Annotated in this window: 97 protein-coding genes, 3 tRNA genes and 2 pseudogenes (2 of these 102 cut by a window edge); 50 read left to right on the forward strand and 52 right to left on the reverse strand. The window is 72.5% G+C overall.

What is annotated here, in order from left to right; genetic code table 11:
• Together RBL05_RS06805 and RBL05_RS06810 are read left to right on the forward strand one after the other, a co-directional pair.
• A protein-coding gene (locus RBL05_RS06805; protein ID WP_308740159.1) for a dipeptide ABC transporter ATP-binding protein crosses the window boundary here: on the forward strand, positions 1–399 show its 3' end. The gene continues 1302 nt to the left of window position 1, outside the view; only the last 399 of its 1701 coding nucleotides appear in the window; its start codon lies off the left edge, out of view; the stop codon is at positions 397–399.
• Complete coding sequence (locus RBL05_RS06810; protein ID WP_308740158.1) at positions 396–908, forward strand: GNAT family N-acetyltransferase; 513 nt, start codon at positions 396–398, stop codon at positions 906–908. Before RBL05_RS06805 ends, RBL05_RS06810 begins: the two co-directional genes overlap by 4 nt.
• Positions 909–927: 19 nt before the next feature.
• Here RBL05_RS06810 and RBL05_RS06815 read toward each other — a convergent pair whose 3' ends face one another.
• Positions 928–1896, reverse strand: coding sequence for an MsnO8 family LLM class oxidoreductase (locus RBL05_RS06815; RefSeq protein WP_308740157.1), 969 nt, complete (start codon positions 1894–1896; stop codon positions 928–930).
• Between the two features lie 106 nt (positions 1897–2002).
• On the opposite strand from RBL05_RS06815, the gene RBL05_RS06820 reads away from it, so the two are divergent.
• Positions 2003–3010 (forward strand): LLM class flavin-dependent oxidoreductase, encoded by a 1008-nt coding sequence (locus tag RBL05_RS06820; RefSeq protein ID WP_308740156.1) that lies wholly within the window; start codon positions 2003–2005, stop codon positions 3008–3010.
• A gap of 83 nt (positions 3011–3093) precedes the next feature.
• On the forward strand, positions 3094–3756 hold the full coding sequence (locus RBL05_RS06825; RefSeq protein WP_308740155.1) for a hypothetical protein: 663 nt from the start codon (positions 3094–3096) through the stop codon (positions 3754–3756).
• 18 nt (positions 3757–3774) lie between these two features.
• Here RBL05_RS06825 and RBL05_RS06830 read toward each other — a convergent pair whose 3' ends face one another.
• A complete protein-coding gene (locus tag RBL05_RS06830) occupies positions 3775–4593 on the reverse strand; it encodes an endonuclease/exonuclease/phosphatase family protein (protein ID WP_308740154.1) in 819 nt (272 codons plus the stop codon).
• Positions 4594–4705: 112 nt separating this feature from the next.
• On the opposite strand from RBL05_RS06830, the gene RBL05_RS06835 reads away from it, so the two are divergent.
• From RBL05_RS06835 to RBL05_RS06855, 5 genes are read left to right on the forward strand one after another with little or no spacing between them, the layout of a single operon-like run.
• Positions 4706–5545 (forward strand): S-adenosyl-l-methionine hydroxide adenosyltransferase family protein, encoded by an 840-nt coding sequence (locus RBL05_RS06835; RefSeq protein ID WP_308740153.1) that lies wholly within the window; start codon positions 4706–4708, stop codon positions 5543–5545.
• 22 nt (positions 5546–5567) lie between these two features.
• A complete protein-coding gene (locus tag RBL05_RS06840; protein WP_308740152.1) occupies positions 5568–6122 on the forward strand; it encodes an ECF-type riboflavin transporter substrate-binding protein in 555 nt (184 codons plus the stop codon).
• Entirely contained in the window at positions 6119–7972 is a 1854-nt protein-coding gene (locus tag RBL05_RS06845) for a DUF3744 domain-containing protein (protein ID WP_308740151.1), read from the forward strand. The genes RBL05_RS06840 and RBL05_RS06845 overlap by 4 nt, the downstream gene beginning before the upstream one ends.
• Entirely contained in the window at positions 7969–8799 is an 831-nt protein-coding gene (locus RBL05_RS06850) for an energy-coupling factor transporter transmembrane component T family protein (RefSeq protein ID WP_308740150.1), read from the forward strand. The genes RBL05_RS06845 and RBL05_RS06850 overlap by 4 nt, the downstream gene beginning before the upstream one ends.
• 31 nt (positions 8800–8830) lie before the next feature.
• Positions 8831–9667, forward strand: a complete 837-nt coding sequence (locus RBL05_RS06855; RefSeq protein ID WP_308740149.1) for a CPBP family intramembrane glutamic endopeptidase — start codon at positions 8831–8833, stop codon at positions 9665–9667.
• A gap of 416 nt (positions 9668–10083) precedes the next feature.
• Here the strand turns inward: RBL05_RS06855 and RBL05_RS06860 are convergent, their stop codons facing one another.
• The 8 genes from RBL05_RS06860 to RBL05_RS06895 form a co-directional block, all read right to left on the reverse strand.
• Positions 10084–11403 (reverse strand): TRAP transporter large permease, encoded by a 1320-nt coding sequence (locus tag RBL05_RS06860; protein ID WP_308740148.1) that lies wholly within the window; start codon positions 11401–11403, stop codon positions 10084–10086.
• Between the two features lie 3 nt (positions 11404–11406).
• Positions 11407–12021, reverse strand: coding sequence for a TRAP transporter small permease (locus RBL05_RS06865; protein ID WP_308740147.1), 615 nt, complete (start codon positions 12019–12021; stop codon positions 11407–11409).
• Entirely contained in the window at positions 12018–13091 is a 1074-nt protein-coding gene (locus RBL05_RS06870; protein ID WP_308740146.1) for a TRAP transporter substrate-binding protein, read from the reverse strand. The genes RBL05_RS06865 and RBL05_RS06870 overlap by 4 nt, the downstream gene beginning before the upstream one ends.
• Before the next feature lie 118 nt (positions 13092–13209).
• Positions 13210–13470, reverse strand: coding sequence for a hypothetical protein (locus tag RBL05_RS06875; RefSeq protein ID WP_308740145.1), 261 nt, complete (start codon positions 13468–13470; stop codon positions 13210–13212).
• 229 nt (positions 13471–13699) lie between these two features.
• Positions 13700–14266: a hypothetical protein gene (locus tag RBL05_RS06880; protein WP_308740144.1), complete on the reverse strand. Its 567-nt coding sequence runs from the start codon at positions 14264–14266 to the stop codon at positions 13700–13702.
• Positions 14267–15036: 770 nt separating this feature from the next.
• Positions 15037–16671, reverse strand: a complete 1635-nt coding sequence (groL, locus tag RBL05_RS06885; protein WP_308740143.1) for a chaperonin GroEL — start codon at positions 16669–16671, stop codon at positions 15037–15039.
• 398 nt (positions 16672–17069) lie between these two features.
• Entirely contained in the window at positions 17070–17654 is a 585-nt protein-coding gene (locus tag RBL05_RS06890) for a LytR C-terminal domain-containing protein (protein WP_308740142.1), read from the reverse strand.
• A 62-nt stretch (positions 17655–17716) separates the two neighbouring features.
• On the reverse strand, positions 17717–18100 hold the full coding sequence (locus tag RBL05_RS06895; RefSeq protein WP_308740141.1) for a DUF3263 domain-containing protein: 384 nt from the start codon (positions 18098–18100) through the stop codon (positions 17717–17719).
• A gap of 133 nt (positions 18101–18233) precedes the next feature.
• Between RBL05_RS06895 and RBL05_RS06900 the strand changes: the two genes are divergently transcribed.
• From RBL05_RS06900 to RBL05_RS06915, 4 genes are all read left to right on the forward strand, one after another.
• The gene (locus RBL05_RS06900; RefSeq protein WP_308740140.1) at positions 18234–18911 is read left to right on the forward strand and encodes a uracil-DNA glycosylase; all 678 of its coding nucleotides are present in this window, start codon (positions 18234–18236) and stop codon (positions 18909–18911) included.
• Between the two features lie 189 nt (positions 18912–19100).
• Positions 19101–20879 carry a maltose alpha-D-glucosyltransferase gene (treS, locus tag RBL05_RS06905; RefSeq protein WP_263312186.1) on the forward strand — a complete coding sequence of 593 codons (1779 nt, stop codon included), beginning with the start codon at positions 19101–19103 and terminating at the stop codon, positions 20877–20879.
• Between the two features lie 310 nt (positions 20880–21189).
• Entirely contained in the window at positions 21190–22653 is a 1464-nt protein-coding gene (locus tag RBL05_RS06910; protein WP_308740138.1) for a hypothetical protein, read from the forward strand.
• A gap of 272 nt (positions 22654–22925) precedes the next feature.
• Positions 22926–24155, forward strand: coding sequence for an IS481 family transposase (locus RBL05_RS06915; RefSeq protein WP_308740137.1), 1230 nt, complete (start codon positions 22926–22928; stop codon positions 24153–24155).
• Positions 24156–24199: 44 nt separating this feature from the next.
• Here RBL05_RS06915 and RBL05_RS06920 read toward each other — a convergent pair.
• From RBL05_RS06920 to RBL05_RS06930, 3 genes are all read right to left on the reverse strand, one after another.
• Positions 24200–24271: transfer RNA gene (locus RBL05_RS06920), tRNA-Thr, on the reverse strand.
• A gap of 74 nt (positions 24272–24345) precedes the next feature.
• A complete protein-coding gene (locus tag RBL05_RS06925; RefSeq protein ID WP_308740136.1) occupies positions 24346–25149 on the reverse strand; it encodes a DsbA family protein in 804 nt (267 codons plus the stop codon).
• Positions 25150–25297: 148 nt separating this feature from the next.
• Positions 25298–27388, reverse strand: coding sequence for a serine/threonine-protein kinase (locus tag RBL05_RS06930; protein ID WP_308740135.1), 2091 nt, complete (start codon positions 27386–27388; stop codon positions 25298–25300).
• A gap of 160 nt (positions 27389–27548) precedes the next feature.
• On the opposite strand from RBL05_RS06930, the gene RBL05_RS06935 reads away from it, so the two are divergent.
• The 6 genes and pseudogenes from RBL05_RS06935 (at position 27549) to RBL05_RS06960 (ending at position 35477) form a co-directional block, all read left to right on the forward strand.
• A complete protein-coding gene (locus tag RBL05_RS06935) occupies positions 27549–28226 on the forward strand; it encodes an AIM24 family protein (RefSeq protein ID WP_308740134.1) in 678 nt (225 codons plus the stop codon).
• Between the two features lie 82 nt (positions 28227–28308).
• Complete coding sequence (locus tag RBL05_RS06940; protein ID WP_308740133.1) at positions 28309–30564, forward strand: circularly permuted type 2 ATP-grasp protein; 2256 nt, start codon at positions 28309–28311, stop codon at positions 30562–30564.
• Complete coding sequence (locus tag RBL05_RS06945) at positions 30557–31582, forward strand: transglutaminase family protein (RefSeq protein WP_308740132.1); 1026 nt, start codon at positions 30557–30559, stop codon at positions 31580–31582. The genes RBL05_RS06940 and RBL05_RS06945 overlap by 8 nt, the downstream gene beginning before the upstream one ends.
• A gap of 179 nt (positions 31583–31761) precedes the next feature.
• A complete protein-coding gene (locus RBL05_RS06950) occupies positions 31762–32682 on the forward strand; it encodes a formate transporter FocA (RefSeq protein WP_308740131.1) in 921 nt (306 codons plus the stop codon).
• 150 nt (positions 32683–32832) lie between these two features.
• Positions 32833–34298 (forward strand): annotated as a pseudogene (locus tag RBL05_RS06955) (FAD-dependent oxidoreductase).
• Between the two features lie 201 nt (positions 34299–34499).
• Positions 34500–35477 carry a zinc-binding dehydrogenase gene (locus RBL05_RS06960; protein WP_308740129.1) on the forward strand — a complete coding sequence of 326 codons (978 nt, stop codon included), beginning with the start codon at positions 34500–34502 and terminating at the stop codon, positions 35475–35477.
• Positions 35478–35587: 110 nt separating this feature from the next.
• Here the strand turns inward: RBL05_RS06960 and RBL05_RS06965 are convergent, their stop codons facing one another.
• Together RBL05_RS06965 and RBL05_RS06970 are read right to left on the reverse strand one after the other, a co-directional pair.
• A complete protein-coding gene (locus RBL05_RS06965) occupies positions 35588–36010 on the reverse strand; it encodes an organic hydroperoxide resistance protein (RefSeq protein WP_010550080.1) in 423 nt (140 codons plus the stop codon).
• A complete protein-coding gene (locus tag RBL05_RS06970) occupies positions 36007–36603 on the reverse strand; it encodes a TetR/AcrR family transcriptional regulator (RefSeq protein ID WP_308740128.1) in 597 nt (198 codons plus the stop codon). The genes RBL05_RS06965 and RBL05_RS06970 overlap by 4 nt, the downstream gene beginning before the upstream one ends.
• A gap of 109 nt (positions 36604–36712) precedes the next feature.
• On the opposite strand from RBL05_RS06970, the gene RBL05_RS06975 reads away from it, so the two are divergent.
• Positions 36713–37102, forward strand: a complete 390-nt coding sequence (locus RBL05_RS06975; protein WP_308740127.1) for a DUF1304 domain-containing protein — start codon at positions 36713–36715, stop codon at positions 37100–37102.
• 31 nt (positions 37103–37133) lie between these two features.
• Here the strand turns inward: RBL05_RS06975 and RBL05_RS06980 are convergent, their stop codons facing one another.
• Positions 37134–38345, reverse strand: a complete 1212-nt coding sequence (locus RBL05_RS06980; RefSeq protein WP_308740126.1) for a pyridoxal phosphate-dependent aminotransferase — start codon at positions 38343–38345, stop codon at positions 37134–37136.
• Positions 38346–38425: 80 nt separating this feature from the next.
• A complete protein-coding gene (locus RBL05_RS06985; RefSeq protein ID WP_308740125.1) occupies positions 38426–40006 on the reverse strand; it encodes an AbgT family transporter in 1581 nt (526 codons plus the stop codon).
• Between the two features lie 246 nt (positions 40007–40252).
• Between RBL05_RS06985 and RBL05_RS06990 the strand changes: the two genes are divergently transcribed.
• The 4 genes from RBL05_RS06990 to RBL05_RS07005 are packed head-to-tail and all read left to right on the forward strand — an operon-like array spanning position 40253 to position 45832.
• On the forward strand, positions 40253–42499 hold the full coding sequence (locus RBL05_RS06990; RefSeq protein WP_308740124.1) for an alpha-galactosidase: 2247 nt from the start codon (positions 40253–40255) through the stop codon (positions 42497–42499).
• A 32-nt stretch (positions 42500–42531) separates the two neighbouring features.
• A complete protein-coding gene (locus tag RBL05_RS06995; RefSeq protein WP_318604214.1) occupies positions 42532–43446 on the forward strand; it encodes a sugar ABC transporter permease in 915 nt (304 codons plus the stop codon).
• A gap of 12 nt (positions 43447–43458) precedes the next feature.
• Positions 43459–44406 (forward strand): carbohydrate ABC transporter permease, encoded by a 948-nt coding sequence (locus RBL05_RS07000; RefSeq protein WP_308740122.1) that lies wholly within the window; start codon positions 43459–43461, stop codon positions 44404–44406.
• 10 nt (positions 44407–44416) lie between these two features.
• Positions 44417–45832, forward strand: a complete 1416-nt coding sequence (locus RBL05_RS07005; protein ID WP_308740121.1) for an ABC transporter substrate-binding protein — start codon at positions 44417–44419, stop codon at positions 45830–45832.
• Positions 45833–45903: 71 nt separating this feature from the next.
• Here the strand turns inward: RBL05_RS07005 and RBL05_RS07010 are convergent, their stop codons facing one another.
• Positions 45904–47082, reverse strand: a complete 1179-nt coding sequence (locus RBL05_RS07010) for an ROK family transcriptional regulator (protein ID WP_308740120.1) — start codon at positions 47080–47082, stop codon at positions 45904–45906.
• A gap of 196 nt (positions 47083–47278) precedes the next feature.
• Between RBL05_RS07010 and RBL05_RS07015 the strand changes: the two genes are divergently transcribed.
• Entirely contained in the window at positions 47279–47890 is a 612-nt protein-coding gene (locus RBL05_RS07015) for a hypothetical protein (protein WP_318604215.1), read from the forward strand.
• 86 nt (positions 47891–47976) lie between these two features.
• On the opposite strand, the gene RBL05_RS07020 is transcribed toward RBL05_RS07015, so the two are convergent.
• A complete protein-coding gene (locus RBL05_RS07020; RefSeq protein WP_308740118.1) occupies positions 47977–48627 on the reverse strand; it encodes a PH domain-containing protein in 651 nt (216 codons plus the stop codon).
• A gap of 24 nt (positions 48628–48651) precedes the next feature.
• On the opposite strand from RBL05_RS07020, the gene RBL05_RS07025 reads away from it, so the two are divergent.
• The 6 genes from RBL05_RS07025 (at position 48652) to RBL05_RS07050 (ending at position 55735) form a co-directional block, all read left to right on the forward strand.
• Positions 48652–49278, forward strand: coding sequence for a hypothetical protein (locus tag RBL05_RS07025; protein ID WP_263309782.1), 627 nt, complete (start codon positions 48652–48654; stop codon positions 49276–49278).
• A 301-nt stretch (positions 49279–49579) separates the two neighbouring features.
• Positions 49580–50215 (forward strand): DUF47 domain-containing protein, encoded by a 636-nt coding sequence (locus RBL05_RS07030; protein WP_308740117.1) that lies wholly within the window; start codon positions 49580–49582, stop codon positions 50213–50215.
• The gene (locus tag RBL05_RS07035; RefSeq protein WP_318604219.1) at positions 50216–51238 is read left to right on the forward strand and encodes an inorganic phosphate transporter; all 1023 of its coding nucleotides are present in this window, start codon (positions 50216–50218) and stop codon (positions 51236–51238) included.
• Positions 51239–51309: 71 nt separating this feature from the next.
• Entirely contained in the window at positions 51310–52101 is a 792-nt protein-coding gene (locus RBL05_RS07040; protein WP_318604220.1) for a hypothetical protein, read from the forward strand.
• A gap of 108 nt (positions 52102–52209) precedes the next feature.
• Positions 52210–53847: a phosphoglucomutase (alpha-D-glucose-1,6-bisphosphate-dependent) gene (pgm, locus tag RBL05_RS07045; RefSeq protein ID WP_308740116.1), complete on the forward strand. Its 1638-nt coding sequence runs from the start codon at positions 52210–52212 to the stop codon at positions 53845–53847.
• Between the two features lie 490 nt (positions 53848–54337).
• Complete coding sequence (locus RBL05_RS07050) at positions 54338–55735, forward strand: hypothetical protein (RefSeq protein ID WP_308740115.1); 1398 nt, start codon at positions 54338–54340, stop codon at positions 55733–55735.
• Between the two features lie 72 nt (positions 55736–55807).
• Here the strand turns inward: RBL05_RS07050 and RBL05_RS07055 are convergent, their stop codons facing one another.
• Positions 55808–56323, reverse strand: coding sequence for a protein tyrosine phosphatase (locus RBL05_RS07055; protein ID WP_308740114.1), 516 nt, complete (start codon positions 56321–56323; stop codon positions 55808–55810).
• A 156-nt stretch (positions 56324–56479) separates the two neighbouring features.
• Between RBL05_RS07055 and RBL05_RS07060 the strand changes: the two genes are divergently transcribed.
• The 3 genes from RBL05_RS07060 to RBL05_RS07070 are packed head-to-tail and all read left to right on the forward strand — an operon-like array spanning position 56480 to position 58673.
• On the forward strand, positions 56480–56965 hold the full coding sequence (locus tag RBL05_RS07060; RefSeq protein WP_308740113.1) for a GNAT family N-acetyltransferase: 486 nt from the start codon (positions 56480–56482) through the stop codon (positions 56963–56965).
• A gap of 5 nt (positions 56966–56970) precedes the next feature.
• Positions 56971–58077 carry an App1 family protein gene (locus RBL05_RS07065; protein WP_308740112.1) on the forward strand — a complete coding sequence of 369 codons (1107 nt, stop codon included), beginning with the start codon at positions 56971–56973 and terminating at the stop codon, positions 58075–58077.
• Positions 58074–58673 carry a GNAT family N-acetyltransferase gene (locus tag RBL05_RS07070; RefSeq protein ID WP_308740111.1) on the forward strand — a complete coding sequence of 200 codons (600 nt, stop codon included), beginning with the start codon at positions 58074–58076 and terminating at the stop codon, positions 58671–58673. The genes RBL05_RS07065 and RBL05_RS07070 overlap by 4 nt, the downstream gene beginning before the upstream one ends.
• Before the next feature lie 238 nt (positions 58674–58911).
• Here RBL05_RS07070 and ppc read toward each other — a convergent pair whose 3' ends face one another.
• From ppc to RBL05_RS07095, 5 genes are all read right to left on the reverse strand, one after another.
• A complete protein-coding gene (gene ppc / locus RBL05_RS07075; RefSeq protein ID WP_308740110.1) occupies positions 58912–61740 on the reverse strand; it encodes a phosphoenolpyruvate carboxylase in 2829 nt (942 codons plus the stop codon).
• Between the two features lie 250 nt (positions 61741–61990).
• A complete protein-coding gene (gene ehuA / locus RBL05_RS07080; protein ID WP_308740109.1) occupies positions 61991–62788 on the reverse strand; it encodes an ectoine/hydroxyectoine ABC transporter ATP-binding protein EhuA in 798 nt (265 codons plus the stop codon).
• Positions 62781–63440, reverse strand: coding sequence for an ectoine/hydroxyectoine ABC transporter permease subunit EhuD (gene ehuD, locus RBL05_RS07085; RefSeq protein WP_308740108.1), 660 nt, complete (start codon positions 63438–63440; stop codon positions 62781–62783). Before ehuD ends, ehuA begins: the two co-directional genes overlap by 8 nt.
• Entirely contained in the window at positions 63437–64213 is a 777-nt protein-coding gene (gene ehuC, locus RBL05_RS07090) for an ectoine/hydroxyectoine ABC transporter permease subunit EhuC (RefSeq protein WP_308740107.1), read from the reverse strand. Before ehuC ends, ehuD begins: the two co-directional genes overlap by 4 nt.
• Before the next feature lie 49 nt (positions 64214–64262).
• A complete protein-coding gene (locus RBL05_RS07095) occupies positions 64263–65216 on the reverse strand; it encodes a transporter substrate-binding domain-containing protein (protein ID WP_412523784.1) in 954 nt (317 codons plus the stop codon).
• Between the two features lie 265 nt (positions 65217–65481).
• Between RBL05_RS07095 and RBL05_RS07100 the strand changes: the two genes are divergently transcribed.
• The gene (locus tag RBL05_RS07100; RefSeq protein WP_308740106.1) at positions 65482–66282 is read left to right on the forward strand and encodes a GntR family transcriptional regulator; all 801 of its coding nucleotides are present in this window, start codon (positions 65482–65484) and stop codon (positions 66280–66282) included.
• 60 nt (positions 66283–66342) lie between these two features.
• Here the strand turns inward: RBL05_RS07100 and RBL05_RS07105 are convergent.
• The 7 genes from RBL05_RS07105 to RBL05_RS07135 form a co-directional block, all read right to left on the reverse strand.
• Positions 66343–66431, reverse strand: a tRNA-Ser gene (locus RBL05_RS07105).
• A 109-nt stretch (positions 66432–66540) separates the two neighbouring features.
• The gene (locus tag RBL05_RS07110) at positions 66541–67017 is read right to left on the reverse strand and encodes a peroxiredoxin (protein ID WP_308740105.1); all 477 of its coding nucleotides are present in this window, start codon (positions 67015–67017) and stop codon (positions 66541–66543) included.
• 45 nt (positions 67018–67062) lie between these two features.
• Positions 67063–68799, reverse strand: a complete 1737-nt coding sequence (locus tag RBL05_RS07115; protein ID WP_308740104.1) for a potassium channel family protein — start codon at positions 68797–68799, stop codon at positions 67063–67065.
• Between the two features lie 257 nt (positions 68800–69056).
• Entirely contained in the window at positions 69057–69731 is a 675-nt protein-coding gene (locus RBL05_RS07120) for a DUF1801 domain-containing protein (protein WP_308740103.1), read from the reverse strand.
• Between the two features lie 87 nt (positions 69732–69818).
• Entirely contained in the window at positions 69819–70436 is a 618-nt protein-coding gene (locus tag RBL05_RS07125; RefSeq protein ID WP_308740102.1) for a biotin transporter BioY, read from the reverse strand.
• Positions 70437–70485: 49 nt separating this feature from the next.
• Positions 70486–71967 (reverse strand): lipase maturation factor family protein, encoded by a 1482-nt coding sequence (locus RBL05_RS07130; protein WP_308740101.1) that lies wholly within the window; start codon positions 71965–71967, stop codon positions 70486–70488.
• Between the two features lie 104 nt (positions 71968–72071).
• Positions 72072–72782 carry a M50 family metallopeptidase gene (locus tag RBL05_RS07135; protein ID WP_308740100.1) on the reverse strand — a complete coding sequence of 237 codons (711 nt, stop codon included), beginning with the start codon at positions 72780–72782 and terminating at the stop codon, positions 72072–72074.
• Positions 72783–72876: 94 nt separating this feature from the next.
• Here RBL05_RS07135 and RBL05_RS07140 point away from each other — a divergent pair, with 94 nt between their 5' ends.
• Positions 72877–75201, forward strand: a complete 2325-nt coding sequence (locus tag RBL05_RS07140; RefSeq protein WP_308740099.1) for a family 78 glycoside hydrolase catalytic domain — start codon at positions 72877–72879, stop codon at positions 75199–75201.
• Positions 75202–75301: 100 nt separating this feature from the next.
• Here RBL05_RS07140 and RBL05_RS07145 read toward each other — a convergent pair whose 3' ends face one another.
• Both RBL05_RS07145 and RBL05_RS07150 read right to left on the reverse strand, forming a co-directional pair.
• The gene (locus RBL05_RS07145) at positions 75302–75505 is read right to left on the reverse strand and encodes a cold-shock protein (RefSeq protein WP_308740098.1); all 204 of its coding nucleotides are present in this window, start codon (positions 75503–75505) and stop codon (positions 75302–75304) included.
• A gap of 494 nt (positions 75506–75999) precedes the next feature.
• A complete protein-coding gene (locus RBL05_RS07150) occupies positions 76000–78504 on the reverse strand; it encodes an ATP-dependent DNA ligase (RefSeq protein ID WP_308740097.1) in 2505 nt (834 codons plus the stop codon).
• A gap of 100 nt (positions 78505–78604) precedes the next feature.
• On the opposite strand from RBL05_RS07150, the gene RBL05_RS07155 reads away from it, so the two are divergent.
• From RBL05_RS07155 to RBL05_RS07170, 4 genes and pseudogenes are all read left to right on the forward strand, one after another.
• A complete protein-coding gene (locus tag RBL05_RS07155) occupies positions 78605–79606 on the forward strand; it encodes a Ku protein (protein ID WP_308740096.1) in 1002 nt (333 codons plus the stop codon).
• A 169-nt stretch (positions 79607–79775) separates the two neighbouring features.
• Positions 79776–80084: pseudogene (locus RBL05_RS07160) on the forward strand (putative quinol monooxygenase); the annotation flags it as partial.
• 98 nt (positions 80085–80182) lie between these two features.
• A complete protein-coding gene (locus tag RBL05_RS07165; protein WP_308740095.1) occupies positions 80183–80812 on the forward strand; it encodes a TVP38/TMEM64 family protein in 630 nt (209 codons plus the stop codon).
• A 344-nt stretch (positions 80813–81156) separates the two neighbouring features.
• On the forward strand, positions 81157–81429 hold the full coding sequence (locus RBL05_RS07170; RefSeq protein ID WP_010550035.1) for an HPr family phosphocarrier protein: 273 nt from the start codon (positions 81157–81159) through the stop codon (positions 81427–81429).
• Between the two features lie 78 nt (positions 81430–81507).
• Here RBL05_RS07170 and ptsP read toward each other — a convergent pair whose 3' ends face one another.
• Together ptsP and RBL05_RS07180 are read right to left on the reverse strand one after the other, a co-directional pair.
• Positions 81508–83226: a phosphoenolpyruvate--protein phosphotransferase gene (gene ptsP / locus RBL05_RS07175; protein ID WP_308740094.1), complete on the reverse strand. Its 1719-nt coding sequence runs from the start codon at positions 83224–83226 to the stop codon at positions 81508–81510.
• 107 nt (positions 83227–83333) lie between these two features.
• On the reverse strand, positions 83334–83939 hold the full coding sequence (locus tag RBL05_RS07180; RefSeq protein WP_308740093.1) for a hypothetical protein: 606 nt from the start codon (positions 83937–83939) through the stop codon (positions 83334–83336).
• A gap of 210 nt (positions 83940–84149) precedes the next feature.
• Here RBL05_RS07180 and RBL05_RS07185 point away from each other — a divergent pair, with 210 nt between their 5' ends.
• Together RBL05_RS07185 and RBL05_RS07190 are read left to right on the forward strand one after the other, a co-directional pair.
• The gene (locus RBL05_RS07185; protein WP_308740092.1) at positions 84150–85091 is read left to right on the forward strand and encodes an SDR family NAD(P)-dependent oxidoreductase; all 942 of its coding nucleotides are present in this window, start codon (positions 84150–84152) and stop codon (positions 85089–85091) included.
• 83 nt (positions 85092–85174) lie between these two features.
• Entirely contained in the window at positions 85175–85969 is a 795-nt protein-coding gene (locus tag RBL05_RS07190) for a DUF1684 domain-containing protein (RefSeq protein WP_308740091.1), read from the forward strand.
• A gap of 6 nt (positions 85970–85975) precedes the next feature.
• Here RBL05_RS07190 and RBL05_RS07195 read toward each other — a convergent pair whose 3' ends face one another.
• Both RBL05_RS07195 and RBL05_RS07200 read right to left on the reverse strand, forming a co-directional pair.
• Positions 85976–86500 (reverse strand): PH domain-containing protein, encoded by a 525-nt coding sequence (locus RBL05_RS07195; RefSeq protein ID WP_308740090.1) that lies wholly within the window; start codon positions 86498–86500, stop codon positions 85976–85978.
• Between the two features lie 46 nt (positions 86501–86546).
• Positions 86547–86634, reverse strand: a tRNA-Ser gene (locus RBL05_RS07200).
• A gap of 95 nt (positions 86635–86729) precedes the next feature.
• Here RBL05_RS07200 and RBL05_RS07205 point away from each other — a divergent pair.
• From RBL05_RS07205 to RBL05_RS07215, 3 genes are all read left to right on the forward strand, one after another.
• The gene (locus RBL05_RS07205) at positions 86730–87707 is read left to right on the forward strand and encodes an MDR family oxidoreductase (RefSeq protein ID WP_308740089.1); all 978 of its coding nucleotides are present in this window, start codon (positions 86730–86732) and stop codon (positions 87705–87707) included.
• 44 nt (positions 87708–87751) lie between these two features.
• Positions 87752–88729, forward strand: coding sequence for an NAD(P)H-quinone oxidoreductase (locus RBL05_RS07210; RefSeq protein ID WP_308740088.1), 978 nt, complete (start codon positions 87752–87754; stop codon positions 88727–88729).
• A gap of 571 nt (positions 88730–89300) precedes the next feature.
• Positions 89301–89726 carry a hypothetical protein gene (locus RBL05_RS07215; protein WP_308740087.1) on the forward strand — a complete coding sequence of 142 codons (426 nt, stop codon included), beginning with the start codon at positions 89301–89303 and terminating at the stop codon, positions 89724–89726.
• Here the strand turns inward: RBL05_RS07215 and RBL05_RS07220 are convergent.
• Complete coding sequence (locus tag RBL05_RS07220; RefSeq protein WP_070501756.1) at positions 89717–90583, reverse strand: HAD family hydrolase; 867 nt, start codon at positions 90581–90583, stop codon at positions 89717–89719. The two genes, RBL05_RS07215 and RBL05_RS07220, sit on opposite strands and share 10 nt — an antisense overlap.
• Positions 90584–90677: 94 nt before the next feature.
• A complete protein-coding gene (serS, locus tag RBL05_RS07225; RefSeq protein WP_308740086.1) occupies positions 90678–91949 on the reverse strand; it encodes a serine--tRNA ligase in 1272 nt (423 codons plus the stop codon).
• A 62-nt stretch (positions 91950–92011) separates the two neighbouring features.
• On the opposite strand from serS, the gene RBL05_RS07230 reads away from it, so the two are divergent.
• On the forward strand, positions 92012–93166 hold the full coding sequence (locus tag RBL05_RS07230) for a diacylglycerol/lipid kinase family protein (protein ID WP_308740085.1): 1155 nt from the start codon (positions 92012–92014) through the stop codon (positions 93164–93166).
• Between the two features lie 2 nt (positions 93167–93168).
• On the opposite strand, the gene RBL05_RS07235 is transcribed toward RBL05_RS07230, so the two are convergent.
• The 6 genes from RBL05_RS07235 to RBL05_RS07260 form a co-directional block, all read right to left on the reverse strand.
• On the reverse strand, positions 93169–93645 hold the full coding sequence (locus RBL05_RS07235; protein ID WP_308740084.1) for a hypothetical protein: 477 nt from the start codon (positions 93643–93645) through the stop codon (positions 93169–93171).
• 8 nt (positions 93646–93653) lie between these two features.
• Positions 93654–94193 (reverse strand): YdeI/OmpD-associated family protein, encoded by a 540-nt coding sequence (locus tag RBL05_RS07240; RefSeq protein WP_308740083.1) that lies wholly within the window; start codon positions 94191–94193, stop codon positions 93654–93656.
• Position 94194: 1 nt separating this feature from the next.
• Positions 94195–95172 (reverse strand): prephenate dehydratase, encoded by a 978-nt coding sequence (pheA, locus tag RBL05_RS07245; protein WP_308740082.1) that lies wholly within the window; start codon positions 95170–95172, stop codon positions 94195–94197.
• 89 nt (positions 95173–95261) lie between these two features.
• On the reverse strand, positions 95262–96890 hold the full coding sequence (locus tag RBL05_RS07250) for an HNH endonuclease (RefSeq protein ID WP_318604234.1): 1629 nt from the start codon (positions 96888–96890) through the stop codon (positions 95262–95264).
• A gap of 168 nt (positions 96891–97058) precedes the next feature.
• Positions 97059–97580 (reverse strand): GNAT family N-acetyltransferase, encoded by a 522-nt coding sequence (locus RBL05_RS07255; RefSeq protein ID WP_308740080.1) that lies wholly within the window; start codon positions 97578–97580, stop codon positions 97059–97061.
• A gap of 34 nt (positions 97581–97614) precedes the next feature.
• Entirely contained in the window at positions 97615–98019 is a 405-nt protein-coding gene (locus tag RBL05_RS07260) for a GntR family transcriptional regulator (protein ID WP_308740079.1), read from the reverse strand.
• Between the two features lie 79 nt (positions 98020–98098).
• Here RBL05_RS07260 and RBL05_RS07265 point away from each other — a divergent pair, with 79 nt between their 5' ends.
• Positions 98099–100093 (forward strand): hypothetical protein, encoded by a 1995-nt coding sequence (locus RBL05_RS07265; protein WP_308740078.1) that lies wholly within the window; start codon positions 98099–98101, stop codon positions 100091–100093.
• Here the strand turns inward: RBL05_RS07265 and RBL05_RS07270 are convergent, their stop codons facing one another.
• Genes RBL05_RS07270 through glsA form a run of 4 tightly spaced genes read right to left on the reverse strand, consistent with a single transcriptional unit; the run spans position 100094 to position 103908 of the window.
• Positions 100094–101560 (reverse strand): glycosyltransferase family 2 protein, encoded by a 1467-nt coding sequence (locus RBL05_RS07270; RefSeq protein WP_308740077.1) that lies wholly within the window; start codon positions 101558–101560, stop codon positions 100094–100096.
• Positions 101557–102387: a DUF5926 family protein gene (locus RBL05_RS07275; protein WP_308740076.1), complete on the reverse strand. Its 831-nt coding sequence runs from the start codon at positions 102385–102387 to the stop codon at positions 101557–101559. Before RBL05_RS07275 ends, RBL05_RS07270 begins: the two co-directional genes overlap by 4 nt.
• Before the next feature lie 10 nt (positions 102388–102397).
• Entirely contained in the window at positions 102398–102877 is a 480-nt protein-coding gene (locus RBL05_RS07280; RefSeq protein WP_308740075.1) for a GNAT family N-acetyltransferase, read from the reverse strand.
• Positions 102874–103908: a glutaminase A gene (gene glsA, locus RBL05_RS07285; protein ID WP_308740074.1), complete on the reverse strand. Its 1035-nt coding sequence runs from the start codon at positions 103906–103908 to the stop codon at positions 102874–102876. The genes RBL05_RS07280 and glsA overlap by 4 nt, the downstream gene beginning before the upstream one ends.
• Positions 103909–104120: 212 nt before the next feature.
• On the opposite strand from glsA, the gene pulA reads away from it, so the two are divergent.
• Entirely contained in the window at positions 104121–110015 is a 5895-nt protein-coding gene (pulA, locus tag RBL05_RS07290; RefSeq protein ID WP_308740073.1) for a pullulanase-type alpha-1,6-glucosidase, read from the forward strand.
• A gap of 10 nt (positions 110016–110025) precedes the next feature.
• Here the strand turns inward: pulA and RBL05_RS07295 are convergent, their stop codons facing one another.
• Both RBL05_RS07295 and RBL05_RS07300 read right to left on the reverse strand, forming a co-directional pair.
• Positions 110026–110205 (reverse strand): hypothetical protein, encoded by a 180-nt coding sequence (locus tag RBL05_RS07295; protein ID WP_062948547.1) that lies wholly within the window; start codon positions 110203–110205, stop codon positions 110026–110028.
• A 118-nt stretch (positions 110206–110323) separates the two neighbouring features.
• A complete protein-coding gene (locus RBL05_RS07300; protein WP_308740072.1) occupies positions 110324–111940 on the reverse strand; it encodes an NAD-dependent epimerase/dehydratase family protein in 1617 nt (538 codons plus the stop codon).
• Positions 111941–112177: 237 nt separating this feature from the next.
• Between RBL05_RS07300 and RBL05_RS07305 the strand changes: the two genes are divergently transcribed.
• Positions 112178–113440 carry a transcriptional regulator gene (locus RBL05_RS07305; protein WP_318604235.1) on the forward strand — a complete coding sequence of 421 codons (1263 nt, stop codon included), beginning with the start codon at positions 112178–112180 and terminating at the stop codon, positions 113438–113440.
• A 94-nt stretch (positions 113441–113534) separates the two neighbouring features.
• A protein-coding gene (gene adh, locus RBL05_RS07310) for an aldehyde dehydrogenase (RefSeq protein ID WP_308740070.1) crosses the window boundary here: on the forward strand, positions 113535–114101 show its beginning. 957 nt of this gene lie beyond the right edge of the window; only the first 567 of its 1524 coding nucleotides appear in the window; its start codon is at positions 113535–113537; its stop codon lies beyond the right edge, outside the window.

Here is a 114101-nt window from a genome sequence, read left to right on the forward strand (position 1 = left end):
GCGCTCGGGGCGGTGCGCCTGTCCGAGACGCTGCGCGGCCGGCGTCCGGGGGCGCTCTCGGGCGGGCAGCGGCAGCGGGTCGCGATCGCCCGCGCTCTCGCGCTGCGTCCCGAGGTGCTCGTGCTCGACGAGCCGACCAGCGCCCTGGACGTGACGGTGCAGGCCTCGATCCTCGAGGTTCTCGCCACGCTGCAGCGGGACCTGGGCCTGACCTACCTGTTCATCTCGCACGACCTCGGGGTGGTGCGGCAGTTCGCCGACACCCTCACCGTGCTCCGCCGCGGCGAGGTGGTCGAGTCCGGGACCGTCGAAGAGGTCTTCGCCGCCCCGCGCGAGGAGTACACGCGCCGGCTCATCGCCTCGATCCCCGCCCGCCAGGACGTGGGGGCCAGCGCATGACCACCACCGCCTCCTGCCTCGCCGTCCTGCCGGGCGGTCGGATCCTGACCTGGGCCGAGACCGACTGGGATGACCCGCGCGGCGCAGCGCTGCGGGAGGCGATGGACGTCGAGCTCTCGCCCCGCTACGCGGCCCTGCGCCAGGGCTCCCCTCGCCCGGCCCCGCCGAGCGCCGAGGACGTGGCCGTGGTGGTGCTCGCGCTGGTGGACGGGAAGGCCGCCGCGACCGGGACGCTGCGCCGCCTGCCGGACCGCTGGGAGGTCAAGCGCCTGGTCGTCGACGCGGACCATCGGAGGCTGGGCCTCGCGAGCCGGATCCTGGCCCGGCTCGAGGACGCGGCCCGGGACCACGGCGCGGACGAGCTGTTCCTCCAGACCGGGAACCGTCAGCCCGAGGCGATCGCGCTCTACGAGCGCGAGGGCTGGGAGCGGATCGAGGTGTTCGCGCCCTACGACCCGGCCGACGGGATCAGCGTGTGCTTCCGGAAGGCGCTGCGGTCGGCCGAGTGACGACCCGATCGACGAGCGTTCAGCCGAGCAGCTGCACGACCCGCGCGTCGGAGCCGGCGAGTGCGGCGCGGTCGAAGGTGGCGCCCGCGGCGAGGATCTCGTCGGCCCCGGTCGCCTCGAGCACTCGCTCCACCCGGGGCCGAAGGCTTGCGGGGCTGCCCGCCCAGGCCCTCGCGAGGCCCTTCTCGAGCCGGTCCTGCTCGCGCGAGGTGAGGTCCTGCTCGCGGATCCGGGCCGGGTCCTCGAGGGGAGGGAAGGCGCCGGTCTCCCGGGAGCGGACCATCGCCCACACCTCGGGGAGCGCGAGCTCGCGCGCCTCGGCGTCGGTGTCGGCCACCAGCAGGTCCATCGACACCATCACGTGCGGGACGCTGCCGCGGTGCGGACGGAACTCACGCCGATAGGCGGCGACGCGCTCTCCCACGTCGTCCGCGTGCAGGACGGGCCCACCGAGCACCACGCCGAGGCCGAGCCGGGCGGCGATGCCGAGACCGGCGCCGGTGGCGAGCAGGTGCATCGGCGGCGGCTCGGCCGCGAAGGGGCGGGCGGTGAGCGGCGCGGCGCCCTCGAGCAGGTCGCGCACCTGCCCCACCTCCGCCGCGAAGTCCTCCGTGCTCGCCTCGAGCCGGCCCAGCGCCTCACGGACCGGGGCGGTGAAGCCGAGGGAGCGGCCGAGCCCGAGGTCGATGCGTCCCGGGGTGAGCGCCTCGAGCATCAGGAACTGCTCGGCGACGACGAGGGGGCGGTGGTTCGGGAGCATCACCCCGCCGGAGCCGAGCCGGATCCGCTCGGTGCGCTGCCCGATCGCTGCGAGCAGCACGGCCGGGGCGCCGCTGGCGATGCCCGGCACGGTGTGGTGCTCGGCGACCCAGAAGCGGTGGTATCCGAGCTGCTCGGCGGCGACTGCCCGCTCGACGCTCTCGGCGAGGGCGGACTGTTCGTCGCGGCCGGCGCGCGTGCGGGAGCGGTCGAGCAGGGAGATCCTCATGTCGCCGGGAACGCATCTGGGGTGCAGAAGCTTCCCGCCGACGGGGTCGAGAACCTCTCACCCCGCGCTCTCCCCGCCCCACGCCCGCGTCGATAGCCTGAGCAGTATGAACGCTCCTCACGTGCCCCTGTCGATCCTCGATCTCGTCTCCATCTCCGAAGGCCAGAGCACTCGCGACGCCATCGCCGCCTCGATGGAGGGCGCCCGCGCCGCGGACCGTCTCGGCTACGAGCGGTACTGGTTCGCCGAGCACCACAACACCGACTCCCTCGCCTCCTCGGCGACCTCGCTGCTGATCGACCGCGCCGCCTCGATGACCGAGCGGATCCGCGTCGGGTCCGGCGGGATCATGCTCCCGAACCACTCGCCGCTGGCGGTGATCGAGCAGTTCGGCACCCTCGTGCAGTTCCACGGCGACCGGATCGATCTCGGGCTCGGCCGCGCTCCCGGCACCGACCAGCTCACCGCGCAGCTGCTGGCCCGCACCTCCGCCGAGCCCGGCGCCTTCATCGACGCGGTCGAGCAGATGCGGGACTGGTCCCGGGAGGCGCCCACCTCCGGCGGACTCCCGATCACCGCGGAGGTCGCCCGCGGCACCGAGGTGCCGATGTGGATCCTCGGCTCGACCGGGAACGGGGCGCGCCTGGCCGCGCAGCTGGGCATGCCCTTCTCGGTCGCCTCCCACTTCGCGCCCTTCCAGTACCTGCACGCGCTGGAGACCTACCGCGCCCACTTCGATCCCGACGCCGCCTCCGCGCAGATCGAGCAGCCCCACACGATGGTGGGCGTGAACCTCGTGGTCGCCGAGACCGATGAGGAGGCGCAGCGCCAGTTCACCACCCTGCAGCAGATGTTCCTCGGCATCGTCACCGGGCAGCGGCAGAAGATCCAGCCGCCGCGGGACATCACCGAGGTCGCCCCGGAGCACCTCCTGCAGAAGGTGGACCAGACGCTGTCGATCAGGGCCGTCGGCGCCCCCGCCACGGTCGTCTCCCAGCTCGAGGAGATCGTCGCGGCGACCAAGGCCGACGAGCTGATCCTCACCGCCTACCACTATGACCCCGCGGACCGGCTGCGGAGCCTCGAGCTGCTCGCGGAGGCCTGGGGGCTCTGAGCCCGCCGCTTCCCTGCCCCCGGCGCTGCGGCCCGGGGCCCCGGCACCTGGTAGACATGGCGCCGGGGACGAAGGGGGGAGCCATGGACGACGAGAAACCGACGCATGGTCCGGCGGGCCGCAGTGCGCGAGCACGCCGACCCTCGCCGCGAGGCCCCGCCCGGCGCACGACCGCTCGGGCGCTGACCGGCGCAGTCCTCGCCGCGCTGCTGCTCAGTGGCTGCGGCCTGCTGGACGGCGGCGCCGAGGAGCGCGATCCCGAGTGGGTGCTCGACGAGGCCTCCGAGCGGTACTTCCGGCCGGATCTCGTCGGGCACTCCCCCGGGCTCGTCGAGGAGCACTTCCCCGTGCTCGAGACCATGGGAGCGGTGACCGTCGCAGAGGGCCGGTTCACCGACCCGTACGAGAGGGTGCCTTTCCCGGCCCAGGACGACTACTGGTGGCAGGCGGTGATCGAGCTGGAGCCCGCGCAGGTCGACGAGCTCGTCTCCGCCACGGCGGCGGCCGGCGCCTCCGACCACGGCGGGGCGGGCGCGCCGGAGCCGGTCTCCGAGGACGAGGTGCTCGACGCGCTCGTCCCCACCCTCGAGGGCGAGGTCCAGGACTGCCCGGGCGGCTGGGTCGACGTGTCGCCCGCGCTCGCCCAGGAGAAGGGACCGGACGTCTCCGACGCGGGCGACCTGCTCGAGCTGACCGCCGTGTGCGCGGGCGGGTCGCAGCTGCTCACCTCGGCCCGCGACATGTGAGGCGGGACGGGCGGGGCGTCAGCGCACCGTCGGCCGCACCCGCGCGGTGACCGTCGCGTGGTCGCTCGCCGCGCGGCCCTCGTGCAGCGGCACCCGGGCCGCGTACTCCTCGACGACGAGGTCGCGGACGAGGATCCAGTCGATCCGGATACCGCCCACCTCCGGGGTGCCGTAGTCGGGGAAGGTGCCGATGTCCTCCCCCGCCTGCGCGGCGGCGACGTCGTGGGCGTCCTCGAAGCCGGCGTCTCGCAGCACCCGCCACGGGATGCTGTCGCCGCCTGCGGCGTTGAAGTCGCCCAGCAGCACCACGGGAACGCCGTCGGCCGCTTCGCGCAGGTGCTGGGCGAGCAGTCCCGCGCCCGTCGCCCTCGCCTCGTGCCCCTCGTGGTCCAGGTGCGTCACCGCGGCGACCAGCTCGCCCCCGCTCTCCCGGTCCCGCACCCGGGCCCACACCGCGATCCGGGGGCACATCGCGTCCCAGCCCGTCGACCCGATCCGGCCGGGCTCCTCGGAGAGCCACAGCTGGTCCCAGTCCAGCAGCTCGAACCGGTCCCGGCGCAGCAGCAGGAGGTTGTGCTCCCCGCGTCCGCCGCCCTCCCGGCCGATGCCGAGGCGCAGGTGGGTGGCGGCGAGGGTCTCGTCGATCACGGGGATCTGCGAGGCGAGCACCTCCTGCAGGCCGACGACGTCCGCGTCGGCCTCGCCGAGGAGCCGGGCGAGCACCGGGGCCCGCTCGGGCCAGTGGTCGGCCTGACCGGGGAGGGTGCTCTCGTCGTGGTACCGGATGTTCTGGGTGAGGAGCGAGAGGGCGGGCGGCTGGGCGTCGGTGGGTGCCATCTCTCCATCCTCGCGCACGTCACCGGGAAGCGCCGGTCCTCACCGCATCCCGTATGACGGTCCATGACGGGCCGACGGGCGGCGACGCGTCCCGTCGTCGCATACTGGCCCCATGAGCGCACTCGTCCTGCAGTCCGACTTCGGTCTCGACGACGGCGCGGTGAGCGCGATGTACGGCGTCGCCGTCGGCGTAGATCCCACATTGCGCCTCCACGACCTCACCCACAACATCCCGCCCTACGACATCTGGGAGGGCTCCTACCGTCTCGCGCAGGTGCTGACCTACTGGCCGGAGGGCACCGTGTTCGTCTCCGTGGTCGATCCCGGCGTCGGCTCGGACCGGCTCTCGGTGGTGGCTCGCACCGCGACCGGCCACTTCGTCGTCACCCCCGACAACGGGACCCTCACTCACTTGGAGAACATCTTCGGGCTGACCGGGCTGCGGGAGATCGACGAGACCCGCAACCGCCGCCCCGGCTCCGAGGAGTCGTACACCTTCCATGGCCGTGACATCTACGCGTACACGGGCGCTCGCCTCGCCTCCGGGGCGACGAGCTTTGAGGAGATCGGTCCCGAGCTCGACCTCGACGGCCTCGTCCGCCTGCCCGTGACGGATCCGGTGCTCGAGGACGGCGCCGTGGTCGGCATCATCGACACCCTCGACGTCCGCTACGGCTCGCTGTGGACCTCGATCCCGCGAACCCTGTTCCGGGAGCTGGGCGTCGACCCCGGGGAGCGCGTCACGGTGCGGGTCCGCCACCACGACACCGTGGTGCACGCCGCCCAGGTCACCTATGCGCACAGCTTCGCCGCCGTCGAGGTGGGCGAATCGCTGCTGTACGTGAACTCGCTGGACCGGATGGCGATCGCGATCAACCGCGGCCACTACGCCCGCGCCTTCTCCCTCGGCACCGGCGCCTCGTGGCACGTGACCCTCGTGCCGGTGCACTGACCCCCTCTGCGAAGGACGTCCCATGACCCGTTCACCCTCCCCTGTCACCCAGGTGGTCGCCATCGGCATCGGCGCCGCCCTGTTCTTCGTGCTGGGGCGCTTCGTGGCGATCCCCACTCCGGTCCCGAACACCGCGATCAGCATCCAGTACGCGATCCTCGCCGTGTTCGCGGTGCTCTACGGCCCCTGGGTCGGTGCTCTTGCCGGCTTCATCGGGCACCTGCTCATCGACGTCACCGGCTACGGGATCTGGATCTCCTGGGAGCTGTCCTCCGGCGTGTTCGGCCTGATCGTCGGGCTCCTCCTGCTGCGGAACGCCGTCGCCGACGGCGAGTTCACCGGGAGGACCGCGACCCGGTTCGCTCTCGCCGTTCTGCTCGCCAACGCCGTGGCCTGGCTGGTCGTCGCCCCGCTCGGGGACGTGGTGATCTACTCGGAGCCAGCGAACAAGGTGTGGACGCAGGGCGCCCTCGCCTTCGTCTCGAACTCGCTCACCGCCGTGGTGCTGGGCATCATCATCCTGTCGGTCTACTCCCGCACCCGCACCCGGACCGGTTCGCTGAGCCGCGAGCAGTGACGGCCGCGAGCACCGGCGGCAAGGCGGGCAAGGGCGGCGACACCGGCAGGGGCACTGCCCCGCTGATCGAGCTGTCGGGATACGGCTTCCAGTACCGGGCCCAGTCCGCGCCGACGCTGCACGACATCGACCTCGCCGTCCATCGCGGCGAGAAGATCGCGATCGTCGGCCCCTCCGGGTCGGGGAAGTCCACCCTGGTGAACGTGCTGAACGGGCTGATCCCGCACCATCACCGCGGCACCTCCACCGGCACCGTGCGCGTGCTGGGCCGGGACCCGGCCGCCGTGCCGCTCGTGGAGACGGCCGCCGTGGTCGGCACGGTCCTGCAGGACACGGGAAGCCAGTTCGTGGCACTCACCGTCGGCGAGGACATCGCCTTCAGCCTCGAGAACCAGCAGGTGGACCCGTCCGAGATGCCCGCGCGCATCGCCCGGGCCGCGCAGCTCGCCGGCATCGAGGACCGCCTCACGGACTCCTCGCAGGACCTCTCCGGAGGCCAGAAGCAGCGCGTCGCGATCGCCGGTGTGCTCGTGGACGACGTCGAGGTCCTGCTGCTGGACGAGCCGCTGGCGAACCTCGACCCCGCCACCGGGCGCGCCGCAGTGGAGCTCCTGGACACCCTGCACTGCGACCACGGCGCGACGATCGTCCTGGTCGAGCACCGTCTGGAGGACGTCCTTCACCGGGACGTGGACCGGATCGTGCTGATGGCCGACGGCCGGATCGTGCTGGACGCCCCTCCTGACCAGGTGCTCGCCTCCGGCGCCCTCGAGGAGCATGGCATCCGCCCGCCGTTGCACGTCACCGCTCTCGCCTACGCCGGCGTGCCGGTCACCGCCTCCCAACACCCCTCCCGCAGCGCCGACATCGCCCTGACCGCTGAGCAGATCACCGCGGTGCAGGACTGGGTCGCGGCCGCCCCGGTCGCCGGGGAGGCACCGGCCGACGAGGAGGCACCGGCCGACGGCGAGGTGCTGGCCCGCGGGGCGGTGCGGTCCGAGGCGAGCGGCACCGCCGCGAGGACCGCCCTCGACCTCGATGCGGTCAGCTGCGACCTTCCCGTCGGCCCGGACCGGCGCCGCACCGTGCTCGAGGGGATCAGCGCTGCGGTCCGCCCCGGCGAGATGCTCGGTGTGCTCGGCTCCAACGGCGCCGGCAAGTCCACCCTCGCCCGCGTGATCGCAGGATTCGAGGAGATCACCGGCGGCCGTCTGCGGATCGGCGGGGTCGACGCAGCCGGCTGGAGCCTCGCCGAGCACGGCGAGCGCGTCGGCTTCGTGCTGCAGGACCCCGGCCAGATGCTCTCCCGCCCTCAGGTGAGCGACGAGATCGCGCTGGGGCTGCGCGCCCGCGGGGTCGACGAGGTCGAGATCGCGCGACGCATCGCAGCGGTGCTCGAGATCTGCGGGCTCTCCCCCTTCCGCTCCTGGCCGCTGGCGGCCCTGAGCCATGGGCAGCGCAAGCGTGTCACCATCGCCGCCGTCCTCGCCCTCGAGCCCGAGGTGCTGATCCTCGACGAGCCCACCGCCGGCCAGGACTTCGCGCACTACACCGAGTTCATGGACTTCCTGCGAGGCCTCCACGCGGCCGGCACCACCGTCGTGCTGATCACCCACGACATGCATCTCGCGGTGGAGTACACCGACCGGGTGCTGGTGCTCTCCGAGGGCCGCCTCCTGGCCGACGACGACCCGGCGCGGGTGCTCACCGACCCGGCGCTCACCGCTCGGGCGGACCTCGTGGTGACTGGGCTGTACGACCTCGCGCGGCGCTGCGGGATCAGCGACCCGCACACGCTCGTGCGCCGCTTCGTCGCGGCGGACCGTGAACGACGGGGGGCTCGGCGATGACCAGTCCGCTGCTGGGCTATCTCGACCGACCGGGCCCGCTGCACACCCTCTCCGGGGTCTCGAAGCTCGCGCTCGTCCTCGCCGTGGTGCTCGGGGCGGCGATCGGCTTCGACGTGCGCTATCTCGCCGTGGTCGGCGCCGGATCCCTCATCCTGTGGGCGATCTCTCGGGTCCCTCCGCGCAATCTCGCCGTGGTGCTGTGGCTTATCGCGCTGTTCATGGTGCTGAACAATCTCGGGATCTTCCTCTTCGCCCCCGGCTACGGCACCGAGCTGTTCGGCACCCGCCACGTCCTGCTAGACGGACCCTGGCGGTGGGACGTCACCGCCGAGCAGCTGTTCTACCAGCTCGCCGTCACCCTGAAGTACTTCGCGGTGCTGCCCTCGGTGCTGCTGTTCGTGGCCACCACGCGCCCCCCGGAGCTCGCCTCGACCCTGAACCGGATCGGGGTGCCCTACCGGATCGCGTACGCGGTCTCGCTCGCCCTGCGCTACATCCCCGACGTGCAGCGCGAGTTCCGCACCATCTCGGCGGCGCAGCAGGCCCGGGGCCTGGACACCAGCCGCGCCGCGCCCCTGCGGGTCCGACTGCGGAACCTCACCTCGATCCTGATGCCGCTGCTGCTGGGCACCTTCGACCGCATCGACGCCGTCTCGGCGGCGATGGAGCTGCGGGGCTTCGGCCGCGGCAGGAAGCGCACCTGGCTGGTCCGCTCACGGCTCCGCGGCCGGGACGCGGTGGTGATCGCGGCGGCGGTGGTCGTGGTGGTCGTGCCCCTCGTGCTGCTGGGGGTCAACGGCGGACGGTTCTGGAACCCGTTCGTCTGATCCGCCGCGCCGCACCTGCCATGCTGGGGCCATGACGACGTCGTCGGCCGCCGCCCCTGCGGACCCCGTGGAGCCCTCCTCCGCCTCACGCCTCGCGCTGCTGCCGGCGGTCGGCGTCTCCGTCTCCGCGTTCCTGCTGTTCGCCCTGCAGCTGGCCGGCTGGGGTCAGCTGCTGCTGGCCCTCAGCCTGCTCGGCGCGGTGCTCGTCTCCCGGGAGCTCGCGAAGGACCTCGCGCTGATCGGGATCGGGATCACGATCGTCTCGACCACTTCGGTGGTCGCCTCGGTGGACTGGGACCGCTTCCTCACCATCGGGGCCGTGCTGCTGCTGGCGGTGCTGGTGCCGGCGGCGGTGGACCGCCTGCTGCTGCGCCGGCGCGCGATCCGGTTTCCGCTGCGCACGGGCGAGCCGTGGACCCGCCTCGAGAAGGGCTACATCGTGGCCGTGCCCTTCCTGGGGTGGCTGATCCTGCCGTTCTACTTCATCACCTCGGGCGTCTACCGCAACTGGCCGCACCTGGCCGACGGTGGGGAGGTGGCCCGCTTCTTCGCGGGCGTGAACTTCGTGGGCACCTGGGACGAGCTGTTCTTCATCTGCACCTGCTTCGCGCTGCTGCGCCGGCACTTCGGGGTGTGGACCGCGAACCTGCTGCAGGCGACGATCTTCGTGTCGTTCCTGTGGGAGCTCGGCTACCAGGCCTGGGGGCCGCTGCTCACCGCGCCCTTCGCGCTGCTGCAGGGCTGGCTGTTCGCCCGCACCGGCTCGCTGCTGTACGTGCTGATCGTGCACCTGCTGTTCGACGTGGTCGTCTTTCTCGCGATCGTGCACGCCCGTCATCCGGGTGCGATCCCGATCTTCCTCGTCTGAGCGGCCGCGGGCCGGCCGGCGCGTCCTCGCCGGCCCCGCCGCACCTCCTCGTGCTCCTCTCCCGCCCCTCGCGGCCCTACCCCACCCCCTCGGGCCTGTTCCCCACCCCCTCGGGGCGCTGCGCCACCCCACGCAGCCCTTCCCCGCCCTCTCGCGGCCCGAGCATGGTCAGGTCATGGCGCAGGGCGTGCCACTACGGCATATATGCCGTAGTGGCACGCCCTGCGCCACAGGCCGACCACGCCCGGGCCGGCAGCGCGCCGGCTGACCCTCGAGGACGACCGGGCTGGCGGCGGGCCCGGACTGCGAGACCCCGACCGCGAGGCCCGTGAGGGAGGGGCCGGACGGCGAGGACCCCGCCGCCCGACCCTCCCTGCGAGGATCGGACGACGGGGTCCGCGACGGGACGGCGGGGACTACTCCGCCGAGCTGCTCATGCCCAGCAGGTCCGGGAGCAGCATCGTGATCTGCGGGACGAACACCACCAGCAGCAGTCCGATCAGCAGCGCCGCGAAGAAGGGCAGCATCTGCCGCATCACCGGCTCGACCCTCACGCCGCCGACCTTCGCGGCGATGAACAGGATGTTCCCCACCGGCGGAGTGATCGTGCCCAGCGAGAGGTTGAAGGTGATCATCAGGCCGAAGTGGATCGGGTCCACCCCGAGCTCCATCGCGATCGGCAGGAAGATCGGCGTGAAGATCAGGATCGCCGGCGTGGGGTCCATGAAGGCGCCCACGGTCAGCAGGATCAGCATCATCAGCAGCAGGATGACCGTCTTGGAGTCCGCCAGGCCCAGCAGCGCCGAGGAGATCGACTGCGGGATCATCGCGTAGGACAGCACCCAGCTCAGCGCCGAGGACACCGCCACCAGCAGCATCACGACCGCCGTGGTGCGGGCGGCGCCCGCGATCACGGTGGGGAGGTTCTTCAGGGTGAGCTGTCGGTAGATGAGCCCGAGGATGAACGAGTAGGCCACGGCGATCACCGCGGACTCGGTCGCGGTGAAGAAGCCCGCCAGCAGACCGCCGATCACGATCACGATCATCAGGATCGCGGGCACCGCCTTCAGCAGCGTGGTGATCGCGAGGCCGAAGGGGACCTTCTCACCGCGGGCGCTCATGCCCGGGCGGGTGTGCGAGAGGATCGCGACGACCACGAGGCAGGCGAGCACCCACACGATGCCCGGGCCGTAGCCTGCGACGAACAGCGTGGCCACGGAGGTCGAGGAGACCAGCGAGTACACGATCAGGGTGTTCGACGGCGGGATCATCATGCCCGCCGGGGCGGAGGCCGCGTTCACGGCCGCGGAGACCGAGAGGTCATAGCCCTCGCGCTTCATGCGCGGACCGAGGGTCGAGCCCATCGCCGCGGCCGACGCGACGGCCGCGCCGGAGACGGAGCCGAACAGCGCGTTGGCGACGACGTTGGTCTGGGCGAGGGAGCCGGGCATCCGGCCCACCAGCACCTTGGCGGCGTCGATCAGCCGTTCGGCGATGCCGCCGGTGTTCATCAGCGATCCGGCGAGCACGAAGAACGGGATCGCCAGCAGGGTGAACGAGCTGGCGCCGGTGAACATGCGCTGGGAGGCGACAAACACGGCCTGCTCGGTGCCGACCACGGCGGCGAGCGCCACGATCGAGGGGAGGCCGATCGCGATCGCGATCGGGGCGCCGACGCCGATGAGCACGACGACTCCGGCGATGAGGATGACTCCGGCGAGAGTTGCGGGATCCACGGCTCAGGCCTCCTTCTGCTCGGTCGGGCTGGTCGGAGAGGCCGAGGTCGGCCCGTCGGCCGACGAGCGCCCGTCCTCGGGCGCGCCCTCCGCGTCGGCGCCCGCCGACTGGAGAGCGGCCTCGGTCTGGGCGTCGTCGCCGGCGAGCATGTCGTCGCCGCGCGCGGCGCGCACGAGGTCCTCGAGGGCGAACAGGGCGATGAGCACGCCCGCGATCGGCAGGGCCAGGTACATCTGCCCCACGGTCACCGGCAGGCCCGGGATCGCCTGGTCGAAGGAGATCGACATGCCGCGGATCCCGCCCCAGACCAGACCCAGCAGCGCGAAGGCGAGGACCGAGAGCTCGACGAGCACGGACGTGACGCGCTGCGCGGGACGGGGCATCAGGCGGGCGAAGAAGTCCACCGCCACATGGCCCCGCTCCCCGAACACCATCGCGACGGAGAACAGCACCAGCCAGATGAACAGGTACTGCGAGACGGTGGTGGTCCAGCCGCTGGGCGCCTGCAGCACCTGTCGGGTGAACACCTGCCAGATCACCACGAGCACCAGCACCACGAACAGCGCGATGCTGATCCAGGTCAGGCCCTGGACGAGCCTCCTGCGCGGCGCGCTCATCGCTCCACCCCCATCTCGTCGGCGAGCGCGCGCACGCGCTCGTACAGGTCCTCGTCCTCGGGGCTGTCGAGGAAGGAGCGCCCCACCTCCTCGATCGCCGGGGTGAAAGCCTCGGGATCGGGCTCGGTGATCTCGACGCCGGCCTCCTCCATCGCCTGGATGCTGGCCTCGGTCTCCTGCGCCCACAGCGTCACGAACTCTTCCTGCGCGGCGGCGAAGGACTCGGTGAACGCGGCTTGATCCGCCTCGTCCATCTCCTCGATCCGGTCCACGTTGGCCATGACGTAGTCCAGACCGACGAGGTGGTTGGTGAGGGTGAAGTGCGGGGCGATCTCGTAGTGGCGCTGGGTCACGTAGCTGACCTCGTTGTTCTCGGCGCCGTTGAGCACGCCGGCCTGCAGGGCGGTGTACACCTCGCCGTAGGCCATCGGGGTCGGCGAGGCGCCGAGCGCACGGATCAGCGCCATGAACACGTCGGACTCCTGGACGCGGATCTTGAGCCCGGCAAGGTCGTCGGGGCCCTCGATCGGGCCGCGGTCGGTGTAGACGTGGCGGGAGCCCTGGGTGAAGCCGCCGAGCACGCGCAGGCGGCGCTCGTCCTCGAGGGAGGAGAACAGCTCGCCGACGATCGAGTCGTCCTTCAGCACGGCGGTCTGGTGCTCGATGTCCATGAAGGCGCCGGGCAGGTTCAGAGGCCGGAACGCCATGGAGAGGTTCTCGACCTGCGGCGCGGAGATCACGGCCATGTCGACGCTGCCGTCGGAGACGAGCTGGACCACCTCCTGCTGCGCGCCGAGCGCCTCGTTGGCGTAGACGCGGGCTCCCCAGCGGCCCTCGGTCGCCTCGGCGAGCTTCTCGCCGAAGGCCGTCAGCGCGAGATAGCTGGGGTGCGTCTCGGTCTGGTTCAGGGAGATCGTCAGGATGTTCTCGACGTCGGTGGCGGCGCCGGCGTCGTCCGGTGCGCAGCCGCCGAGCGCGAGCGCTCCGGCGCCCAGCAGCGGGATCCCTGTCAGCAGTGTGCGCCGCGCCGGCTGTGGCGTCGGCGGTATCGGGGTCGTCCTCGACCTCATGCGTTCCTCCTCCTCAAGGCGTCGAGGAGTCGCATCACGGCGTCCTCGACGGGGTACGCCGCCCATCCTGACCGCGAACGCGGCGGACCGCCGGTTCTTGCCGGAGGTTTCCCGGAGGTCAGCGGGCGGTGAGCACCTCGCGGATCGCGGCGAGGGTGGCGGGGATGCCCTCCCGTGCCGCCGCATGGTGGACCCGGATCTCCTCCTCCGCCCGCTCGCCGTAGCGGTCGACGAACACCTTCTCCAGGTGCTCGGTGGTGCGGGTGTACTCCGTCAGCTCGGTCCCTCCGCCGTCCGCCGGCCGCATCCGGTAGCCCCATTCGGCCCGTCCCGGGCCGACGGACCAGGCGAAGTGCTCCCCGGGGACGTCCGCGATCACATCGGAGACGGGCTCCCACTCCCGCCCCGGGGTGCGGTTGTGGCCGATGAACCGGGCGCCGACGCCGCGCCGCTCGTTCGTGCACAGACCGGACTCGTCCTCCGGCGCTCCGGTGGAGACGATCAGTGGACCTCGCTGAGACGTACCCGGACGGTCCGCAGGTCCGCGTCGTCGACGAGCACCCTGCGCTCGAAGTCGGTCCCCTGTATCGACCCCTCACGACCTGCACTCAGGGACCGGTATGCGTCGACTTCTCCGACGATCCGGCGATGTTGCACTCCCGCGCACGACGTGATTGGCGCAGTCTCTGCATCTGAGTATCCGACACGTTGATCTTGTCCGGATACCCAGGGACCCAATCAGGGACGTCGATCTCCACGCCCTTGCCGCTGTCCCAGTTGTACCGATCACGGACGTTGAGCGCCGTGTCGGCCTCGTAGGTCCACTTCCCGCCCGGCTCCGCCGGCGGATACGCCGGGACGGTGCCGGTCTGGTCGTAGTCGAAGGATCCCGTGGCGTCGAAGTACTTCTCGCTCTCCTTGGACGAGGCCTCTCCGCCCTCCCAGTCCGTGCTCACCGAGAAGGTGACGGGTCCCGTGGCACCGCTCTTCTTTGCCTGGGAGATCGCCTCCTGGCCGATGTCGCTGCGCTGCTCGTCCACTGCTGTGGAGAACGCCGGGACCTCCTCGATCATGTCATCGACATCGATCGACTTGTCCTCACCGGTGTTGTCCAGGCAGTGCGGCAGGTTGTCCGATGTGACGCCCTGCCCGGTAAACCGGCCACCGAGCACCATGTCCTTGGCGAGGCCGAGGTTCTCGCGGTCCTCGTCGGTGGGCTCCCGTGAATTCCACTCGCCCGAGCCCGAATCCGCTGGTCTCCAGGCAGGAGGTTCGGGCGTGTCCGCACTGGTTCCCGGCACCCCGGGCCCAGGCCGTCCCCGAGTACAGCTTCGGACCGTCGATCGCCCCATCGGTATCCGGCGGCTGTGGATCAGTCCCGTCGCCACGATCGGCCTTGGCCGTCACCGGAGCATCCGCTGCATCCCGCGCATGGTGGTCCTCCTGGGCGGCGGGGTCGGCGTCCCCACCACCGTTCGCGCCGGGGCTTCGCCGATCTTGCGCGTCGGACGCCTGGTCCTGTTCGTCAGCATGCGCTCTGATCTCGTCCTCGGAGAGGTGCAGACGGTCGATCAGCTGCCTCCACCCGTTGGTGACGGAATCCAAGAACTCCTGGCGGAACCGATCAGCGTCAGGCCCCTCCCAGGCCGCGGACAGCACTGCGGTGGTCGCCTCGTCGAGCAGCTCCGACGTGCGTCCCGAGCTCTCCCAGCCGCTGCGCGAAGTCCGGCAGCCGGCCGGTGTCTGCTCCGTGGAACATGGTTCCCCTCCGTGTGACGTTGATGTCTCCCCCGCACCCGACCATAGGCGCCGGTGCCCGCCGCGACCATGGGGAGTACTGCCCATTCCCGCCTCCACGGACAGAGACGAGCCCCGACCCTCGTCAGAGGATCGGGGCTCGTCGAGCGCTCGGGTGGAGCGGCAGGTGATCAGCCGTGAGGCTGGATCACATCATGCCGCCCATGCCCCCCATGCCGCCCATGTCGCCGCCGGCGGCCGGGGCCTCGGGCTCCGGCTTGTCGGCCACGACGGCCTCGGTGGTGAGGAACAGGCCCGCGATGGACGCGGCGTTCTGCAGCGCGGAGCGGGTCACCTTGACGGGGTCGATGATCCCGGCCGAGACCAGGTCCTCGTACTCGCCGGTGGCCGCGTTCAGGCCCTGGCCGACGGGAAGGTTCTTGACCTTCTCCGCCACGACGCCGCCCTCGAGACCGGCGTTGACCGCGATCTGCTTGAGCGGGGCCTCGATGGCGACCTTGACGATGTTGCCACCGGTGGCCTCGTCGCCCTCGAGGGCGAGCTTGCCGAAGGTGTCCGCACCGGCCTGCAGCAGCGCGACGCCACCACCGGCGACGACGCCCTCGTCCACGGCGGCCTTGGCGTTGCGCACGGCATCCTCGATGCGGTGCTTGCGCTCCTTGAGCTCGACCTCGGTCGCGGCGCCGGCCTTGATGACGGCGACGCCGCCGGCCAGCTTCGCGAGGCGCTCCTGGAGCTTCTCGCGGTCGTAGTCCGAGTCGGAGTTCTCGATCTCGGCGCGGATCTGGGAGACGCGGCCGGCGATGCGGTCGGCGTCGCCGGTGCCCTCGACGATGGTGGTCTCGTCCTTGGTGACGACGATCTTGCGCGCCTGGCCGAGCTGCTCGAGACCGGCGGTCTCCAGCTTGAGGCCGACCTCCTCGGCGATGACCTGGCCGCCGGTGAGGATCGCCATGTCCTCCAGCATCGCCTTGCGGCGGTCGCCGAAGCCGGGGGCCTTGACGGCCACGGACTTGAAGGAGCCCTTGAGCTTGTTCACCACGAGCACCGCGAGGGCCTCGCCCTCGACGTCCTCGGCGATGATCGCCAGCGGCTTGCCGGCCTGGATGACCTTCTCCAGCAGCGGCAGCAGGTCCTTGACGGAGGACACCTTGGAGGAGAGCAGGAGGATGTAGGGATCCTCGAGCACGGTCTCCTGGCGCTCGGCGTCGGTGACGAAGTACGGCGAGATGTAGCCCTTGTCGAAGCGCATGCCCTCGGTGAGCTCCAGCTCGAGGCCCATGGTGTTGGACTCCTCGACCGTGATCACGCCCTCCTTGCCGACCTTGTCGAGGGCCTCGGCGATGAGCTCGCCGATGGCCGGGTCGGCCGCGGAGATGGCGGCGGTGGAGGCGATCTGCTCCTTGGTCTCGATCTCCTTCGCCTGCTTGAGCAGGGTCTCGGAGACCGCGGCCACGGCCTGGTCGATGCCGCGCTTGAGCGCGATCGGGTTGGCGCCCGCGGCGACGTTGCGCAGGCCCTCCTTGACCAGGGCCTGGGCGAGGACGGTGGCGGTGGTGGTGCCGTCGCCGGCGATGTCGTCGGTCTTCTTGGCGACCTCCTTCACCAGCTCGGCGCCGATCTTCTCGTAGGGATCGTCGAGCTCGATCTCCTTGGCGATCGACACGCCGTCGTTGGTGATGGTGGGGGCGCCCCAGGACTTCTCGAGCACGACGTTGCGACCCTTGGGGCCGAGGGTGACCTTGACGGCGTCGGCGAGCTGGTTCATTCCCCGCTCGAGGCCGCGCCGGGCCTCCTCGTCGTAAGAGATGAGCTTGGCCATTGTGGAATCTCTCCCGTGTCTGTGATGTCCACCCGGCCCAGTGCCCGCGACGGACGGGAGCCGACTCCGTGTTCATGTCCCACGGCGCCGACGCCCTCACGGGGCCGGAATGTTCAGGTCCCGGTGCGCGGAGGCTGTCACTCCCGTGCACCGAGTGCCAGATCATCATAAGCACTCTGCCCCCGAGAGTGCTAACTCTCCGCGAGAAGCGGACACGGCCCCGTCGGCCGGGGCGGACGTCGCCCGGGGGCATCTCGCCGAACGGCGCCGACGGGCTCGCCGGACGGCGCCGATGGGCGCGCACCCCGTCCCGCCCCACGGCCCGCACACGAGGACGCGCCGCCCCTCCCGGAGGAGGAGCGGCGCGTCGCGGGGCCGCAGGGGCGTGCGGGGAGGGGTCAGCCCTCGCCCTCGCCGCCTTCGCCGCCGTCACCGGGCTCGGTGACCGCGACGAAGGTCAGGGGGGAGTCGTACTCGTCGCTCTGGCGCGCCTCGCCAACTCCAACCTGCTCGGCGAGCGCCTGGGCGGTGTCCGCATCGGCCTCGTCGCGGTAGAACACGACGGGCTCCTGCTGGGGGCTGTCGGCGGTGGCGACGCTGACGTCCTCCCAGCCCTCGCCCTGGAGCTCCTCCTGCCAGGTGCCGGCGAGGCCGTTGATGCTGCCGGCGTTGATCACCTGGACGGGCACGGAGAGGTCGGGCTCCGGGGCGGGCTCCTCCGAGGGGCTCTCCTCGGGGGCGGCCTCGCTCGAGGCGCTCTCCGACGCCGAGGCCGGGCCCTCGGCGCCGTCGTCGCCGCCGCCCATGCCGCCGATCACGAAGAGCAGCACCACCAGCAGCACCACGGCCGCGCCGATGATGATGATGTACAGCAGGTTCTCCCGCCAGAAGGGGAGCTCGGCGCGGTGGGCGCCGTGGAAGGTGACGGCGTCCGCCTCGTCGTCGAATCGGTCCGGCGGGTAGGGATACTGGGAATCAGCCACGGACCCATTTAACATGGTCGACCCGGATCGGGGGTGGAGCACACGCCCCGGAGACGGATGGCTCAGGCCACGCGATGGTCGCCGCCGAGGGAGGCACCGCCGTCCTCGTAGGTGCGTCGGGCGCGGAGCCTGTTGACGACGGCGGGGGCCGCGCGCAGCGCCGCCGGCTCGTCGAGCAGGGCGTTCAGCCGCACGTAGTAGGCGACCTTCGACAGGCCGATCTCCTCGCGGATCGCCCGCTCCTTCGCGCCGACGTAGCGGAAGGTGCGCCCCTCGAGCGCGAGGATCCGCCGGTCCCGCTCGGTGAGCGCCCCCTGCGGCCCCGGCAGCGCGACCTCGGACGGCACGCGCTCGGACGCCGTGCGCTCCGTCGACGTGCGCTCCGACGACGGGGTGTCGGAGGGGCGCGCGTCGGCGCGGGCGGGCTCGTCGGAGGCGGAGGGCATGGATCGAGGCTACGCACCCGCGCCCGCTCCCCCGCGCTGCCACGCCGCTGCCCCGCGCAGGTCGTGAGGGATGCCTCGCCGGGAGGGGCCGACGCGCCCCGACGGCGCCCCCGGCGGATGGTTGACTGCCTCCATGGCTGCTCCCCTGACCGAGATCATCGCCCCCGACTGGGCCGAGACCCTCCGCCCCGTCGAGGACCGTCTCCACGAGATCGGCGGCTTCCTGCGCGAGGAGGTCCGCGCGGGCCGCGGCTACCTGCCCACCGGCGAGGCGGTGCTGCGCGCCTTCACCCGGCCGATGTCCGAGGTGCGGGTGCTGATCGTCGGCCAGGACCCGTATCCCACGCCGGGGCACCCGATCGGTCTGTCCTTCGCGGTGGAGCGGCACGTGCGCCCGCTCCCCCGCTCCCTGACCAACATCTACAGGGAGCTCGAGAGCGATCTCGGCATCGTCCCCGCCGCGCACGGCGACCTCTCCTCCTGGCAGGACCAGGGGGTGCTGCTGCTGAACCGGGTCCTCACCGTCGCGCCCGGCGCCCCCGCCTCCCACCGACGTCGCGGCTGGGAGGAGATCACCGAGCACGCGATCCGCGCCCTGGTGGCCCGCGGCGGGCCGCTCGCGGCGATCCTCTGGGGCCGCGATGCGCAGTCGCTGATCCCGCTGCTGGGCGAGGTGCCGCATGTGGCGAGCCCGCACCCGAGCCCCCTGTCGGCCTCTCGCGGCTTCTTCGGCTCCCGTCCCTTCTCGCAGGTGAACGCGCTGCTCGAGGCGCAGGGCGCCGGCCCCGTGGACTGGCGGATCCGGGACTGAGGTCGGGCTGGGACCGGGCCCGGGCCGAGAGCGCGCAGATCCCGCCGCGGCGGCGGGCCCCGCAGCCCCGCGCCCGACAGGGCGGGAGGAGACCGCCCGGTCCGTCGCCCGCCGAGGGGTCCGCGCCGACGCGGCGGACACTATTGTGGTGTAAGCGCGTCCGCCGTCCCAGCCGCCGTGGAGGTCCCGATGCCCCTGAACCCCGCCCAGTTCTCCCCCCAGGGCCCGGGGGTCGACTACGACCCGCACTGGTACCGCAAGGCCGTGTTCTACGAGGTGCTGGTGCGCGCCTTCGCCGACGGCAACGGCGACGGGACCGGGGACTTCACCGGCCTCATCGAACGCCTGGACTACCTGCAATGGCTCGGCATCGACTGCCTGTGGCTGCCGCCCTTCTTCGCCTCCCCGCTGCGGGACGGCGGCTACGACATCTCCGACTACGAGCAGGTGCTGCCGGAGTTCGGCTCGATCACCGACTTCGAGCGACTGGTCTCCGAGGCGCACCGGCGCGGGATCCGCGTGATCATCGACCTGCCGATGAACCACACCTCCGACAAGCACCCCTGGTTCCTCGAGTCCCGCTCCGACCCCGAGGGCCCGTACGGGGACTTCTACGTCTGGTCCGACACGGACGAGAAGTACCAGGACGCGCGCATCATCTTCGTGGACACCGAGGAGAGCAACTGGTCCTTCGACCCGGTGCGCCGACAGTTCTTCTGGCACCGCTTCTTCTCCCACCAGCCGGACCTGAACTTCGAGAACCCCGCGGTGCGCGAGGCGATGTTCGAGGTGGTGCGCTTCTGGCTGGACAAGGGCATCGACGGGTTCCGCGCCGACGCGATCCCGTACCTCTTCGAGGAGGAGGGCACCGACGGGGAGAACCTGCCGGCCACCCACGAGTTCCTCGCCGAGCTGCGGGAGTTCGTGGACGAGAGCTGGCCGGGCCGCGTGATCATCGCCGAGGCGAACCAGTGGCCGGCCGACGTGGTGGAGTACTTCGGCACCCCCGAGCGGCCCGAGTGCCACATGTGCTTCCACTTCCCGGTGATGCCGCGGCTGTTCTACGCGCTGCGCGAGGGCAGCGCCCGCCACATCATCGACATCCTCGAGGACACCCCCGAGATCCCCGCCGGCGCCCAGTGGGGCACCTTCCTGCGCAACCACGACGAGCTGACCCTCGAGATGGTCTCCGGCGAGGACCGCTCGGCGATGCTCGGCTGGTACGCGCCCGATACGCGGATGCGCGCGAACGTCGGCATCCGTCGGCGCCTGGCGCCGCTGCTGGACAACTCCCGCTCCGAGCTCGAGCTGATCCACGCCCTGCTGCTGTCGCTGCCCGGCTCCCCGTTCCTCTACTACGGGGACGAGATCGCGATGGGCGACAACATCTGGCTCGAGGACCGCGACGCGGTGCGCACCCCGATGCAGTGGACCCCGGACCGCAACGCCGGGTTCAGCGAGATCACCGACCCGGGCAAGCTCTACCTGCCGGTGATCCAGTCGCTCGTCTACCACTACTCGACCACCAACGTCGAGGCGCACATGGCGCACTCCGGCTCCCTGCTGCACTTCGTGCGGTGGATGCTCGCGGTGCGCAAGGAGCACGACGCCTTCGGGCTCGGCGCGTACAGGAACATCCCGGCGGACTCCGAACGGGTGCTCGCCTTCACCCGCACCTACGACGGCGCCGAGCACGGCGAGGACGCGGAGGCGCACGCCGAGACGCTGCTGTGCGTGTTCAACCTGTCGTCCCAGCCGGTCACGGCGACGCTCGAGATGACCGGGATGGACCGGCGCACCGTCCGGGACCTCTTCGGCGGGCATGAGTTCCCGGCGGTGGACGAGGCCGGCACCCTCACCCTCACCCTCGGCGGGCACGGCGTCTACTGGCTGAAGGTGCGTCCGCTGGACGCCCACGGCGAGCCGACGACGACCACCACCGCGCTGCCGGTGATCACCGCGGGCTGACCGCGCCCGGCCCCCGCACGCGGGCCGACGGCACCCGCGCCCCTTCTGCCGCCTCCACGGCCGAGACCCCCGTCACATGCCGGCTCTGCGGCACCTCGAGGGGTCGGGTCTCGGAGTCGCCGCAGGTCAGAGTGCACCCCGGACCGTCCGACGAGCGGGCCGCGAGGCCCCGGTGACCTGCGGGTCACCGCTGCATGGGGCCGCCTCGCAGTGCCTCGGAGCGCGCCGATGTGCCATTCTCATGGATCGGCAGGCCGCCCCCGCGAGCCGCGAGCGCCCTGCCGTGACCCCGCAAGGAAGGGAGAGCACGGTGGCAGAGCACCGTTCGACGGCGGAGGAGGCGGCCGATCCGGGCACCAGTCCGGAACGCCTCCTCGAGCTCACCGAGAAGCACCCCCAGCTGCACCGGCTGATCGTCATGAACCCCTCGGCCCCCGAGGTCGCGCGCCAGTGGATCCTGGCCACGAACCAGTGGGCGAAGCAGGCCTACGAGGCCGGCACCGAGCAGTCCGACGAGGACGACGACCTCGACGAGGGCGAGCCCACCCAGCTGCACCAGGTGGTCCCCGACGAGGAGCCCGAGCCCGCGGACCCGGAGCAGACCGCCGCGCAGGAGTCGCAGTCTGCCGAGGAGCGGCCCGCGTCGGCGTCGCAGCCCGGGCTCGACGACGACGCCTCCGCCTGGGACGAGGTCCCCGAGGCACTCGTCTGGGGCACCGCCGCCGGAGCGACCGGCGCCGCTGCAGCCGGCGCCGCGGGTGCGGGAGCCGCGGGAGCCGATGCCTCCGCCGACGAGCGCCCCGGCACGACGCCGCCCCCGGCCCCGCCCGCGCAGCAGGCCCCCGTCGGCGGGCCGGCGCCTGCCGCGCAGCCGTCGCCCTCCGCACAGCCTGCGGCCGAGGGCTCCTCCTCGGTGCGACTGTCGCCGAAGGCCTCCGTGGTCCCGCTCGGCGCCGCCCCTGCCTCGCAGACCTCTCCGGCCTCGCCGGCTCCGCAGCCAGGTTCGCCGACCCGGCAGATGCTGGCCGTCGCCGCGTCCGCCGCCGCGGGCGCTGCCGCCTCGTCGCATCCGACCGATCGGCAGAGCCCCTACGGACAGCAGCAGTACCCCTATGGGGAGCAGGGCCCGGCGTCCCCGGGTCCGGCTTCGCAGGGCCCCGCCTCGGCCCCGCCGCCCGTCGGCCGACCTCCGCAGGAGGAGCACGATTCCGACGACGGCAGCCGGAAGCGGGCCCTGATCGCCTGCGGCGGCTGCCTCGTGCTCGCCCTGATCCTGCTGCTCGTGATCGGGCTGGGTGCCCGCGCCCTGTTCGCCCCCGACGAGGAGGAGTACCAGCGCGACAGCTCGACGACCAGCGCCGAGGCCGCTCCGGAGGAGACCACCGAGGAGACGACCGAGGAGACCACCGAGGATCCCGTCTCCCCCGCCCCTGACGGCGCCGAGGAGATGACCGAGCTGCGCTCCCCCACCGGGAACATCAGCTGCCACCTCGAGGAGGACTCCGTCTCCTGCTCCTTCGTGGAGCGGGACTTCTCCGAGGCGGGGCTCGAGGACTGCGAGAACGGCCCGTTCTCGATCACCGTCGCGGGCGAGGACGCCGAGCGGGCCTGCGGCTCGTCCTTCCTCAGCGACTCCGCGCCCACCCTCGAGTACGACCGCAGCGCACAGCGCGGCGACGTGGCGTGCACGAGCCGCTTCGACGGGATGACCTGCTGGAACGTCATGACCGGCAAGGGCTTCACGGTGAACAAGGTGTCCTACGAGACGTTCTGACCCGCCGGGCCCGCCCCGCACGCACGAGCCCCTCGCCGGAGCGATCCGGCGAGGGGCTCTTTCCTGCGTGGCTGCTGCACGGTGCAGCGGGGACCGGGACGAGAGCTGGAGACGGTGTCTGGATCCACGACATCGTTGACGGGTCCGACCTCGGGCTTTCCGGGTGATTGTTGACCGGTGAGTCGGGGCATGGGCGACGGTTCGAGGCTCGTGATCGTTGACCGGTGAGTCGGGACATCGACGACGCCCTTGTCGCGGGTCGACGATGACGCATGAACAGCCGTGACAAGAACCTCGTCATCGTCCGCTCGGTCCTGGATCAGGGCCTTTCCATCGTAGGGGCCGTTGCCCGCTTCTCCGTCTCCCGCCAATGGATCCACGTCCTCCTCACCCGCTACCGGCTCGAGGGCCCCGACGGCCTCGAACCCCGCTCCCGCGCTCCCCGCACACACCCCGGCGCGACTCCCGAAGCGCTGCGCGAAGAGATCCTCCGACTACGACGTTCGCTGATGGCCGATGGCGCCGACGCCGGCCCTCTCACCATCGCCTGGCACCTCGAACAGGCCGGCCTGCACGCCCCCTCGACCTCCACGATCCGCCGTCTCCTGCACGCCGAGGGACTCATCACCCCCGCCCCGAGAAAACGCCCCCGCAGCTCCTATCGACGGTTCCAGGCCGAGCTGCCCAACGAGTGCTGGCAGGCAGACATCACCCACGCCTTCCTGGCCACCGGGCGACGAGTCGAGGTCCTCGACTTCCTCGACGACCACTCCCGCTACCTGCTCCACCTCCGTGCCGCTGCCGCATTCACCGGCCCGATGATCGTCGACGCGATGAACACCCTGATCACGACCAACGGGGCACCGGCCTCGACTCTCACCGACAACGGACTGGTCTTCACCGCCCGCCTCGCCGGCCGCAAAGGAGGACGCAACGGCTTCGAGAAGCTGCTCCAAGCCCACCGGATCCGGCAGAAGAACGGCCGTCCCGGCCACCCCCAGACCCAGGGCAAGATCGAACGGTTCCACCAGACCCTCCACCGCTGGCTCGACGCACGGCCCCGCCCCGAGACCGTCGAGGAGCTCCAGGACCTGCTGGATCAGTTCCGGAACTGGTACAACACCGCCCGCCCCCACCGCGCCACCGGCCGTCGCACTCCCGAGCAGGCCTACACCGCCTTGCCCAAAGCGACCCCCGACACCCTCGCAGAGCCCGAGTGGCGCACCCGAGTCGACACCGTGGACCGCAACGGGAAGGTCTCACTGCGCTACGCCGGAAAGATGCGCCACCTCGGCATCGGCCGCGCCCACATCGGCGAGCACATCCTCATGCTCATCCACGACGATCAAGTCACCGTCACCAACGCCGCGACCGGAGAAGTCCTCGCCGAACACCTCATCGACCCGACCAAGGACTACCAGCCCGCGCTCGAGCGAACCCACAGGCCACGCCGCCAGAAGCCCCCACCCGACCCGACAGCGAACCCACGCAAAAAATCCTGAGCCGCGACACCCTCCGTAAAGGATGTCGCGACTCAGGACACGAGAGCTGGAGACGGGAATCGAACCCGCAACCACCTGTTTACAAGACAGGTGCGCTACCGTTGCGCCACTCCAGCGAGAGGGGACCGGCCGCGATGCAGCCGGTCCCCTGAGAGTGTAGAGGCCCGCGGGCCTCGGGGCGGCCTGCGGCTCAGCGCTCGCCGCCGTCGGAGGCGGACTCGCCGCCCGCGGAGAGCACCGCCTCGCGCAGCTGGCCGGGCTGGGACCACTGGTCGGAGCCGAAGGTCTCGCCGTCGATCTCGACGTACGGGGTGCCGCCGCCGGTCTCCTCGCCGTAGGGGTCCACGACCTGGCGCACCCACGGCTGGTAGGTCTTCGAGCTCATGCAGGACTGGACCTCGTCGGAGGCGCCGGCCTCCTGGGCGTAGCCCCAGATCTGCTCGTCGGTCAGGCCCGCGCTGCCCTCGGCGGGCTGGTTGGCGAACATCAGCTGCTGGAAGCCGATGGCGTTGTCGGGGTTGTCCTCCCACACGCAGGCGAGAGCGTTCGCGGCGCGGGAGGAGTAGTCGCCGGTGGTGGACTGGGTGTCCAGGAAGCGGCGCGGCACGAGGTGCACGGTCGCCTCCTCGTTCTCGACGATCTGCTGGAGGTCCGCGCCGTTGATCTCCTCGAACTGGCCGCAGACGGGGCACATGAAGTCGAGGTGGAGCTCGAGCACCGGCTTGCCCGAGTCCTCGGGGGCGCCGATCGGGAGATAGGCCTGGTCCTCGGCGACGCCCTCGGGGGTCGCGACGGGGCCCGCCGGCTGCGCCTGGCGGTAGATGAACAGACCGGCGGCAGCGACCAGCACGAGCGCGACGACGGTGACCGCCGCGATCACGATGGTGCGGACGGTGCGCTGGCGCTTGAGCTCTGCCTGGCGCTGCGTGCGCAGGGCTTCGCGCTGTGCTTCGCGGCGCTCCTGCGCCGACTGGGACGGACCGGACGCGGCCATGTGTTCTCCTCGCCCCGGGCTGGGGCAGCGGTCGGTGGTGGGTCGTGCAGAGTTTAACCGTGGCCGCCTGGACGGGGCCGGACGGGATGAGCGACCTCACCCGCCCCCGCGCGGTGAGCACCCGCGCCCCTGTGCAGGAGAGCCGTCGTCACCCTCTCCACAGCGCGATGTCGTCCAGCCGCGGCCCGTGCGGGAAGGGGAGGTAGTCCACCATCCCCTCGCGCGCCACGAGCGCGAAGACCACCGCGCCGAGCAGCAGCAGGAGCAGCACCAGCACGATCGCGCCCCACAGCATGTCGGGCGCGGCCGCGTCGAGCATCCGGTGGGCGCCGTCGCGGGTGGTGCGGCTGCCGATTCCGACCCAGGTGATCAGCAGGGTGATCGCCATGGCGGTCGCGAAGGCGACCCCGTCGGGCAGGGGGGAGCCCTGCAGCAGCGTCCAGGCGGCGTCGAGGGCCAGGCCCACCAGCAGGCCGAGGATCAGCGGGAACAGTGCCTGCAGCGTGATCTCGAGCAGTCCCAGCAGGAAGCGGAAGGGGCTGGCGAGCCCTGCCGCCCAGGTCGGTCCGGAGCCGGTCGCGCCGCGCATCCGCTGCGCGGTCACGGAGCGGTGGCTGCGCTCCCAGGTGCGGGCGAGCGCGCCGAGCAGGAGCAGGACGCCGAGCGAGATGTAGGGGGCGAGCGCGGCGAGGGCGACGATCAGCAGGTGCCCGGTCCACACCAGCAGCGGCCGACGGGGCGGGGCCGGCGGCGCCGCCCACATGCCCTGCCCCGGCGCCATCTGCTGGGGTGCCATCGGGTGGGGCGCCATCTGCTGGGGGGCGAGCTGCTGCGGAGCCACCCCGTGCTGCGGGGCGAGCTGCTGGGGCGCGGTCTGCCCGCCGCCGTGCGCGGGCCGCTGAGTCGGCGCCGGCTGCGGGTACGGCTGCGAGTGCTGCTGCGGGGCCGTCCGCTGCGGCGACGCGGCCGTGCCGTAGGGCGAGGCGTCCTGCGGCGCGGCACCGTACGGGCCCGCAGCTCCGACGGGCCCGGCCGACGGCGGCACCACGGGCAGCGCCCGGGTGGGCGTGCCCGTCACCGGGATCACCTCGGTGGGCGGATCGTCCGGGGTCGCATAGCGGGGCAGGGTCTCCGTGGGCTGCTCGCCCGCGTCCGCGACGCGGGGCAGCGCCTCGGTCGCGGCGTCGCCGGCCGGCAGGGCCTCGGTCGCGCCCTCGGCGCCCGTCCCCTCCACCTCGTCCGTCGGGGTCGCGGCGCCGGCCGCGGGGGCTCCGTCCGCCCCGAGGACGGGCAGCACCGCGGTGCGCGGCCCGGCCTCGAACGCCTCGGTGTCGCCGGGGTCGTCGTAGCGGCCCAGGTCGAGCTCGGCGAGGCGCGCCAGCAGCTCCTCGGGCGTCGCGCGCTCGGCGGGGTCGGCGCACAGGGCCGAGCGCAGCCAGTCGCCGAGCTCGGTGGGCACGCCGTCGATGTCGATCTCCCCGCGCTCCGCGCGCAGGAACACGAGGTCCGCCCGTCCGGTGCCGAAGGGCTCCCGCCCGGTCGCGGCGAAGGCGAGCATCGCCGCCCAGGACCACCAGTCCCCCGCCTCGACGGTGCGGTCGGTGCGCACCACCTCCGGGTCGAGATAGGCGGCTGTGCCCATCACCAGGCCGGTCGAGGTCAGCCGCGACTCCTCCGCGGCGATCGCGATGCCGAAGTCGATGATCACGGGGTCCAGGCCGTCCCCGTCGGGGTCGAAGCCCGAGAGGTCCCCCTCGGTCGCACCGCGCAGCAGCACGTTGCTGGGCTTGAGATCGCGGTGGATCACGCCCGCCTCGTGGATGACCCGCAGCGTCTCCCCCAGCACCAGGCCCACCTCGCGCACCGCCTCGGGGTGCAGGCCGCCGTGCGTGCGCACCGCGTCCTCGAGCGTCGGCCCGGGCACGAACTCGGTGACCACGAAGGCGTCGGAGGACTCCAGCTCCGCGTCCAGGATCCGCACGATGTTGTCGTTGCGCACCCGCTGCTGGGCGGCGACCTCGCGGGCCAGCCGCTCCCTCGCCCGGGGGTCGTCGGCGATCTCGTGGCGCAGCATCTTGATCGCGACGTCGTTCCCGTCGGCGTCGTGCGCGCGATAGACGATGCCCATCCCGCCCGCGCCGATCCGCCCCAGCACCTCGTAGCCGGAGTCCTCGGCGAGCGCCTCCAGCCGCGGATCGCTGGCGGCCGGAGGTCGTCGGGGCGTGCGCGCGTCGGACATGGGCCCCATGCTACGAGGCCCTGCACGGGCGAGCGGCGGCTTCACCGCACCCCCACAGGGTCCCCACGCGGCCCCGGACGTGAGACGATCCCACCGCGGCGCGGTGGGCGTCGCAGGGAATCCATCGACCGATGTCGGTCGACCGACGGAATGAGGGGCCATGCGCTCGAACCTGTTCGACGCCTCCAACCAGGAGCGCCAGACCGACGACCGATGGGCGCTGCAGTCCTCCAAGATGCTGCGGTGCGCACTGAACCCGCAGGCCCCGGAGATCATCTCCGCCGCGGGCGCGATGGTCGCCTACCAGGGGCAGATGGACTTCTCCTACCAGGGCTCCGGCGGCGGCATGAAGCTGCTGAAGAAGATGGCCACCGGCGAGGGCGGGAACATGATGCGCACCCGCGGCCAGGGCGAGATCTTCTTCGCCCGCCAGAACAACGAGATCTTCCTGCTCCAGCTGGAGGGCGACGCGCTGACCCTCAACACCCGCAACATGCTCGCCTTCGACTCCTCGATCCAGTGGGACATCCGCTCGCTGGGCGGGGCAGGCTTCATGGCCGGCGGCCTGTTCAACCTGTTCCTGCAGGGGCAGGGGATGGTCGCGGTCACCTCCGACGGGCCGCCGATGCTGCTGGACTGCTCCCAGCAGCCCACCTTCGTGGATCCGCAGGCCGCGGTGTGCTGGTCCGCGAACCTCCAGCCGCAGATCAAGAACGACTTCAAGATGGGCTCGCTGATCGGCCGCGGCTCCGGGGAGTCCTTCCAGCTGGGCTTCCACGGCCCGGGCTTCGTCGTCGTCCAGCCCTCCGAGGGCGCGCCGGTGGTCGCCGCCTCCTGAGCGTGCCCGCGGCGACCCGGCGGGGCCGACCGCTCGGCCCCGCCGTCACCGCACGTCCGGGCCGCGTGTCTACGATGTCCCGGTGACCATCACGCATCCGCAGGCCCTGGCCGAGGAGCTCACCGCCCTCGGCCCCACGGGTCGACGGCGGGCGGCGGCGAGCGCCGCGACGATGTTCGCGGCCGACGTCTCCGCCCCGTCCCCCGCCCTCGACCCGGTGCCCGTCGTGCTGGACGCGGAGTCCTGGGCGGAGCTGTCGGCGGGGCTCGTGCAGCGGGTGCGGCTGCTGGACGCCCTGTACGCGGACCTGTACGGACCGCGCACCGTGCTCGACACCGAGGTCGCACCGGCGGCCGAGCTGCTCGCGGACCTCGCCTACCTGCGCCCGGCGGTGGGGATCCCCGCCCGCGGCGCCCACCACCTCTTCGCCGTCAGCACCACCGTCTCCCGCACCGCCGAGGGCGCCTGGGTGGTGCACGGGGACGCGGTGGACGTCCCCCGCGGCGCGGGCCTCACCCTCGAGCTGCGGCGGGTGCTCTCCCGCAGCGCGCCGTCGCTGTACCGCAGCACGGAGATGCGCCGTCTCCACCCCTTCTTCGACACGCTGCGCACGTCCTTCCATCAGCGCACCCGGGCCGACGGGCGCGCCGGGCGCCCCGTCGTGCTCCTCGAGGACGCGGAGGAGCCGCTGGCCGCCTTCGACCACAGCTGGCTGGCGAACCTGCTGGGCGCGCCGACGGTGTCGGTCGGGGACCTGCGCGCCGGTGCGGGCGCCGTGACCCTGCGCCTGTCGGGCCTCGCCTCCGCCCCGGGCGAGCCGGTCGACGCGGTGCTGCGGCTGGTCCCCTCGCCGCTGCTGGACCCCCTGGACCTCGGGCCGACGCCGCTGGGCGGTGTGACGGGCCTGGTCGAGGCGGCGCGCTGCGGCGAGGTGGAGATCCTGAACCCGCTGGGCGCGGGCCTGCTCGAGAACCCGGCCCTGCGCGCGGCGCTGCCCGACCTGTGCCGGCAGATGCTGCACGAGGACCTGCAGCTGCGGCCCGCACCCGCGGACGCCGCCCCTGCGCTGTGGCCCTCCCTGGACCCGTCGGGCGGCGAGGAGCTCACGGGACGGCCCGTGACGCTGAGCCTGCTGGTGATGGGGACCGAGGACGGCTTCGAGGTGCTGCCCGGCGGGATCGCGCGCACGGCCGACGAGGGCCCCGAGGCGCTCAAGGACGTGTGGGTCGCCGTCCCCGACACGTCCGCGGTCCCCGACGAGGAGCCGACCGGCCGCCCGGCCATGGAGCCGGCGTCGCGGCGCGCGAGCGTCTCCGCCTACCCCACGATGACCCGTTCGGTCGGCTCGGACCTGTTCTGGTTCGGCCGCTATCTCGAGCGCGTCGACTCCACCGCCCGCCTGCTGCGCACCGTGCTGGACACCTCCAACGACCTCGACGCCGAGCACAGCCGCAGCGCCCGCACCGCCCGCACGGTGCTGCTGCGGGCGGTGACCGAGGTGACCACCACCTATCCCGGCTTCCACGACCTGGACCTCCGCGACGGCGAGGCGGTGCGGCTGGAGATCGAGAGCCTGCTGGGGGACGTCGGCAGGCCCGGCTCCCTCGCGCAGTCCGCCGCGGCGCTCGCCCACACCACCCGCACCCTGCGCGACCTCATCTCCGACGACGTGTGGCCGGTGATCACGCGGATGCGGCTCCAGGTGCGCGGCGGGATCGTGGACCCGCGCCCGCTGGAGCAGTGGCTCACCGACATCGTCGACGGCTGCCTGACCCTCTCCGGCGCGGTCGCCGACGCGATGCCCCGCGACCTCGGCTGGGACCTCACCGAGATCGGCCGCAAGATCGAGAGGACGATGAGCCTGCTGGCGCTGCTGCGCGCGGCCCTCGGCCATCGCCGCGGCCGCGCCGCGGAGGAGCGGATCGCGAACGCGGTCGCACTGATCACCGAGTCCGGCGCCTCCTACCGCCGCTCCTTCCACGCCGCCGTGCAGCCGGAGCTGTTGGTCGAGCTGCTGCTCAGCGACACCACGCTGCCGCGCTCGCTCGCCTTCCAGCTGGACCGGCTCGGCCAGGCCCTGGACCGGCTGCCCGAGACCGCGCCCTCCCCCGAGCTGCGCGCACCGATGTCGGCGCTGCGCACCCGCCTCGCCGCCTGGGAGCCGCACGAGCTGCTGCGCCCGCTGCCGGGCGCGCCCGCCGGTGAGGACGCGCCCACCGCGCTGCTGGCGGAGATCGACGCGGCGACGGAGTCCCTGCGCACCCTCGCCACCGCCCTCGAGGACCGCTTCTTCCGCGCCTCGGAATCCACCTCGCGATGGGGGGTCGACGATGTCTGAGAACGCACCCGACGCCCGGCCCGGACAGGACGGCGCGACCCCTCACGGCGCGCGTCCGCTGATCCCGCTGCGCCAGGAGGACGCCCCCGCCCTGGACCCGGTGCACTACCGGGTCCACCACCTCACCTCCTACCGCTACGCGAAGCCGGTCACCCGCAACTACGGCCGCGCCCACGTCGAGCCGCGCGCCACCCCGCACCAGCGCGTGCTCTCGCACGAGGTGGTCGTCGATCCGGCGCCCGCCCGCCTCACCGCGCACACCGACTTCTACGGGAACTCCTCGACCTATCTCCTGGTCGACGCCCCGCACGAGCAGCTCGACGTGCACTCCCACGCCCGGGTCTCCGTCGCCGAGCGCCGCTACGGGCTCGAGCCGATGTCCCGTCCCTGGGAGCAGTGCACCCCCGAGCACTGGGGCGCGCCGATGCCCGGGGCGAGCCTGGACTTCGTCCACCCCTCCCCGCGGGTCCCGGGCGGGACCGCCGCGCGGGAGATCAGCGCCGAGGTGTTCCGGCCGGGACGCGCCGTCGGCGAGTGCCTCGCGGAGCTGACGGCGCTGATCCACACCGAGTTCACCTACGACTCCGCGGCCACCACCGTCACCTCCACCCTCGAGGAGGTGCTGGGGGCTCGGCACGGCGTCTGCCAGGACTTCTCCCATGTGGGCGTCGCCGCGGTGCGGGAGGCGGGGCTCGCCGCCCGGTACGTCTCCGGCTACCTGCGCACCGCCCCGTCGGCCGGCGGGGCGCTGGGCACCGAGCCGGCCGGGCAGATGATCGGCTCGGCCGCCTCGCACGCCTGGCTGAGCGTGCTCGTGCCCGGCACGGGATGGGTCGACATCGATCCCACCAACCGCACCTTCGTGGACCAGCGCTTCGTCACCACGGCCTGGGGCCGGGACTACGCGGACGTGCCGCCGCTGAAGGGCATCGTGGTCGGCCCGCCCGGGGCCAGCAGCACCCTGAGGGTCGCCGTCGGCGTCGTGCCCGAGACGGCGGGGACCGAGTCCGCCGACTGACGAAGGTCCCCTCCGCCGCGCCGGACCGGGCGTACCCTGGCTCCTGGTCACCGCAGGGGAACCCGCCCGGCTCCCCTCGTGCCGCACCGCGCGGCACGGCGGCCGACCACCGGACCTCCGTCCCCTCGCAGCGCGGGGACGGCCCTCCCCACCCCGTCTCCAACGAAGGACCTCCTCCAATGACCAGCCCAGCTCCCGAACCCCGCGCGGCCGCCGCGCCGGCGCCCGCACCGTCCACCGCCGCGACCGCTCCGAAGCCCCTCACCAAGGCGCTCGAGGACGCGATGTTCGCGAAGGCGACGGCGCCGCTGGGGAAGATGTTCCTCGCGTCCCTCAGCGGCGGCGCCTTCATCGCGCTCGGCTTCGTGTTCATGGTGACCTCGCAGCAGGGCATGGGCGAGTGGCCCGTCGGGATCGCGAAGCTGATCGGCGGCGTCGTCTTCTCCGTCGGCCTGGGCCTCGTGGTGATCAGCGGCTCCGACCTGTTCACCGGCACCACGATGACCTCCATGCCGCGCCTGTCCCGCCGGATCACGACCGGGCAGATGCTGCGTCACTGGGGCGTCTCCGCGGGCGGCAACCTGATCGGCTCGGTCACGGTCGCGCTGCTGATCCTCCTCGCCGGCACCCACGCCACCAACGGCTCCGCCTGGGGGATGGTGGTGCTGGACACCACCCAGGCGAAGGTCTCCCACGACTGGCACCAGGCCTTCTTCCTCGGCGTGCTCGCGAACTTCGCCGTGTGCCTGGCCGTGTGGGCGGCGACGGCCGGCAAGACCGTCGCCGACAAGATCCTCGCCGTCGCCGGCCCCGTCGCGCTGTTCGTCGCCACCGGCTTCGAGCACTCGGTCGCGAACATGTTCATGCTCCCCATGGGCCTGCTGGTCAAGTACGGCGCCGGCGCCGGCTTCTGGGAGGGCGAGGCGCTGACCGAGGCCGGGAAGTCGCTCGGGGACTACTCCTCGATCACGGTCGGCGCCGTGATCTGGGACAACCTCATCCCCGTGCTGCTGGGCAACATCGTCGGCGGCGCGGTGCTGGTCGGTGCGTACTTCTGGTCGATCCACCGCCGCGGCGCCGAGGACCTCGCGAAGAGCTGAGACCCGCCCGGCGGCTCCCTCGCGATCGCAGGAGCCGCCGGTCGTGGCGTCGAGCGGCTCACAGTGACCGGGGTGATGACGAATTCCGCATATAGAGTGGTGCGGAAATCATTGCGACCCGGCGCCACGGCGCCACGAGACCGAGGTGTGATGTCCTCCTCCCAGCAGCCCTTCCGCCTGGCCGTCATCGGCTCCGGCCCCGCCGGTGTGTACGCCGCAGAGACCCTGCTGCGCTCCGCCCCGGTCAAGAGCGGCGAGCTCGAGGTCAGCATCGACCTGTTCGACCGCTTCCCCGCCCCGTTCGGCCTGATCCGCTACGGCGTCGCCCCGGACCATCCGCGCATCAAGGGCATCATCACCGCCCTGCACCGGATCCTCGGCCGCGGTGACATCCGCTTCCTCGGCGACGTCGAGTTCGGCACCGACCTCACCGCCGAGGACCTCCGCACCCACTACGACGCGGTGATCTACGCGACCGGCGCGCTCAAGGACGCAGACCTCCGGATCCCCGGCATCGAGCTCGAGGGCTCCCACGGCGCGGCCGACTTCGTGGCCTGGTACGACGGGAATCCCGACTACCCCCGCACCTGGGAGCTCGACGCGGAGTCCGTGGCCGTGATCGGCAACGGCAACGTCGCCCTCGACGTCGCCCGCGTGCTCTCCAAGAGCGCCGACGAGCTGCTGCGCACCGAGATCCCGGCGAACGTGCACGAGGGCCTGCAGGCCGCGCGCACGACGGACGTGCACGTGTTCGGCCGCCGCGGCCCCGCGCAGACGAAGTTCTCGCCGCTCGAGGCGCGCGAGCTCGCCCATCCCAAGGGCCTGCAGGTCGTGATGGATCCCCGCGATCTCGAGCAGATCACCGAGGCGCAGTGGGAGGCCATCAAGGCCGACAAGCGCACCGACCAGGTCGTGCAGACCTTCGTCGGCTGGCTCGAGGAGCAGCAGCGCCGCGAGGCCGCCGGCGAGGAGCCGACGGACCGCGAGGGCGGGCCGGTCCAGCGCCGCCTCCACATGCACTTCTGGCACCGCCCCGTCGAGGTGCTCGGCGAGGACGGCAAGGTCACCGGCATGCGCTTCGAGCGGACCCGCCTGGACGAGGCCGGCGAGCTCGTGGGCACCGGCGAGATGGTCGACTACGACCTCGGCGCCGTCTACCGGGCCGTGGGCTACCACGGCTCCGAGCTGCCGGGCGTGCCCTACGACGCCCGTCGCGGCGTCATCCTCAACCAGGCCGGCCGCGTCACAGAGGCCGACGGCTCCGTCATCCCCGGCGCCTACACCAACGGCTGGATCAAGCGCGGCCCCGTCGGCCTGATCGGCGCGACGAAGTCCGACGCGATCGAGACCATCACCTGCCTGCTCGAGGACATCGAGGCCGGTCGCCTCTCCCCGCCCCCGAGCGGGACGACGACGCGATCCTGCGCCTGCTCGAGGACCGGGGCGTGCAGTACACGACCTGGGACGGCTGGATGGCGCTGGACGAGCACGAGAGGAGCCTCGGCGCCGCCGCGGTGGACGCCGACGGCGAGCCCCGTGCCCGCATCAAGGTCGTCGAGCGCGAGGAGATGGTGCGCGTCTCCCGCGAGGGCGCACCGCAGCCCACGCACGCCTGAGCCGCGCACGAGCAGCAGGCACCCCGCCGCAGGGCCGGGGGTCGGACCGGAGCACCGGTCCCGGCCCCCGGCCCTTCTGCATCACCCGGCGCCGTCGCGGCCGCGACTGTGAGACCCGGAACAGCACGGCCCGCGCACGGTGCAGGGAGGCGCCCCGCCGCTATAGTGGAATGACTGTTCCACAATCGAGAGGCGACCCCCATGCTCACCGTCACCTACGACCGCTTCGGCGATCCCGCCGACGTCCTGCGCACCGCTGAGGCCGATACCCCCGTTCCGGCCGCCGGCGAGGCGCTGCTGAGGATGTCGCTGAGCCCGATCCACCACCACGACCTGTGGACGATCCGCGGCTCCTACGGCGTCCGCCCCGCGCTGCCCTCGGGCGCCGGCAGCGAGGCCGTCGCGGTGGTGGAGGCGCTCGGCGAGGGCGTCGAGGGCCTCGCCGTCGGCGACCGCGTCGCGGCGACCGGGATCACCGGAGCCTGGGCGGAGCTGTTCACCGCCCCCGCCTCCTCGCTGATCCCGGTGCCCGCCAAGCTGCCGGACGAGTCCGCCGCCCAGCTCGTGGCCATGCCATTCAGCGCCGTCTCCCTGCTCGAGCACCTCGACCTCGCGCCCGGCGAAGTGCTCGTGCAGAACGCCGCGACCGGGGCCGTCGGCCGCCTCGTCGCGCAGTTCGCACGACTGCGCGGCATCCGCGTCATCAGCCTGGTGCGGCGCAGCAGCGGCGTCGAGGAGCTCGCCGCACAGGGCATCGGCGACGTCGTCCCCACCGACCGGGACGACTGGCAGGAGCAGGCGCGCGCCCTGATCGGCGAGGCGCACGTCGCGGCGGGGCTGGACTCCGTGGGCGGCGAGGCGGCCGGCCAGGTGCTCTCCCTGCTCGGGGACGGCGGTCGACTGGTGGTCTTCGGGGCGATGGGCGGCTCGACCATGGCGCTCCCCTCGGGCCCGATCATCTTCCGCGACCTGAAGGTCGAGGGCTTCTGGGGCTCCCGCGTCTCGGCGGAGATGGCACCGGAGGTGCGGCGCCGGCTCATCGGCGAGATCCTCTCCGGCCTCCTCTCCGGCGAGGTCACCCTGCCGGTCGCGGCCACCTTCCCGCTGGACGAGGTCGCCGCCGCCGTGGCGGCCACGCTGACCGACGGCCGACAGGGCAAGGTGCTGCTGCGCCCGTGAGCCGGGCGCCGGGACCCGTCGGCCCCGGACCGCGAGGAGCCCCGTCGGGATCGATCCCGGCGGGGCTCCTGCATGTCGCGTCCCGTCCGCGGGCGGGACGTGCGGATCAGTCAGTCATCGGTGACGGTGACGACCACCGGGATGTTGCCCCGGGTGGCGTTCGAGTACGGGCACACCTGGTGCGCGGCGTCGGCCAGCGCCTGGGCGGTGTCGTGGTCGAGCTCCGGGATGACCACCTCGAGCTCGACGGCGAGCGAGAAGCCGCCGGACTCCTCGGAGCCGATGGTGACGCGGGCGCCGACGCTCGAGCCGTCGATCGCGACCTTCTGCTGCCGGGCGACGGCCTGCAGGGCGGAGTGGAAGCAGGCGGAGTACCCGGCGGCGAAGAGCTGCTCGGGGTTGGCGCCGGCGCCGGTGCCGCCCATGGCGGTCGGGACGGCGAGGTCGAAGGCGAGATCCGACTCGGCGACATCGACGTGGCCGTCGCGGCCGCCGCCGGTGGCCAGGGCTTCGGTGGTGTAGAGGGGCTTCATGGGTGTGCTTGCTCCTGGTGCTGGATTGCGGTGAGGGCGGAGTCGAGCGCGGCGGTGGCCGCATCCCGGTCCACCCGGGTCATGACCAGCGCGCTGATCAGCAGCGCGACGCAGGTCTCGACGAGCTGCGCGCGCTCCTGCGGCGACTGGTCGGGGCGTCGGGCCTGCGCGCCGCGGGTGAAGGCGGCGAGCAGCTCGGCGCGATAGGCGCGCACGGCCTCGGCGATCCCGTCGTCCCGGGCGAGCCCGGAGCAGGCGGTGTTCACCAGCAGGCATCCGTCGGGGAGGGTGCGGCCGGACGAGTCCGCGAACAGTGCGCGGGCCGCGAGGAAGTAGCGCTCGAGAGCATCGGGGGCGACCTCGGGCGCGCGCAGCGGGGCGAGCCCGGGGCGGACGACGCACTCGAGGTAGTCCTCGATCGCGGCGTCGAACAGGCCGCGCTTGGAGCCGAAGGCGTGGTAGATGCTGCTGGCGTTCAGTCCGGTGGCCCGCTGGAGGCTCGCCATGGAGGCGCCCTCGTACCCTTCGCTCCAGAACACGTCGCGGGCGGAGCGCACGGCGTCCTCCCGCGCGAAGGCGGACTGTCGTCCCATGACCCCTCCTGCTCGCTGCCTGCTCGTCGTCGTTCCTCGCCCGGGCTGTCGGCACCGGGCACGACCCACCATAGTGGAATGATCATTCCAAGAGACCTCGGAGGTCGCGATGCTCACCCTCGGCTCGATCCTGGCCCTCGCCGCGGCCGCTCTCCACGTGGTCATCTTCCGTCTGGAGTCCCTCGCATGGGGCGGGGCGCAGGCGCAGAAGGTGTTCGGCGAGCAGAGTCCGCAGGAGGTCGCCGCGACCCGCGAGCTGGCGTTCAACCAGGGCTTCTACAACCTGTTCCTCGCCGTGCTCGCGGCGCTCGGCGCGGTGCTCGTCCTCGTGGGGGCGACGACCGTGGGGGCGACCCTGCTGCTGGCCGGGACCGGGTCGATGCTCGCCGCCGCGAGCGTGCTGCTGCTGAGCTCGCCGGCGCACCGCGCCGCCGCCGTGAAGCAGGGCGCGCTCCCGCTGCTGGCCGTGCTCGCAACGGCGATCGGCCTGCTGCTCTGACCCTCCTCGTCCACAGAGCGCCCGGGCGCCCTCAGCGGCGGATCGAGGCGAGGTGGTCGGCGATGCGGTCCACGGCGTCGGCCAGCACGTCGGCCTGCGGAAGGGTCACCAGACGCAGGTGGTCGGGCTCGGGGTAGTTGAAGCCGGTGCCGTGGTTGACCAGCAGCTTCTTCGAGCGCAGCAGGTCGTAGGCGAACTGCTCGTCGTCCTCGAGGCGGTACATCTCGCGATCGATGCGCGGGAACATGTACAGCGCACCCGAGGCCTTCACGACGCTCACGCCGTCGATCGCGCTGAGGCCCTCGTAGGCGACGTCCCGCTGCTCGCGCAGGCGACCGCCGGGCAGCAGCAGCTCGTTCACGCTCTGGTAGCCACCCAGCGCCGTGGCGACCACGTGCTGAGCGGGGACGTTCGGGCACAGGCGCATGTTCGAGAGCACGTCGAGGCCCTCGATGAAGCTGGCCGCATGCTCCTTCGGCCCGTACAGCGCCATCCAGCCGGCGCGGAAGCCCGCCACCCGGTACGCCTTGGACAGCCCATTGAAGGTGATGGTCAGCAGGTCCGGGGCGAGCTTCGCGATGTGGGTGTGGACCGCGTCGTCGTAGAGGATCTTGTCGTAGATCTCGTCGGCCAGGATCATCAGCCCGTGCTTGCGGGCGACCTCGACGATCTCCCGCAGCACGTGCTCGGGGTAGACCGCGCCGGTGGGGTTGTTGGGGTTGATGACCACGATCGCCTTGGTGCGCGGGGTGACCTTGTCGGCGATGTCGGAGACGTCGGGCCACCACTGCTGCTCCTCGTCGCAGCGGTAGTGGACGGCGCGTCCGCCCGCGAGCGCGATCGAGGCGGTCCACAGCGGGTAGTCCGGGGCCGGGACGAGCACCTCGTCGCCGTCGTCCACGAGGGCCTGACAGGTCATCTGGATCAGCTCGGAGACGCCGTTGCCGAGGTAGATGTCGTCCAGCCCCACGCCGGGCATGCCGCGGGTCTGGTAGTACTGCGCGACCGCGCGACGCGCGGGGAGGATGCCCTTGGAGTCCGAGTAGCCCTGCGCGGTGGGCAGATTCCGGATCATGTCCACGAGGATCTCGTCGGGCGCCTCGAAGCCGAAGGGGGCAGGGTTGCCGATGTTGAGCTTGAGGATCTTGTGGCCCTCGGCCTCCATGCGGGCGGCCTCTGCGGGGACCGGCCCGCGGATCTCGTAGCAGACGTCGCGCAGCTTGGAGGACTGGGTGAAGATCATGCGGGGCTCCTGGCCTACTCGGGGTGGGCGACAGGGTATCGCCGCAGGCGCGGCGACGCCGAGCCGTCTCGCACCGCCGCTCAGCCCAGGCGGATGCCGTTGCCGGGGCCGACGGGGAGGTCGAGCCCCCAGAACACCAGCAGCACCGCGGTCCAGGCCGTGAGGAACACGAGCGTGAAGGGCAGCAGGCGCGCGACGAGGGTGCCGAGGCCGGCCCCGGGCTCGTAGCGGCGCACCATCCCCAGCAGCACGATGAGATAGGGGCTCAGCGGCGTGATGATCTGGGTGGAAGAGTCGCCGATGCGGAAGGCGGCCTGCACGAAGGCGGGCTCCAGCCCGCTGAGGGCGAGCATCGGCACGAACACCACCGCCATCAGCCCCCACATCGAGGTGCCGGAGGTGATCAGCAGGTTCGTCAGCGCGCACAGCACCACGAAGCCGAGCACCACGGGGAGGCCGCCGAGGTCGGCGTGCTCCAGCAGCGCGGCGCCGTGCACCGCGAGATAGGTGCCGATCCCGCTCCAGGAGAACAGGGCCAGGAACTGGGCGAGGGCGAAGGCGACCACGAGGAAGCCGGTCATCGAGCGCAGGCCCTGGCCCATGAGGCCGGCGACGTCGCCCCCGGAGCGGACGGTGCCGGCGATCGCGCCGTAGACGATGCCGGTGACGGAGAAGGCGACCACCAGGAAGAACACGATCGAGCCCATGAAGGGCGAGTCGGGCAGCAGGCCCCCGCCGTCCTTCTGCCACGGGGAGCCGGGCACGGTCGCGAGCGCCGCGATCAGCAGCACGACCGCGAGCAGCGAGAGCGCGGCCCACCGCAGTCCGCGCCGCTCCTGCGGGCTGATCGAGCCGTCGGCGCTCGCCTCGGAGCCCGCGGTGGCGCCCTCGTCCTCGGGGGCGAGGGTGCGGGGCACGCCGGCGCGCTCCAGCCGCGGCTCGAGCACCCGGTCGATGAGGAATCCGCAGGCCACGACCAGCACGAGGGAGGAGGCGAGGTTGATCCAGTAGTTCGAGACCACGGTGACCGGGGCGGCGCCGAGCGAGGCGGGCAGCGACTCCATCACCGAAGCGGTGATGCCGGAGAAGTTCGCGTCGATCGGCGAGGGGATCATCGTGGTGGAGAAGGAGGCGCCGACGGCGGCGAAGCCTCCGATCATCCCGGCCAGCGGATGCCGGCCCGCGGCGGCGAAGACCAGGGCGGCCAGCGGCGGGATCACCACGAAGGAGGTGTCGGACATGAGGTTGCCGTTGACGCCGACGAGGGCGACGACGTACGGCAACAGCCAGCGCGGGGCGGAGCCGAACAGGCGCCGGATCGCGGCGCTGAGCAGCCCGGACCCCTCGGCGATGCCGACGGCGAGCACGATCGGCAGTACGTTCACCAGCGGCGGGAAGCCGATGTAGTTCTCCCCCAGCGTGGTGGTGAACCAGGTCAGCCCCTCGCCGCTGAAGAAGGAGCGCACCGGCTGCGGCTCCTCCTCACCGGGCACCTGCACCTCGGCGCCGGTGGCGGCGAGGAGCGTGGTGAGCAGGGCCGTGATCAGGAAGAGCCCCGCGAAGAGCACCAGCGGGTGCGGGAGCCGGTTGCCGGCCCGTTCGACCAGGTCGAGCACCCGGTCCAGACGGCGTGGCCCGTTGGTCGTGGTCGTGGAGGACATCGTGCTCCCGTGGCGATCGAGGACGGCGTCCGACGGAGCGGACGGAGCGCGCGGGGGCGCGCACGACCCTCCACGATAGACGGGCGCCGCCGGCCCCTGCGGGGACGCCCGGCCCCGTCGGCCCGGGCGGTGGCCGAACTCTCGACGAGCATTAGTTTCATGGTTATAGTTAATCCGTCGCGCTGTCGCACCGCCGCTCGGCGACCGTCCGCGACACCCCTGAGAGCCGCAGACCGGAGGTCGTCGATGTCCCCGCAGCCCGCCGCACCCGACCGCGAGGTGACCGCACCCCGCCCCGGGGTCACCCACCGCGTCCACCTCGCCGCGAGCGGGGTCTCCGTGCTGCTGGACGTCACCGACGGGCGCGTCCCCGCGATCGCGCACTGGGGCCGTGCCCTCGGGACGCTCGGGCCCGAGGGCCTGGATGCACTGTGCGAGGCGACGACCCCGCCGGTCCCGCAGAACCTCGTGGACGTCCCGGTGCGCGTCGGCCTCCTCCCCCAGGTCTCCGACGGCTGGCTGGGACGCCCGGGGCTGGCCGGCTCCCGCCCGGACGGCTCCGGCTGGACCCCGCGCCTGATCACCCGCGGCCTGCGGATAGACGGGACGCCGCTGACGGGCACCCACGCCGAGACCGGCGCGGCGCACGTCGAGATCGACCTCGAGGACCCGGCGGAGGGCCTCGGGGTCCTGCTCGAGCTCGAGCTGCTGCCCACGGGCCTGCTGCGTCTGCGCGCCCGCCTGACGAACACCGGAACCGGCCACTACCGCCTCGACGAGCTCACCCTCTCCCTCCCCGTCCCCGCCACGGCCGACGAGCTGCTGGACTTCGCGGGCCGCTGGACGAAGGAGCGCACCCCGCAGCGCCGCGCCTTCACCGTCGGCACCCATCTGCGGGAGAACCGACGCGGCCGCACCGGAGCGGACTCCGCCCACCTGCTCCACGCCGGACGGCCCGGATTCGGCTTCCGCGAGGGCGAGGTGTGGGCGGTGCACACCGCCTTCTCCGGCAACCACCGCCACCTCGCCGAGCGCACGAGCTCCGACCAGCGCCTGCTCGGCGGCGGCGAGCTGCTGCTGCCCGGCGAGGTCGCCCTCGAGCAGGGCGAGACGTACGAGAGCCCGTGGCTGTACGCCTCCTTCGGCGACGGCCTCGACCAGGTCGCCGCCCGCTTCCACCGCCACCTGCGCTCGCGCCCCCATCACGTCGACGCCCGCCGCCCCGTCACCCTGAACGTGTGGGAGGCGGTCTACTTCGACCACGACCTGGAGCGGCTCACCGACCTCGCCGACCGCGCCGCCGCGCTCGGGGTCGAGCGCTTCGTGCTGGACGACGGGTGGTTCGGCTCCCGCCGGGACGACACCTCCGGCCTCGGCGACTGGGTCGTCTCGCCCGAGGCGTGGCCGGACGGGCTCGGCCCCCTGATCGACCACGTGCGGGCGCACGGCATGGAGTTCGGGATCTGGTTCGAGCCGGAGATGGTCAACGAGGACTCCGACGTCGCCCGCGCGCATCCCGAGTGGATCATGGCCCCCTCCCCCGAGCGGATGCCGCTGCGCTCGCGGAACCAGCAGGTGCTGAACCTGTCGATCCCCGAGGCGTACGCCCACGTGCGCGACCAGATGCTCGCCCTGCTCGGCGCCCACGAGATCGGCTACATCAAGTGGGACCAGAACCGGGACCTGCTGGAGTCCGCGACCCGCGCCACGGGCCGGGCCGCCGTGCACGACCAGACCCGCGCCGCCTACCGCCTCATGGACGAGCTGCGCGCGGCCCACCCGGGCCTGGAGATCGAGGCCTGCGCCTCGGGCGGGGCGCGCGTGGACCTCAGCGTGCTCGAGCACACCGACCGAGTGTGGGTCTCGGACTGCATCGACCCGCTCGAACGCCAGCAGATGCACCGCTGGACCTCGCAGCTGATCCCGCTGGAGCTCATGGGCAGCCACATCGCCTCCGGCCGCTCCCACACCACCGGGCGCCTGCACACCCTCGGCTTCCGCGCCCACTCGGCGCTGATGGGCCACCTCGGCATCGAGTGGGACCTCGCCGCCGCGAGCGAGGAGGAGCTCGCCGAGCTCACCGCCTGGATCACGCTCTACAAGGAGCGCCGCGAGCTGCTGTTCACGGGCGATCTCGTGCGCGCCGACCGCGGCGAGAGCCCCCTGTGGCTGCAAGGCGTGGTCTCCCCCGATCGGGGCGAGGCGCTGTTCTCGCTGAGCACCGTCGGCCGTGCCGATGCCGCCCAGCACCCGCGTCTGGTGCTGCCGGGGCTGGATCCCGCCGCCGCCTACCGGGTGCGCGCCCTGCTGCCCAGCGGCCCGCCCTCGCATCTCACGTCCCCGCCCTGGCTCGCCCGCGTGCTCGAGGCGGACGGGGCGGTGCTGCCCGGCGCGGCGCTGGCCGTCGCCGGCCTCGCCGCTCCCCTGCTCGATCCCGAGCAGGGCCTGCTGCTGTCCCTGACCCGCGAGAGCGCCGCCGGCGCGTCCCGCTGACCCGTCCCCCACCACCACGGAAGAAGGCACCCATGTCCACCGCGACGACGTCGACGCGGTCGGCCCCGACGAGGCGCCGCCGGAAGGACGACACGAAGCTCGCGCTGCTGTTCATCGCGCCCGCCTCGGTCGGCCTTCTGGTGTTCCTCGTCTGGCCGCTGCTGACCGGCCTGTACTACTCCTTCACGGAGTACACGACCCTCACCCCGCCCACCTGGGTCGGGCTCGAGAACTATCGCCGGCTCCTGGCCGACCCCGTCTTCTGGAACTCGCTGAAGGTGACGGTGCTGTACGTCGTCATCAACATCGGCGTGCAGACCTTGGTCGCGCTGGTCATCGCGGTGCTCATGCAGCGCCTGACCCAGTCCACCGTGCTGCGCTCGCTGGTGCTGGCGCCCTATCTGGTCTCGAACGTGGTCGCCGCGATCGTGTTCCTGTGGATCCTGGACACCCAGCTGGGCATCTTCAACATCCTCCTGCAGTGGATCGGCTTCGACCCGATCGCCTTCTGGGCGAGCGAGACCTGGGTGATCCCGACGGTCGCGCTGGTGAACGTGTGGCGGCACATGGGCTACACGGCGCTGCTGCTCTTCGCGGGCCTGCAGTCGATCCCCGCTCACCTCTACGAGGCCGCGCGCACCGAGGGCGCCGGGGAGATCGCGATGTTCCGCCGCATCACCCTGCCGCTGCTGCGCCCGATCCTGGCGCTGGTGCTGATCATGACGATCATCGGCTCCTTCCAGGTGTTCGACACCATCTCGGTCACCACCCAGGGCGGTCCCGCCGACGCCTCCAAGGTGCTGCAGATGTACATCTACGAGAACGCCTTCGCCCAGTACGAGTTCGGCTACGCCTCGGCGCTGTCCGCGGCGCTGCTGGTGATCCTCATGGTGATCACCTTCGCGCAGTACTGGATTAGCCGTGCCGGCCAGTCGGACCTGGACTGAGAGGACAGTGCGATGACCACGACCACGCAGCGGCCCGACAGCGCGCCGCGCACCGACGCCGACCGTCCCGCTCCCCGGCACCGCCGCGGCATCCCCTGGGGGAGGATCGCGGCCTGGGCCGTGATGGTGATCTTCCTGCTGATCACCCTGTTCCCCTTCTACTGGATGCTGCGCACGGCGCTGTCCAGCAACAACGCGCTGGCCACTGACCCGGGCAGCCTCCTTCCCGTCGGCCTGAACACGGGCGGCTTCGAGCGCGTCTTCGGCCTGCAGGACGTCGAGACCGCGATCTCGCAGGGCGGCTCCGGCGCCTCGATCAACTTCTGGCGCTACCTGCTGAACTCGGTGATCGTCGCGACCACGATCACCGTGGTCCAGACCTTCTCCTGCGCGATGGCCGCCTACGCCTTCTCGCGCCTGCGCTGGCGCGGCCGGGACACCGTGTTCCTGATCTTCCTGGGCTCGCTGATGATCCCGCAGATCTTCACCCTGCTGCCCAACTTCATCCTGATCAAGAACCTGGGGCTGGTGGACACGCTGCTGGGGATCATGCTCCCCACCCTGTTCATCTCGAGCTTCGCGATCTTCTTCCTGCGCCAGTTCTTCAACAACATCTCGCGCGAGGTCGAGGAGGCCGCGCTGATCGACGGGGCGAGCAAGGCGAGGGTGTTCTTCACGCTCATCCTGCCGATCTCCTCGGCGCCGCTGGCGACGCTGGCGCTGCTGACCTACATGACGGCCTGGAACGAGTACTTCTGGTCGCTGATGGTCTCCTACACCGATCAGTCCCGCGTGCTCACCGTCGCGCTCGGCGTCTTCCGCGCCCAGGCCCCGGGCACGGGCCCGGACTGGTCCGGGCTGATGGCGGCGACCCTCGTCGCGGCCGCGCCCATGCTGATCCTCTTCGCCCTGTTCGCGAAGAAGATCGTGAACTCCATCGGCTTCAGCGGGATCAAGTGAGGTGCCCGAGATGACACAGAACCGCCTTCCCCTCCCGCCCTCCGACTCCCCCGCCGGCGCCCCTCCGCGCGGGCTGAGCCGTCGCCGGCTCCTCACGGGCACGGCGGCGCTGGCCGCGGGCGCCGCGGGCTCCGTCGCGCTCAGCTCCTGCGGGACGAGCGCCGCCCCGCCCGGCGCCACCGAGATCGACTACTGGCTGTGGGACGCGAACCAGCTGCCCGCCTACTCCGCCGCGATCGATGCGTTCATGGCCCAGAACCCCGACGTCTTCGTGCGGATCACCCAGCTCGGCTGGGACGACTACTGGACGAAGCTCACCGCGGGCTTCGTCGCGGGTGCCGGCCCCGACGCCTTCGCCGACCATCTGGCGCGCTTCCCGGAGTTCGTCAGCCTCGGCGTGATCGCACCGCTGGACGATCTCGCACCGCTGGTCGACGTCACCGCCGACCGCTTCCAGGACGGCCTGCAGGAGCTGTGGACCGGGCAGGACGGGAAGCGCTACGGCGTCCCGAAGGACTACGACACCATCGCGGTGATGTACGACCAGGGGATGCTCGAGGAGGAGGGGCTGACCGAGGACGATCTCGCGGGCCTGCACTGGAACCCCGAGGACGGCGGCTCCTTCGAGCGCCTGCTTGCCCGGCTCACGATCGACGAGAACGGCGTGCGCGGCGACGAGGAGGGCTTCGACCCGACGCGGATCGCGCGCTACGGCATGGGCGCCGACGCCGGGATCGACTACACGGGGCAGACCTCCTGGTCGGCCTTCGCCTTCTCGACCGGCTGGACCTTCACCGACGCCGACACCTGGGGCACGACCTTCCACTACGACGACGACCGCTTCGCGGCGACGATCGACTGGTACTTCGGGCTCGTGGACAAGGGCTTCTTCCCGCCCTTCGGCATGTTCGGCGACTCCAGCCCCGTCCAGACCCAGGTGCAGTCCGGGAAGGCGGCGCTGGGTCTGGCCGGCTCGTGGATGATCTCGACCTGGGCGAACCTCGAGGGCCTGGACCTCGGGATCGCCCCGCTGCCGTCGGGCCCGATCGGCACCCCGATGTCGATGTTCAACGGCCTGGGCGACTCGATCGCCGCGCAGTCGGAGAACAAGGAGGAGGCGGCGCGGCTGATCGCCTTCCTCGCCTCCGACGAGGCGCAGCGGATCATCGGCGAGCGCGCCCCGTTCTTCCCCGCGACCGACGTGGGCACGGAGACCGCGATCGCGGCCTTCGCGGAGCGGGGCCTGGACGTCACCCCGTTCACGGACCGGGTCGCGGAGGGCGAGACGGGGCAGTACCCGCTGGTGGAGAACTCCGCCGCGATCATGTCGATCATGCAGCCGGCCTTCGACCAGTGCTGGATGCGGCGGATCGACGGCGCGGACTTCGCGGCCTACAACGAGCGGGTCAACGCGCTGTTCGAGTGACGGCTGCGTCCACGTGACGTCCATGCCCGGGCTCCGATGCACGGGAGCCGGGGCGTCGGCGGCGGGGTCGCTCAGACCTCGCCGCCGACGAACTCCTGGATCGCGATGACCGCGGCGCCGCGCGCCCACTGGTCGAAGTCCCCGCCGAGCTCTCGCAGGACGAGATCCTGCTGCGCGAGGGGGAGCGAGGCGCGCAGGGTCCGCTCGAACTCCCCGTCGGCCGCGAGCACCAGGTCGATCGTCTCCCCGCCGAGCACGATCGCCTCGGGGTCGACGACGGCGACCACGGCGGCGGCGGCGCGCGCGAGGGTGCGGGCGAGGTCCGCGCTGAGGGCGCGGGCTGCGGGGTCGCCGGCCGCGAGCCGGGCCCGCAGGCGTTCGACGCCCTCGCCCTCCCCCAGCACCCCGGCCTCCCGTGCCGCCTCGACCACCGCGGCGGTCCGCGCCGAGCGCCAGAAGGGCTCAGGGGCGCCGTCCTCCCGTGCGGCGACGGGCAGGCGGCCGGTGAGCCCGGCGAGATGGGAGCGGCCCTGCAGCAGCCGCCCCTCGACGACGGTGCCGATCGCGACGCCGACCCCGATCGTGAGGACCGCGAAGGTGCGATAGGCGCGGCCGATCCCAAACCAGTTCAGGCCGTGGATCATGGCGGCGATGTCGTTGTCGACGGTGACCGGCAGGGCCAGGCGCGCCTCGAGCCGGTCGGCGAGGTCGACGGGGTGCTCCCAGCCGAGGATCCAGGAGGAGTCCACGCGGCGCCGGTCGGCGACGCGGCCGCCGATGCTGACGCCCACCCCGGCCACGTGCGGGTGCGCGCCGGCGAGGGCGAGGACGGGGTCGACCACCGCCTCCGCGACCGTCTCGGCGGAGGTGTCCGGCAGCGGCATCACCAGCTCCTCGAGAGCGTTGCCGCGGGCGGTGGTGACCACGGCGTGGACCTCGTCGGCCGTGACTTTGACCCCGATGAACCGGGGGCCGTGGTTCTCCTCGATGTCCAGCGGCTGCTGGGGGCGGCCCTTGGCGAGCGCCACGGTGTCCAGGGGGTGGAGGTGGCCGGCCTCGAGCAGATCGCGGGTCACGCGCGTGACCGTCGGCGCGGACAGGCCGAGGCGCTCGGTGAGATCGCGGCGGGAGCGGGGGCCGAAGCGCAGCAGGTCCCGGTACACGGCCCGGGCGCTGGTGCCGCCGAGGTCGGGCACCGCCGTGACGTGCCCCGGGACGTGCTCCGCGACCTCGTGCTGCTCCCCCTGCATCCCGCGAGTCTAGCGGCGGGAGTAGGTCGCACCCTCCCGGCCCGATCTGCGATGCTTTCGTCGACAGCTGCGCCCGGCCGCCGCAGGAGGCGGCCGGCTCCACGACGCCCGAGGGGGAACACCGATCAGCGAGTCCGCGAGCGCCGGCACCGACCGTCCCGAGGTCACGATCTACACCGCCTACGAGATCGACTTCATGCTCGGCCTGCGCGACACCGAGAACGCGCGGATCACGCGCGAGCAGATCGGGCTGCGCAGCGCCCCGGAGCAGGCGCGGGAGTTCGTCACCGCCGCGGTCACCTCGGGGCTGCGCGCCCGCGGGAAGGTGGAGCGCTCCGCGGACGGCCAGTGGCTGCTGGGCGAGGAGGGCCAGGTCATCGCCGGCGCCTTGACCGCCGCGGACCGATGGCTCGGGATCGCGCTGGCCGAGGGCGAGGCGATGAGGATGGCCTTCATCATCAAGGCGAACGACGCGATCCTCATGCTCACCCAGGACGAGCTGGACTCCTTCGTGGTCTCGGCCCTGCCCGACGCCGCGCACGTGCCCGCCTCGGTCTCCGACATCGTCCTGGCCTTCCTCGAGGACGGTGCCGAGCGCACCGTTTCGCTGCGCCGCACCGAGATCTCCTCCCCCGCCGATCCGGTGCCGCTGATGGTGCACGTCGAGGCCGACGGCTCCTGGCGCCTCGGCCACCTGCCGCTGGACGATCAGGGCGTGCTGACGGTCTCCGAGGTCACGGCTGCGCAGCTGCCCGAGGTCGTGCGGGCGCTGTGGGAGGACGGCACGAGCACGGCGCCCGCCGCCTGAACGGAAGCCACGACCTCGTCGGCGGCGTCCGCCGGCCGGTCCCGGACCGGCTCGCGGGCGCCGTGCGCGCGTCGGCCCCTGGCCTCTCAGCGCCGCCCGGGGCCCGCCTGTCGGCGCCGGTGCAGCTCCGTGCGCAGTGCACGGATGTCCTGCCCGGAGGGCCGAGTCCAGGTCCACACGGGACGGTCGAAGGCGGGCATCACGATCCTGGTGCCGTCCTCGAGGCGCAGCGCGGCGGTGAGCCAGTGCACCGGATGCACCACGCGGGACTCGATCGCCGCGATCCGCTCCCAGGCCACGTCCCGGTGCCGCACCGGGCCGACCACCCGCAGCCCGTCCGCGGAGATCTCGACCCGGGCTCGCGCCGTGCCCAGCGCCACGATCCCGAAGCGGACCCCCAGCAGCCCCAGCAGCAGCGCGAGCGCGCCCAGCGCCCCGACGACCACCAGCAGTCCCAGCCCCGGGGAGCGGCCGTCCGGCACCGTGCCCAGCAGCAGCACCATGCCCAGCACGCTCACCAGTGCCGTGCCCAGCAGCGCGGCCGCGACGACGGCGCGCGCGGCGGTGTCCCTCGTGGCGTGCGCGGGCAGCAGCGCCCGCACCCGTCCCCGCTCGCGGCCCGTGCGGGCCGGATCGAGCGCGGCGACCATCCGCTCGACGGTCGCGCTGCTGCGGGAGTAATCGGGCAGTGCGGTGCGCGGCCCGGTCTCGGGGCCGAGCCGGCGTGGGATGGTCATGGCACCCAGCGTAGGGTGCGGGGCATGTCATCGCACGACTCCTCCGCCCCTCGCTTCCGCCGTCCCGCCGCGATGTATCCCTCGGTCGCCGCGTCGATCCCCGGGGAGCCCGATCCCGCGACCTCGATGGATCTCGCGCACGACTCGGCCCGGGCGCTGCTGGACGGCGTGTTCCACAGCTCCGACCCGGAGGTGGTGCGCCGCGTGGTCGCGCTCGCGGCCGACGACGGGCTGACGGAGCTGGCGGCGCTGTGGTCGGCCGCGCCCGCCTCGACCTTGCCCGGGGCGCTGTGGCGGCTGTACGTGCTGCACACCTGGGTGCAGCGCAGCGGCGACGAGGTCGCCCGACGCTACCGGGCCGGCTCCCGCACCGTCCCCGGGCTGCGCTATCTCACGGGCTTCGCGGAGCCTCCGGAGGTGGCCCAGGTGCAGGAGACGATGGACGACATCCTGCGCGGCGCGTTCACCGGCGATCTCGGCCTCGCACTGCGGCGCGCCGGGGCGGTCGCGACGCTGCTCGCCCACGGCACGGCGCACCTGGCGGACGAGGATCCCGGGGAGGAGCGGACCCGGCAGGCGGAGCGGCTGCTGCGCACCGGCGAGGAGCTCACGGAGGCGGGCCGGCACGCGGAGGAGGGACGCCTCGACTGACGCCCCGAGACGCGGCCGCCCCTTCGTCTGCCGATGCCCGTCGGGCGCTGCGATCTGCTCGGACTGAGGTCCTCGCCATACTCCCCGGGGGCGGTGCTTGCACGGTCTCGGGGCCCTTGCCCTACGATGGACACGCGCCGGGCCGCGGTTGCCCCGGGCTCCAACATCTGCCGCTTCGAGCGGCCTTCGCGCCGACAGGCGCATCCCGGTCCGGCGCCTCAGCATCACGAGCAGGAGCCTGCGTCCGACCGCACGGACCGCGAGGCGTTCAGGCGCCCACGGCGCGAGGAGGCGACGCGAGGTGGTGCAGTTGTTCTCCCGACTGTTCCCCGCCCGCACGGAGCGCCCCCTCAGCGATCTCCTCTCCGAGCTCGCGGAGCTGCTCGTCCAGGCTGCCGACACCCATTCGAAGCTGCTGGGGAACGGCTATCGCGAGCGCACCCGCATCGCGCCGACGCTGCACGAGCAGTCCACGGTCGCCGAGGAGCTGTGCCGCCGCATCGCCCAGCGTCTCGCGCACTCGCTGATCACCCCCTACGAGGCGGAGCTGCTCTACGACTTCTCGCTCACGCTCGCCGACGTGGTCGACGCGATGGAGCACACCGGCGAGCTGCTGGTCGTCTCCCGCGTGGGGACGCTGCCCACCCCGCTGCTGGATGCGGCCAAGGGGATCGAGCGCGCCGCGGAGCTCACCGTCGCCGCATCCTGGAAGCTCAACGACACCCAGGACCTCGGCGACTACTACGTCCAGATCCGCAAGCTCAAGCGCCAGGGCGAGCGCCTCGTGCGGCAGGCCCTCGGCGCGCTGTACAAGCGCGGCGGCTCCACCCAGGAGCTGCTCCCCCTGCACGACGTCTCCGAGTCGATCCGCCACACGATCGCGCTGCAGGAACGGGCGGCGCGGATCGCGGACCTGCTGCGGATCAAGGACGCCTGAGTGACGCCGCTGCTGCTCGCGCTGGTGGTGGCCCTGGCGCTGATCGTGGCCTACATGAACGGCTTCCACGACGCCTCCAACGCCATCTCGACCACCATCACGACCCGTGCGCTCAAGGCCTCCTCGGCGCTGTGGGCGGCGGCGATCCTCAACACCCTCGGCGCGCTGCTGGGGATGGCGCTGCTGGTGATGACCGTGCCGTGGGCGGTGCGCCTGCTGGGCCTCGGCCCGATCGTCGAGCAGCTCGCCGCCCGCCCCGACACGCTGGGCGCGGCGCTGCTGGTGCTCATGCTCGGCACCTTCCTCTGGGACCTGCTGACCTGGTGGATGGGGCTGCCGGCCTCGACCTGGCACGCGTTCTTCGGCACCTCCTTCGGCGTCTCCCTCGTGATCGGGACCTCGGCCGCCTGGGACCGCCTGGGACTGATGCTCGCGGTCTCCGTGGTGGGCCCCGTCATCTCGGCGACGGTCGCGTTCCTGCTGATGCAGCTGATCCTGCGCCTGGCCCGGTCCGAGCTGCTCGGGCCCGGCCACATCCGGTTCGCGCAGACCTTCTCGGCGAGCACGGTCGCGGCGGGACACGGCCTGAACGACGCCCGCCTCCCGCTCGCGGTGGTCGTGATCGCGCTGGGCAGCGCCGGGGCGGATCTGTCCGGGACCACGACCATGGTGCTCATCAGCACGGTCGCGGTCGCCGTCGGCGCCGGCACCCTGATGGGCGGGCACCGGATCATCCGCACCCTGGGCCGCCGGCTCACGGACCTCACGGCGGCGCAGGGCTTGGCGGCGGAGTCCTCCGCGGCGCTGACGATGTCGCTGGGCGTGTTCGGGCTCGAGTCCCCGGTCTCCACCAGCCAGGCGCTGGCCTCGAGCGTGATCGGTGCCGGCGTCGCCCGGGGCCGGCGCACCGTGCGCTGGTCGGTCGCGCGGGAGATCCTCCTGATCTGGCTGGTGACCCCGCTGGCCTGTGCGGTCGTCGGGGCCGCCCTGCTCGGGGTCGTGCTCGAGCTGCCCGGCCTCTGAGCGGAGTGGCCGCCCGGCCCGCGTGCAGGCGGGACCACTATCCTGAGCGGAACCGATCCGAGAGGGAGCCGATGTCCGACGGTGAGTCCACCACGCCCGCCCCCAGGAAGCGTCCGAGCTTCGGGCTGCCGGGGCCGACGACGCCCGCCCCGGGCGCGGACCCGCAGCAGGGCGCCCCGTCCCACGACCCCTACGCCCAGGCCCCGCACCAGGGGAACGGCCAGACCTCGTACGGGGCCTCCTTCGCCGACGGCCCGCAGACGGGACCGCTGCCGCCCGGCGCCCTCGCCGCCTCGCCCCCCGGCGGCCCCTCGGCCTCCGGTCCCGGGCGGTCCGGCCGCTCCGGGCGCCGGCGCGGCGTGCTGCCGCTCGTGATCGGCCTGGTGCTCCTGCTGGCCATCGCCCCGGCCGCCACGATCGTCGGGATCGTGTGGTCGCTCGGCTCGCTCGTCGGCGATGCGTCCGAGGGGCCGACGCCGATGGAGGCGAGCACGGCGACGCTCGAGCTGTCCGCCAACGAGATGGTCATCGTCTACGTGCCCGCGGCGGACGCCGCCACGGCCGAGTGCACCGCGGAGGGCTCCGATCCCGGGGCGGTCACCACGGTGCCGAGCTCGACCGCGACCACCTTCGGCAACGGCGAGGAGTACGTGCAGGTGCTCGGGGTCGCCTCCCTCCAGGACACCACCGCCACGATCTCCTGCACGGGCACCGACGCCCCTGCCCATCTGGGTCCCTACAGCCTGTTCGGGATGATGGCCCCGCTGGTCATCGGTCCGATCATCGGCGTGGTCGCGGGACTGGCGGGCCTGGTGCTGACGATCGTGGGGATCGTGCTGCTGGTCCGCTCCCGCCGCGCCTGAGGTCCTGCCGACCCGCCGCCGTCTCACTCCCGGCGCTCCTGTGCTGCGGTGCCCTCGAAGGACCTAGAGTGGCGATCAGCCCCAGCTACCGAGGATGGAGTGGTGATCATGCACCCCCGTGCAGGCCAGAAGGCACAGCAGGAGGACCTCGTCGACGTCGACGCGCTCCTCGACTCCTACTACGACCTCCACCCGGATCCCGCGGATCCCGACCAGGCGGTCTCCTTCGGCACCTCCGGGCACCGCGGCTCCTCGCTGGACGTCGCGTTCAACGAGGACCACATCGCCGCGACCACGCAGGCGATCGCCGAGTACCGAGCGGCGCAGGGCATCCGCGGCCCGCTGTTCATCGGCCGGGACACCCACGCCCTCTCGCGCCCCGCCTTCGACACGGCGCTCGAGGTCCTCGCGGGCAACGACGTGTCCGCCCAGATCGACGCGCTCGACGGCTACACCCCCACCCCGGCGGTCTCGCACGCGATCCTGGTCCACAACCGGGGCCGGGCGGCGAACGATCCCGGCCGGGCCGACGGCATCGTCGTCACCCCGAGCCACAACCCGCCGCGCGACGGCGGCTTCAAGTACAACCCGCCCCACGGCGGTCCCGCGGACACCGAGGCGACCTCGTGGATCGCCGACCGCGCGAACGAGCTGCTGCGCGACGGGCTCAAGGGCGTGCGCCGGCACGGACGACAGAAGGCCCTGCAGGACGCCGCTCGCTACGACTACCTGCGCACCTACGTGCAGGACCTCCCGAGCGTGGTCGACCTCGAGGCGATCCGCCGGGCGGGCGTGCGCATCGGCGCGGACCCGCTGGGCGGCGCGGCGGTGGACTACTGGGCGGAGATCGGCGAGATGCACGACCTCGACCTCACCGTCGTCAATCCCGCGGTCGACCCGCAGTGGTCCTTCATGACCCTGGACCGCGACGGCAAGATCCGCATGGACTGCTCGAGCCCGTGGGCGATGGCGTCGCTGCTGGAGAAGCGCGACGAGTACGACATCGCCACCGGCAACGACGCGGATTCGGACCGCCACGGGATCGTCACCCCGGACGGCGGCCTGATGAACCCCAACCACTACCTGGCCACGGCCATCACCTACCTGTTCGCGCACCGCCCGGACTGGCCGGCGGGTGCGAAGGTGGGCAAGACGGTGGTCTCCTCGAGCCTTATCGACCGCGTCGTCGCGGACCTCGGCCGGGAGCTGTTCGAGGTGCCGGTGGGCTTCAAGTGGTTCGTGCCGGGCCTGATCGACTCCTCGGTCGGCTTCGGCGGCGAGGAGAGCGCGGGCGCCTCGTTCCTGCGCCGCGACGGCTCGGTGTGGACCACCGACAAGGACGGCATCATCCTCGCGCTGCTGGCCTCGGAGATCCTCGCGGTGACCGGGCGCTCCCCCAGCACCCTGCACGCGGAGCTCGTGGAGAGGTTCGGCAGCAGCGCCTACTCCCGCACCGACGCCCCGGCGGACCGCGAGGCCAAGGCGAAGCTCAAGGCGCTCAGCCCTGCGCAGGTGACCGCAACGGAGCTCGCGGGCGAGCCGATCGTCTCGGCGATCACGGAGGCCCCCTCCGGCGGCGCGATCGGGGGGCTGAAGGTCTCCACCGAGTCCGCCTGGTTCGCGGCGCGCCCCTCGGGCACCGAGGACATCTACAAGATCTACGCGGAGTCCTTCAAGGGCGAGGAGCACCTCGCCGAGGTGCAGCAGGCCGCGAAGGACCTCGTGGACGGGGCGCTCGCGGACTGAGCGCAGGGGCGGACCGAGCGCAGGGGCGGAGCCGACGGTCCGCGCGGCGCCGCGGGAGCGGCTGTCCGCTCCCCTGCTCTGATGCGGTCGCTGCGACCGCACCGCTCCTGGCCGACCGTTCCTCCACATCCCGGTCCTCGGCCCCGCACCACCCCTCCCCCATGCTGTCGAGGGACGGCGCGACACTCTCGCGCCGTCCCTCGACGCGCGTCGAGGGCTTCGTGCACCCGGTGCTGACCTGCAGGTCCGTAACGTTTCAGCAACGACCGCAGCCTCCGCCCGGCAAAGGAATAGTCAAGCGCGCCCCAACTTGAGGTACATCACCCGTCGGTGGCGCCGTCCACACTCTCCTTGCGTGGCCCAAAGAGCGCGTGAACCATGGGGTGGGTAGGTAAAGGATCAGTAGGGTAGTGTGCTTCGTCGGACCCGCCGGTAAGCACACCGACCGCAGCGCTCGCGCGCGGCGAGAATGACGGAGAGGGGGCAGGACATGCGACTGCGGACACGCGTCTGCGCGGCCTCTGCCACCCTGGCTCTGACCGGTCTCCCCTTCGCCACCACCAGCGCTCTCGCCGACGGGACCGGCGATGCCTCCGAGAGTACGGCCGTCGCCTCCGCGGACGACGACCCCGCGACGGACACCGTGGATGGGACGATCACGCCCGGGGCCACCACCACCCTCACCACCCACTCGGACACTCCCGAGGAAGTCGCCTCCCCCGAGGGTGAGGAGCCCCCCGAGCAGGACGAGGACTCGAAGATTCCTGCCGAGGAGACCCCGGACTACAAGGCGGACGACGCCCCAAACGATCCCGAGGTCACCGAGGAGCTGGAGCAGTCGCCGGAGGAGCACGAGGCATCGGGGGAAGCCAAGGACGAGGGCTCTACGAACTCGACCTCTCCCGACGCCGACCCGCAGGGCGGGAAGATCACGACGAGGGAGTCCGGGACGCCGACGAAACCCGGTGGCACGGACGATCCCACGGTGACGTCAACCGAGACCGAGACCGAGACCGAGACCGCGACCGAGACCGAGACCGAGACCGAGACCGACGGCTCCGCCACCTGCGACGGCGGCAGCGACGACACCGAGGGAGACACCTCCGCTGAGGAGCCCAAGCGCACCGTCAGGGGCGCTCTTGTCCCCCGCCCGATCGCGCAGCAGAGCACGGCGGCCAAGCCCCAGAAGTCCCAGAGCCCGACTCCTAGCAACGACAACGACGGCGACGCCTCGGACTGCCCCTGCAACTGCCCCACCACGCCCGGGGACGACTCCACCGACAACGGGGACTCCGACGACGCGTCAGAGACGCCGACCGGCGAGCAGACCACGGACGAGGGCGATGACACCTCGACCGGCGGGGGCAGCGGCGAGACGGCCGACGACGAGAAGACCACCCCCGCGCCGGACCAGGGCTCCACTCCGACCGCGAGCCCCTCGGCCACCCCGGAGATGTCCGAGCCGTCGACGCCGGCGCAGCCGGCCCCCGAGCCGAAGCGGCGCGCGCAGCCGCTCCCGGCTCCCCCGCCGAGCGAGGAGCCCGAGCCCACCGCGGAGCCGGCCCCCGAGCCGACCCCGGAGGCTCCCTCCGAGACCCCGGTCGAGGAGCCCGAGACGACCGCCGAGTCGAGCACCACCGAGGAGACCGAGGTCGCCGGCGTCGGCACCGAGGAGCCCAGCACTCCGGCACCCCAGGCCGCGCAGCCCACGTCCTCCGGCGACGGCGGCCCCGTGGTGCGCCTGTTCAACGCGATCTCCGACGACTCGAGCACGGCCTTCGGTCAGATGCGTCAGGTCCTGATCGCCGCGCTCGCGATCGGCTTCCTCACCACTGCCGGCTTCGTCGGCGCGACCTGGCACTCGCGCCGCAGCAACCACCGCCGCTGACCCGTCGGCCCACGGCCGGACAGGCGCGCCGCCGCTGAGCAGGTGCTACCGCTGGCGGGCGGGCCCCACCGCTCAGCGCTGGGCGAGCAACTCGCGCACGCGCTGCAGGATCCCCGGCACGGCGCGCTCCATGTCCGTCACCGTGCGGTCGAAGGCCGCCTGCCCCTCGTACCAGGGGTCCTCGACGGCGAGCTCGGTCTCCGGGCGCCCCTCCGCCCCCGGCTCGAAGGCGCGCCACATCGTGATCGACGGCGGCGTCGCGCCCTCGGGGACCTGATCGGCCATGCGACGCATGGTCTGGGCGTGCTCGGGCGTCATCGCCAGTACGAGATCCCAGGCCATCAGCTCGGTGAGGTGGATGGTGCGGGCGGTGTGCTCGAAGGGACGCGGATAGCCGGCGCGCTCCAGCGAGAGCTCGATCCGGTCGTCCATCGGCATCCCCTCCACCTCCCAGGTGGTCCCGGCCGAGCCGACCTCGACCTCTGAGTCGAGGCCCTCGAGCTCGAGGGCGCGGCGCAGCACCACCGCGGCGGCCGGGGAGCGGCAGACGTTGCCGGTGCACACGGTGAGGAGTCGGAGCGGCTTCATCCCCCCATTGTGTCAACCTCCAGGCGGTGGGAGCGTGGAACCGCCGATCGCCGTACACTGTGAGGCGGAGTGCATGCGGTTCTCGGGTCAGCACGAGAGCATGATCGCCAGGGCATCACGCCCGTGACCACGCCACCACGGCTCAGGAGGACACCGATGGCCGAAATCATCCGCGCCCACGACGAGGACTGGTCGCTCGTGCGGGAGATCCGACTCCGTTCGCTCAGCACGGACCCCAGCGCCTTCGGGCAGAGCTGGGAGAAGGAGTCCACCTACGAGGACTCCGTCTGGGAGCAGCGCGTCTCGGACGCCGCCTGGTTCCTCGCGGTCGAAGGTGATCAGCCCGTCGCGGTCGTCGCCGTCCGCCAGGAGGACGACTCCCCCGCCAACGAGCGGGAGCTGCAGGCCATGTGGGTCACCCCGGGATCGCGCCACTCCGGCATCGCCGGCCGCCTCGCGGAGGCCGTGTTCGAGTGGGCCCGCGAGGACGGCGCCGACACTGTCACCCTCTACGTCGGCCCCGAGAACACCGGCGCCCGAGCCCTCTACGAGAGCCTCGGCTTCTCCGACAGCGGCGAGCGCTGGCAGATCGTCGAGGACGATCCCGAAGGCGCCTGGCTGAAGATGACCCGCGGCCTCTGAGGCCCGTGCGCATCCCCGCGCCCCTCTCCTCCGCCCGCTCCGCGCCGCGTCACGACGCCGCCGGGGCGGGCTCCGACCGTCCCCACTGGGCGGCGCGCGCAGAGGACGTGAAGAACCGCCTCGTCGGCAGCACCCTGCGCCGTCTGCACTGGGACCTGCGCCTGCAGCCCTTCCACGGATACGGCTCGGCGACGCAGGCACGGGTCCTGGCGAAGGTGCTGTACGCCTCCCCCCGCACCTCTGCGGACTTCCATGACCAGCCCGTCCACGACATGCGGACCGTCGCGGTGCGCGGCTGGCGGAACTTCACCAGCCAGGTCGCGCCGCACCGCACCGTCCACATCCGCCTCGGCGGCGAGGAGTTCACGGTGCGGGCGGACCGCTCCGGCATCGTCGATGCGACCCTCGAGGTGTCCCTGAGCCCCGGCAAGCACCAGGCGGTGCTGTGGACGGTCCCCGGCAACGAGGTCACGGCCGACGTCACGATCGTCTCGCCCGAGGCGCGCGTGGGCATGGTCAGCGACATCGACGACACCGTGATGGTCACCTGGCTGCCCCGTCCCCTGCCGGCCTTCTGGAACGCCTTCGTGGTCCACCAGTCCTCCCGCCAGGTCGTCCCCGGGATGCCGATGCTGTACCAGCGCCTGGCGCGGGAGCACCCGCACATGCCGGTGTTCTACCTGTCCACGGGCGCGTGGAACGTGTTCCCCGTCCTCAAGCGCTTCCTCTACCGCAACGGCTATCCGGACGGGCCGCTGCTGCTGACGGACTGGGGCCCCACCCACACCGGCTTCTTCCGCTCCGGCCCCGAGCACAAGTCGCGCTCCCTCGAGCGTCTCGCCGCCGCGTACCCGGACGTCCGCTGGATCCTCGTCGGCGACGACGGCCAGCACGACCCCTCGCTCTACGCCGCCTTCGCCGAGCGGCACCCGGAGCTCGTCGAGTCGATCCTGATCCGCCAGCTCACCGAGCCCGAGCAGCTCCTCGCCCACGGCACCCTGCGCCCGCTGGTCGGCTCCAGCCCCGGCGGCAGGGGACCGCTCGCCCTCGCCGCCCCGAACGGCCACGGTCTGCTCGCCGCCCTGCAGCGACACGGGAGGATGTCCCGGTGATTTCCCTGCGACCCGCCGCCGAGTCGGACGTCCCCCGGATCGTGGAGCTGGTCCAGGCCGCGTACCGCGGCCAGGGCGGCTGGACCACCGAGGCGCACCTCGTGGACGGCCACCGCACCGACGCCGCGGAGGTCCGCGCGATGCTCGCCGACCCCGCGGTGACGCTGCTGGTCGCGACCGGGAACGGGAACGGCGCGGACGACGGAGGAACGGGCCTCGAGCGCGGGAGCTCCGCCGGACGCGTGCTCGGATGCTGCTACACCCGCCGCGAGGCGCCCGACGAGCACGGAGCGGTCCGGGCCGAGCTCGGGCTGTTCGCGGTCGACCCCGCCGCGCAGGGCGCGGGGCTCGGCGGGCGTCTGCTCGAGGCGCAGGCGGCCTCCCTCGCGGCCGACGGGGTGGACCTGCTGATGATCCAGGTGCTCCAGTCGCGCCCCGAGCTGCACCGCTGGTACGAACGGCACGGCTTCACCGGCACCGGGCAGGCCGTGCCCTTCGCGGGCGATGCGGCGCTGCTGAAGGTCGAGGAGCTCGGCATGGACATCATGGAGCGCCCGCTGCCCGTCGAGGACCGGGTCGCCTACCCCTCCGCGTGAGCCCGGCGCCCGACCCCCGGAGCACGAAGCAGCGATCGCGAGCACCCGGCCGGTGCGGTGGCCTGCGCACCGCACACCGCACACCGAGGCCACGACCGTCGGAGGCCAGATAGGCCCCGCCCCACCGGACCGACGCGGGGACCCGGCCGACATGACGACGGGGCCGGGCGGGGCGTCTGCCCTTCCCGGCCCCGTCGGCCCCCGCGAGGACGCGGCACGGGGGTGACGTGCTGCCGGCTCAGCCGGTGTTCTTCAGCCCCGCGGCGACGCCGTTGATGGTGGTCAGCAGCGCGCGCTGCAGCTCGGGCGAGAGCTCCTCGCCCCGCTCCTTCGCCGCGCGGACCCGCTGCAGCATCGCGACCTGCATGTAGGAGATCGGATCCAGGTAGCGGTCGCGCACGGCGAGGGTCCGCTTGAGGATCGGCTGGTTGTCCAGCAGGTTCAGCACCCCGGTGAGACGCTCGATCTCCGAGACCGCGAGCTCGTACTCCTCGCGGATGCGGTCGAAGAGGTACCAGAGGTTCTCCGGCACCAGCGAGTGCACGTAGTGGGCCGCGATCTGCATGTCCGTCTTCGCCAGCGTCATCTCGACATTGCTGATGACGGTGCGGAAGAAGTGCCAGGAGCGGTACATCTCGTGCAGGTCCGGCTCGAGGCCGGCCTCGCGGGCGGCCTTCAGGCCGGAGCCGGCGCCGAACCAGCCGGGCACGATCTGGCGCGACTGGGTCCAGCCGAACACCCACGGGATCGCCCGCAGGCCGTCCAGGCCCTTGTCCGAGGTGGTGCGCTTGGAGGGGCGCGAGCCGATGTTCAGGTCGCCGAGCTGCTCCACGGGGGTGGAGGAGACGAAGTACTCGGGCAGGTTCTCGTCGTCCACCAGGGTGCGGTAGCGGGAGAACGCCGCGTCGGAGACCGACTGCATCACCTCACCGAAGCGCTCCAGCTGCTCGGCGGTCGAGCGCGGGGCGGTGTGCAGGGCCGAGCCCTCGAGCACCGCGGCGAGCGACAGGTCCAGGTTCTCCCGGGCGAGGGAGGGGAGCATGTACTTGTCGGAGATGACCTCGCCCTGCTCGGTGAACTTGATCTCGCCCTCGAGCACCCCGTAGGGCTGGGCGAGGATCGCGTCGTAGGTCGGGCCGCCGCCGCGGCCGACGGAGCCGCCGCGGCCGTGGAAGAGGCGCAGGGTGACGCCGTGACGGGCTGCGGTGTCGCGCAGGGCGCGCTGGGCCTGGTGGATCTCCCACTGGCTGGTGATCACTCCGGCGTCCTTGTTGCCGTCGGAATAGCCGAGCATGACCTCCTGGAGGTCGCCGCGCAGGCGCACGATCTCCCGGTAGGAGGGGTCCGAGAGCAGCTGGTCGAGGATCTCGCCGGCATGGCGCAGCTCGGAGACCTCCTCCAGCAGCGGCACGAATCCGAGGTCGGCGCGCTTCTCCTCGCGTCCGGTGAGGTCGAGCAGACCGGCCTCGCGGGCGAGCAGCGCGGCGGCGAGCACGTCGTCGGCGCCGTGGGTCATCGAGATGATGTAGGTCTCGATGACGGAGGTGCCGTACAGGCGGTGCGCGTCCCGGATCTCGCGGAACACCCCGTAGGTGGTGCGCGTCGCGTCGTCGAGGATCGACTCGTCCTCGGTGATCGCGGAGCCGACCAGCGGGCGACGGCTGCCGAGCTCGCGGGAGAGCACGATGGTGCGCTCGGCGCGGTCGAGCTCGGTGTAGGGGCGGTCCAGCTCGCCGACGCGGTCGAAGAGCCGTGCGACGACCTCGTGGTGCTTCTCGGAGTGCTCACGCACGTCGAGGGCGGCGAGATTCAGACCGGAGGCGGCGAGGACCTGCTGGGCGATCGCGAGCGCCCCGTCGGCGGCACGGCGACCTCCGTGGCGGCGCAGCGCCTCGCGCAGGACGCGGAAGTCCGCCTGCAGCTCCTGGGTGTCGCCGTAGTCGGCGCCGTGGACGTGCGCCTCGCCGGAGCGGATCCGCTCGCGGGTGGCGTTGAGCTTGGAGCGCATCGCGCCGAGCTTGAGCCGGTAGGGCTCCTGGTCGTAGAGCGACTGCTGGGTGCTGTCGACCTCGGAGTCGTGGGAGAGGTCCTCGGCGAGGCTGGCGCGCAGCTCCTCGTCGTCCCCGGTCAGCTCGGAGGAGACCGAGAGCTCGAGGATCAGGTCCGAGATGATCTCCAGCGACACGTCGATCGCGGCCTCGGCCTGCAGCTTCAGCACGTCGCGGGTGACCTCGGCGGTCACGAACGGGTTGCCGTCGCGGTCGCCGCCGATCCAGGAGCCGAAGCGCAGCGGCACCTGGCCGTCGTGCAGGTCGGCGCCATGGGCGCGCAGCTCCTCGCGCAGGTCGTCGAGCACCTCCGGCATGGTCTGGCGGAAGATCTGGCGCAGGTAGTAGAGGGCGTTGCGGGCCTCGTCCTGCGGGGTGGGACGGGAGCGGCGCAGCTCGTCGGTCTGCCAGAGCGTCTCGATCAGCTCGGCGAGGTCGCGGTCCTGGCGGCGACGCTCGGGGGTGTCCTCCTCGGTCTCCTCGGCGAGGAGGTCGGAGATGCGGCGCAGCTTGGTCAGCACGGCGCGGCGCGAGGCCTCGGTGGGGTGCGCGGTGAACACCAGGCGCACGTCCAGGGAGTCGACGGCCTTCTGCAGGCCCTCGGCGCCGAGCTCCTCGTGGACGGCGCGCACGGTGCGCGGCACCCACGACTCGCTCAAGGGCCGCTCGTCGAGGGCGCGGACGCGGTAGACCTGCTCGGCGGCGTTCGCCAGCAGGAAGTACTGGGTGAAGGCGCGGGTCAGCGCGGTCGCCTGCTCGATCGGCAGGGAGGCGAGGTGGGCCTGGACGTCCTGGGCGCTGGCCTCGGAGTCGGCGGACTTCGCCTCCTTCGTCAGCTTGCGTACCTGCTCGACGAGGTCGAGCAGCTCCTGGCCGTGCTGGTCGGCGAGGGTGCGGCCGAGCAGGGTCGAGAGGCGGCGGACCGTCGCCCGCAGCGGGGCGTCGATATGGGGGTCGTCGCCGACGACGGGGAACTCGCTCGTCAGGGTCGGGACGGCGATGGCGTCGGAATGTGGCACAGGGCCTCCTGGGGTCGGCACGTCGACGGACGGCCGCCTGCCGACGCGCCGGGGGCGCGCTCAGGGCGACCGCGTCGGCGCGGAACGAACGGGCACAGACTACAGGCGCTCCCGCCGGGAGCGCCCCGGTCCTCACTGGGCGGACACGAGCCGACAGGCCGGCGCGGCGAGATCCGGGGCGTCCGACGAGGGCGGCCGGGGCACGGAAGGACGCGGCCGACGGGCGTGCCGTCCCGTCGGTCTCCTGCGTTCAGAGCACGGCGTGCAGGAAGTCGCGGGTGCGCTGATGCGCGGGCTCGGAGAAGATCTTCTCCGGCGGCCCCTCCTCCACGATCGAGCCCTGGTCGAACATCATCACGCGGTCGGAGACGTCGCGGGCGAACTGCATCTCGTGGGTCACGATGAGCATCGAGATGTCGGTCTCCGCGGCGATGTCCTTCAGCACGCCGAGCACCTCCCCCACCAGCTCGGGGTCCAGCGCCGAGGTCACCTCGTCCAGCAGCAGGATCTCGGGGTCCATCGCGAGCGCGCGGGCGATCGCGACGCGCTGCTGCTGGCCGCCGGAGAGCTGGGAGGGCTTCATGTCCCGCTTCTCCTGCATCCCCACCTTCGCAAGCAGCCCCTCGGCCTTCGAGACCGCGTCGGCCCGCGAGAGTCCCTTGACGTGGATCGGCGCCTCGACGATGTTCTCCAGCACGGTCATGTTCGGGAACAGGTTGAAGTGCTGGAACACCATCCCGATGTCCGTGGTGGTGCGTCGCCGGCGCTTGTCCGGGATCCGCACCCGCTTCCCGCCCTGCTCCTCGTACTGCAGCGGCACGCCGCCCACGTGGATGTACCCGCCGGAGAGCTCCTCGAGGGTCATCACCAGGCGCAGGATCGTGGTCTTGCCCGAGCCGGAGGGGCCGATGAGGGTGACCCTCTCCCCGCGGGCGACGGTGAAGTCCAGGCCCTTCAGCACGGTGTTGTCCCCGAACCGCTTCAGGACGTCGCGGAACTCGATGTGGGGCGCGGTCCCGGGATCGGGCGCGGCAGTGTTCTCAGGCAAGCTTCTTCTCCAGTTTCCGGATCAGGAGGGAGGTGGGATAGCTGGCGGCCAGGAAGATCAGGCCCGCGAGCGTGATCGCCTCGGTGTAGCGGAAGTAGGTCGAGCCGTAGTTCTGCGCGACCCGCACCAGCTCGGGGATGTAGATGACCACGAAGAACGGGGTCTCCTTGAACATCGAGATCGCGTAGTTGCCCAGCGCCGGCAGGGTGTTGCGGATCGCCTGCGGCACCACGATCGCCCGCCAGGTGCGCAGTCGCGGCAGGGACAGGGCGGTGGCCGCCTCCCACTGGCCCGTCGGCACCGAGTCGATGCCGGCGCGGTACACCTCGGCCATGTAGGTCGTGTAGTGGATGCCGAGCACCCAGATGCCGATGGCGAGGGTCGAGTCGATGTACTGCGAGAGCACGAGGTTCGCGAACACGAGCTGGACCACCAGCGGCGTCATCCGGATGAATTCCACCACCCAGGTGAAGGGCGTGGCGATCACGGTGGGGGCGGTGCGGCGGATGATCGCGACGGCCAGGCCGAGCACGAGCGCGATGAGGGTGCCGAGCACCGTCGCGATCAGCGTGATCTTCAGGCCCTCGAGGAGGAGCGAGGGCAGGACGGCGGCGGCGTGGCTCCAGTCCCACCAGGACGTGGACGGGTTCATGCCACGGCTCCTTCCTTGGTGTTCGCTCCGGGCGCCTGGAAGAGCGCGCGCCAGGAGGAGGTGAGGGCGGGGCCGCGTCCGATCTTGTGCTTCGCTCGGATCTCCAGGCCGTTCATGATGATCACGATGACCCAGGCGATCAGGTAGTAGGCCAGCAGCGCGAAGAGATAGGCGAACCAGGTGCCCGTCCGGTCACGAACCTGCTCGACCTGGAAGAAGAGGTCGTACAGCGAGACGGTGCCGACGATCGCGCTGCCCTTGAGCAGCTGGATCCAGAGGTTGGACAGGGAGGGCAGCATGAGCGCCCACGCCTGCGGGATCACGATCCGGAACATGCCCCGGGCGGGGCTGAGGCTCAGCGCGCTGATCGCCTCGTACTGCCCCTTGGGCACCGAGCCGATCGATCCGCGCACCACCTCGGCGCCGTAGGCCCCGTAGTTCAGCCCCAGCGCGAGCACGCCGATGAGCAGCGGCTCGAGCTGGAAGCCGAAGGGATAGGGCAGCTGCGGCAGCACGAACGCGAGCCAGAACAGCTGGACCACGAGCGAGGTGCCGCGGAAGAACTCCACGAAGATGCGCGCGACCACGCGCACCGCGGAGAACTTCACGACCTGCGCGATGCCGAACACGAACGAGATCAGCAGCGCGAGCAGGCCGCCGAGGATCGTCGCGAGCACCGTGATCTGCAGGCCCTGCAGGATCTGCGGCGAGCGGTCGAACAGGATCTGCAGGTTCGGCCCGAGGTCCTGGAAGAAGCCGATCACGCCGTCCATCGACACCTCACATCGTGCGTCGGGAAGTCCCGGTCAGGGCGCGCGAGGCTCACTGCAGGGAGGAGAGATCGCCCGAGCAGAGGATCTCGGCGGTCATCTCCTCCGGTGGCAGCTCCTGCTCGCCGAAGCCGAACTCGCCGACGATGGAGAGGTACCGCTCGGGATCGGCGATGATCTCGGCGAGCTTCTCGTTGTAGGCGTCCAGCAGCGAGGTGTCCTCCTGACGGAACACGGTGCCGCCGGCGCCGACCTGCTTCACGCCGTCGATCTCCTGCACGAAGCTCTCGGTGATCTCGACGTCGTCGACGGTGTTGTCCGCGAGGTAGTTCAGGGAGATGGCGGTCAGGGCGAAGGCGTCGGCGTTGCCGGACTTCAGCGCGTCCACGCCGTCCTGCGGGCCGCCCACCTCGATGCTGTCGAGCTCGAGGGCGGCGGCGTAGTCGGACTCGACCGCCCCGGCCATCGTCGCGACGGTCAGGCCCGAGTCCACGAACGAGTCCATGGTCTCGAGACCCTCGGGGTTGCCCACGGGGACCATCAGCGCGGTGGTGTACTGGAACTCGGGCTCGCTGAAGGCGGCCTGCGCGCAGCGGTCGGGCAGGATCGACATCCCCGCGCTGACCGCATCGAACTGCATGCCATTCAGCCCCGGGATGAGCGAGCCCCAGTCGGTGAGCTTGCCCTCGACGGTGTCGATGCCGAGCTCGCCGAAGATCTCGCGGTGCAGGGCGACGGTCGCGCCGATGACCTCGCCGCCCTCCTCGAAGCTGTACGGCGCCTCGCCGGCGAAGCCGACGGTGATGGTGCCGGCCTCCTGCAGACGGCTGAGCAGGTCCCCACCACCGCCGCCGTCGCTGCCGGACTCGCCGCCGCCGCCGGTGCTGGTGCGGCTGCAGGCGGCGAGCCCGCCGCCCAGGGCCGCGGCGGAGAGCACCAGGCCCGTGCCGCGGAAGAAGGTTCGTCGGTCGTGCGTGCTGCGGTGCGTCGTGCGGCCCATCTGCATGGTTTCCCTCTCGCCGGGAGATCCTTGCCGTGCACGCTCGTCGTGTCGGACAATCGGATCTCTGGATATCGGATTCCTGGTCACCGTACCGGTGGGTCGACAGTCGTCCACGACCTGCGGCCCTTTCGTGATGGGGTCGTGATCCTTCCGCGGCGCCCGTGACTGTGACAGCGATGACTCCCTCTGCGCGTGCGCCGGGGCGGGGAGGGAACGGATGATGGTGTCCTCGCACGCCCACCGGCGGCGCACCGTCACAGGAGGACCCATGCCCCCTCGTCAGGACTCCGTCCGGCTGCCGATGATGCAGCCGATCCGCCGTCCTTCGATCATCGACCAGGCCGAGCTCGAGCTGCGCAACGCCATCTTCGTCGGCGACCTCCGCCCCGGGGACACCATCCCCGAGGTCCAGGTCTCCAAGCAGATGGGCATCTCCCGCTCCTCGCTGCGCGAGGCGTGCCAGCGCCTGGTGCGCGACGGGCTGCTCACGCAGATCCCGGGCCGCGGCCTGTTCGTGACGACGATGGACGCAGGCACCCTGTCGGACTTCATCGACTACCGCCTCGGCATCGAGATGCAGGCGGCGACCAACGTCGCCGAGCACGTGGCCGCGCTGCGCGCCGACGGCGACGAGGAGCAGATCCCCCCGCTTCTGTTCCCGCTGCGGGAGTGCGTGGAGCGGACCCGTCGCGCGCTCGCGGCGGGCGAGGTGATCGAGGCGGGCAACGCCGACCTCGACCTCCATCAGCGCCTCGCGGAGATCTCCCGCAACCGCTTCCTGGTCACGGCGATGAACACGATCGTGATCCTCACCCGCATGGGCACCTTCTCCGATCCTCGCGGCTACGGCGTGCGCGCGGACCTCACCGACACCCATGAGCAGCTCGTCGCCGCGCTCGAGGCGGGCGACGCCTCCACCGCGCGCAAGCTCCTGCGCGAGTCGCTGCGCTCGCTCGCGGCGCGCCTGCGCGGGGACGAGGAGGAGCAGGACCTGGTGCGCGACCCGGACCTGCTGGAGTCCGACGGGCCGGAGTGGACCACTCTGGAGGGCGAGTCGCCGGCCTTGTGAGAGCCGGACACGAGAAGGGCCCCTCCCGGCGAGATCATCGCTGGTGAGGGGCCTTTTCGGCGGAGACGAGAGGATTTGAACCTCCGAGGCGATTGTAGTCGCCTACTCCCTTAGCAGGGGAGCGCATTCGGCCGCTCTGCCACGTCTCCTGGCGCCGCGGTGTCGCGGCACGCCGAGCCAGCATACGGGAGCGAGCGGGGTGCGCCAAAGCGAGGCGGAGCGGTTCGCGTCACACCTCTCCCCCGCCCGGCCCGCGGCTCAGAGGCCGAGCTTCTCCTGCAGCAGCGCGATGTGCTTCGGGGTGCCCACGCGGTACTTGACGAAGGTGAGGACGCCCGCCTCGTCGATCGCGAAGGTCGAGCGGATCGTGCCCTGGACGATCTTCCCGTACATGTTCTTCTCGCCCCAGGCGCCGTAGGCGGTCATCACCTCGTGGGACTCGTCGGAGGCGAGGGTAAAGGGCAGGTCCTGCTCGGCGACGAACCGGTCGAGCTCGGGGACCGGATCGGGCGAGATCCCGATGACGCGGTAGCCGGCGTCGAGGAACATCCGGTGGTTGTCGCGCAGGTCGCAGGCCTGCTTGGTGCACAGCGAGGTGTTCGCGGCGGGATAGAACCACAGCAGCGCCGGCGCTCCGCGGAGGTCCTCGAGGGTGATCCTCCCGCCGCCTGCGGTGGGCAGGTCGAGGGCGGGGGCGGCATCGCCGACGGCGAGCTTGACGGGAGCGGACGACATGATCCTCCGAAAGGGGGCTGGGTGCTGTGTGGCAGGACGCCCAGCCTAGCGACGGCGCAGGCCGCGTCCGAGATAGGTCTCGCGGAAGCGCCGCTCGGCGTGGCGGTCCCCGAGCAGCAGCAGCTGCACCTCGGAGGAGGCGGGGATCGACTCGGTGTCGTAGCCGAGGGTGCCGTCCGCCTCGAGCACCGCGACGATGTCGCAGCCGGTGCGGCGGTGCACCTCGTCGTCCCGGAGGGGGCGGCGCATGAGGGAGGCCGGGCAGGGGGCGAGGAACAGCTCGTTGCCCTCGGCCAGCAGCACTCGGTGGCTGAAGCCGGCGTGGTTCCACAGGTCGGTGGCGCCGATGGTGGCGTAGGAGAGCACCCCGTCGGCCCCGGCCCGGTAGAGGGTGGCGACGTTGCGCTCGTAGGTGGCGCGGGAGACGATCTGCAGCTCGGGCCGCAGGCGCCGGCAGAACAGGGTGAGGTAGACGTTCAGGTCGTCGTCGCGCGGGGTGACCAGCACGGCGGAGGCGTGCTCGAGGCCGGCGCGGCGCAGGATCCGCTGGTCGGCGGCGTCCCCGTGGACCACGGCGTAGCTCGCGGTCCCCTCGAGCACCGAGTAGGAGTTCTCGACCCGGCCCGGTTCGATCTCGACGATCGTGTTCGGGACGCCTCCGTCGCTGAGCGCCCGGGAGGCGGCGCGGCCCACGCGCCCGCCGCCGAGGATCACGACCGGCTGCTCCTCGGAGTCCTCGCCGCACTGGAACCGGCGGTCGTACTCGGCGAGGTCCCCGGCGGTGCCCGCCAGGACCAGCACGGTCCCGTCGGTGATCCGCAGGTCCGGGGTCATCGCGCGCAGCCGGCCCTTGCGCAGCACGGCGAGGATCCGCACCCGGGAGCGCTGCATCTCGACGGCCTCGCCGAGGAGCTTCCCCACCAGCTCGGTGCCGCGCGCCGCGGCCTCGGCGATGATCGTGTCGCCGATGGTGCCGATCGCGTGGACGCGGCCGGTGGAGCCGAGCACGCGGGAGGCCATCTCGCGGCCGAGGACCTGCCCGAGCTCGAGCACGTGGTCGGCGCCGGCGAGGTCGAGCACGTCCACCGAGGCGGGCTTCGAGGCGGTCACGGCCACGGGCACGGTGGCGGCGGCCTGGCGCACCGTGAAGGCGACGTTGGTGTTGGCGTGATCGTCGAGGGTGGAGATCACCAGCCGCGCCCGCGCCGCGCCCGCGTTGCGATAGGTGAACGCTGAGTCGAGGGGACCGACGACGACCTGCCGGCCCTGGTCGTGCAGCTCCCCCGCCTTCACAGCGTCCTCCAGCAGCATCACCGCCGGGATGCCGGAGCGCTCGGCGCGGGCGGCGAAGGCCTGGGTGACGGCGTCGGAGCCGACCAGCAGCACGTGGTCGCTGACCCCCGGGGCGACCTTGCGCGGGGTGCGGGTGGCGCGTCGATGGTCCAGCCACGGCGTGACCAGGTACTGGATCACGAAGAAGGGGAGCAGCACGAGCATGTAGACCACGCCGCTGAGCAGCACCCAGAGGGAGAACAGGCGCCCCGCGTCGTCGTCGAAGGTGATGTCGCCGTAGCCGAGCGTGGACATCGTCGTGATGGTCCAGTAGATCGCGCTCGGCCAGGAGTGCTCGTCGCCCTCAAGGTGCATGAGCAGCTTGAAGCCCGCGGCATGGGCGATGACCATCGTCGCCCCGACGCCGAGGATCACGAATCCCGCCTTGGAGCGTCGGCCGACGAGCGGATGCCGCTCCGCGCGTCGGTGCTCGCGCGCCGTCTGGCCCATGGCTGCCCTCGCTCTCCGGTCGGTCTCCTGCGGCCGCGCGGTCGCGGCCGCTCGAATCGTAGGCCCATGGCGGGCCGAGGGCGACCCCGCTCCCGATGCCTGAGCCGAGCCTCACCTCGTCCGCGCGCCGCCCCGGCACCCGGAGGGGCGCGGCCGACCAGATCGCCTTCACCCTGGTCTACCGGCTCGGCCTGGCGATGTTCTACGATATCGCCTTCATCGTGCTGGCCCCGTCGGCCGACCCGAGGGTTGCGGGCTCAGCACACGGTGCCGGGTCCGCTCTGCCAGGCATGGGCGACGAGCTCCTCGAGCACCGACTCGTCGATGTCCGGCAGCTTCTTCACCCACACGCAGCCCACCCCGCGGCGGTGCTTGCCGAGCTTCTCGAGCAGCTCGTCGGAGCGCGGGAAGCCCTGGATGCCGTAGAGGGCGAGGTCGGCCTTGCGAGGACTGAAGCCGAGCTGGAAGGTGTCGCCCTCCCGGCCGGTGGCGTAGCGATAGTGCACCTCGCCGTAGCCGATCATGCTCGGACCCCACATCGTGGCCTGCTCGCCGGTGGCGCGGCCGAAGAGCTCCAGCAGCCGCGCTCCCTCCTCGCGGCGCCTGCCCTCAAGGCCGTCGACGTAGTCGGCCGGGTCCGCCGAGGTGGTGTGCGTCTTGATGTCCTTCGCGCTCTTCCCGGTCGCGCCCCGGGTGACGGTGGAGCGGCCCCGAGCTGGGGCGGGCGGGTTCGTCATCCCCTCGCCGTGCTCGAGCAGCAGGGCCTGCAGCCGCCCGCCCGAGGCGGGGCCCACCCCGTGCAGCTCGGCGAGCTCCGCCCAGTCCCGACCGACGAGCTGGTCGACGATGGTGATCCCCTGCTCGGCGAGGGCGCGGGCAGCGGGGGCGCCGACGCCGGGGACGTGGCCGATGGGTGTGCTCGGTGCGCTCATGGCAGAGAGTATGACCGAGCCCCGCGGCCGACGGGAAGGCGTCGGCCGCGGGGCTCGGGACGGTGCGGCGGCCAGGACCGCCGGGGATCAGCGGCGCTCGTCGAGGGCGCGCACGCCCTTCCACGCGGCGGGGATCAGCAGCGCGGCCAGCGCGGCCTTGACCAGGCCGCCGGGGATGAAGGGCCACAGGCCCGCGGCGAGCACGGCGCCGAGGTCGGCGCCCGCGCCGAGGACGGCGTTGAGGATCATCGCGAGGTACGGCAAGCCGACGAGGAAGGGCACGACGCTCGCGGCGACGAAACCGGTCATGGCGAGCACGGGGCGGCGGTCCCAGGCACGCTCGGCGAACCAGCCGGCGACGAAGGCGGCGGGGATGAAGCCGAGCACGAAGCCGAAGCTCGGCGAGAGGACCATCGCGGGTCCGCCGGAGAACTCGGCGAAGACGGGCGCGCCGGCGAGGCCGACGGCCATGTAGGTCGCCAGCGAGATCGCCCCGCGACGGGAGCCCAGCGCCGCGCCGACGAGGATCACGCCGAGGGTCTGTCCAGTGATCGGCACGAGCGGCAGCGGGATCGTGACCTGGGCGAGGACCGCGACGACCGCGGCGCCGGCGGCGACGAGCAGGGCATCGCGCAGCAGGGTGCGGTGCGGGGCCAGAGCGTCGGCCAGGACGGGACGGCGAGCCGGGACGGCGATCGCGGACATGGGACTCCTCGGAGGCTGGAAAGCTACGGCGAGGTCCCAGGGTACGCACTCACCGCCGCGCGATCACCCCGAGGTCCGTCGCGACCCATCGTGCGCCGCCGCTCCGCTCCTCGCGGCGGGCGAAGCGGTAGAGGCTGTACCGCACGCGCAGCGCCGTCGGCGCTCGGCCGTCGAACGGGTCGCGGGCGAGCAGTCGGCGCACCCCGGGGTCCCCGTCGGCGAGCCGCTCGAGCAGCGCCACGAACCACGGCTCGGCGCCGGGCCGCAGCGCGAGGAACCACATCTGCCAGTCGAGTCGCAGGTGATAGGGCGCGACCTGGCGGGGAGGTCGGCGCAGGTCGCCGGGCTTGCCGCGGAACTCGTATGCCTGCCAGGTCTCCTCCGCGGCCTCCTGCCCCGCGGCGTCCTCGGTCCCTTCGATGAGCACCTCGTACCGCCGCTCGGTCATCGAGCCGAAGGCGCCGTAGGCGTTCACGAGGTGGAAGCGGTCGAAGCTCGCATTCATACGCTGGTGCGAGGAGAACAGGTTCGCGAGCGGCTTCCTGGAGAGCACGACGAGCAGGGCGAACGCGGCGCCGACCAGCGCCGTCCACCACAGCGGCGAGGACACCTCCGCGCCCGCGCCGCCGCCGTCGGCCCCGAGCGGCACCCCGAACCAGCTCCACCCCGGGAACGGGCCTCCGAGCAGCCAGCGCCAGAACGCATCGGAGATCGCGGCGCAGGCCACGAGGATCGTCAGCCAGTTCAACCAGGCGTAGTTCCCGGTCATGACCAGGAACAGCTGGGTGGCGATCACGGCGCAGGCGGCGAAGGACGCGACCGGCTGCGGGGCGAGCACGAGCCAGATGATCCCGAGCTGCACGGCGTGGCTGCCGAGCACCTCGGCCCGGTGCCACCAGCGGGGCATGAGGTGGGCGGTGCGGCTGAGCGGGCCCGGCATCGGCTGGGTCTCGTGGTGGTGGTCCATCGCCGTGAGGTCCCGCCAGGAGCGGTCCCCGCGCATCTTGATCATCCCGGCGCCGAACTCGAGACGGATCAGCAGCCAGAGCAGGAACAGGATCATCAGCTGCGGCGGCGGGACCGCGTGCGAGCCGAGCAGGCCCACGAGCGCCCCGCACTCCAGCAGCATCGACTCCCAGCCGTAGCCGTAGAAGATCTGTCCCACCGAGACGATCGACAGGTACATCACCCACATCGCCCCGAACACCGCGAGCATGCTCCAGGCGGGCCCCTGCTGCGGCAGCCCGACCACGACGGCGAGCCCGAGCAGCATCCCCAGCAAGCACATCCCGCGCAGCAGCGCATCGCTGTAGGGGACGTGGCGGAAGAGCGTGGGCCCGGCCCGGTCCCCCGCCCGTGCGAGGAATGCGGGCACCGGCAGCAGCCCCTTCTCCCCCAGCAGCACCGGGAACTGGTGGAAGGTCGAGAGGAACGCGAGGACGTACACCGCCGCGACGCCCCGCTGCACGATCTCGCGGGCGATCCACGAGTCCTGGGCGTCCAGCAGGCCGATCCAGCTCGTCCAGTCCATGCTCCTCACCTCCGCGTCGCGGGTACTCCCCGATTCTCACCCTCGCCGCCTGCGCGCGCCATCGCGTCGGCCGCGCTCCGGGGCGAGGGAGATCTCGGCGGGCGTCAGCGCAGCAGATCCACCAGTGTCGCGCCCGCCCACCAGCTGCCCAGCGCGATCACGAGCGTGAAGCTGAGGTTCCACAGTGCGGCGGGGAGGGGGGTGAGCTGGGCGAGCTGGCCGGGGTCGTCCTGCCGGCCGCCCCGGCGGAGCACGGAGCCGAGGTGGCGCCAGGCCCCCAGCAGCAGGAACACCCCGGCGGCGAGGGTGAGCAGGGCGGTGAGCGCGGGGCTGCCCCACCACCACAGCGCCCCGATCCCGGCGGCGCTGGCGAGCACGGCGAGGACGGTGTGCCCGGAGCGGGTGAACACGAGGGAGACCACCAGCACGACCAGCGCCGCGAACAGGGCGGTGCGCGCCCAGCCGTGCAGCGCGATCTGCACCAGCAGCGCGCCGACGACCGCGGGTGCGGGATAGCCGGCCCAGGTCGAGAGGATCCGGCCGATCCCGCGGCGGGGGCCGACGGTGACGGCGTGGCCGGACATGTCGGCGGAGACGACGAAGCCGGTGAAGCGCCGGCCCATGAGGATCCCGACGGCGGCGTGGCCGAGCTCGTGCACGATCGTCACGCCGGGGCGCAGCAGCCGCCACAGCGGCGGCACCACCACGGCGAGCGCTGCGACGGCCAGGGCGAGCAGGATCCAGGGCCCGTCGTCGGGGACGGGTCCGGGCGCGAGGCGCCCTCCGATCGCGTCGAGGATCTCGCCGATGTCCATCGGGCCATGGTGGCACCGGTGCCCCGGAGGCTGCTGGGAGCGTGGAAGACTGGCGGGACCCGTTGTCGAGGACTCCAGGAGCAGGTGGCATCGCATGTCCCCCCGCGATCACCGCATCGATCCCGCGCTCGCGTCCTGGATCACCGCCCCCGGCGAGGACCCGCAGAATCCGCTGCTGCGGCTGTCCTTCGCGCTGGTCTCTCCGCCGGTCTCGGCCCGCCTGCTGGTGACGGGTCTCGGCACCTTCCGCGCCGCGCTCAACGGCGCCGAGGTGGACGATGCACGTCTGGACCCCGGCCTCACCGATCCTCGCGCGCGCATCCAGGTGCGGGAGCTCGAGGTGGGCGCGCTGCTGCACCGCGGCGAGAACGTGCTGGGCATCGAGCTGGGACGCGGCTTCCATGCGATGACCACCCCGAACGAGTGGCGCTGGCACCTGGCGCCCTGGCGGGGTCCGGTGCGAGCCTGGGCGCATCTGCGGATGCATCTGGCCGACGGCTCCTCCCGGGCTGTCGCCACCGGCCCGGACTGGCGCACCCGCCCGGGCCCGGTGGCCTTCGACTCGATGTACGAGGGCGAGACCTTCGCCCCGGTCGAGGACCCGGAGGCCTGGCTGCTCCCCGGCTACGACGACTCGGACTGGGCGCCGGTGCTGGCGGCGTCCTCCCGGCGCGGCGCCCGACGGGGCGGACACGGCCGCGAGGTCCCTGAGCCGATGATGGTCCGACAGGTCCAGGAGCCGGTCCGGGAGCAGGAGGAGATCACGCCCTCGGTCGTCTCCTCCTCACCCACCCGCACCGTGCTGGACATGGGACGGGTGATCGCCGGCTGGTGCCGTTTCTCGCTGCGCGAGGACGTCCCGGCCGACGCCCCGCCGCTGCTGCTGGTCGCCCGCCATGCGGAGAAGCTGCGGGAGGACGGCCGGGTCGATGCGCGCAACGAGCACGTGCACACGGACCGCTTCCAGGAGGACCGCCTCCGCCTGGAGCCCGAGTGCGCCCGCTCCTTCGCGCCCCGCCACTCCTACAAGGGCTTCCGCTACGTCGAGATCGAGGCATCGCCCGGGGACCTCGCGCGCGTGCAGGTCACCGGCATCCTCGCCCATGCCGACCTGCGCCCCGCGAGCACGCTGACCAGCTCGGACGCGCACGTCGAGGCGATGGACGCGGCGATGCGGGCCTCGCTCGCGAACAACCTCCACCACGTCCCCACCGACACCCCGAGCCAGGAGAAGAACGGCTGGACGGGGGACGCGCTGACGTCGCTCGCGGCGATGACGACAGGCTTCGACATGCGCCGGATGCTGCGCAAGTGGCTGGAGGACCAGGTGGACGGCCAGCGGGCCGACGGCTCTCTCGCGGTCATCTCCCCGAGCCCCGGCTGGGGCTACGAGGAGGTCTCCCCCGCCCCGGAATGGACGTGCCTGCTGCCGGTGCTGCTGGACGAGATGGTGTGCGAGTACGGGGAGACGGACCTCGTCACTCGACATGCTGCGGCCGCGGCCCGGTATCTCGCCCATGAGCTGGACCGACAGGACGAGGACGGACTGATCTCCTCGGTGCTCGGCGACTACCTCTCCCCCGGCAGCCCGGGCCCCGCCCCGGAGGACAGGCGCCTGTCGGGCACGCTCCTGGTGGCCCACGCCCTGCGCCGCCTGGCTCATGCGCTCGAGCGCGCGACATCGGCCGGCGAGCCTCTCGCGCCGGACCTCCCCACCCCCGACGCCCTCCGCGCCGACGCCGCGACCCTCGAGCAGGCGGTGAACTCCGTCTTCCTCGACGCGGCCCGCGGCCTCTATCGCGACCCGGGCACGGCCGCGGAGCCCGGCACGCCCACCTACCGCCAGACCTCGAACATCCTCCCCCTGGCCTTCGACATCGTCCCACCCGAGCAGGTGGACGCGGTCGTGGCGCACCTGGTGGATGACCTCACCGCCCGCGGCGACCACCACGACTGCGGCCACCTCGGGGTCCGCTTCCTGCTGCCCGTGCTCTCCGCGCACGGCCACGGCGCGCTCGCGTGGCGGGTGCTCTCGAATCCGACAGCGCCGGGCTGGCGGGCCTGGCTCGAGTCCGGCAACTCGACCTTCGCGGAGATGTGGGAGGAGCCGCGCTCGCACTCCCACTACTTCATGGGCACGCCCGTGACCTGGCTCCACGAGCACGTGGCCGGGCTGCGCCGCGGCGCCGAGGGCTGGGAGGAGTTCGTCGTCGCCCCGGACCCGGACGTCCCTGTCGGCCGCATCGCGATGACCCGCGCGACGGACTTCGGCGAGATCGCCCTGGACCTCGACCGCGAGGCCCGCGTCCTCGCCCTCACAGTCCCGGACGGCACCCGCGCGACGGTCGTCCTCCCGCAGGAGCCGGGCACGGCGGCGCCGCAGGAGCTCGGCCCCGGAGAGCACCTGCTCCGCTGGTGACCGTGCCGCGGCCGCGGGCGCTCCGCGGCTCCACCGGGCACGACGACGCCCGCCGGCCCGGCAGGTGCCGGGACGACGGGCGTCGAGGTGGTGCGGAAGCTCAGATGCCGCGGATGTTCGTCGCCTGCAGACCCTTGGGGCCCTGCTCGACGTCGAACTCCACGCGCTGGTTCTCCTCGAGGTCACGACGGCCGGTGCCGACGATCGCGGAGAAGTGCGCGAACACATCGGCGGAGCCGTCCTCGGGGGCGATGAAGCCGTAGCCCTTGTCGGAGTTGAACCAGCTGACGATGCCAGTAGCCATGGCGGTATTTCCTTCGTTGTCGTGAGTCACGGTCCGTGACCCGTAGATCCGTGACGACGGCGCCGTCGCGGATGGGAGCATCCCGGGAGCACGGCGACCGGTGTGGTCGTCGCGGCGGGGTGCGGGTGCGGCCACGGGGGCCGCCTGAGCCGCGGTCGACGACGTGACGTCGCCGATGCGGCCGATCTGGGGCCCGGAGGCCGTGGGTGCCCCTCCGGCGAGCGCGGCGACAGGGGCGTCGGCATCGGCTCGGAGCCGGGAGGGGGCGGGGCGCTCGGCGAGTACCGCGAGCGACCGGGGATGGTGCGGAGAGGAGTTCGTGGGCAGAGCGGAGGAGGTGATGGAGTCCCTGTCTCGTCGGTGATGCGCGACCGTCGTCGGTCGCCCCCGAGGGAGGCATCCTGCGCCGTGCACGCCAAGACTACGTCATCGGCGGGGCTGCGGGGGCCCGGGTGTGATCCAGGAGACCCCGCCATCGGCCCGGGGCCCCGCCCTCATGTCTCCCACCGCACCTGCTCGGCCCGCTTGTCCGGGCGCCATCCGCGCCACACCGGATGGCGCAGCCGGCCGTCCTCGGTGCGTTCGGCATGCTGCACCTCCCCCACCAGGTCGGCGCGGACCCATTCCGCATCGCGCCGGTCCGCGGAGGGGACGTCGTCGACCGGTGGGGTCTTCCGGGCGCGGGAGCGGAGCCGGCCCGCGATCTCCTCGAGGTCGCGGGCGGAGAACCCGGTGCCCACACGGCCGGCGTAGTGCAGATCCCCGCTCGGGTCGGGCACGGCGACCAGGAGGGAGCCGATCGTCCCGGACCGCTCCCCCTTGCCGTGGCGCCACCCGATCACCACGACCTCCTGGTGACGGGCGTTCTTCAGCTTGATCCAGGTGCGTGTGCGCTTGCCCGGCCGGTACACGCCGCTCTCCGTCTTCGCCATCACCCCTTCGAGCTGGAGCTCCTTCGACAGTGCGATCGCCTGGTCCACGTCGCCGTGGTCGGCGTGAGGAAGCTGGACGTGGTCGGTGGCGTGCACCGCCTCGAACAGCCCCTCGCGCCGCTGCCGGTAGGGGGTGCGCAGCAGCGATTCACCGCCGCGCACGAGCAGGTCGAAGAGCATGACGTGGACCTCGACGTCCTTCCGGGCCCGCTCGACGTCGCGCTCCCGGGTGAGGCCGAGCCGCTGCTGGAGCCGGGAGAAGGAGGGCCGGTCACGGCCGTCGAGGGCCACGATCTCCCCGTCGAGCACGGTCTCCCCCGCCTCCCGCAGGGGCGGCGCCACGGCGTCGACGAGCTCGGACAGCTCGGGGAACGTGACGGTGAGGTCCTTGCCGCCGCGGCTGGTCAGACGGACCCGGTCGCCCACGACGGTCGCGATGACACGCACCCCGTCCCACTTCATCTCGAAGGCCCACTCGTCCTGCTCGCGGATGTCCTCCCGGCTCCCGAGGGTGGCGAGCATCGGAGCGATCGGCTCGCCCATCTCGACGTCCTCCGACGTCACCGTGGGGGCGGGGCCGGGTCCCTCTGCGCCGTCGGCCTCGGGCTGGTCCTTCATCAGGTGCAGCAGCCAGTTCGCCTCGGCCTTCTCCTGCGCCGCCTCGGAGCGGCGCGATCCGCCCATGCCCCCGGTGTGGAGGAGGGCGAAGCGTCGGGGCACGCCGCCGAGCCCGCCGTCGGGCCGTCCGTGGCAGACCACGATCACCTCGCGCCCCTCGCGCCACTTCTCGATCTCGATCGTGCCGGTGTCCCAGAGGGTGACGTCGCCGCCGCCGTACTCGTCCTTCGGGATGGTGCCCTCGAAGGTGCCGTATTCGAGCGGATGGTCCTCGGTCTGCACGGCCAGGCGGTTGACGCCCGTCTCGAGCGGCGGCCCCTTGGGCACCGCCCAGGAGACCAGCACGCCGTCGTGCTGGAGGCGGAAGTCCCAGTGCAGACGGCTGGCGTGATGCTCCTGGACGACGAACATCGGCTCCGCATCCTCGAGCGCCTCCTGCGCGGCGGCGCTGCCGACGTCGGGGGCGGGGACGGGCTCGGGCGTGCGCTCGGGGTCGCGTTTCGAGCGGTACACCTCGAGCCGGTCGCGGGCCCGCCCGGCCGGCGCGGCGCCGCCCGCCTCGTCCTGCCCGAGGGGCGCGAGGGTGTCGACCCCGCCCTCGACCCGTTCGAGCACCTCGGCCATCTCGAGGTGCGCGAGCGCGGGGTCCTCGATCTCCTCCCACGTGCGCGGGGCGGCGACGGTGGGCCGCAGGCGTCCGCGCAGGGAGTAGGGGCAGACCGTCGTCTTCTTGCCGTTGTTCTGCGACCAGTCCACGAGGACCTTGCCGGCACGCTTCGAACGGGACTGGGTGCTGATCACCTCCTCGGGGTGGTCGGTCTCGAGAGCTCGGGCGAGCTCGTGCGCGACCTGGTCGACCTCCTCGGAGCTCGCGCTGCCGTCCAGCGGCGCGTAGAGGTGGATGCCCTTGGAGCCGGAGGTCACCGGGAAGCTCTCGAGGCCCATGTCGGTGAGGATCTCACGGCACCAGGCCGCTACACGGGCGCACTCCGCCAGCCCGGTCCCCTCGCCGGGGTCGAGGTCCAGGACCATCCGGTCGGGACGTGCGGGCTCGAGGTCCGCGTCGAAGCGCCACTGGGGCGTGTGGACCTCGAGCGCGGCGAGCTGGGCGAGCCAGACGAGGACGGCCGCCTCGTCCACGAGCGGGTAGGTGGAGACGCCGTCGCTGTGCTCGATGTCGGCGCGGGGGATCCAGTCCGGGGCGTGGTCCTCGAGGTCCTTGCGGAAGAACACCTTGCCCGGCGACTCGGCGGTGCCCACCCCGTCCACCCAGCGCTTGCGCGTCGCCGGGCGACGCGTCGCCTGCGGGACCATCACCGGGGCGATGCGGTGGTAGTAGTCGATCACCTCGCCCTTCGTGGTGCCCGTGGCCGGGTAGAGGACCTTGTCGAGGTTCGACAGCCTCAGCCGGCGCCCGTCGATCTCCACCTGCTGCTCTCGAGTGGCCATGTCCCCACTGTGCCCCCGCTCACCGGATCCGTCACGCGCCGGGCCGCGGCGCCGACCGATCGTTCCTGGCGGCGCGCCGCGCCCCGTGGTGTCATGGGGCATGCGTGCGATATGGAGCGGTGAGATCACCTTCGGACTCGTGAACGTGCCGGTGAAGCTCTACGGGGCGACACGTTCGCACGACATCTCCTTCCACCAGGTGCACGACGACGACCACGGGCGGATCCGCTACGAGCGGCGCTGCGAGGTGTGCGGGCGGGAGATCGACTACGAGCACATCGACAAGGCATACGAGGACGGCGACAAGACGGTCGTGCTCTCCGACGAGGAGCTCGATGCCCTCCCGGCGGAGGAGAACGACGAGATCGACGTGGTCCAGTTCGTGCCCTCGGACCAGGTGGACCCGATCCTGCTGGGCACCTCGTACTTCCTCGAGCCCGTCGGCCGCTCCTCGAAGGCCTACGTGCTGCTGCGGAGGACCCTCGAGGAGACCGAGCGCACCGCGATCGTCACCTTCACGCTGCGGACGAAGACGCGCCTGGGCGTGCTCCGGGTGCACGAGGACCTGCTGGCCCTGCAGACCCTGCGCTGGCCGACCGATCTCAAGGACGTCGACTTCGGGCCCTCGAGGTCGAAGGTCTCCGCGAAGGAGATGGAGATGTCCGCCGCGCTGGTCGAGCAGTTCAGCGACGACTTCCATCCCGAGCAGTTCACGGACGAGTACCAGGCGGAGCTGCGCCGGATGCTCGAGGCGAAGCTGGAGGAAGGCGACACGGTCGACACCGACGCGACCTTCGGGAAACAGAGCTCCGGGGAGGACTCGGAGGAGGGCGGCAAGGTCATCAGCCTCATGGACGCCCTCGAGCGAAGCGTGCGGAGGCGCCGCGGCGGCGACACAGGAGCGAGCGACAACGAGACGTCGCGCGCCACCAAGAAATCCGGCGGCACCAAGAAGTCGGGCGGCACTAAGAAATCCGGAGGCGCGAAGAAGTCCGGCAGCAATAAATCCGGCACCAAGAAGTCCGGCAACAAGAAGTCCAGCAGCAGCAGCAAGAAGTCCGGTACCGCGAAGAAATCAGGCGCTTCGAAGAAGTCCGCGTGAGGCCGCGCTGTGACCGGGAGGAGCGCCACGCCGGCACCCGAGGGCTGCGCCTCGCGGGCATCGTCCGCCGATGAGCACGGCTGAGTGACCGCGTGGGACGCGGTGGAACGGTTCAGCCGAGCACGGCACCATGGGGACGATCACTGTTCCTGCACCCCGAGGAGTTCCCATGACCGTCGTCGTCACCGCCGTGTTCCAGCCCAAACCCGGCAAGCAGAAGGAGCTCGCCGAGGCTATGCGCCGCGGCATCGAGGCCGTCCACACCGAGAAGGGCTGCGAGCTCTACGCGATCCATGACGCCGAGGACGGCACCGTGACGATGATCGAGAAGTGGACGACGGCCGAGGACCTCGACGTCCACGGCGACAGCGACCAGGTGAAGATCCTCCGCGCCGACATCGCCGACCTCATCGAGGGCCCCGCGACCGTCACCCGCATGACCCCGATCCCCGCGGGGACGGAGTCGCAGGGCGCCCTCCGAGCACCTCCGAGCGCACGAGCCCCGGGGCGGAGCGGGACAGCACGCCCTGGGGCTCCATAGCGCGCAACGTCGCGCTCGTCGCAGCGTCGCTGGCGATGGTGTGGCTCGCGCTGAACGTGCGCCTGCCCTCGCTGGACGAGCTGCGGGCGGACATCGACGACTTCGGCGCCTGGGCACCGCTGGCCTTCATCGGCCTCTACGCCCTGGTGGCGCTGACCCCGATCCCCGTGACGATCATGGCGGTCGCCGGCGGGATGCTGTTCGGCCTGGGTCCCGGCACGCTCCTGTCGATGATCGGGGTGACAGCCGGCTGCCTCGGCGCGTACTGGCTCGCCCGTGCCCTGGGCCGCGAGACGGTGATGCGGGCGCTCGGCTCGCACCGGGGAGTCGTCGAGGAGCGCCTCGAGGGCGGCGGGTTCTACGCGGTGTGCACGCTGCGGCTGATGCCCGGGATCCCCTACTGGCCGGTGAACTACGGCAGCGGCGCCCTGGGGATCCCGAGCCGTGAGTTCCTGCTGGCGACGGCGCTGGCCAGCTTGCCAGGCCAGGTCTCCCTCATCGCGGTCGGCGCCTTCCTCGCCTCCCCGGACGTGCTGCACGGCAGCGTGGTGGCGGTCTCCTGGCTGGTCGTGATCGTGCTGACGGTGCTCTCCTACCGGCGCTGGCGCGCCACCCGCACTGCGGACGGGGCGGCGGGGACGGCCGGGGCGACCGACGACGCATGAGCCCCGCTCACCTCGCTCGACGTCGGGTCCGAGGGCGCTGCCGGGGCCCCGTCCGGGTCTGGACTGCGGGGCACCCCGACGGAGCAGGCCCACGGTTCCGCGAGAGGGCACGGCACCGACCGGCCGCAGCGAGCCGCCCGGCCCGCGCGTCAGGACCGATCCGGACGCCGCCACCGCGGAGATCACCGGGCTCGAGCCGTCCCACCCCCTGTACGCCGAGGTGCGCGAGCGGATCGCGTCCCCGGTATATTCGCGTCACACGGACTGAGCACCCCGCCCGAGCCGTCCCCGACTTCTCGCCCGCAGCCCACGGCCGCGGGACCACTCGATCGAAAGGCATCCCCATGGCAGAGCGCACCGTCACGATCGCCAGCGCTTCCGGGCTCCACGCCCGCCCCGCCGGCATCTTCGCCCAGGCCGCTGCGCAGCAGCCCGCCACCGTGACCATCGAGAAGGCCGGCGGCAGCGCCGTGCAGGCCTCGAGCATGCTGATGCTCATGACCCTCGGTGCCGGCCACGGCGACGAGGTGACCCTCCGCGCCGAGGGCGAGGGGGCCGAGGAGTCGGTCAACGCTCTCGCGGACCTGCTCGAGAAGGACCTCGACGCCGAGGAGTGAGCGAGAGCCTCACCCGATGCAGAAGGGCGCCCCACCAGCTGGTGGGGCGCCCTTCTCGCGTCGGGGCCGGTCAGCCTCTCACAGCCCCAGCTCGCCCAGGATCGGCAGGTTCGCGCGGACCAGGCTCACCGCGTCCTCGGAGGTGCGGGCCGCGAGCGCCTTCGCGGCGAGGTCCTTGGCCTGCTCGAGGGTGACGGTCGAGAGGACCTTCGCGACGGCGGGCAGGGAGCGCGGGGTCATCGACAGCGAGTTCACGCCGAGGCCGACGAGCACCACCGCGAGTCCGGGATCGCCCGCCGCCTCGCCGCACACGCCGACGGGCTTGTTCGCGCTCTCCCCGAACGCCTCGGGGTCGCCGCCGGCCGCGCGGGCGCCGTCGCAGGTGGCCTTCACCAGCGCGAGCACGGCGGGCTGCCAGGGCGAGTTCAGGTGCGCGAGGGAGCCGAGCTGGCGGTCGGCGGCCATCGTGTACTGGGTGAGGTCGTTGGTGCCGATCGAGGCGAAGTCGGACTCGGCGAGGTGGCGGTCGGCGGTGATCGCGGCCGAGGGGGTCTCGACCATGATCCCGGCCGGCTCGAGGCCGCGCTCGCGGCACAGGCCCACGAAGTCCTCGGTCTCGTCGACGGTCGCGATCATCGGCGCCATCACCCAGGGCCTCGCCTCGGTGCTCTTCGCGGCGGCGGCGATCGCGTCGAGCTGGTTGGTCAGCACCGAGCGCTTCTCCCAGGAGGTGCGATAGGCGCGCACGCCGAGGGCGGGATTGGGCTCGTCGGCGTCGGTGAGGAAGGGCAGGGGCTTGTCGGCGCCCGCGTCGATCGTGCGCACCACGACCTTCTTGCCCGGGAAGTGCGCGAACGTCTCCGCGTAGGCGGCGGTCTGCTCCTCCACGCCGGGCTCGTCCTCGCGGCCCAGGAACAGGAACTCGGTGCGGAACAGGCCCACGCCGTCGGCGTGGGCGGCGGCCGCCTTCTCGGCGTCCTTGGCGCCGCCGATGTTGGCCAGCAGCTGCACGCGGGTCCCGTCGGCGAGGACCCCTCCCCCGCCCTCGTAGGTCAGGGGGTTGCGCTGCAGCTCGGCCCACGCCTGGGAGAGGCGCTGGTGCTCCTCGGTGACCTCGTCGGTGATGGTGCCGAAGCCGGCGTCGATGAACACCTCGGTGCCGTCGGAGAACTCGTGGATCCCCTTCGCGGCGACGATCGCGGGCAGGCCCAGCTGGCGGGCGAGGATCGCGGTGTGCGACTGGGGCCCGCCGTCGGAGGTGACCAGGGCGAGCACCCGAGCGGGGTCGAGGGTGGCGGTGTCGGCGGGGGCGAGGTCGATGGCGGTGAGCACGAACGGCTCGTCGACCTCGGGGATGCCGGGGGCCTGTTCGCCGCGCAGCTCGGCGACGATGCGGGCGCGGACGTCGCGCACGTCGGTGGCGCGCTCGGCCATGTACCCGCCGAGGTTCTCGAGCATGGAGGCGACCTGGTCGCCGGCCTCCCACACCGCCCGTTCGGGCGTCTTTCCGCCGGAGAGGACGAGCCCCTGGGCGGTCTGCGTGAGGGAGGGGTCTGCGGCCATCTGCGCGGTCGCCTCGAGGATCTTCTCCCCATCGCCGTTCGCGCGCTCGGCGAGGCGGGCGAGAGTGGCCTGCACGGCGGCGGCCGCGGCGGGGATCCGCTCGGACTCGGCCTGCGCATCGGCACCCTCAAGCAGGGTCGCATCCGCCGCGGGCTCGGCGACCGGCGGGGCCATCGTGCGGATGGTGCCGATCACCCGTCCGGGGCTGACTGCCACACCTGTGTACTGCACCATCGTCGTCGTCTCCTCGATCCGGCCGGATGCTCCTGGTTGGCGCACATGCTACGCGGCGCGACCCCGCCGCGGACCTCCGGAGGTCCGCGGCGGTGGGAGGGACCGGCTCAGTTCGCGGAGTCGGGCGACTGCGGAGAATCCGCGGACACGGAGCTGGGGGCCGACGGGGCGGAGGCCGGGCTCGGTGCGGACTGGGCCGACGGGGCGGACTGGGCTGACGGGGCGGATTGGCCCGAGGGCGCGCTCGGAGCCGACGGCGCCGACGCCGGGGTGGGCGCGGACTGCGCAGAGGGCGCGGACTGCGCGCTCTGGGCGCTGGGTGCCGACGGGGCCGACTGCGCGGCCGGGGCGGGCTGGGCCGACTGCACGTCGGCGGCCTCCGCGGGAGCAGGCGCCGGCGACGCCGCGCTGGCCGCACTCACCGCCGTCGGCGCGCTCACCGCCGTCACGGCGCTGACCTCGCCACCAGCGGTCCCCGCGCTCTGCATCGTCTCCGTCGCCGGCAGCGCGGCGGCGGGCTCGACCGGGCTCGACGCCGGCGGAGCGGAGGCCACGGAGGCCTGCGCGGCGCCGTCGGCCGGCTGCACGACCGCGTCCTCGACGGTGCGCGGGGCGCTCTCGCCGCCGCCGACCATCGCATAGGCCACGCCCGGGATCAGCACGGCCGCGGTGGTGCCGGCCGCCACGGTCCAGATCGTCGTCTTCGCACGCATCGTGATCACTCCTTCGTCGTCCCGGTCGCCCGGGTCCTCTTCTCGGTGACCACAGAGAACACGGGTCCGATGAGAGACGCCCCAGACGGTGATGAGGCGCCTCTCATGCGACGGCCGACCACCGCCGACGGCCGCGGCGTTGACCCCTCCGCGGCGCACCGCTAGCGTCCGCCGCAGCACGCGATGCCGCCGCACCCCTCAGGAGCCCCCGTGATCCGGTCCCGATCTGCACGCTCCGGCACCCCGCTGGGCTGGGAGCATCTGCCCGCCCCGGACCTGCGCGGCAGGACCGTCGTGATGACCGGCGCGAGCGACGGGCTGGGCCGCGAGGCCGCGCTGCAGCTGGCGCTCTGGGGCGCCGATCTCGTGCTCGCGGTGCGCAGCCGGGCCAAGGGCGAGATCGTCCGCTCCCGCGTCACGGCGGAGACGAGGCGCCCCGGGGCGGTGCGCCTGGTCGACCTGGAACTCGACGCCCTCTCCTCCGTCCGCGCGGCTGCCGAGGCCATCGGCCGCGAGACCGCCGGGACCGGGATCGACCTGCTGATCCACGTGGCGGGCCTGGTCACCCGCCGGCGAGAGGAGACGGCCGACGGCTTCGAGCGGATGATCGGCGTCAACGCCCTCGCGCCGCTGCTGCTGACGGATCTGCTGCTCCCCTCGGTGCGGGAGCGGGTCGTGGTGGTGGCCTCCCACGCCCACACCTTCGGACGCATCGACCTCACCGATCCGCACTTCCGCCGCGGCGGGTGGTCGCTGCGCGCCGCCTACGGCCGCTCGAAGCTGGTGACGATGCTGTGGGGGCTCGACCTCGCCGAGCAGCTGACCGCGTCGGGCTCCCCGGTGGACCTCCAGCTGGTCCACCCCGGCTGGGTGCTGACGAACCTGCAGAACGCGACCGGCTCCGACCGGCTGGACGCCCTGGTGACCGCCGCGTCCCGTCCGCTGGCGATGACGGCGCAGGAGGGCGCGGCCTCGGTGCTGCTCGCGGCGACGCAGCCGCTCCCGCCCGGCTCCTACCTCGGCCCCGACGGTCCCGGCGCGCTGCACGGACGGCCGACCTTCCTGCGTCGCTCCCCCACGGCGCTCGACCGCGACGTGGCCCGGGAGGTCGCCGCATGGGCGCGTGCGGAGGTCGACGGCCTCGGCGGATGACCGCGCATGACACGGGCCCTCGACGTGCGGGCTAAGAGGGAGCAGACTGCGAGCGTCCCGTCCGAGACCTGCAGGAGGCTCCCATGACCGCATCCGCCCCCGAGGACTTCCTCGCCTTCCGCGACCGTCGCGACCGCGGCCTCGCCGCGCCGCACGGGATCCTCTCCCAGGTGGGACTGCACTGGATCGACCCGGCCGACGGGGCGCGCGAGATCGAGGGCGTGCCCGGCACCTGGAAGCGCGAGGGCGACGTGCTCGAGGCGGAGTGGGAGGGCGAGGCGCTCGAGCTGCTGGCGGACGCCCCCGAGGCGCTCGTCGAGCACCATGGTGAGCACACCCGCGTCACCGTCGGCGCGGCCGCCGACGTGCGCCTGGCCCGCTTCGGCGAGGACGTGCAGATCGACGTGATCCGCCGCGGCGACCGGATCGGGCTGCGCCTGCTGGACCCGTCGGCCCCGCGACGCACCGCCTTCGAGGGCGTGCCGACCTTCGAGCACGACCCGGACGCGGTGCTGACCGGCACCTTCGTCCCGCGCCCGACGGAGATCACGGTCGGTTCGGTCCTGCCCTGGCTCACCTCGGAGATCCCCTCCCCCGGCGTCGCGCGCTTCACGATCGACGGCCAGGACGTGGAGCTCGTGGTGACCGGCCGCTCGACCCTCGTGTTCACGGACGAGACCTCCGGCACGGAGAGCGCGGACTGGCGTCAGGTGGAGGCGCGGATCGACGGGGACCGCATCGAGGTGGACCTGAACCGGGCGCTGAACTTCCCCTCGGCCTTCAGCACCTCGGCGACCTGCCCCCGCCCGCCGGAGGGCAACCACCTGACGGTCCCGGTCCGCGCCGGCGAGCGCCGCGTGGAGCCGACGGACCGCTGAGGGCCTCTACCGGCCCTGCCTCCGCGCATTCGTCGCGGCGATCCAGCGACGGTGCGCCGCGATCGCGGCCTGCGTCGGAGGGCGCGGGGCGTACGCGCGTGAGGCGTCGACGAAGGCGAAGGGGTTCTCCCCGCGGTACAGCATCATGCGATCCGTGGTCGCGAGCGCGGTGATGCGCCGTCCGGCGGGCTCGCGCAGCACGACGACCGCGGCGCCCGTGGTCCAGTAGGAGCTGCTCTGCTCGATCACGGCGACCTGCTCCCACGGGATTCGATGGGTGCGCACGTAGTGGACGATCGTGAGCCCCTCGTCGTCGACGAGGAACTGGACCCTGGTGCCCACGAACCAGACCAGGCCGATGAAGAGCACGAGGGACAGGCACAGCAGGAACCCGAGCACCCCGGCGACGGAGTCCGCGGTGAGCAGCATGACGCCGCCGCCCAGCACGAGGAGGGAGACGGGCGCGAGGACGACGCCCATCGCGGACCGGACCACCCAGACCCGGATCGCGCGATACCCGACCTCGGCCACGCTCCCCCTCCGATGGCGCCCGGATGAACACAGCAGTGCAGATCAGCGGAGGGTGCGGGATTCGAACCCGCGGTACAGGGTCACTGCACAATGGTTTTCAAGACCATCTCATTCGGCCGCTCTGACAACCCTCCCGGTGCCCGAAGGCACCCGCACCAGTCTACCGTCGACGCCGGGGGCACCGGCGCTAGGCTGGCACCACCCAACCCCGCCCGACGGAGGAGCCCTGATGCGCGCGATCCTGATCGACTCGGAGGGCGCGGCACCGCGCCTGCTGGAAGACGCCGACGAGTCCCTGCTGACCGGCGAGGTGGCGCTCGACGTGGAGTTCTCCTCGCTGAACTACAAGGACGCGATGGCCCTGGCCGGCAAGGGCATCGCCCGCACCCACCCGCTCATCCCGGGCATCGACCTGGTCGGCACGGTGACGGAGTCCGCCGATGCCCGCTTCTCCCCCGGCGACGCCGTCGGCCTGAACGGCGACGGGATCGGCGAGTCCCGCCACGGAGGCTTCGCGACCCGTGCCCGCGTGCGGCCCGATGCACTCGTCCATCTGCCCGATGCCCTCACCCCGCAGCGCGCCGCCGCGATCGGCACCGCCGGCTTCACCGCGATGCTCGCCGTGCTGCGCCTCGAAGACGCAGGCCTCGCCCCGGCCGACGGGGACGTGCTGGTCACCGGCGCCTCCGGCGGCGCCGGCTCGATCGCGATCGCGCTGCTCGCCGGTCGCGGCCACCGCGTGATCGCCTCGACCGGGCGCGGCGAGGAGCACGGCGAGTACCTGCGCTCCCTCGGCGCCGCCGAGGTCGTGGACCGCCGCGAGCTGTCGGAGGAGACGGGCCGGCCCCTGCAGTCGCAGCGCTTCGCCGCCGCGGTCGACGGGGTCGGCTCGACGACCCTCGCGAACGTCCTCGCGCAGACCGCATGGGGAGGCACGGTCGCCGCCTTCGGCCTCGCACAGGGACCGGACCTGCCCACGACGGTGCTGCCGTTCATCCTGCGCGGCGTCACCCTCGCCGGCATCAACTCCGTCGAGTGCCCGCTGCCGCTGCGCGAGCGGGCCTGGGCGGCGCTGGCGAGCGAGCTCGACCCGGCCCTGCTGGACTCGATGACCACCACCATCGGCCTCGCCGACGCGATCCCCACCGCGCAGCAGGTGCTGGCCGGCCGGATCCGCGGCCGCACCGTCGTCCAGGTGGGGCGATGACGGCGAGCCCGGACACGGAGAACCCGAGGACCGAGAAGAGGACCATGCGCGCGATCACCATCGTCGGCGAGGGCGAGCTCGAGCTCGCCGAGCTGCCCGAACCCACGCCCGGCCCCGGCGAGGTGCTGGTCGACGTCGTCGCCGCAGGCGTGAACCGCGCCGATCTGGCGCAGGCCGCGGGCCAGTACCCGCCCCCGCCCAGCGCCTCCGAGCTGCCGGGCCTCGAGGTCTCCGGCCGACGCCGCGACACCGGCGAGGAGGTCGTCGCCCTGCTCGCTGGCGGCGGCTACGCCGAGGTTGTCGCGGTCCCCGAGGAGCAGCTGCTGCCGGCCCCGGAGGGCATGGGCCTGATCGACGCGGCCGGGGTGGTCGAGGCCGCCGCGACGGTCGTGTCGAACCTGGTGCTCGAGGCGGGGATGCGCGAGGGCGAGACGGTCCTGGTCCACGGCGGCACGGGCGGCATCGGCACGGTCGCCATCCAGCTCGCGAAGGGCATGGACGCCCGTGTGCTCACCACCGTCGGCAGCGACGACGCCCTGCCGATCGTCGCCCAGCTCGGCGCCGACCAGGCGTGGAACCGCCGGATCATCGACCTGCCCGCCGCGGTGCGCGAGGCGGGCGGCGCGGACGTGATCCTCGACGTCGTCGGCGGCTCGGCGCTGGCCGACAACGTCGCGATGCTCAACGAGGGCGGCCGCCTGGTGATCATCGGGACGCTCGGCGGTGCGAGCGGCGAGCTGCCGATCGGGCAGCTGATGGCCAAGCGCGCCCGCGTGATCGGCTCGACGCTGCGGTCACGCCCTGTGGAGAACAAGGCCGCGATCCTCGAGGCGACCCGCTACCTGGTCTGGCCGCTGCTGGCCTCCGGGGAGCTGCAGATCCCGATTCACGAGCGGCTCCCGCTGGCCGAGGCCGCTCGCGGCCACGAGATCCTCCGCACCGGCGGCCACCTGGGCAAGGTGATCCTCGAGGTCGCTCCCCCGTCGGGCGAAAACCGCCGGGGACGCCGCCGTAAGGCGTGATCCAGGGAAAGGTCACGGAACGGTGAACGGGGCGAATCGGACTTGTCCGATTCGCCCCGTTCGCGGAGTCTGGCCGCACCCACCCATCATGCGGGACGGACCTCGGTCCGGATCGGGCATCGCGGCCTCGCAAGGCCCGATCGCCCGCCGGCCGAGGAGCTCCCATGCCCCGTTCCGCCCACGATCTCGCCTCCGTCGACCGCTTCACCCCGGTGAGCCGCCGCGCCGCGGCCACCGACCGGTTCTCCCCCGTGATGATCGTGCTGACGCTGCTGGCGACGGCCGGATGCCTCGCCTACGGGGTGTTCCTCCTCCAGCCCTCGCACCGCGGCGACCTGATCCCCTGGCTGCTTCATCGTGTCCGAGGCGATCCTCGTGCTCCATGCGCTGTGCGCCATGTGGACCGTGCTCGCCGGCACCCGGGACGTGCGCGACCACGAGTACTGGCGGGCACGGGACGAGCTGTACTCGCTCTCGCGGCTGTCCTCCCTCCCCCAGCGCGGGGACCCCTCCCGCTGGCCCCTGCAGCTGGCGACATGGGGAGGACTCCCCATGATGAAAGACTGCTCCTATGGGCGACGAGACGATCACTGGTCTGCTCATCTCCGCGGCCTCGTTCGTCGTGGGAGCGGCCTTCTTCACCCTCGCCACCTGGGAGCGCCGTGGACGTTCTCCGGCGGCCCGACGATGGATGGGCAGGGGGCAGGGAAATCCGCTGTTCCGTGAACGCATGTCCGTGGTCGGAGGGCCGGCGGTCGGGGTGCTGTGCTGGTGCTTCAGCGCTGTGGCGCTGCCCGTGATCGGCACGTACCTACTGCTTGTCGTGGCACCGATCGCCGTGCTGAGCTTCATCCCGCTGATCATCTGCTGCCTGAGCTTCATCCCGATCCCGGACGCCGTCTATCCGAAGTGGGCCCGCCCGATCCGTCACGCCAACGAGCAGGCCGTCAAGGACTCCGAGGCCTGGCTCCGCGCGTACCGTCAGCGTCAGCGCTGAAAGCGCTCCAGCACCAGCACGGTGCCGTCCTCGTAGATCGACTCGGTGACCACGTCCGCGACATCCTTGACACCCTGTGGCGCCTGCCCCATCGCGACCCCGACCTCGGCCCAGGTGAGCATCTCGGTGTCGTTGAAGCCGTCGCCGACGGCGACGGTCGCCCGCCGCTCGATGCCGAGCCGGTCGCGGATCACCTCGAGGGCGCTGGCCTTGGAGATGCCGGGCGCGGCCATGTCCAGCCAGGCCGTCCAGCCGATCGAGTACTCGACGCCGTGCACCCCGGACTCGGCGATGACCTTCGAGAACTCCTGCGGGGAGAGGTCGGGGACGTGGACGACCACGCGCACCGCCTCCAGCTCCATCAGGTCGTCGAGCGCGGTCTCGGTCGCCTCGACGCCGAAGCTCGCGTCCTGGAAGCCGGTGGTCGAGTGGAAGCCGCCGTCGGCCGTCTCGACCGCGTAGTGCGCGTCGGGGGCGACCTCGCGCAGGGTGCGCAGGGCGTGGCCGGGCTGGAAGGAGCGGGTGTCGACGATGCGGTGCCCGCCCTCGGCTTCCGGGTCCATCTCGACGGTGACCGCGCCGTTGGAGCAGACCGCGTAGCCGCGCGTGATCCCGGCGGCCTCGACGATCGGCAGGGTCGCGCCGAGGGAGCGGCCGGTGGCGATGACGACGGTGTGCGTGCTCGCGGCGCCGCGCAGCGCGTCCCGCATCTCCGGGGTCATCCGCCCGTCGTGGTCGACGAGGGTGCCGTCGACGTCGAGGCCGATCAGCAGCGCCTTCCCGTCGAGCCGGTCGAGGTGCTCGGCCAGACGCTCCCGCGCGGCGGTGCGGTCGGTGGTCGTGAGGGAGGCGCCCATGCGCGGCAGTGTGCCATCGGCCGCCGACGAACGGGTGAACCGTCGGTGACGAAGAGCCTCGCGCAGTCGCTTCAGGGGTCGGGGGAAGGGCATCTCAGGCAGCGCCGCCCACGACCTCGAAGACCTCGCGCCCGCCGAGATAGGGCCGCAGACCCTCCGGCACGACGACGGAGCCGTCGGCCTGCTGGTGGTTCTCGAGGATCGCGGCGATGAAGCGGGTCGTGCCGAGCGTGCCGTTGAGGGTGGCGACGGGGCGCAGTCCGTCCTCGGTGCGCTCGCGGATGTTCAGCCGACGGGCCTGGAACTGGGTGGTGTTCGAGGTGGAGGTCAGCTCGCGGTAGGTGTTCTGGCTGGGCATCCACGCCTCGCAGTCGTACTTGCGGGCGGCGGAGGTGCCGAGGTCGCCGGCGGCGGTGTCGATGATGCGGTAGGGCACGTCGATCCGCGCCATCATCTCCCGCTCCCAGTCCAGCAGCCGCTCGTGCTCCTCGTAGGAGTCCTCGATGCGGCAGTAGGAGAACATCTCGACCTTGTGGAACTGGTGCACGCGGATGATGCCGCGGGTGTCCTTGCCGTAGCTGCCGGCCTCGCGGCGATAGCAGGCGCTCCAGCCGGCGTAGCGGATCGGGCCGCCGGAGAGGTCGAGGATCTCGTCCTTGTGGTAGCTCGCCAGCGCTACCTCGGAGGTGCCGACGAGGTAGAGGTCGTCGCCCTTGTCGAGGTGGTAGACCTCGTCGGCGTGCTCGCCGAGGAAGCCGGTGCCCTCCATCGACTCCGGCAGCACCAGGGTGGGGGTGATCATCGGGGTGAACCCGGCCTTGGTGGCCTGGTCGATCGCGGAGTTCAGGATCGCGAGCTCGAGCTGCGCGCCGACGCCCCGCAGGAAGTAGAAGCGGGCGCCGGAGACTTTTGCGCCGCGGGCCATGTCGATCGCCTTCAGGCCTTCGGCGATCTCGAGGTGGTCCTTGATCTCGCCGTCGAAGCTCGGGATCTCGCCGACGGTCTCGCGGACGACGAAGTCCTCCTCGAGGCCCTCGGGAGCGCCCTCGGCGAGGTTCGGGATCTCGCGCAGGGCCGCGTCGCGGACGGCGAGCGCCTCGCCGGACTCGGCCTCGAGCCGCTTCACGTCGGCGGCGAGCTGCTTGACCTCGGCCAGCAGTGCCTGCTTCTCCTCGCCCGTGGCCTGGGAGACCTTCTTGCCGAAGGCCTTCTGCTCGGCGCGCGCGGACTCGAAGGCGGAGGTGGCCTCGCGCCAGCGGGAGTCGGCCTCGAGCACCGCATCGACGGTGGAGGCGTCGCGCCTCCGGGCCCGCTGGGCCGCTCGGACGACGTCGGGATTGTCTCGCAGGAGCCGCAGATCGATCATTGCTCCAGGGTACCTGCGTGCGCGGGCCTCTCGCGGCGGGGCCGCGCCGCTACTGTGGGCACATGGATCTGACCCTGCTTCTGCTGAGCATCGCCTCGGTGGTCACCACGATCATCGCCGTCGTCCTGCTGGTCGTGGTGCTGCGACGCCTCGGTCGCCACCGTCGCGAGCTCTCCGCCCTCCAGGCCGCGGCGGCCTCGCGGACCAGCGCGCCCGAGGAGCCGTCCGACGACGGCGAGGACGCGCACGCCCCGGGGCGCCTCCGCCGCATCGCCGTGGTGCTGAACCCCTCGAAGTTCGAGGGCACCGACGACTTCCGCCGACGGATCTCCGAGGTCGTCGAGCGGGTCGAGGGCGCGGAGGTCGAGTACTACGAGACCACGATCGACGACCCCGGTCGCGGACAGACCGAGCAGGCAGTCGCCGACGGCGCGGACCTGGTCATGGCCGCGGGCGGAGACGGGACCGTGCGCATGGTCGCCTCCGTCCTCGCCGGCACCGACACCCGCATGGGCATCATCCCCTCCGGCACCGGCAACCTCCTGGCCCGCAACGTCGACATCCCCCTGGAGGACCCGGCCGCGGCGATGGTCGCGGCGCTGACCGGCAAGGACCACCAGGTCGACGTCGGCTGGCTGCGCTATGGGGACTCCCCCGCGACCGCGCAGTCCGCGCCGAAGCAGATCTTCCTGGTGATCGCGGGCTTCGGCGCCGACGCCGAGATGATCGGCTACACCGACCCGCGGATGAAGAAGCGCATCGGCTGGGTCGCCTACGTCTTCGGCGGGGTCCGCACGATCCTCGGCCGCTCGGTCGACGTCGTCGTCGAGCTGCCCGACCGCACCCGCCACGCCCACAAGGCCCGCACCGTGCTGCTGGGCAACGTCGGCAAGCTGCCCGGCGGCTTCGTGCTGATGCCGGATGCGACGATCGACAACGGCCGCCTCGAGGTGGTCGTCGCCGGCTGGCGCGGCGCGGCGGGCTTCAGCCAGGTCGCCACCCAGGTGATCAACCCGAAGCTGGTCCCGAAGGTGGGACCGAAGCTCTCCACGATGGAGCGCTATCTGACCACCGGCATCCGCGTGACCACGGCGAAGGCGCAGCCCGTCCAGCTCGACGGGGACACCGACATCGAGGCGACTCACCTGATCGCGACCGTCGATCCCGGCGTGCTGCGGCTGCGGGTCCCGGACACGACGGACCCCTCGAAGTCCTGAGCTCAGGCGTCGGGGTCCTCGAGATGCGTGCCCCACTCGTCGTCCCAGAGGATCCGCGTGCGCGGGCCCCACCAGGTCCCTGCCCCGTACGCCAGGTTCTCGAAGGGCAGCGGCACGCCCCGCACGGCGACGCCGTCCCGGTGGAAGACGTAGAGGATCTCCTGCGTGGTGTAGTGCTCGCCGGGCTCGACGATCACCCCGGACTCCTCGTTGATCCTCTCCCCCGGCGTCCCGATCGTGTAGACGGTGAAGCGGTCCCAGGCGAACTCGTCGCCGATGGCCGCGGCGACGTCACGCGGCTCGCGATCCTCGTCGACCGCCATGACGGCATCGACGAGTCCGGAGCTCACGGCCACTTCGATCTCCCGTCGTCGGCGCCCGGGCAGGAGCCCGCAGCCGCCGAGGACCAGGCCGACCCCGGAGAATACGGCGACGGCCGCGAGATCACGTCGCGAGCTGCGGCGCTGCAGCACTGCCACCGTTCCCCTCACTCCCGCAGCTTGCCGCTGCGGGCGAGCTCCGGGTCGGTGCAGGAGGAGAGGTCGAAGCAGCAGGGGCGGCGAGAGCCGTTGCGGAGCTTGTCGATGGAGACGTCGACCCTCTTCGCGCGGGTGCTCTCGCTGCGGGTCGAGCCGACCCAGCGCACCCACTCCCAGCGCGCCATCGGGGTGAGCGACGGCCAGGTCTCCGCGAGATCGCCTGCGTCCTCGAGCGCGGCGGCGAGGTCGGCGGGGACCTCCGGCTCGGGCCAGTCCTTCGTGGTGGTGAGGGTGAAGGCGACCTCGCTGCCCTCGCTCGCGTCGAGGGCCTCGGCGAGCTCCGGCGCCAGGTCGATCCAGTGCCCCTTGCGCCCGTCGGGCTCGACGACGGTGTCGCGCTCGTGACCGTCGAGGGTCGCATGCACGGCGACCTGCCCGCGGGAGGGCAGCTGCGCGCTCGCCTCCTCGGGCAGCGGCAGGATCAGCCGCTCGTCGATCGCCCGCACCCGGCCGGTGCCGGTGACGGTGACGGGGGTCTTCGGGGCCATCTCAGATCTCCGTGGTCGGGTCGGCGGGGGTGATCATGCCGCTCAGGCGCTCGAGCCAGTCGTGGGCCTCGTCGTAGGCGTGGTCGGCGTAGTCCTCGCGCACCTCGGGCTGCTCGCCGTCGACCCGCGGGTAGGAGCCGAGGTAGTGCACCACCGGGCAGAGGCGGTGCAGGGAGCGCAGCGCCGCGGAGACCCGCCGGTCCTCGATGTGCCCCTCGAGGTCGAGGGAGAAGGAGTACCGGCCCAGGAAGTCGCCGACGGGCCGGGATTCGATCCGGGACATGTTCACGCCGTTGGAGCCGAGGATCTCGAGCGCCTCGAGCAGGGCGCCGGAGCGGTTGTGCGGCAGCTGGATCACGACGGTGGTCTTGTCGGAGCCGGTGCGGGCGGGGATCCGGCCCTCGCGGGTGACGAGCACGAAGCGGGTGATCGCGCCGGCATGGTCCTCGATCCCGTCGGCGAGGACGGTGAGGCCGAAGTGCTCCGCCGCCAGCGGCGAGCAGACCGCGGCACGCCCCCAGGCCTCGTCCTCGCTCATGCTCGCGAGGTCGCGGGCCGCGGCGGCGGTCGAGGAGGCGGCGGTGATGTTCGCGCCGGGCACGTTGCTGCGCAGCCAGCCCTGCACCTGCGCCTGGGCGTGCGGGTGGGAGGAGACGGTGGTCAGCTGCTCGAGCGCGGTCTGCTCGCGGGCGGCGAGCACGAAGGTGATCTGCACGGTCTGCTCGGCGACGATCGTGATGGAGTCGGTCGCGGCGAGCACGTCGAGGGTCCCGGAGACGCCGCCCTCGACGGAGTTCTCGATCGGGGCCATGAGTGCGTCGATGTCGCCGGCGATCAGGTCGGTGGTGGCGGTGGCGACCGAGGCGAAGGGCACCAGCTCGGGCTCGGTTGCCCGGAACTCCTCGGGGATCTCGGTGAGCGCCTGGAGGAGTGCTTGGTGGGTGAAGGTCGTCTCGGGACCGAGGAATCCGTACCGCATGGGGGAAGGGTACTCGGGTGCCGGTACCCGGCGCGGAGCCCGGTCATGGTGGCCGAGCTGGGCGGAGACGGGCAGGGCATCCCCCCGTCTCAGAACGGAGGGCCCTGCTCCCAGTACGCGCGGCTCTCGTCGTCGGGGTCGGGCGGTGGGTCGTGCAGAAGGTCCGCTGGTCCCCACTCCTGCAGGATCCGGTCGATCTCGCCGTTCGCCTGCATCTGGTCGAGGTCCCGGTGCCAGCAGAACTCCTCCCACGACTCCATGAGCGCCTTGGCGTGATGGGGCGCGGCGAGGTCACCACGTGGTGCGACGCGGGTGGTGATCAGGGCCGGGGAGCCGACCGTCCAGGTGGTGGCTCCGTCGGGCTCCCGCACGGGATCGATGCGCCCGGCGGTCTTCAGATCGTGGTGCCTCCAGTCGAGGCGGTGGAGGTTGTGGAGGCTGGTCGGTCCGCCGCGGGCGGGATCGGCGTGGTCGAACTCTTCGATGTGGTCGTTCTCGGCGTCGTCGGTGGTGGTGTGCGTGCAGCAGGGGGCGGCGCAGCGCGGGTGCAGGAGCCGCAGATGCTCCACCTGGTCGGCGGAGGGGCGGTAGCGCTCGGCGGGCAGCGGGAGGAATCCGCCGTCCGCGGGGTCGGCGAAGACGCGGTGCCAGACGGGCTCGGCGGCGGCGAGGTCGCGGGCCATCTGCCCAGGCAGCGGGTGGATCCCGTCGTACAGGGCCGGGGTGTCGCTGAGGCCCATCAGGGTGAGCACGGGGACGACGACGTTCACGCGGTGCCGCGGCGCGGGGACCTCGACCCCGCCGGTGTCGAGCTCGGTGCGCAGGAGGATCGCGTAGCGCAGCGCCGCCTGGCTCATGGCCTTCCCGCCACGGGCCACGTCCCCGTCGAGGTCGAAGGGGATCGGCTCGCCCTCCTCGAGGGCGCGGCGCTGACGCGCCTGCACGGTCTTCGCGGAGCGGTCCAGGCGCCGGGCGAGATCGAGGATCTCGGGGATCGGGCCGGTGATGCGCAGGAAGGCGGTGCCATCGTCGTGCAGGGAGTTCTCGAGGGACACGTCCCGCAGCGACTCGGGCCGCGGGGCGCTCATCTCGCGATCGAACCAGGAGCGCAGCTGGCGCAGCTCGTCACGGAAGCGGTCCGCAGGCACAGAGGCAAGATCCCATGAGGCGACGATCTCGTCGACCTGGGCGCGCTGGACGGCGGTGAGGTCGCGGACCGCCTTCAGCATGCGCGTGTGCCATTCGACGGGCATGTCCCCGGCGGCGAGTCGTGCGAAGGTCGCGGGCATCTCGGTGACGGCGGTGTGCGCGTCCGCGATCCGATAGGAGGCGATCGCGGTGGTGGTGCGGGTCGCGATCGCGACGGCGAGGCTGCGCTCCTCGCGGTCGTCGTCGAGGTCGGGGTCGTCGTGGTCGATCCAGAAGGGGGCGAGGTCGGCGAGCCGGCGCGCGTGGCGCCGGGAGTCCTCCCGCTCCTCCTCGAGCAGGCGCGCGATGGTGCGAGCGTCGGCGCCGGGCTCGACGCCGCCGCGGCGCAGGAGGGAGCCCTCGGTGAGCCGTGCCCGTGCCCGCACGCGGGCACGGGGAGGGGCCGTCGCGGTGCGCGGCACAGGGCCGCGTGAGGCGGGAGCGCGGGAGGCCGACGGTCCGGCCGACGAGCTGCGCGGGGACCGCGCAGAGGCGGGAGACGCCACGGAGCGGTGGTCCGTCGTGGTCATCGCCCCCACCTCCCCGTGGACTCGTCGTCGATGCTGCTGTTGTGGGCGTTCCAGCTGGTGATCAGCCTACGGACCCACCCTGACATTCGACGTGTGCGACCGCCACAGGCCGACGGGAGATGTGGAAGCGTGCGGGATGTGGAGGAACGGTCGCGGCGCTGGCCGAGGTCACCCCTCCCGCAGATCCAGCACCCAGCGCTGCGCCCGACAGGTGCCGCCCGCGGGGTGCGGGACGAGCTCGCCCGTCGGCCGGGCGCCGAGAGTGCGGGCGACGGACTGCGAGGCTGTGTTGTCCGGGGCGATCAGGAGCACGGCCCCGGACCTCGTCGTCCCGCGCCTTGCAGGCAGGTCCCGCGCCCGGTCGGCCAGTGCCTCTGCGAGCGGCACGCCGAGGCCACGCCCCCTAGCCTCTGGGAGGAGCCAGTAGGTCAGCGCCACCTGGCCCGGTCCGAGCCCTGGCGCGAGCCGGTTCAGCCCTCCCCCGCCGAGCAGCCGACCGCTGCCCTCCTCGAGCGCGGCCAACTCGACCACCGGGCCGTCCTCGCGCCAGCGCGCGCAGCGGGCGAGGAACTCCTCGAGGCGCTCCCGGTCCCAGGGCCGGCCGATGATCTCCCTGGCCAGCGCCTCGTCCTGACCGGTGAGGATCTCCTCGGCATGCCCCGGGCCCAGGCGCTCGAGGCGGATCCTCACGCCGCGCGGCTCGACGACCGACTCCTGGACCGCCTCACTGCCCGCCCGCGCTCTCCCCCGCGAGCACCGCCCGCACGGTCGCGAGGATCTCGACGTCGCGGGCGCCGCGGGTGCGGGCCTCGGCGACGGGGCCGGCGAACAGGGTCAGCAGCGCCGCGTCGACGGGGCCGCCGTCCTCGCGCTCGGCGGTCTCGGCCTCCCGTTCGGCGCTCGCCACGGCGTCCGGCGCGATCGTCGTGCCCGCGCCGCGGCGGGTGACGATGATCTGCGCTTCCTCGAGCATCTTGTAGGCGCGGGCGACAGTGCCGGCGGCGAGGCCGAGGTCCGCGGCATGCGCCCGGATGGCGGGGAGGCGGTCGCCGGGCCTGAGCTCGCCGCCGCGCACCTGTTCGACGATCTCGCGACGGACCTGCTCGTACGGGGGCTGGGGTGAGGGCATGAGGACACGATAGGCGGAGGGAGTGGAGGCCTCGTGCACGTCGCGGTCGGTGTCGAGGAGCGCCCCGTAGCATCGGGGCGTGCCCGCCTCCCCCGCCCGATCCGCGTCCCTGCCCGTCGTCCGCGCTCTCCGGGTGATGCTGCTCGCGCTCCTCGCCGCGCTCGCGCTGCTGCCGGGCGCCTCCGCACGGGCCGACGGGGGCGCGGAGGCCGACGCACCCGTGCGCCTGGTGATCGCGACCGCAGGCCTGACCTGGGAGGACATCGACGCGGAGAGCACGCCGACGCTGCAGTGCCTCGCAGACCGCTCCGGCGTGGGCGCCATGAACACCACCTCCACCACCGTCGTCTCCACGAAGCGGCAGGGGCTCGAGACGCTGCACACCGGCTACCGGGGCCTGGCCGAGAAGGCGCCGCGCACCAGCGGCATCCCCACCCCGCCGACGGACCAGTGGGAGCAGCTGCCCGGCGTGGTGACCGAGACCGACGACCCCGCCGCCGTCGCCGGCGCGCTCCAGGACGGGGACGTGGTCGAGCTGATCGCTCCGTCGGTCCCCGACCACGACGACCCCTCGCGCGAGCAGGCGCTCACGGAGCTCGACGGCGCCGTCGCCGCGGCGCTCGAGGACCTCGGCGGCTGCGAGGCCGCGGATCTGCCGCGCACCCTGCTGGTCTCCGTCGCCGCGACCGACCCCGAGCATCCCGAGGAGGTCGAGCGCACCGGCGCGGTCGCCTCCCGCACCGTCGGCCTGCAGGTCGCGATGGACACCGCCCTGCCCGGCCAGGCCCTCACCTCCGGCGCCACCAAGCAGACCGGCGTCGTGATGATCACCGACGTGGTCGCGACCGTGCTCTCCTCCCACGACGCGAGCGCCGACGGGCTGATCCCCGGCCAGCCCTTCCGCGGCACCGACAGCGACGACGCGCAGCAGCTCGCCTGGGACCGCTCCGAGGCGGCCCGGCTGGTGGATGCCGCGACCGTCCCCGCGCTCGGGTCCTGGCTCGCGCTCGGCGTGATCGGCCTCGTGATCGTGCTGGTCCCGGCGCTCGCCCGACGCCGGCGCCTCGCCGCCGTCGGCCGGGCGCTCGCGTCGGTCGCGCCGCTCGCCCTGCCGGCGGGGCTGTGCGCCTCGCTGGTGCCGTGGTGGCGGTCGGACAGCCCGACGCTCGCTCTGGCGGGCGTGGTGTGGGGCGGGTGCGCGCTGCTCTCCGTGCTCGTGCTCTCCGGGCCCTGGCGCCGCAGCCGCTTCGGCCCCGTCGGCGTCTCCGCGGCGCTGGTCGCAGGGATCATCCTGGCCGAGTCCGCGTTCGGATCGCGACTGCAGCTCTCCTCCCCGCTCGGGGCGCAGCCGATCTCGGGCGGGCGCTTCTACGGCCTGTCCAACCACCTCTTCGGGATGGTGCTGGCCGCGGCGATGATGGCGCTGCTGTGCCTGTTCACGGCGGTGCGCACGCCCCGGGCGCGGGTGCTGTGGACCGTCGGCGTCGGGCTCGCGGTCGCCGCGGTGTGCGTCGCGCCGTCGATGGGTGCGGACTTCGGCTCTGGCCTCGCCACGGTCCCGGCCTTCGGCCTGCTCGCCCTGCTCGTCTCCGGGATCCGGCTGCGGGTCTGGCACGTGCTCGCCCTCGGCGTCGGCGGGGCGGCGGCGGTGCTGTCGGTATCCTTCCTGGACTGGCTGCGCCCGCCCGAGGACCGCACCCACCTGGGGCGCTTCATCGACGAGCTGCTCAGCGGCGAGCTGCTCTCCGTGATCGTGCGCAAGCTCGCCCAGAACATCGCCATGGCCACCGGGTACTGGGCGCTCGGGCTGGTGCTGGTGCTCGCCGTGCTCGCCTCGATCGCGATCCTCATGCCGCGCCGGATCCGGTGGCGACGGCTCGCCGCGCTCGATGCGGCCCATCCGGTCGCGCACCGGGTGCGGATCGCGCTCGTGGTCGGGGCGTGGGTGGGCTACGCCGTCAACGACACCGGGCCGGTGCTGATCGCCGCGATGCTCGGGATCTGGCTCGCGCTGCTGCCGCCGACGCTGCCGGACCCGCCCCCGGCCGACGGGACGACGGAGCAGCGCGTCTGATCAGCTGTTCTCGGCATCGACCGCGGCGTGCACGACCAGGGAGGTGTACTCCTCGGGCGTGAGCGGCGCGGTGAGCGAGGCGGGGAACTCCGGCTCCCCCACCTGCAGGTGGGAGGCGATGATGACCGCGTGCGCCGGCTCGAAGCGGCCCTCGACGGGCGCGGCTTCCAGGCGCTCGGCGAGCTGCTCGAGATCGGTGCCGGCGAGATAGACGATGTCGTCGGGCGCGAAGTCGCCTTCGACCTTCAGGGCGCGCAGCAGGGCGTCGAGCTCGGCGGGGTCCACATCGCCCAGCGCCCGGGTCTCGTCGTCGGAGAACTCGCCGTCGACGGGGAGGTCCGCGAGGGTGAGCCGGCGCTGCTCGGCGAGCTCGGCGTCCGGCTCGCCAGGCTCCGCGATGCCGGCCCAGACCTTCGCCTCGTCGTGGTCGGGACGGCCGGTGGGGAGCGGGGTGGGGGTCCCGGCCGACGGGGCCGCCGACACGGGCTCCGGCTCGGTCGGCGCCGTCTCTTCCGCCGCCTCGCGCTCCAGAGTCTCCGCCGGGGCCGACGCCACGGGTTCCTCCCGCCCGAGAGCGGCGGCCGGCAGGCCTGCGGGCTTCTCCTCCCCCGCGCCCTGCTCCTCGTCGGCCCCCTCGATCTCCGGGCTCAGGTGTCGGGTGCGGGCGAGGGCGCGCAGCACGTCGCGCAGCTGGGCGGCGCGGTGCAGGCGGCCGCGCAGGTCGTTGCCGGTGGCGCGGTGGTGGAGGTCGGCGGGGATCTCCTTGACCCAGAAGCCGGCGGTCAGCGCGTCGATCGTCAGCGAGGTCTCCACGCCCCAGCCGGGGGCGAGGGGCTGGCAGGCGTCCCAGGTCTCGCGAGTGATGCAGCGCGTGCCGGACAGCGGCTGCGTCGCCTCCCAGCCGGTCGCACGGAGGATGCCGCGGCGGGCGGTGCGCACCACGACGCCCATCCCGCCGGCGCCCGACTGCGGCGGCAGCAGCGCGATCGCCATGTCGACGCCCTCGCCGAGGACCGCCTCGACCAGCGGCTGCGCGGCGGCGGCGCTCTCGCCCATGTCGGCGTCGAGGAAGAGCAGGGCGCGCGGGACGGCGTCGCGGTCGTCGATCACGGGCAGCGGGCCGGTGTGCCCGGGCGAGCGGGGCTCGGCGTGCAGCTCCTCGGAGAAGCCCTCCCCGCCGTCGGCCCGCTCGGCGCCCTCCTGGATCGCGACCATCTGCGCGCCGGTCGCCATCGCTGCGGCCTTGCCGCGGTTGGTCTTGTGCCGCACCACCAGGGCGCCGGCCCCCATCGCGACGGCGGAGGTGGCGTCGGACGAGCCGTCGTCGACGACGACGACCAGGTCGACCCCCGGGATCCCCCGGGCCGACGCGATGGTCGCCTCGATCCGCTCCGCCTCGTTCTTGGCGGGGATCACGACGGCGACCCGCTCGGGGCGGCGCGCCGTCAGCGGCCCCGCGGCGCTCATCGCAGCGTCACCTGACGGGCGACGATGCCGCCCCGGGCGCGACGCTCCATCGCGGTGAGCGGTTCGGTGGAGGTCAGCGCCTCCTCGAAGCGGGCGCGGAACGCCGCCGCCTCAGCCTCGGCGGCCTCGACCCCGGCGCCCTTGGGCAGGTCCCAGACGGGGATCGACAGGCCCTCGGCGCGGAAGGAGCCGACGTACTTCGCGCCCTCGCAGAGCGCGGACTCGCGGCGGGCGTGCAGGCGGGTGACGGCGTCGATGACGCGGTCCTCGTCGGCGTCCAGCACCCAGCGCACGTGCTCCTTGGGGCCGGCGTCGACCCAGTAGGCGTGGGGCAGGCCCTCGACCGGTCGGGTGGGCATGATCGAGTCGTTCGCCTGGGTGATCGCCTGCTCGATCTCGCCGGTGCGCTCGGCGCTCGGGTCGAGCCAGAACTCGAAGGTGTCCTGGACCCGGATCGCGAAGTCGCCGGAGAGGTCCAGCACGTCCTGCAGGCGCGGGGAGTCGTCCTCGAGGGTGACGGAGGCGACGGGGCTGCCGGGCTCGAGCGCGACCGCCTGGCGGATCGCCTGGCCGAGCCCGCGGGAGAGGTCACCGCCGGGGAACGGGGCCTGCACGCCGACGGTGACGGTGCCGTCGGTGCGGCGCACGGCGGGCCAGGCCATCGGCAGGATCGTGGCGAGCTCGACGTCGACCGCGCCGTACTCCTCGGTGGTCCTCGCCGACATGGTCGCCGCGGGGATCAGCTGGCGCATCGCGACCAGGTCCTGCTCGTTCGGGAGGCCCTCGAAGGGGCGACGGACCAGCTCGTTGCGCGAAGGGGAACTCATGGCGGGGAGTCTACCGATCGGGAACGTGCTCCATGACGATCTCGGTCGCGTCCTCGGGGTTCGGGCCGACGACGGTGAATCTGCAGCGCTCGTAGAGACGGCGGGCGGGGAGGTTGGCCTCGACCACCTCCAGCCTCAGGGAGAGCCCCGGGTGGTGCGCGGCGAGCCAGTCGAGGCCGGTCGTGATCAGGTGTGCGCCGACGCCGCTCCCCCGTGCCTCGGGCGCGACCCACATCGAGTAGAGGTGTGCGGGGCCGTCCTCGGCCACCACTCGCGCCATCCCTACGGCGGCGCGATCCACCTCGGCGATCAGGACGGGGCCGGGGCGGGTGAAGTAGCCGCGCCAGTACGCCTCCCCGTCACGTGCCTCCCGCTCGAGGGTCGAGGCGAGGGTGCTGGCGAAGGCGTCCGGGTCCGCGCGCAGCGCCCTCAGGCGCAGCGCGCGCCAGGTCTCCCACTCCGAGGCGTCGATCTCCCGCACCTCGTTCACGGATGCGTCCCCGCCTCCATCAGCTCGCGCGCGCACTCCTCGAGGTCGCGCGGCTCGACGCCGTCGAGCATGTGGAGGGCGAAGTCGGCGCTGAGCCGCTCGAAGAAGAGCGTGCCGCGCACGGAGTTGCCGTGCAGGTCCAGCTGCGGGGCATAGCTCGCGACCCCGAAGCGGGAGGGCAGGCCCGCGATGATTCCGCCGCCCACCCCGGATTTCGCGGGAAGGCCCACGTCGCTGACCCAGTCGCCGGCGTTGTCGTACATGCCGCAGGTGAGCATCACCGAGAGCACCTGGCGGGCGGCGACGCGGGAGAACACCTCCTGGCCGGTGAGCGGGTTCGTGCCGCCGGAGGCGAGGGTCGCGGCCATGACGGCGAGGTCGGTGACGGTGGTGAGCACCGAGCAGCCCTCGATGTAGCCGTCGACCACCTCGATCGCGTCCTCCGTCATCGAGCCGGCGGCGCGCAGCATGTAGGCCAGAGCGTAGTTGCGGTCGGCGCTCTTGAGCTCCTCGCGCCAGGTCACCTCGTGCGGGGCGAGCGGGCGGCCCGCCGCGGCGTCGAGCACCGCGCGCAGCCGCTGCGTGCGCTCCTCCCGGGTGGTGCCGAGCATGGCGTGGGTGCGGATCGCACCGATGTTCACCAGCGGGTTCTTCGGCTTGCGGGTGACGCGGTCGATGCTGAGCGCGTTGAACTCCTCGCCCGTCGGCTCCTCGTCGACGACCGCGTCGACGTATTCCATGCCGTGCAGGTCGATCGCGGCGCCGTAGGCGAAGGCCTTGGAGATCGACTGCATCGGGAAGGCGTGGTCGGTGCCGGCGGCGGTGATCTCCCCGTCGATCGAGCAGACGGCGACGCCGAGGTGGTCCTCGCGCGCGCCGGAGAGGAAGGAGAGGGAGGGGATCTCGCCGTCGGTCTCGGCACCGCCGATGATGCCGCGGTCCACCTGGGCCGCGTGCGGGTCGATGTCCGTGGTGGCCGTGGACAGTGCCGTGGTGAGCCGGTCGAGGTACGTGGTGAGTGCGCTGGTCACTCCTCGACGGTACCGCCCCCACCGCCCTGAAAGTTCTTGCAGGTTTCGCGGACTCCCTTGAGCATGCGACCTGGCCCGCCTACGGTGGTCGACGCGTCGGCCGCACAGGAGCGGCAGATGCACTGCAAATTCTTGCAGGTCGGGTGCTCCGCACCGCCTGCCTCTCCCGTCGACCCCGGTCGACACTGCTGCCCGGACAGAGGAGTCCCCGCATGTCGATCCAGCCCTCCGCCCGCCCGATGAGAACCCGTCTGCTCGCGATCGCCGGAGCACTGGCGATGGGCACGGCGACGATGCTGGGCAGCGCCCCGCTCGTGCACGCCGTCGGCCCCGGGCAGCCGGTGCTCACGGGCTCCCTGCAGGACGAGCTGGGCTGCGGCGAGGACTGGGACCCGGCCTGCGAGGCCACCGCCCTTTCCCCCACCGACACGGCCGGGCAGTGGGAGTCGACCTTCGAGGTGCCTGCCGGGCAGTTCGAGGTCAAGGCCGCGATCGGCGGCGGCTGGGACGAGGCCTACGGCCTGGACGGCGGGGAGGACAACATCCCGCTGGCCGTCGCCGCGCCCGCCGAGATCACCTTCCGCTTCGATGCGGAGACCTCGCGGCTGTCCGTCGCGTTGGCCGAGCAGGGCGGGGAGTACACCGAGGCGGACGACGAGCTCGCCGCGGCCCCCTACCGCCATCCCGGCGGCGGGCAGACCTTCTACTTCGTGCTCACCGACCGCTTCGAGAACGGCGATCCGAGCAATGACACCGGCGGCCTCGAGGGAGACCGCCTCGACCACGGCTTCGACGCCACCGACAAGGGCTTCTACCAGGGCGGGGACATTGCCGGGCTCCACTCGCAGCTCGACTACATCGAGGGCCTGGGGATGAGCGCCATCTGGCTGACGCCCTCGTTCACCAACAACCCCGTGCAGGGCGAGGGTGCCGACGCGAGCGCCGGCTACCACGGCTACTGGGTCACCGACTTCACCACCATCGATCCGCACCTGGGCACCAACGAGGAGCTCAAGGCGCTGATCGAGGACGCGCACTCGCGCGGGATCAAGGTGTACTTCGACATCATCACCAACCACACCGCGGACCTCATCGACTACGAGGAGGGCGAGTACGGCTACGTCGACCAGGCCACCGCCCCCTACCTCGACCAGGACGGGAACCCGGTGGACGTCACGGCGCTCGCCCAGTCCTCCGACTTCCCGACCTTCGATGCGCAGGCCTCGTTCCCCTACACCCCGGTCCGCTCGGAGGAGAACCAGGTGATGGTCCCCGAGGCGCTCAACGACGTGACGATGTACCACAACCGCGGCAACTCGACGTGGGAAGGCGAGTCCGTCACCTTCGGCGACTTCGACGGCCTCGACGACCTGATGACCGAGGACCCGCGCGTGGCCGAGACGATGACGGACATCTACACCACCTGGATGGACTTCGGGATCGACGGATTCCGCATCGACACCGCCAAGCACGTCGACTTCGCCTTCTGGCAGACCTTCACCTCCGCCCTGGTCGACCACCAGGCCGCGACCCCGGCCGGGGACCAGTTCTTCACCTTCGGCGAGGTGTACGACGCCGACGCGACGCTGCTGTCCCCCTACGTGCGGGACACCGAGATGGACTCGGTGCTCGACTTCGCCTACCAGGCCTCCGCGACCAACTGGGCCAAGGGCTACACCGCGCAGGGCATGGCCGGGCTGTTCGCCGCCGACGACCACTACACGACCGCCGACTCCTCCGCCGCGGACCTGCCTACCTTCGTGGGCAATCACGACATGGGCCGCATCGGGAACCTGCTCAGCAGCTCCGACCGGCTCGACGAGCGCGCCGCCTTCGCGCACGAGACCATGCTGCTGACCCGCGGCCAGCCCGTCATCTACTACGGCGACGAGCAGGGCTTCGTGGGCGACGGCAACGACAAGGACGCCCGTCAGTCGATGTTCGCCAGCCAGGTGCCGTCCTACCTCGACGACACCCTGATCGACGGCACCCCGTACGGGAGCGACGAGCACTTCTCGACCGAGACGCAGCTGTACCCGCTGATCAGCGAGCTCGCGACACTGCGCGGCGAGACGCCTGCGCTGTCCACGGGCGCGCAGGTCGAGCTGTACGCCGAGGACGGCGCCGGCGTCTACGCCTTCTCCCGCGTGGACCGCGACGAGAAGATCGAGCACCTGGTGGCGCTGAACAACGCACCCGAGGAGCGCACCGTCACCCTCACCGCCCTCACCCCGGGCGCGACCTACGCGCCGCTGTACGGCGACCACGCCCCGGTGACCGCCGCGGCCGACGGGACCCTCGAGCTCACGATCCCCTCGCTCGGCGCGGCGGTCCTGGTGGCCGATCAGCCCGTCGCCCCGGCCGGTGACGCGCAGGCGATCGCCCTGGATGTGACCGACGGCGGGAAGGTTGAGGGACGCGCCCCGATCTCCGCGACCGTGGCCCAGGACCGCTGGGCCGAGACCTCCTTCAGCTGGCGGGCGGCCGGTGAGACGGCGTGGACCCCGCTCGGCACCGCCGAGGACGACACCCCGCGGATCTTCCACGACGTCGCCGGCCTGCCCGTCGGCACCCTGATCGAGTATCGCGCCGTCTCCACCGACGCGAGCGGCGAGCGCGTGGCGGACTCCGTCACCGCGGTGGTGGGCGCGGACCTCTCCGCGACCGGCTCCCAGGATGGGAACGGCGAGGGCGGCGAGGTCGACGAGCAGACGGTGACCCTGCCCGGCTCGCACAATGCGGCGATGGGCTGCGCGGGCGACTGGCAGCCCGCCTGCACCTCCGCGCAACTCGCCCTGGACGCCGACTCCGGCAAGTACACCGGCACCTTCGACGTGCCCGCCGGGGAGTACGCCTACAAGGTCGCGATCGGCGGCAGCTGGGACGAGAACTACGGCGCGGGCGGCGTGCCCGGCGGCGAGGACATCACCTACACCCATGAGGGCGGGCCGCTGACCTTCTGGTACGACCCGGTCACCCACATCGCGCAGAACAGCGCCCAGGGCCCCTTCCTCACCCTCCCCGGCTCGATGAACGCCGCGCTCGGCTGCCCCGAGGACTGGATGCCCGGGTGCATGCGCACCTGGATGCAGGACGCCGACGGCGACGGGATCTACACCTTCTCCACCGAGGACCTGCCCCGCGGGTCCTACGAGGTGAAGGTCGCCCATGGTGGATCGTGGGCGGAGAACTACGGCGTGGACGGCGTGCCCGACGGCGCCAATCACACCTTCTCGACCCAGGACGGAGACATCGTGAGCTTCGAGTACGACCCGGCCACCCATCAGCTGACCATCGAGGCCTCCGATTCGCTGACCGCGGGCTCCGGCAAGCAGCTGGCCCACTTCGTCGACGCGGACACGATCGCCTGGCCCGCCGACCTCGTGGCCGATGCGGGCGCGACCCGCTGGGAGCTGTTCACCGCGCCCGGCGGCGGGATCTCCGCCGACGGCGACGAGGTCACCGGTGGGAGGAGCCTCGGCGAGCTGACCCTGCGGGACGGCGGCCTCGCCGAGGACGAGCTCGTCGGCCGCGCGCACCTGGACGGCCACCTCGCCCTCGACCTGCCCGAGCTCGAGCGCGGAGTGCTCGAGAAGGCGCTGCGCGGCCAGCTGGTCGTCGCCCAGCACGGACCGGACGGCCTCGAGGTGCTCACCGGGCTGCAGATCCCCGGCGTGCTCGACGCGCTCTACGCCGACGCCGCCGCGGACCGGCAGCTCGGCGCGAGCTGGGAGGACGGCGCGCCGAGCCTCGCGCTGTGGGCGCCGACCGCCCGCGCCGTCACCCTGCAGCTGCACGGCCCGGCGGAGTCCGCGACCGATCCGTCGGACCCCGTGCGGACGTACCCGATGCGGCGGGGCGCGGACGGCGCGTGGACGTTCGAGGGCAGGAAGCACTGGACCGGCCAGGCCTATACGTTCGCGGTCGAGGTGTACGTGCCCGCCCTCGACCAGGTCGTCACCAACGTCGTCACCGACCCGTACTCCGTGGGCCTGACCGTGAACTCGACCCACTCGGTGCTCGTGGACCTGGACGACCCGCGCTGGGCGCCGGAGGTGTGGACCGACACGCCCGCGCCCGAGGTCGCACAGTTCGCCGACCAGACCATCTACGAGATGCACCTGCGGGACTTCTCCGCCGGCGACGAGGCGCTGCCCGAGGGGATCCGCGGCTCCTACGCCGCCGTCGGCCACCCGGACTCCGCGGGCTCCACGCGCCTCGAGGAGCTCGCCCAGGCGGGCATGACCACCGTGCACCTGCTGCCCACCTTCGACATCGCCACCATCGAGGAGGACCGCGCCGCACAGCTGCGCCCGGACATCCCCGCCGACGCCGGCCCCGCCTCCCCCGCGCAGCAGGAGGCCGTCGCGGCCGTCGCGGGCGAGGACGCCTACAACTGGGGCTACGATCCGCTGCACTACATGGCGCCTGAGGGCTCGTACGCGACCGAGGGCCACCAGATCGGCGGCGAGCGCACCCGCGAGTTCCGCGCCATGGTGGGCGAGCTGCACGGCATGGGCCTACAGGTCGTGCTCGACCAGGTGTACAACCACACCGCCGCGCACGGGCAGTCCGAGCGCTCGGTCCTCGACCGCATCGTCCCCGGCTACTACCAGCGCCTGGACCTCGCAGGCGGCGTCGAGAACTCCACCTGCTGCTCGAACATAGCCACCGAGCACGCGATGGCGCAGAAGCTGATGGTCGACTCGACAGTGACCTGGGCGCGGGACTACGGCGTCGACGGCTTCCGCTTCGACCTCATGGGCCATCACAGCCGCGAGAACATGCTCGCCGTGCGCGAGGCGCTGGACGAGCTGACCCTCGAGTCCGACGGCGTGGACGGCAAGGGCATCTACCTCTACGGCGAGGGCTGGGACTTCGGCGAGGTCACCGGCAACGCCCGCTTCACCCAGGCCACGCAGGGGCAGCTCGGCGGCACCTCGATCGGCACCTTCAACGACCGGCTGCGCGACGCCGTGCACGGCGGCAGCCCCTTCGACACCGACAAGCGCACCTCCCAGGGCTTCGGCAACGGGCTCGCCACCATGCCCAACGGCCACGCCGAGGTGGGCGAGGCCGAGCAGCTGACCGACCTGCGCCACCGCACCGACCTGATCCGGCTCGGGATGGCGGGCAACCTCGCCGACTACGAGCTGCTCGGCTCCACCGGCGAGGTGGTGCGCGGCGATCAGCTGGACTACAACGGCGCCCCGGCCGGGTATGCGACGGCGCCCGAGGAGACCGTGAACTATGTCGACGCGCACGACAACGAGGCGCTGTACGACATGAACGTGTGGAAGCTGCCGCAGGACGCACCCATGGACGTGCGCGTGCGGATGAACACGCTCTCGCTCGCGACCGTGGCGCTGGGGCAGTCGCCCTCCTTCTGGGCCGGCGGCACCGACCTGATGCGCTCGAAGTCCCTGGACCGCGACAGCTACGACTCCGGCGATCACTTCAACACGATCGACTGGACCGAGCAGGACAGCGGGTACGCGAACGGCCTGCCGCCCGAGGGCAAGAACGGCGAGGCATGGGACCTGATGGTGCCGATGCTGGAGGACCCGGCCAAGAACCCCGCCCCTGAGGACATCGCGTCCAGCAGCGAGGCTACCCTGGACCTGCTGCGCCTGCGCTCCTCCACGCCGCTGTTCACCCTCGGCGACGCGGAGCTGATCCGCCAGAAGGTCACCTTCCCGAACGCCGGTCCCGAGGCGACCCCGGGCCTGCTCGTGATGCGGATCGACGACACCGCCGGCCCCGACGTCGACCCCGCCCTCGACGGCGTGGTCACCGTCTTCAACGCCTCCGACGAGCCGCTCACCGAGCAGATCGAGCACATGGCCGGGCTCGGGTACGAGCTGCACGAGGTGCAGGCCAGCGGCGCCGACGAGGTCGTCAAGGGCGCGAGCTGGGACGCGGAGACCGGGACCGTGAGCGTGCCCGCGCACACCGTCGCCGTGTTCGTCGCCGCGCAGGAGAATGGCAAGCGCACCGGCCCGCCGGCGCACGCCGGACAGCCGGGGAAGCCCGGGCACGCCGGGGAGCAGGGCCCGCCCGCTCACTCGAACGGCAAGGCGAAGGGGCGCGCCGCGGACGAGGGGTGAGCGGGAGCTCTCAGCCGTCGCACTCCGACGGCTCCACGGGGACGCCGGACAGGCGGATCACCGTGGAGCCGGGCACGGAGTACAGCTGGAGGCGTGCGCCGTCGGGGCGTGTCGTGTCGAAGCCGTAGGCGGGGGCGCCGCTGCGGCGGCCCGCGTCGCCCACGGGGTCGAAGCCGTGGGATCGCGTCATGCGGCGCGGCGGAGCCCGTCGCCATGGACAGCGCTGCAGTGAGACGGTCGAGGTACAGGGACAGGGGGGTCGGTGCGCTCGTCACGCACCGACCGCACCGCCCTGCGCCTCGTTCCTCTCATTCCGGCGGCTCGAAGGTCCCCCGGTCGGTGCGGAACGCGCGCCGGCGGGCGTAGGCGTGGACCGCTTCGAGCTGCTCGAACTGGTGCAGCGCCTGCTCGGCGAGCTCGCGGAACCGGTCCTCGTCCAGTCCGAGCTCCTGGGCGTTGTCGGCGAGGGTGAGCCAGCTGCCCCGCTTGCCGATCACCGCGCTGCGCATCAGCTCCGCCTCGAGCACCATCGTCATCGGGGAGCGCGCGACGAGCCGCCCGTTGCTCTTCAGACGGCCCGCATGCTCGCCGAGCCGGGCCGCGGCCTGCCGGTAGCGCCGGCGTCGCAGTCCGAGGTCGTCGATGAGCTGGTGGAGGAAGCGCCGCTCGGCACGGATCTGCTCGGCGATCGAAGAGAGCACGGGGTGGACGGGCGTGTCCACGAAGTCGGCGGCCATCCGGTCGATGCGGGCTGCGCCGGCGGCGGCCCCGGTGAGGTGGTCGGAGAGGTAGAGCCCGAGCAGCCCGGTGTCGATCCGCGGCGAGGCCCCGGCGTCGCCGCCCGCGCCCTCGCCCGCGGAGGTCCCGTCGACCGCGAGGCGCGCCCGTCGGCTGTCGCGCGCACGCATCGGCACCGAGCCGGTGCCCCGGCCGTCGGCCATCCCCTCGAGCAGCTCGGAGAGGGCGTCGGCGGCGCTGTGACGGGGCCGCCAGCCCAGCTCGCGGTCGGCGCGGGCGTTGTCCATCACGGGGACGTTCATGCCCATGTCCAGCCATCCGGGGTCCGCGGCGACCAGACCTGCGCGGTGCACTGTGGCGAGCGCGGCGCGCACCGCGGGCACGGGAAGCTCGATCGCTCGCCCCGTGCCCACGAGGTGAGCGAGGTCCCGCACGTCGAGCACGTCGTCCGCGCAGATGTTGAAGGCGCCGGGCACCTCTGCCACGGCCGCGGCGGCGTACGCCTCGGCGACGTCGCGGGCGTGCACCGCCTGGATCCGCAGCCCGCGCGGCAGCGGGAGCAGCGGCGGCCGCCCGGCGCGCAGCAGCTGCACGGGCATCCATCGGCCCAGGAAGTAGCGCTGGATCTCGGAGCCGGCGTCCCCCTGGAAGATCAGCGCGGGGCGCAGGCGGGTGAGCGTCATCGCGGGGTGCATACGCTCGATCTCGTCGAGGACCTGCTCCTGGGCGACCTTGTCCACGCTGTAGTGGGAGGTGCGCACGCCGCCCGTAGGCCATGACTCGTCACGGACCTCCCGTCCCGGGGACGGAGAATAGGCACCGACCGAGGAGGCGACCACCAGGGTGCCGACCCCCGCCTCCGCGGCGGCCCGGCCCACGTGAGCCGTCCCCTCGACGTTCACCCGGCGCAGGAGGTCCCGGTGAGAGTTGGGCTGGATCAGCCAGGCGAGATGGATGACGGCGTCCGCTCCACGCAGCGCCTCGGTGAGCTCGGCGATCGCCTCCTGCGCAGGCGTCGCGCCCCCGATGTCGATCGCGGCCCACTCCGCGCTCGCGTACGGCTCCTCGGTGCGCACGGGGAGACGCCGCGCGATTCCGAGGACCGAGGTGACCTCGGGCCGGCGGGCGAGGGCTGCGAGCACCTCGGTCCCGACGTTCCCGGTGGCTCCGATGACGGCGACTCTCATGGCGTGCTCCTCCTCTGCCCACCGGGTATGCGGTGGGGCGATGGCACCTGCGGTCTCCTCCCAACCTAGATCGCCGGGACCGCACGGAGGAGGGAAGAGCTCGGACGCCGACCGCTCGGTCTCCTCCCGGACCCGTGTCCGGCCGCGCCGGATCTCGTTGCGACCCCTCCCCCGCCGGGGTACCGTCATCGCACCTGTGGCACGAACGACGACGAGGTGGATCGTGAGCGAGGCAGGATGACCGTCACCGACTGGTCGCCGACGGATTCCGTCTACCAGGCGCAGCTGCGGCGAGCGCACGAGGATCTGCGGGCGCAGAGCCTCCCCGACGAGACACCGTGGCCTGTGCGCGCCCCGGTGCTGGACTCCTGGCGGCGCTCCCTGGCCGCACTGCCCGACGGGGCGGGCACCGCACGCGCCGTGCTCGAGGGGGACGAGCTCGCCCGGGCGCGCCGCGCGCACCCCTTCTCCGCCATGCTGCCGCTGCTGCGCTCGCGACTGATCGAGCCGGCCGTCGACGCGGGGCTCGTGGTCGCGCTCGGCGACGCGGAGGGCAGGCTGCTCTGGGTCGAGGGCCGCTCCTCCGTGACCTCCCGAGCCGATGCGATGGGCTTCGCCGCCGGCGCCGACTGGTCCGAGCCCGCGATGGGCACCTCCGCCCCCGCGCTCGCCCTCACCACCGGCTCCCCCACCCAGGTGGTGGGCGCCGAGCACTTCAACGAGGCGTTGCAGCCGTGGAGCTGCAGCGCCGTGCCGGTGCTGGACCCGCGCACCGGGTCGACGATCGGGGTGCTCGACGTCACCGGCAGCGCGGACGCGGTCGCGCCCCTGGTGCTGCCGCTGCTCCAGGCGACCTCGCGCGCCCTCCAGGCGGAGCTGCGCGCACAGGCCGCGGGACGCGCCCCCGCCGCACCCGCCCACCTGCTGCTCACCGGGCGCCGCACCCCGCAGCTCCTCCTCGGCGAGGACGCCGTCGAGCTGAGCGGCCGCCACGCCGAGCTGCTGACCCTCCTGCACCTGGCCCCCGTCGGGGTGCGTGGAGCGGAGCTCGCCGAGGACCTCCACGGCGGCGCCTCCGCCGAGAGCACCGTCCGCGCCGAGGTGGTGCGCCTGCGGCGCGTGCTCGAGGTGAACGGCGGGCCCGCGATCGCCTCACGCCCCTACCGACTTCAGGGCGAGGTCGACAGCGACCTGCAGCAGACACGGTCCGCCCTCGCGCGCGGCGACCTGGACACGGCGCTCGCGCACTGGAGCGGCGAGCTGCTGCCCGGTTCCGACGCTCCCGCGATCCGCCGTCTGAGCGCCCAGGTGGACGACCATCTGCGAGAGCTCGTACTCGGGAGCGGCGACGCCGCGCAGCTGTGGGCCTACGCGCAGCGGCCCGAAGCCGCGCACGACCTCGAGGTGCTCATGACGATCCTGCAGATCGCCCCGGCCGACGCCTCCGAGCGGACGGCCGCCGCGACTCGGGCCCGGGAGCTGCGGGGCGAGACGGCCTGACGTCGCAGTCGCAGCGCCCGCGCAACGTGCATGCAACGTGACGTGGATTACGTTCGACGCACCGACGACGACGTCGACCGCAGAAGGGAATGCCATGACTGTCTACGCACGCCCCGGCACAGAAGGTGCGAAGGTCACCTTCAAGCCCCGCTACGAGAACTGGATCGGCGGGCAGTGGGTACCGCCCGTCAAGGGCGAGTACTTCGAGAACCCCACCCCCGTCACCGGCCAGGTCTTCACCGAGGTCGCCCGCTCCACGGCCGAGGACATCGAGCTCGCGCTCGACGCCGCCCACGCCGCCGCCCCCGCCTGGGGGAAGACCTCGGTCGCCGAGCGCGCGGTGATCCTGGGCAGGATCGCCGACCGCATAGAGGAGAACCTCGAGATGCTCGCCGTCGCCGAGACCTGGGACAACGGCAAGGCGATCCGCGAGCCGCTGAACGCCGACTTGCCGCTGGCCGTGGATCACTTCCGCTACTTCGCCGGCGCGATCCGCGCCCAGGAGGGCGCGCTCTCCCAGCTCGACGACGACACCGTCGCCTACCACTTCCACGAGCCGCTGGGCGTGGTGGGGCAGATCATCCCCTGGAACTTCCCGATCCTGATGGCGGTGTGGAAGCTCGCCCCGGCCCTCGCCGCCGGAAACTGCGTGGTGCTCAAG

Source organism: Brachybacterium sp. GU-2 (assembly GCF_030866705.2).
Lineage (GTDB): Bacteria > Actinomycetota > Actinomycetes > Actinomycetales > Dermabacteraceae > Brachybacterium > Brachybacterium conglomeratum.

Excerpts from the sequence above, each read along its gene's own strand:
- RBL05_RS06810 (WP_308740158.1), top strand. The coding sequence starts at position 396 with ATGACCACCACCGCCTCCTGCCTCGCCGTCCTGCCGGGCGGTCGGATC.
- RBL05_RS06815 (WP_308740157.1), bottom strand. The coding sequence starts at position 1,896 with ATGAGGATCTCCCTGCTCGACCGCTCCCGCACGCGCGCCGGCCGCGAC.
- RBL05_RS06820 (WP_308740156.1), top strand. The coding sequence starts at position 2,003 with ATGAACGCTCCTCACGTGCCCCTGTCGATCCTCGATCTCGTCTCCATC.
- RBL05_RS06825 (WP_308740155.1), top strand. The coding sequence starts at position 3,094 with ATGGACGACGAGAAACCGACGCATGGTCCGGCGGGCCGCAGTGCGCGA.
- RBL05_RS06830 (WP_308740154.1), bottom strand. The coding sequence starts at position 4,593 with ATGGCACCCACCGACGCCCAGCCGCCCGCCCTCTCGCTCCTCACCCAG.
- RBL05_RS06835 (WP_308740153.1), top strand. The coding sequence starts at position 4,706 with ATGAGCGCACTCGTCCTGCAGTCCGACTTCGGTCTCGACGACGGCGCG.
- RBL05_RS06840 (WP_308740152.1), top strand. The coding sequence starts at position 5,568 with ATGACCCGTTCACCCTCCCCTGTCACCCAGGTGGTCGCCATCGGCATC.
- RBL05_RS06850 (WP_308740150.1), top strand. The coding sequence starts at position 7,969 with ATGACCAGTCCGCTGCTGGGCTATCTCGACCGACCGGGCCCGCTGCAC.
- RBL05_RS06855 (WP_308740149.1), top strand. The coding sequence starts at position 8,831 with ATGACGACGTCGTCGGCCGCCGCCCCTGCGGACCCCGTGGAGCCCTCC.
- RBL05_RS06865 (WP_308740147.1), bottom strand. The coding sequence starts at position 12,021 with ATGAGCGCGCCGCGCAGGAGGCTCGTCCAGGGCCTGACCTGGATCAGC.
- RBL05_RS06870 (WP_308740146.1), bottom strand. The coding sequence starts at position 13,091 with ATGAGGTCGAGGACGACCCCGATACCGCCGACGCCACAGCCGGCGCGG.
- RBL05_RS06880 (WP_308740144.1), bottom strand. The coding sequence starts at position 14,266 with ATGGTGCTCGGTGGCCGGTTTACCGGGCAGGGCGTCACATCGGACAAC.
- groL (WP_308740143.1), bottom strand. The coding sequence starts at position 16,671 with ATGGCCAAGCTCATCTCTTACGACGAGGAGGCCCGGCGCGGCCTCGAG.
- RBL05_RS06895 (WP_308740141.1), bottom strand. The coding sequence starts at position 18,100 with ATGCCCTCCGCCTCCGACGAGCCCGCCCGCGCCGACGCGCGCCCCTCC.
- RBL05_RS06900 (WP_308740140.1), top strand. The coding sequence starts at position 18,234 with ATGGCTGCTCCCCTGACCGAGATCATCGCCCCCGACTGGGCCGAGACC.
- treS (WP_263312186.1), top strand. The coding sequence starts at position 19,101 with ATGCCCCTGAACCCCGCCCAGTTCTCCCCCCAGGGCCCGGGGGTCGAC.
- RBL05_RS06915 (WP_308740137.1), top strand. The coding sequence starts at position 22,926 with ATGAACAGCCGTGACAAGAACCTCGTCATCGTCCGCTCGGTCCTGGAT.
- RBL05_RS06925 (WP_308740136.1), bottom strand. The coding sequence starts at position 25,149 with ATGGCCGCGTCCGGTCCGTCCCAGTCGGCGCAGGAGCGCCGCGAAGCA.
- RBL05_RS06930 (WP_308740135.1), bottom strand. The coding sequence starts at position 27,388 with ATGTCCGACGCGCGCACGCCCCGACGACCTCCGGCCGCCAGCGATCCG.
- RBL05_RS06935 (WP_308740134.1), top strand. The coding sequence starts at position 27,549 with ATGCGCTCGAACCTGTTCGACGCCTCCAACCAGGAGCGCCAGACCGAC.
- RBL05_RS06945 (WP_308740132.1), top strand. The coding sequence starts at position 30,557 with ATGTCTGAGAACGCACCCGACGCCCGGCCCGGACAGGACGGCGCGACC.
- RBL05_RS06950 (WP_308740131.1), top strand. The coding sequence starts at position 31,762 with ATGACCAGCCCAGCTCCCGAACCCCGCGCGGCCGCCGCGCCGGCGCCC.
- RBL05_RS06960 (WP_308740129.1), top strand. The coding sequence starts at position 34,500 with ATGCTCACCGTCACCTACGACCGCTTCGGCGATCCCGCCGACGTCCTG.
- RBL05_RS06965 (WP_010550080.1), bottom strand. The coding sequence starts at position 36,010 with ATGAAGCCCCTCTACACCACCGAAGCCCTGGCCACCGGCGGCGGCCGC.
- RBL05_RS06970 (WP_308740128.1), bottom strand. The coding sequence starts at position 36,603 with ATGGGACGACAGTCCGCCTTCGCGCGGGAGGACGCCGTGCGCTCCGCC.
- RBL05_RS06975 (WP_308740127.1), top strand. The coding sequence starts at position 36,713 with ATGCTCACCCTCGGCTCGATCCTGGCCCTCGCCGCGGCCGCTCTCCAC.
- RBL05_RS06980 (WP_308740126.1), bottom strand. The coding sequence starts at position 38,345 with ATGATCTTCACCCAGTCCTCCAAGCTGCGCGACGTCTGCTACGAGATC.
- RBL05_RS06985 (WP_308740125.1), bottom strand. The coding sequence starts at position 40,006 with ATGTCCTCCACGACCACGACCAACGGGCCACGCCGTCTGGACCGGGTG.
- RBL05_RS06990 (WP_308740124.1), top strand. The coding sequence starts at position 40,253 with ATGTCCCCGCAGCCCGCCGCACCCGACCGCGAGGTGACCGCACCCCGC.
- RBL05_RS06995 (WP_318604214.1), top strand. The coding sequence starts at position 42,532 with ATGTCCACCGCGACGACGTCGACGCGGTCGGCCCCGACGAGGCGCCGC.
- RBL05_RS07000 (WP_308740122.1), top strand. The coding sequence starts at position 43,459 with ATGACCACGACCACGCAGCGGCCCGACAGCGCGCCGCGCACCGACGCC.
- RBL05_RS07005 (WP_308740121.1), top strand. The coding sequence starts at position 44,417 with ATGACACAGAACCGCCTTCCCCTCCCGCCCTCCGACTCCCCCGCCGGC.
- RBL05_RS07010 (WP_308740120.1), bottom strand. The coding sequence starts at position 47,082 with ATGCAGGGGGAGCAGCACGAGGTCGCGGAGCACGTCCCGGGGCACGTC.
- RBL05_RS07015 (WP_318604215.1), top strand. The coding sequence starts at position 47,279 with ATGCTCGGCCTGCGCGACACCGAGAACGCGCGGATCACGCGCGAGCAG.
- RBL05_RS07020 (WP_308740118.1), bottom strand. The coding sequence starts at position 48,627 with ATGACCATCCCACGCCGGCTCGGCCCCGAGACCGGGCCGCGCACCGCA.
- RBL05_RS07025 (WP_263309782.1), top strand. The coding sequence starts at position 48,652 with ATGTCATCGCACGACTCCTCCGCCCCTCGCTTCCGCCGTCCCGCCGCG.
- RBL05_RS07040 (WP_318604220.1), top strand. The coding sequence starts at position 51,310 with ATGTCCGACGGTGAGTCCACCACGCCCGCCCCCAGGAAGCGTCCGAGC.
- pgm (WP_308740116.1), top strand. The coding sequence starts at position 52,210 with ATGCACCCCCGTGCAGGCCAGAAGGCACAGCAGGAGGACCTCGTCGAC.
- RBL05_RS07050 (WP_308740115.1), top strand. The coding sequence starts at position 54,338 with ATGCGACTGCGGACACGCGTCTGCGCGGCCTCTGCCACCCTGGCTCTG.
- RBL05_RS07055 (WP_308740114.1), bottom strand. The coding sequence starts at position 56,323 with ATGAAGCCGCTCCGACTCCTCACCGTGTGCACCGGCAACGTCTGCCGC.
- RBL05_RS07060 (WP_308740113.1), top strand. The coding sequence starts at position 56,480 with ATGGCCGAAATCATCCGCGCCCACGACGAGGACTGGTCGCTCGTGCGG.
- ehuD (WP_308740108.1), bottom strand. The coding sequence starts at position 63,440 with ATGAACCCGTCCACGTCCTGGTGGGACTGGAGCCACGCCGCCGCCGTC.
- ehuC (WP_308740107.1), bottom strand. The coding sequence starts at position 64,213 with ATGGACGGCGTGATCGGCTTCTTCCAGGACCTCGGGCCGAACCTGCAG.
- RBL05_RS07095 (WP_412523784.1), bottom strand. The coding sequence starts at position 65,216 with ATGCAGATGGGCCGCACGACGCACCGCAGCACGCACGACCGACGAACC.
- RBL05_RS07100 (WP_308740106.1), top strand. The coding sequence starts at position 65,482 with ATGCCCCCTCGTCAGGACTCCGTCCGGCTGCCGATGATGCAGCCGATC.
- RBL05_RS07110 (WP_308740105.1), bottom strand. The coding sequence starts at position 67,017 with ATGTCGTCCGCTCCCGTCAAGCTCGCCGTCGGCGATGCCGCCCCCGCC.
- RBL05_RS07115 (WP_308740104.1), bottom strand. The coding sequence starts at position 68,799 with ATGGGCCAGACGGCGCGCGAGCACCGACGCGCGGAGCGGCATCCGCTC.
- RBL05_RS07120 (WP_308740103.1), bottom strand. The coding sequence starts at position 69,731 with ATGAGCGCACCGAGCACACCCATCGGCCACGTCCCCGGCGTCGGCGCC.
- RBL05_RS07125 (WP_308740102.1), bottom strand. The coding sequence starts at position 70,436 with ATGTCCGCGATCGCCGTCCCGGCTCGCCGTCCCGTCCTGGCCGACGCT.
- RBL05_RS07130 (WP_308740101.1), bottom strand. The coding sequence starts at position 71,967 with ATGGACTGGACGAGCTGGATCGGCCTGCTGGACGCCCAGGACTCGTGG.
- RBL05_RS07135 (WP_308740100.1), bottom strand. The coding sequence starts at position 72,782 with ATGGACATCGGCGAGATCCTCGACGCGATCGGAGGGCGCCTCGCGCCC.
- RBL05_RS07140 (WP_308740099.1), top strand. The coding sequence starts at position 72,877 with ATGTCCCCCCGCGATCACCGCATCGATCCCGCGCTCGCGTCCTGGATC.
- RBL05_RS07145 (WP_308740098.1), bottom strand. The coding sequence starts at position 75,505 with ATGGCTACTGGCATCGTCAGCTGGTTCAACTCCGACAAGGGCTACGGC.
- RBL05_RS07150 (WP_308740097.1), bottom strand. The coding sequence starts at position 78,504 with ATGGCCACTCGAGAGCAGCAGGTGGAGATCGACGGGCGCCGGCTGAGG.
- RBL05_RS07155 (WP_308740096.1), top strand. The coding sequence starts at position 78,605 with ATGCGTGCGATATGGAGCGGTGAGATCACCTTCGGACTCGTGAACGTG.
- RBL05_RS07165 (WP_308740095.1), top strand. The coding sequence starts at position 80,183 with ATGGTGTGGCTCGCGCTGAACGTGCGCCTGCCCTCGCTGGACGAGCTG.
- RBL05_RS07170 (WP_010550035.1), top strand. The coding sequence starts at position 81,157 with ATGGCAGAGCGCACCGTCACGATCGCCAGCGCTTCCGGGCTCCACGCC.
- ptsP (WP_308740094.1), bottom strand. The coding sequence starts at position 83,226 with ATGGTGCAGTACACAGGTGTGGCAGTCAGCCCCGGACGGGTGATCGGC.
- RBL05_RS07180 (WP_308740093.1), bottom strand. The coding sequence starts at position 83,939 with ATGCGTGCGAAGACGACGATCTGGACCGTGGCGGCCGGCACCACCGCG.
- RBL05_RS07190 (WP_308740091.1), top strand. The coding sequence starts at position 85,175 with ATGACCGCATCCGCCCCCGAGGACTTCCTCGCCTTCCGCGACCGTCGC.
- RBL05_RS07205 (WP_308740089.1), top strand. The coding sequence starts at position 86,730 with ATGCGCGCGATCCTGATCGACTCGGAGGGCGCGGCACCGCGCCTGCTG.
- RBL05_RS07210 (WP_308740088.1), top strand. The coding sequence starts at position 87,752 with ATGCGCGCGATCACCATCGTCGGCGAGGGCGAGCTCGAGCTCGCCGAG.
- RBL05_RS07215 (WP_308740087.1), top strand. The coding sequence starts at position 89,301 with ATGGGCGACGAGACGATCACTGGTCTGCTCATCTCCGCGGCCTCGTTC.
- RBL05_RS07220 (WP_070501756.1), bottom strand. The coding sequence starts at position 90,583 with ATGGGCGCCTCCCTCACGACCACCGACCGCACCGCCGCGCGGGAGCGT.
- serS (WP_308740086.1), bottom strand. The coding sequence starts at position 91,949 with ATGATCGATCTGCGGCTCCTGCGAGACAATCCCGACGTCGTCCGAGCG.
- RBL05_RS07230 (WP_308740085.1), top strand. The coding sequence starts at position 92,012 with ATGGATCTGACCCTGCTTCTGCTGAGCATCGCCTCGGTGGTCACCACG.
- RBL05_RS07240 (WP_308740083.1), bottom strand. The coding sequence starts at position 94,193 with ATGGCCCCGAAGACCCCCGTCACCGTCACCGGCACCGGCCGGGTGCGG.
- pheA (WP_308740082.1), bottom strand. The coding sequence starts at position 95,172 with ATGCGGTACGGATTCCTCGGTCCCGAGACGACCTTCACCCACCAAGCA.
- RBL05_RS07250 (WP_318604234.1), bottom strand. The coding sequence starts at position 96,890 with ATGACCACGACGGACCACCGCTCCGTGGCGTCTCCCGCCTCTGCGCGG.
- RBL05_RS07260 (WP_308740079.1), bottom strand. The coding sequence starts at position 98,019 with ATGCCCTCACCCCAGCCCCCGTACGAGCAGGTCCGTCGCGAGATCGTC.
- RBL05_RS07270 (WP_308740077.1), bottom strand. The coding sequence starts at position 101,560 with ATGAGCGCCGCGGGGCCGCTGACGGCGCGCCGCCCCGAGCGGGTCGCC.
- RBL05_RS07275 (WP_308740076.1), bottom strand. The coding sequence starts at position 102,387 with ATGAGTTCCCCTTCGCGCAACGAGCTGGTCCGTCGCCCCTTCGAGGGC.
- pulA (WP_308740073.1), top strand. The coding sequence starts at position 104,121 with ATGTCGATCCAGCCCTCCGCCCGCCCGATGAGAACCCGTCTGCTCGCG.
- RBL05_RS07295 (WP_062948547.1), bottom strand. The coding sequence starts at position 110,205 with ATGACGCGATCCCACGGCTTCGACCCCGTGGGCGACGCGGGCCGCCGC.
- RBL05_RS07300 (WP_308740072.1), bottom strand. The coding sequence starts at position 111,940 with ATGAGAGTCGCCGTCATCGGAGCCACCGGGAACGTCGGGACCGAGGTG.
- RBL05_RS07305 (WP_318604235.1), top strand. The coding sequence starts at position 112,178 with ATGACCGTCACCGACTGGTCGCCGACGGATTCCGTCTACCAGGCGCAG.